Raw genomic sequence first — 111,983 nt, 5'->3', positions numbered from 1 at the left:
CTGGAGCCGCTTGTGCAGTTCGTACTCGGGCCGCTCCATCCGCGTGTCGTACGGGTAGTTCTCCCGCCAGGTGTCGACGACGCTGCCGTCCGCCCTGACCAGGACCGGGTCGTCCTGGTCGGTGTAGTCGACATGCATGCCCGCAAGGAGTGCGGAGCCGTCGGTGCCTGCGCTCATCGCTCGCCCGCCCTTCGCCGGTGGAACCGTCAGTGGACCCGGTGGTCCTCAGCCACCGCGGGTGGCCTCAGTGGAACTGCGGAATGATCAGATACAGCCCGTAGAGCACCGCGCACGCGCACGCCAGGAAACACGCCCCGGCGCCCGCGAACTGTCCCGTGCCGCTGCCGCCCGACGCCCGTACGGTGTCGCGGGCGGAGAGCGCGAGCACCCCGACCGCGAAGACCACGACCACGCCGACGGTGACGCCGAAGCTCACCGCGGCCACCTCGCCCAGCGCGTTCCAGTCCACACTCATACTGCTGTTCCCCTTTTCCCCGATGATGCCGGTGATTCCGGTGGCGTCGCCGCTCAGACGCCCGCGCCGGCGGGCGCGGCGGGACGGACGGAGGTGGTGTGGCCGTGGTTCACATTGTCGGCGTGGACCGGGTTGCGGCGCGAGAGGACGACGATGCCGCCCGCCACCGCGACGGCGATCAGCGCGATCACCACGACGCCCGGCGTGCCGCCGTGCACGACGACGCTCGCGGCCACCGCGCCGACCGCCGCGGCCGAGGGCAGCGTCACCAGCCAGGCGAGCGCCATCCGGCCCGCGGTGCCCCAGCGGACCTCGGCGAGCCTGCGTCCCATGCCCGCGCCGAGGATGCCGCCGGAGCAGACCTGCGTGGTGGACAGGGCGAAGCCCAGATTCGCGGAGGACAGGATGACCGCGGTGGACGCCGACTCCGCGGCGAAGCCCTGCGGCGACTCGATGTCGACCAGGCCCTTGCCCATGGTGCGGATGATCCGCCAGCCGCCCAGGTACGTGCCGAGCGCGATGGCCAGTCCGGCGGCGAGGATCACCCAGACGGGCGGACCGGCGTCGTGGCCGAGCGCTCCGCAGGAGATCAGCGCGAGGGTGATGACGCCCATCGTCTTCTGCGCGTCGTTGGTGCCGTGCGCCAGCGAGACCAGCGAGGCGGAGGCGATCTGGCCGATCCTGAAGCCCTTGGAGACGGTGTCCTTACGGGCCCGGCCGGTGAGCCGGTAGGCGAGGTACGTCGCGGCGAGCGCCGCGAGCCCGGCCACGACAGGCGAGGCCACGGCGGGGATGAGGATCTTCTCGACGACCTTGCCGAAGTGGACGCCGTGCCGGCCCGCACCGACCCACACGGCGCCGATCAGGCCGCCGAAGAGCGCGTGCGAGGAGCTGGACGGCAGTCCGAGCAGCCAGGTCATGAGATTCCACAGGATGGCGCCCACCAGGCCCGCGAAGATCATGCCGGGGGTCACCAGCGCGTCGTCGACGATGCCGCCGGAGATCGTCTTCGCGACTTCCGTCGACAGGAAGGCGCCCGCCAGGTTCAGCGCTCCGCTGAGCAGGACGGCGACCTTCGGCCGCAGCGCTCCCGTGGCGATGGACGTGGCCATCGCGTTGGCGGTGTCGTGGAAACCGTTGGTGAAGTCGAAGGCCAGGGCCGTGACGATGACCAGTGCCACAAGGAATGTGATGTGGTCCATGTGCCCAGGGAAGCAGCCCCCGGCGTACGCACGGGGAAGGGCGGGTGAAGGACCGGAGTGAAGGAGTGGGCGGACCCGCGCCGGGCGGTGCTTGACTGGTCCCGCGCGGGGCGGTAGGGAGATCCCGTCACCGCGCGGACGGTGCGAATGGGGGGAACCATGAAGCCGCTCGAAGCGGGTGATCCCACTTCCGTGGGCGACGGCAGATACCGGTTGGCCGGCCGGCTCGGCCAAGGCGGTATGGGTGTGGTGTACTTCGGCCGGTCGCGGTCCGGCCGGGCGGTGGCGGTCAAGGTCGTACGCCCCGAGTTGAGCACCGAGCCGGGATTCCGGCGCCGCTTCGCCGACGAGGTGGCGGCGGCGCGCCGGGTCGGCGGCTTCCACACCGCGCCCGTGGTGGACGCCGATCCGCACGGCGAACCGGCCTGGCTGGTCACGGCGTTCGTGCCGGGGCCCACGCTGGCGGACGTGCTCGCCGATGTCGGCGCGCTGCCGACGGACACCCTCACGGTGCTGGCGGCCGGGCTGGCGGAGGCGCTGGAGGCGATCCACCGGGCGGGGGTGATCCACCGCGACTTCAAGCCCGCGAACATCATCGTGGCCGAGGACGGCCCGCGCGTCATCGACTTCGGCATCGCCCGCGCCCTCGACGGCACGGCGCTGACCCAGACCGGGCTCCAGATCGGCACCCCCGGCTTTCTCGCGCCCGAGCAGCTGACCGGCGGTCAGGTCACCGCGGCGGTCGACATGTTCACGCTGGGCGTGGTGCTCAGCCAGGCGGCGGGAGGCGCGCCCTTCGGTGATGGCCCGTCAGCGGCCCGGCACTACCGGGTCGTTCACGAGTCGCCGGACCTCAGGGCGGTACCTGACGAACTTCGCGCGCTGGTGGCCGCGTGTCTGTCGAAGGAGGCCGCGGCGCGGCCCACCCCTTCGGAGTTCCTGAGCAGGCTGACGGTACGTCACCCGGATGACGGCGACTGGCTGCCCGCCGAGGCGACGGCGCTGCTGACGCAGGTGGAGCCGCAGGCCGTACCGCCCGCGGTCTCGACGCCCCCGCCCCCGCCCCACGCCACCGGGCCCGCCGCCGCGTCCGCGCCGACCGCCTCCTACGCGGGGCCCCCGGCGGGGAGTTCGCCGTCGCCGCTCGCGTCCCCGTACGGTCCGGGGCAGGGATACGGCGGCCCGCCGACGCCCACGCCCACCCCGACGCCCGGTTTCGGTCCGCCGTCGGGGCCGCCGCGCGACCGGCGCAAGGGGACCGCGGCCGTGGGTCTTGTCGTGGTGGCCGCCGCCGTCGCGGGGGCGCTGGTCTGGCATCCGTGGACGTCCGGCTCCGCGAAGGACGACAACGCGGGCGCTCCCTCGGGCGGGCACACCACGACCGCCTCGTCGGCGCCGCCGACCCCGGCGCCGTTCCCCGATGTTCCGCTGCTGGTCCGGGTGGACACCGCCCCCGGCTGGCCCGCCACCTGCCACTCCTACATCGCGCTGCGCGACAGCACGACCGACCGCCTCAAGCGGCTCGCGTCGGGCAGCCCGTGCGACTTCCTCCCCAAGTGGTCGCCCGACCGCAAGACCGTCGCCTTCACCCGCAGGACCGCCCAGGACACCTCGGTGTGGACGGTCGGCGCCGACGGCACCGGCGCCAAGCGAATCGCCGAGACCTCGGGCGGCCGGGTCTCCTGGTCTCCCGACGGCGGCAAACTGGCCGTGCTGCGCAAGACCGGCGGCGTCCAGCAGCTCTACGTCGTGGACGTCGCGGACGGCTCCGCCCAGCAGATGACCACCGGCAACACGCGTATCGAGGACCCTTCCTGGTCACCGGACGGCACCCGTATCGCGATCTGCGTCGAGAAGGGGACGGGCAACTGGCAGATCAACATGGTCGATCCGACGACGCCGGGCGCAGCCCCGCAGCGGATCACCGACCTGCCCCGGCCCGCCCTCGACCCGGTCTGGTCCCCCGACGGCAAGGTCTTCGCCTACACCTCGGGCGACTACGGCAAGGGCACGCAGGGCGACATCCGCCTCGTCGGCACCGACGGCACCGGCGACCGGCCGCTGGCCGCCACCCCGGCGCACGAGATGGACCCCGACTGGTCTCCCGACGGCACGTGGGTGGCCTTCGTCCGCGGCCCGCTCGCCACTCCCGAGATCTGGGCGGTCCGCGCCGACGGCACCGGCGAACGGCGGCTCAGCACCGACGCGGCCACCGAAGGGCACCCCGCCTGGGCGGTCAAGGGCGGCGGCTGAGCCCGGGGTCGGGCGACCGGTCCGACCGATACGGCGACGAGCACGGTCGCCACCGCCGTACGCGACGCCCCGGCGGCACCCTGATTCGACGATTCGACATCCCCCCTGCCCCGGCATGTCCCCCGCGCGGCGGACCTCGCCGCGGGCCGCCACAAGCAGCGCGAAAAGCGTGAGAGTTGACTCTCATACATTGTGAGAGGACACTCTCACGCCATGGAACCGGGTAACCGTTTGGGAGACATCGAGATCACCGACCCCAAGGCGATGCGCGCGCTCGCGCATCCGGTGCGGTTGGCGATCCTGGAGCACCTGCAACGCAACGGGCCCGCGACGGCCACCGTGCTCGCACCCCGCGTCGGGGCGACCCCTTCGGTGACGAGCTGGCATCTGCGCCATCTCGCGGGCTTCGGGCTCGTCCGGGACGCGGACCCCGATCCCGACGCCGGGGGCGACGGGCGACGGGACCGGCGTGAGCGGCGGTGGCAGGCGGTCGCGCGCGGCTTCCGCTTCGAGGTGCCGGAGGACGACGGGGACGAGGAGGGCCGCTCGGCGGCGCGGCTGCTCTCGCGTGAGATGTTCCTGCGCTCCGCCGATCTGCCGGCCCGCTGGGCGGCCACCGTGGAGCCCGGCCTCGATCCCGCGTGGCGGCGGCTCTCGGGACTCGCCAACACGCGCGTCATGGTGACGCCCGAGGAGGCCGCCGCCATCGAGGACGGGATCGAGCGCGTGCTCGCGCCCTATGTGACGCGGGACGCGGCGGACCGCCCGGCCGCCGCCCGCTCCGTACGCCTGCTGCGCTACACGCTCCCTGAAGGTGAACCTCAAGGTGAGGGTGAAGGTCCGGCTGAGGTTGAGGCACAGGGCCGCGCACCGGGCACGGAATCGGGCGCGGACTCGGACTCGTATACGGATACCGGTACGCGTACGGCCGCGCGTAAGGACGGCGGCGGCACCCGGTGACCGCCGCAGCGACGCGACCGCCCCCGATATCCGTGGCACGCGACCGCCGCTTCGTCCGCTTCTGGGCCGGCCAGAGCGTCTCGCAGTTCGGCGACCGGATCAGCGAACTGGCCCTGCCGCTGATCGCGGTGAGCGCGCTGCACGCCTCCGCCAACCAGGTGGCGTGGCTGACCGCGCTGATCTGGACACCGAATCTGCTGGCGATCGTCCTGGGCGCGTGGGTCGACCACCAGGCCCGCAAGCGCGGCCTGATGGTGGCCGCGGATCTGATCCGCGCCGGGGTGCTGCTGTCGCTGCCCGTCGCGTACCTGGCGGGGGCGGTGACGCTCGGTCAGCTCTACGCGGTGGCGCTGCTGATCGGCGCCGCCGAGGTGCTGTTCAACACCTCCTATCCCCCGTTCTTCGCGCACCTCGTGCCGCGCTCGTCGTATGTGGACGCGAACAGCAAGCTCAGCGCGAGCCGGTCCGCGTCGTATGTCGCGGGTCCTGCCGTGGGCGGCGCGCTCGTGCAGGCGCTGACCGCGCCGGTGGCCGTCGTGGTCGACGCGCTGTCCTTCCTCGCCTCGGCCGTGCTGATCGGGCGGATCAGGATCGACGAGCCGCCGGTCGCCGCGGGCGGGCGGGACGCGCCGCTGCTGCGGCGGGCGAAGGAGGGGCTGGCGTTCGTCGTACGGCACCCGGTGCTGCGGGCCGGGCTCGGCACCTCGACCACCGTCAACTTCTTCACCTTCGTCTCCGGCAGCGGTCTGATGGTGCTCTTCGCCACCAGGAGCCTCGGTCTGTCGGCGGGCTTCATCGGCCTGGCCTTCGGCATCGGTTCCACGGGCGCGCTGCTCGGCGCGGTCCTGGCGCCGCGGATCTCGCGGTGGATCGGGATGGGGCGCAGCATCGCGATCGGCGCGGTGCTCTTCCCCGCGCCGATCGCGCTGGTGGCGGTCGCCGACGGGCCGCCGTGGGTCGGCGCCGTGGCGCTGACCGGCACCGAGTTCCTTTCCGGCCTCGGTGTCATGCTCTTCGACGTCAACCTCAACTCCCTTCAGGCGTCCGTGATCCCCGACGGGATGCGCAGCCGGGTCTCCGGCGCGTACGCCACGGTCAACTACGGCATCCGTCCGCTCGGCGCGGTCGTCGGCGGCGTGCTCGCGACCTTCCTCGGGCTGCGTACGACCCTGCTGGTCGCGGCGGTCGGCGGGGCGCTGTCCGTGCTGTGGCTGCTGCCGTCGCCGGTGCCCGGCATCCGTTCGATCGACCAGGACGAGCGCCCGGAGGACACCAGGAACGCCGAGAACACGGCAGGGACGGCAGACACGGCGGTCGGCGAGGAGGTGGCGGACACGGCAGCGGCCGACGGCGCGGTGGCCGCCGGCCGCCGGCGGGGCCGTCGAGACGAGCAGGATCAGGAGGTGGCGCCGTGACCGGGGGTCAGGGCGTGGCGCCGTACACCTGGACCTCGTAGAGCGAGTAGCCGTACGCCGTACCGCGCGCCGTGCCGTTGACGCGGACGTAGCGGCCGGTGCCGGTGAGGCCGGTCAGGTCCTCGGTGCCGCCCTTGCCCGCCGTGGTGGAGTAGACCGTGGTCCAGGCGGCGCCGTCCGGGGAGGTCTGGACGGTGTAGCTCTTGGCGTAGGCGGCCTCCCAGCTCAGCTTCACCCGGCTGATGTGCGCGCTCGTGCCCAGGTCGACCCGAATCCACTGCGGGTCGGAGCCTTCCTTGCTGGCCCAGCGGGTGGAGGTGAGGTCGCCGTCGACCGCCTTGCTCGCGGGGTAGGCGGTGGATTCGGTGGAGGAGGCGGTGGCGGACCTGCCCTGCGAGAGCAGGGTGTCACCGCCGCCCGGTGGCGGTCCCGTGCCGCCGGAGGGGGTGAAGTTCCACTGGCTCGCGGCCCCGGAGCAGCTTCCGGCGGTGAGCGTCGAGCCGCTCGCCCGGAAGCACTTCTGCCCGGTCTGGATGTCGGAGACGGTGAGATTCGGGTTGACCGACCACTGCTGGTTCGGGCCGCCGTCGCAGGCCCTGAGTGTGATCGACGAGCCGGACAGGGTCGCGCAGAGATTGTTGCTGATCAGGAAGGCGCCGTGGAAGGTGAACGCCTGCGCTGCGGAGCCGGTGCAGGCCGCCGTGTCCAGCTTGGTGCCGCTGGCCGAGCTGTTCCCCGGATTGTCCAGGCACTGCCCGGTGGAGACGTTCTTGTACTGGCCGACGGTGGTGGTCGGCCGGGCTCCGCCGTAACAGGCGCCGGTCTTGGTGTTGAAGACGGGCGTGGCGTCGTACGGCTCGTTGGACGGCGGGTCCACGACGACGGATTCGAGCACCGGCGTGCTGTCGTCGTTGTAGTGGGTCAGCGCGTCCTCGCAGTCGATGGCGTCGAAGGCGTTGCCGCCCTGGCCGCCGAGCCAGAGGTCGAAGTGGTACAGATTCGGGCCGCCGTTGGGGCCGTGGCCGCTCCAGTCGGCGCCGCACTCCTCGCAGGAGTCCTCCATGACGAAGTACTTGCCGACCCTTGGCACCCAGATCCGCGTGCCCGCCGGTATCTCCTTGGTGGACGAGGCGAAGGTGATCGGGTCGGCGTAGGTCCCGGTGCCGCCGGCCGTGTCGTGCAGGCCGGGGTAGGAGATGTCGCCGCCGGGCGGGGTGTTGTCGTACCAGCCGTAGAAGGTGAGGAACGCCTGCCGGTCGGTGGAGGCCGCCGCCGCGGGGGACTTCGGGGCGGCCGAGGCGTACGGGGTCGCGCCGACGAGCGCGGCCATGACGGCCAGGACGAGGGCGCACAGGACGGCCGCGCCGCGCGGGGTACGGAGGCGGCTCATGCGGCCGGGCTCCAGTAGTCGCCCGCCATCACGATGTACACGAGCATCTTGATGGTCTCGCCGTAGTAGGCGTCCTCGAAGGGGTTGGAGGCGAGCTGCTTCCAGATCGCGTCGGTCCACGCCTGGTCGCCCGAGGCCATGGCGGCGGGACCGGCCGAGTCCCCGGCCTCCTCCGCCTCGGTGTCGCCCGAGACGTTGCCGTTGGCGCAGTTGAGCTTGATGTGCGGCTGGACCTTGGCCGGGTTGCCGCCGGACAGCGACTTCAGGCAGGCGGACTCCTTCTTCGCCGCGCCGTAGGCGACGGCGGCGGTCGAGGAGCCGTTGACCAGGGCGTCGGTGCCCAAGTGCCAGGGCACGCGCAGGGAGTTGTAGCCGACGATGTTGTCCGGCTGGTCCTCCTGGTAGTCGGCGGGGGCCGGCTTGGGGCTGGTGGTGTTGGCGTTGACGACGAAGTCGGAGAGCAGTCCGGCGGACGAGGAGTAGCCCGCGGTGAACTCGCTGATCACGGCCTCGGTGCGGGTGACGACCTTGTTCCAGTCGTGCGCGGTGTCGTAGGCGGCGAAGGCGCGCAGGTGGTCGAGCATCATGTCGGACGGCCGGGTGTCCGTGGTGGGGCCGTCGTCCTCGCACTTGAGGTGGCCGTCGGGCGCGACGTCGTGGGCGTAGAAGGAGGCGAGCCACGCCTTGGCGTCCGCGGTGTAACCGCCCCACTGCTTGTCGGCGAGGATCAGGCCGTAGCCGATGTCGAGGTCGCCGTCGGTGGCCGAGTCCGGGGTGCCGCTGTCGGTGTACTTGCAGGTCTTGCCGTCGAGTTGCCACTGCATGAGGCCGCTGGCGTCCTTGTGGTCCTTGACGAGCTGCCACAGGCCGTCGAACTCGGCCTTGGCGTCGCTGTCGTAACCGGCCATCAGGGGCACGATGTTCATGCCGTAGCCCTGGGCCTCGGAGACCGTGCCGTTGTGCGGGGCGTCGTCGTCGCCCTTGGTCGAGACGTAGTACTCGTTGGAGGCGCAGCCCTTGACCAGGTAGGCGCTCTTCCAGGAGTCGTACGCCTTCTTCACCGCCGCGTCGCGGGTGGTCTGCGTCGCGGAGGGCAGCACGCCCACCTTGTACGCGGTGTGCGCGGGGAACGGGTGCGCCGGGGCGGTGGCGGCGTCGGCCGTTCCGCCGCCCGCGGTCGCCAGCAGGCCGAAGGACGCGCAGGCGGCGACCGTACAGGCCGCCAGCCTCCTCGTCCTCGTCTTCACGGGTCGTGGCATCTTCCAACTCCTCGTCGGTTGTGGGGTACGGCGCCGGGCACGGGAGCGCGCACCGGGCAGGAGAGGGTCGTCGCGATAGTTAGGAAAGGTTCCTAACCTGCTTGAGGAGTAAGAGTGTTGCTCCGGACGCGGCGCGTCAAGGGGTCGCGCGCGGACCTTGACCTGACCGGGATTCAGGTACGTGACGCCGTCGCGGACTTCGACCCGGCCGACCGGCCCGGCACCGGCTCATGCGAGCAGGTCGGCGACCGCGGCGATCCCTTCCGTGACGGCGCGCTCGTTCACATTGCCGAATCCCAGGACGAGTTGGGCCGGGGACTGCGCGCCCGTCGAACGGAACGCGCTCATGCCGTAGAGGCCGACCGCGCGGCCACGGGCGGCGGCGATGACGGAGTGTTCGGTGACGCCGGGCCGCGCGGCGGCGTCGAGGTGCGCCACGGCGTGGAAACCGGCGGCCAGGCCGCTGAGCCGGATGGCGGGCGCGTGCGCGGCGAGCGCCGCCTTGAGTGCTTCGCACCGGGCCCCGTAGGTCCCGCGCATCCGCCGCAGATGGCGGTCGAAGCGGCCCGATTCGATCAGCCGGGCCAGGGCCAGTTGGTCGAGGGTGGGTGAGCCGCGGTCGCTGAGATGCTTGTCGGCCACGATCGCGTCGACGAGCGCGGGCGGGCAGAGCAGCCAGCCGATCCGCAGCGCGGGCACCAGGGATTTGCTGACGGTGCCGATGGCGACGACCCGGTCGGCGGCCAGGCCCTGGAGCGCGCCGACCGGCTCGCGGTCGTAGCGGAACTCGGCGTCGTAGTCGTCCTCGACGACCACGGCGTCCCTGCGCACCGCCCACTCGATCAGCGCCAGGCGCCGCTCGGGCGCCAGCACCACGCCGGTCGGCCACTGGTGGGCGGGGGTCACGACGACCGCGCGGGCGCCGGTCGCTTCCAGCGCGGTCACGTCGACGCCGTGCTCGTCGACGGGTACGGGGACGGCGGTCAGGCCCGCCGCCGCGGCCGCCGGCCCGATCACGGCGTGGGAGCCGGGGTCCTCGTACGCCACGGTGCGGACGCCGGACCGGGCGAGCGCGCGCAGGGTCAGGGCGAGGCCCTGGGCGTACCCGGAGCAGATCACGGTCCGTTCCGGGTCGGCCGCGGCGGCCCGTACCCGGCGCAGATATCCGGCCACCACCTCGCGCAGCAGCGCGTGGCCGCGCGGGTCGCCGTAGTCGAGGGCCGAGGCGGGCATGGCGCGGACCGCCTCGCGCATCGCCCACAGCCAGTCGGCGACGGGGAACGCGGCCAGGTCGGGGACGCCCGCCTGGAAGTCGGCGAGCAGCCGCGGTGCGGGCGGCCTCCTCGGCTGCGGCGCGGGCGGCGCGCAGGCCCCTGCGGCGACGCGGGTCGCGGAGCCGACCCGCGTGACCAGATAGCCCTCGGACTGGAGCTGGGCGTAGCAGTCCTGGACGAGGCCGCGCGAGACGCCCAGGGCCGAGGCCAGTTCCCGGGAGGAGGGCAGTCGCTCGCCGACCTGGAGCCGGCCGGATCTGATCGTGTCCCGCACCCCGCGTTCGAGCTGCGACCGCAGCGGTTCCGTACTGTCCCGGTCGATCACAAGCAACAGCTCCGGCGACAAACCGGACCACTCCAGCGGCATGAAAATGGAGCTTACCCGGGTACCGGCCGCACCCCTAGCGTCAATGCCATGACGACCACGACGCGCGCCTCCGACGCCGCCGACCCCGCCGCGCAACCAGATGCCGACGACCCCTCGGAGCCCGCCACCTGCCGTGAGCCGACCCCGGCCCCGGAACCCGCCTCGGCCTCGGACCGAGATCCGCGCCTGGACTCGGGTCCTGCCCAGGGGCCCGGCTCGGGCCGGGATCCGGGCCTGACCTCGGCTCCCGCCGAGAGGCCCGGCTCGGGCGAGGAGACGGCTCTCGCCACGGGCCAAGGACCGGAGCCCGGCTCCGGCAATGAGGCGAATCCGGCTTCGGGCTCCGCCCAGGAGCCCGCTTCAGGCCGGGAGGCAGGGGCGGACTCGGGTCCCGCCCAGGGGGGCGGCTCGGGGCAGGCTCGGGACTGCTCGTCGGCCGCTCGCGGTCCGGCGGCGACCGGCTCGGGGGCAGGGGCCGGGTCCGGCGGCGTGCGGCCGACGCTGGTGACGCGGGAGTTGCTGTTGCGCTGCGCCACGATCGTCGGCGCGTCGGCGAGCTTCTTTCTGCTGTTGTCGGTGGTGCCGCTGTACGCGGAGCGGTCCGGCGCGAGTGGCGGGGCGGGGCTGGCGTCGGGGACGCTGATGCTGGCCACTGTCTGCGGCGAGCTGGCCACGCCTCGGCTCGTCGCCCGGTACGGGTACCGGCGGGCGCTGGCGGCCGGTCTCGTGCTGCTCGGCGCGCCCGCCCTGGTGCTGACCGCGTCGGACGGCATGGCGTGGATCGCGGCGGTCTGCTTCGTCCGGGGCGTGGGCTTCGCCCTGACCATCGTTGCGGGCGGCGCGCTGACCGCGACGCTCATCCCCGCCGAGCGGCGGGGCGAGGGCCTCGCGCTCGCGGGCGCCATGGAGGGGGTGCCCTCGTTCATCGCGCTGCCGCTCGGGGTGTGGTTCGCCGCGCATGTCGGATACACCGCCGTCTGCGTGGCCGGTGGGCTGCTGGCGCTCGCCGCCGTCGCGGTCGTTCCCGCGCTGCCGGGACACGCGCCGACCGGGGACGGGCACAAGGCGTCGGTGGGTGTGCTGGCCGGATTCCGTACCGGCGCGCTGGCCAGGCCCACCGCGGTCTTCGCGACCACCGCGCTCGGCGTGGGGATCATCGTGACCTTCCTGCCGCTCGCCGTGCCCTCCGGCGCGACCGGCCTGGTCGCCGCGGCCCTCTTCGTACAGCCCGCCGCGTCCACCGCGGCCAACTGGTTCGCCGGACGCAGCGGCGACCGGCACGGCTCGCAGCGCCTCGTGCTGCCCGCCCTGCTGCTGTCGGCTTCCGGGCTGCTGCTCACCGCTCTCACCGGCAGCGCGGTCGCGGTCCTCACCGGCGTCGCCCTCTTCGGCGTCGGCTTCGGCATGGCCCAGAACGCGACGCTGGCCCTGATGTACGCGCGCGTCCCGGAGTCCGGCTACGGCACGGTCAGCGCGCTGTGGAACTCCGCGTACGACGCCGGGATGGGTTTCGGCGCCCTCGGATACGGCGCGCTGGCCGCCGCCACGGGCTATCCGCTCGCCTTCACGCTCACCGCGGGCCTGATGCTCGTCGCGCTCGTACCGGCCCTGGGCGACCGGCGCCGCCCGTCCGTCGCCGCGCGGTGAGTCCCCGCAGTCGCGGTGCCGACCCCGCCCGGGCGGTCAGCCCTCGCCGCGGGCCGCGGCCTGGCGGCGGCGCTTGCCGAGGGCGGCCTGCGACAGGTCCTCGGCGTTCGAGGTGAGGTTCTTCCAGCCGTAGCCGCGCTCGGTCAGCCAGCCGCGGGCGGCGGCCTCGGCGCGCTCCGTGGCCTCCAGGATGTCCTCCTCCGCCTCGCCCGAGTCCAGGTAGCGGAAGGTGAAGAAGGGACGGGCCGCGAGGTCGTAGGTCAGGGTGCCCTCGGCGGTGAAGGCGGCGTGCAGGATGTCGTGCTCCGCCGCCCGCGCGAGGAGTGCGGTCCGCTGGTCCGCGGTGAGCGCGTCGAAGGCGCCGCGGACGGTGATCCGGAAGGTGCGTGTACTCATCCCCGGATCGTAGGCAGCCGGTCGGCGATCGGCGTACCGGTTTTCCCGGCGAAACGTGGCGGCCGTGGTGATCGCGACGACCGCAGCGACCGCGGCGGCCGGGCAGACCGGGCGCCCGGCCGTCCGGTGCCGCCTCTCCCCCGCGGCCGGCCGCTCGTCCCGCCTTGTGCTTGACAGGCACTCCCGATGCTGATTTTTTAGCTGTCATACGCCCGAACCGAATGGTCGGTCGGTGCATCCACAAGGTGGTGGGCAGCGGTGACTCAGGGCAGCGACGCCAGGCTCGACACGGGACCGGCACCGGGTCCGCCCCCGGACGCGGTGCGAACGTCCGCGCGAGGGACCACGGACGGGGCCGAAAACGGGGCCGGGATCGCGGCGGCGCAGGCGATGTTCTCGGCCGACCGGGCGTCGAACGGGCTCGGTATCGAACTGCTGCACCTCGGTGAGGGCGTCGCCGTGGTGCGGATGGTCGTCACCGCCGCGATGGTCAACGGGCACGGCACCGCCCACGGCGGCTATCTCTTCCTGCTGGCCGACACCGCCTTCGCCTGTGCCTGCAACACCGACGGGGCGGCGACCGTCGCCGCGGCGGCGGACATCGACTTCGTCGCCCCGGCCCATGAGGGCGACGCGCTGCTGGCCACCGCCCGCGAGCGGGCGCGGTTCGGCCGCAGCGGGATCTACGACGTACAGGTGCGGCGCGGCGACGAGCTGATCGCCGAATTCCGCGGCCGGAGCCGTACGCTGCGCGGCGCCGACGCGAAGGAGACCTCGTGAGCCACCTGGGCGGGACGACCCCGCGGGAGACCCCGGACGCGGCGGAGCGGATGACCCGCGCGGAGCTGACGGCCCTTCAGCTCACGCGACTCCAGGCGACGTTGCGCCACGCGTATGCCCATGTGGAGCTGTACCGGCGGAAGTTCGACGAGGCGGGTGTCGCACCCGCCGACTGCCGGACGCTGGAGGATCTGGCGCGCTTCCCCTTCACCACCAAGGCCGATCTGCGCGACACGTACCCCTTCGGGATGTTCGCCGTGCCGATGTCCGAGGTGCGCCGGGTGCACGCGTCGAGCGGCACCACCGGTCGTCCCACGGTGGTGGGTTACACCGAGGGCGATCTGTCGATGTGGGCCGACGTGGTGGCCCGTTCGATCCGCGCGGCGGGCGGCCGTCCCGGCGACAAGGTCCATGTCGCCTACGGATACGGCCTGTTCACCGGGGGCCTGGGCGCGCACTACGGCGCAGAGCGTGCGGGCTGTACGGTCATCCCCGCGTCCGGCGGCATGACGGCCCGTCAGGTGCAGATCATCCAGGACTTCGAGCCCGAGATCATCATGGTCACCCCGTCGTACATGCTCACGCTGCTCGACGAGTTCGAGCGGCAGGGCGTCGACCCGCGCGGCACCTCGCTGCGGGTGGGGATCTTCGGCGCGGAGCCGTGGACGGAGCAGATGCGCCGCGAGATCGAGGAGCGCTTCGCCATCGACGCCGTCGACATCTACGGCCTGTCGGAGGTGATCGGCCCCGGCGTGGCGCAGGAGTGCGTGGAGACCAAGGACGGTCTGCACATCTGGGAGGACCACTTCTATCCGGAGGTGGTCGACCCGCTGACCGACGACGTCATGCCGCAGGGCGAGAGCGGTGAGCTGGTCTTCACCTCGCTCACCAAGGAGGCGCTGCCGGTGATCCGGTACCGCACCCGCGACCTGACGCGGCTGCTGCCCGGTACCGCGCGGCCCGCCTTCCGCCGGATGGAGAAGGTCACCGGCCGCAGCGACGACATGATCATCCTGCGCGGGGTGAATGTCTTCCCGAGCCAGATCGAGGAGATCGTGCTGCGGACGCCCGGTGTCGCGCCGCACTTCAGGATCGAGCTGACCCGGCGCGGCCGGATGGACCACATGACCGTCTACGCCGAGGCCAGGGCCGAGGCCGGTACGGAGCTGCGGGACGCGGGCGCGGCGGCCATCGCGCAGGGCGTCAAGGACGGTGTGGGCGTGAGCGTCGAGGTGCGGGTCGTGGACCCGGAGACGCTGGAGCGCTCGGTCGGCAAGATCCAGCGGGTCAAGGACCTGCGGGCGAAAGAATGAGGGCGAAGGGCTGCGGACGAAGGACTGTGGACGAAGGGCTGAGGACGAACGGTTGAGGGCGCGGGCCCCAGCCCCGGCCCGCGCCGCACCCGTAAAAGCGGCGGGCGGACCTCCGTACGGGAGGTCCGCCCGTCTGTGCTGTGCGCACACGCCGTACGGCCGCCCCGGCGGAGCGGCCGTACGCGTCCTACTCGATGTCGATCGGGCCGTCGGACGACGCGCCCTTGCCGCCCTTCCCCTTGCCGTTGCGGCCGTCGCCCGGGTGCGTCAGACCGCGCAGCGCGGGCAGGTGGTCCGAGCTGTCCGAGTCCGAACCGGAGCCGCCCTCGCCGCCGTTGAGGTTGTTGCGGACCGAGTCGAGGATCGTCAGCCCCTGGCTGACCAGGCCCGCCGCGATCTCGCTGAGCCCGTCGGCGCCGTTGAGCACGTTGACATTGGCTCCGGCCAGACCGCCGGCCGCCTCCTTCACGATCAGCGGGAGCTGGTCGATCAGCATGCGGTCGAGCGCCACCCGGTCGTGCGAGGCCGCCGCGGCGGCCTGGATGCGCATGCGCTCGGCGTCGGCGACGGCGAGCACCCTGATCCGCTCGGCCTCCGCCTCAGCGGGTTTGACGATCTCCGCCACGAGCTGCTGCTGGCGCAACTCGGCCGCGCGCAGCGCCAGTTCGGTCTGCGCGGCGAGCACTTCCTGCTGCGCGTGCGCCTGGGCGAGCGGGCCCGCCTGCGCGGCCTCGGCCTGCGCGCGGTCGACCTGCGCCGAGTACTCGGCCTGAACGACGGCGGTCTGCCGGGCGTACTCCGCCTGGTTCCTGGCGGCGATCTGCTGCGCCTCCACCGACGCCTGCGTGGCCTGGGCCTGCGCGATCTGCGCCTGCCGCTGGATGGCGGCCTTGTGCGGCGCCGACATGGCGTCGATGTAGCCGGTCTCGCCGTCGTCGATGGACTGGATCTGCAACGAGTCGACGCTCAGGCCGATCTTCGCCATCTCCGTCTTGGAGGTCTCCAGCACCTCGGAGGCCAGTTTCTGCCGCTCGGTGACGATCTCCTCGACCGTCATCGAGCCGATGATCGACCGCAGGTGACCGGCGAAGATCCGGCCGGTCAGAATCGACATCTGGTCCTGGTCGGACAGGAAACGCTGTCCGGCGTTGACAATGCTCTCGTGGTCGTTGCCGACCTTGAACGCGATGACGGCCTTCACCGTCAGCGCGATGCCCTGCCGGGTCACACAGGTCTCGGCGACTTCCGCCTCGCACATCGCGAGCGTGATGAACCGGGTCTTGCGGAAGACCGGCAGAACGAACTTTCCGTGGCCGGTGACCACACGGAACGGCGCACCCCCCAGTCCACGCCGACCGCCCGAGATCAACATCGCCTCGTCCGGCGCGGGAACGCGGTAACCGAACATCCTTTGTCTCCTTCATGTGCGCCGGCTCAGTCGGCCAGCGCGTCCAACGGGTCGGCCCACTCGATGACGTCCACCTGGCGTGTGCCACGCGAGTCCACCACCAGCACGGTCGCCCCCTTAGGCAGGGGTTCCTCGGACCAGGCGAGGAAGGTCTCGCTGCCTCCTCTGACCCGCACGTAGACCTCACCGGGTCCGGCGAGGCCGCGCGTGCCGATGAGCAGCTCCCCCGTACAACCGATCACGGCTTCGTCCTGCGCCATTCCCGGCCGCCCCTCACTTCTCGTGTCCGTTCCGGTCCTGGAATCTCCGTCTCATTCATCCTCCCACCAGCGGCCTCTTCCGGTCCGTCACCGGTCCGTACCAAATACGGAACGCCGCACCGTACCGCTCATCCGTGGATGGCGATTGGACGCGCCACCGGGGTCCCGCTCGTGCCAGGGTGTGGGAAGACCGTTCCTCTGCTGGGAGGCTGGATGTTCCGGGGCTTCACCGCGCCCTTGTCAGGCAGGACCGAGCGCGACCGTACGACGGCCGCCTCCGCGTTGGCGTACATCCGTACCGAGACGGGCAGCGCGGCCGTGCTGCTCGCGGCCACCCTGGTGGCGCTGGTCTGGGCGAATGTCGCGCCCGGCGGCTACGAGTCGGCGTGGGCGACGCACCTGTCCTTCCGCTTCGGGGACCACGGGCTCGACCTGGACCTGCGGGAATGGGTGAACAGCGGGCTGATGACGCTGTTCTTCCTGGTCGTCGGCCTGGAGGCGCGGCGCGAGTTCGACATGGGCGAGCTGCGCGACCGGCGCCGTATCCCGCTGCCCATGCTGGCCGGGATCAGCGGCATGGCCGTACCGATCGCGATCTACCTCATGGTGAACGCGGGCCGGTCCTCGGTGCACGGCTGGGGCACCGCGATGTCCACCGACACGGCTTTCGCGCTGGGCATGCTGGCACTGCTCGGCTCGCGGTTCCCCGAACGGCTGCACACCTTCATCCTGACCGTCGCCGTCGTGGACGACTTCCTGGCGCTCGGCGTGATCGCGGTGGCGTACAGCGACCACATCTCGTGGACGCCGCTGATCGTCGGGATCGGCGTCCTGCTGGTGGTGTACGCGGTCCGCAGCGCCGGTGTGCGGCGCGGCGCGGTCTACGGGGTGCTGGGGGTGATCGCCTGGGTGGCGTTCCTGCATTCCGGGGTGGACCCGCTGGTCGTCGGTCTGATCATGGGCCTGCTCTCCTTCGCCTACCCGGCGTCGCGGGACGCGCTGGAGCGGGCGACGGGGCTGTTCCGGTCCTTCCGCGAGCAGCCGACCGCGGAGCTGGAGCGCGAGGCGCGGCTGGGCCTGGCCTCCGCGGTCTCCCCCAACGACCGGCTCCAGCGGCTGTGGCACCCGTGGAGCAGCTATGTGATCGTGCCGCTGTTCGCGCTGGCCAACGCGGGGATCGAGATCAACGGCTCGCTGCTGGCCGACGCCTTCACCTCGCCGATCACGCTCGGCATCCTGCTGGCGTACGGGCTCGGCAAGCCGATCGGCATCGTGGGCGCGTCCGCGCTGGCCACCAGGCTGAGCCGGGGCCGGATGCGGCCGTCGGTCGGCTGGGCGGCGGTGCTGGGCGGCGGTTCCATCGCGGGTATCGGCTTCACGGTGTCGCTGCTGATCGCGACGCTGGCCTTCGACGGGGACCAGCTCGCGCAGGCGAAGATCGGCGTGCTCAGCGCGGTCGTCTTCGCCATGCTCAGCACGACGGTGGTCGCGCTGGTCGCCGGGCGGCTGCCGGAGACGCGCAGGGCGCGTGCCCTGCTGGGCACCGCGGAGTCCGTCGTGGACCTCGTCGAGCCCGTCGACCCGGCCCGCGACCATGTCCGCGGGCCGGTGGACGCGCCGGTGACGATCGTGGAGTACGGCGACTTCGAGTGCCCCTTCTGCGGCCAGGCGGAGACCGTCGTACGCGAACTGCTCGCCGACTTCGGCGACAGCGTCCGCTACGTGTGGCGGCACCTGCCGCTCAACGACGTGCACCCGCACGCCCAGCTCGCCGCGGAGGCGTCGGAGGCCGCCGCCGAGCAGGGCCGCTTCTGGGAGATGCGGGACCTGCTCTTCGAGCGGCAGGACGCGCTCAAGGTGCGCGATCTGCTGGACCACGCGCGGGAGATCGGGCTCGACGTGGCGCTGTTCAAGGAGTCGCTGCACAAGCGGCACGGCGCGCGGCGGATCGCGAAGGACGTGGAGTCCGCCGACCTGAGCGGGGTGTCGGGCACCCCGACCTTCTTCATCAACGGCCGCCGCCACCATGGCGCGTACGACATCGACAGCCTGTCCGCGGCGGTGATCTCGGCGCGTGAGCGGGCGCTGGTGGAGCAGGGCGGGGCGGAGGCGTAGGGGACCCCCGGACGGGGCCTACGCCGCCGCCTCCGCGGGGGCTCGCGCGCTCCGGGGTCTCAGGGGTGGAGGGAGCGGACCGCGCGGGGGACGCCGGGGGCCTGGTGGCCGCCGCTGGCGATCATCCGCACCTCGCCGTCCGCGCTGATCTCGGCGCGGACGATCCCGGTCTCGTCCTCGTAGACCGGGTAGCCGCCCGCGCCGGATTTCTCGGTCCTGCGTACGACGACGACGTCGTCCTCCACCGCGGGGGCCTGGAACACCAGCTCGTAGATCTCCGGGTAATCCATATGGGACCTCCTGACCCGCCCATCATCTCCCGCGAGGTCCCGGCCCGCCTCTGGGGACCCGGCCGGTACACCGTCGGTCACGGCGGTGACGCGGAAGCGGGCGCGACATGGTCCCGGAGGGGCTCGGGAGGACGGGTCGAAAGGCGGACAGAGAGGTGAACGCGGACAGAAAGATGAACAACGTGTCACACCGGCCGGTCGAGGGCGCCGGTCCGCTGACACACCGGCCGCCGCTGTGGTTCCCTGGCGTCATGACCCCGCTGCTCGTGATGCGCCGCCACGTGGACTACGGGCGTGTCACGAACATGGCCTGTCCCGCCGTGCGCTGACGTCGCGCTCTCGACGTCCTGCCGCCCGCAACGGCCGCTGATCACCCCCTTTCACCACGCAAGGCGCGTTCCCGTGCCGCGCCGTGCCACCGCCGGGTGCCGTCCTCGCCGCCCGCCGTACGGGTCGTCGCGGCGGCGGTCCGCGCGCCGGACACATCCGCACATCCGTACGGCGCGCTCCGCGCGAGCCGAGGGCCGTACGCCATTTCCCAGGGGAGAGCCATGACCCAGCCCATCGACTCCGTGACCGCGGGCACCACCGCGGAGGACACCGCGGCGCGGGACCTGCCGGGGTGGTCGTTCGAGACCCAGCAGGTGCACGCGGGCACCGCGCCCGACCCGACGACCGGCGCGCGGGCGGTGCCGATCTACCAGACGACGTCGTTCGTGTTCCGCGACACGCAGCACGCCGCCGACCTGTTCTCGCTGGCGGAGCCCGGCAACATCTACACGCGCATCCACAATCCGACGCAGGACGCCTTCGAGCAGCGGGTCGCCGCGCTGGAGGGCGGTGTCGCGGCGGTGGCGCTGGCGTCGGGGCAGGCCGCGGAGACGCTGGCGATCCTCACGCTGGCGCGCTCCGGTGACCACATCGTCTCCAGCGCGTCGCTGTACGGCGGCACGTACAACCTCTTCCGTCACACACTGCCGAAGTTCGGCATCGAGGTGTCCTTCGTGGAGGACCCCGACGACGCGGACGCGTGGCGGGCGGCGATCCGGCCGGAGACGAAGGCGCTGTTCGCCGAGACGCTGGGCAATCCGCGCGGCAATGTGCTGGACGTGCGGGCGGTCGCCGACGTCGCGCACGCGGCGGGTCTGCCGCTGATCGTGGACAACACGGTGCCGACGCCGTTCCTGCTGCGGCCGATCGAGCACGGCGCGGACATCGTGGTGCACTCGGCGACCAAGTTCCTCGGCGGGCACGGCACGACGATCGCGGGCGTGGTCGTGGACGGCGGGACCTTCGACTTCGGGGCGCACGCCGAGCGGTTCCCCGACTTCACCGAGCCCGACCCCAGCTACCACGGTCTCCAGTACTGGCCCGCGCTCGGCCCCGGCGCCTTCGCGGCGAAGCTGCGCGTGCAGCTCCTGCGCGACCTCGGCCCGGCGCTGTCGCCGCACTCGTCCTTCCTGCTGCTCCAGGGCGTCGAGACGCTGTCGCTGCGGCTGGAGCGGCACTCGACCAACGCGCAGGCGCTCGCGGAGTGGCTGGAGGCGCGTGACGAGGTCGCGGTCGTCCACTATCCGGGACTGCCGTCCAGCCGCTGGCACGACGCGGCCCAGCGCTATCTGCCGCGCGGGGCGGGCGCGGTGCTCGCCTTCGAGCTGCGGGACGGCGCGGAGGCCGGAAAGCGGTTCGTGGACGCGGTGTCGCTCTTCAGCCACCTCGCCAACATCGGTGACGTGCGGAGCCTGATCATCCACCCGGCGTCCACCACGCACAGCCAGTTGGACGAGGAGCAGCTCGCCGCCACCGGCACCTCGCCGGGCCTGGTGCGGCTGTCGGTCGGCATCGAGCACATCGACGACCTCAAGGCCGACCTGGAGGCGGGCTTCCGCGCGGCGAAGGGCGCGTCCTGAACACCGCTGCCACCACCGGGGTCCCCCTGCTGCCCGCCACGGGCGCCTGGCAGCCGGGGGACCCGCCGGGGCGCCGGAACTGGCACGCCCTCGACCGGCCGCTGGCCCTGGAGGCGGGCGGCGAACTGCCCGGCGTGCGGCTGGCGTTCGAGACCTGGGGGCGGCTCGCGCCGGACGCGTCCAACGCGGTCCTGGTGCTGCACGCCCTGACCGGCGACAGCCATGCGGCGGGCCCGGCGGGTCCCGGGCATCCGACCGCCGGGTGGTGGGACGCCCTGATCGGACCGGGCCGCGCGCTGGACACCGACCGGTGGTTCGTGGTCGCGCCGAACGTCCTCGGCGGCTGCCAGGGCAGTACGGGTCCGTCCTCGTACGGTCCCGACGGTCGTCGCTGGGGCGGCACCTTCCCGTTTCTGACGCAGCGTGACCAGGTCGCCGCCGAGGCGGAGTTGGCCGACGCGCTGGGCATCGGGAGCTGGGCGCTGGTGGTCGGCGGGTCGATGGGCGGGATGCGCGCCCTGGAGTGGGCGGTCGGTCGCCCCGACCGCACCCGCGCCCTGCTGCTGCTCGCCTCCCCCGCCGCGGCGAGCGCCGAGCAGATCGCCTGGGCCGCCGTCCAGTCGCACGCCATCCGCTCGGACCCGCACTGGCGCGGCGGCGACTACCACGACGCGGGTCCGGGCCGAGGACCGCACGCGGGGCTCGGCCTCGCGCGGCGGCTGGCCCACATCACCTACCGCAGCGAGGGCGAACTGCGGTCCCGCTTCGGCCGCTCCGCGCAGGACGGCGAGGAGCCCTGGCGCGGCGGACGGTACGCCGTCGAGTCGTATCTCGACCACCACGCCGCCAAGCTGGTGCGGCGGTTCGACGCGGCCAGCTACGTCGTGCTCACCGAGGCGATGAACGCGCACGACATCGGCAGATCCCGCGGCGGTACGGCGGCGGCCCTGCGCCGCGTGACCGCCACGACCCTGGTCGCCGGAGTCGACTCCGACCGCCTCTACCCCCTCCCCCAGCAGGCCGAGTTGGCGGCGGGCATCCCGCACTCCGACCGGCTGCGGATCGTCGAATCGCCGTACGGGCACGACGGATTCCTCATCGAGACGGATCAAGTGGCCGCGTTCGTCAGAGAACTGACGGCGTGAGGGGCATGGGGTGCCGGCGGAAGAACTGCCACATCAGGGCGTCGGCGCTGATCTCCCGCGTCGTCGTACCGTTGCCCGCGGAGTCCTGAGGTGATCCCGGCCAGGTGTGACCGCCGTCCGACACCGAGTACAGCTCGACGTCCCCGCCGTCGCGGCAGCCTCCGTAGACGGTCCGCTGGACGTGTGCGGTGGTCTGGGTGGTGGCCGGTCCCGTCGTGCAGCCGTTGAGGGAGGCCCAGCGCTGCTGGGCGACGGGTACCGAGTAGTGCCAGGCGGCGCTGTCGCCGCCGCCGTAGTACGGGTTGGTGTTGTCCTGCTGCCCGTGGAAGGCGATCACCGGTACGGCTCTGCCGGGCGCGCAGGACGCAGCATCGGGCCGGCTGCCGTCGGCGGGGTCGGGGCGCCCGGCGCGGATGCCCGCCACCGGGGCGATCGCGGCGACCTTGTCGGCCAGCGCGCACGCCAGCGCGGAGGTCATCCGGCCGCCGCCGGAGTAGCCGGTCGCGTACACCCGCGCCGGGTCAACGCAGGCGGAGGCCGTGACCGTGTCGATCACCTGGCGCAGGAATCCGACGTCGTCGCGGGTGCCCTGCGGGGTGACGGAGGGAACGTTCCAGATGAAGCCGCCGCCGCTGGGCACCACCCCGGTGGGCGCGGCGACGACGAAGCCGTTCGCGTCGGCGGTCGGCGCCATGTCGCTGTACGCGAGCTGCCCGGCGCCCGTGCCCTGGCTGCCGTGCAGATCCAGCACCAGAGGCAGCAGCGCGCCTTGGGCGCGAGCCGGGATATGGACGAGGACCTGGTAGGTCGCGCCGCCGAACGACACCGGCGTGTTGTACTGCCCGCTGCCAAGCGCGGGCACGCACTGATCCGGCGCCGTCCCTCCCCCGCCGGGGAGGTTCCACTTCTGCCAGGCGTTGGCGTTGGAGTCCCAGATCTGCAACTGGGTGCCGTTGGCCGTGCTGCCGCCCGGATCATCGAGGAAACGGCCCGACTGAGGATTCCTGAGCTGGCCCGACGCCTGGGCCTGCCACTGCTGCGCACCCGAACCGTTGCACGTCCAGAGCTGGATCTTCGTCCCGTTCGCCGTCCCCTGGCCCGTCACGTCCAGGCACTTGCCCAGCGCCCGGACCGTACCGTCCGAACCGACCGTCCACGACTGCGCGTTGGTGCCATTGCAGTCGTAAAGCTGCACGGGAGTGCCGTCCGCGCTGCTCGCCGACGCCACATCCACACACTTGCCGCCGACACCCGTGATGGGTCCCGTACGAGCGGACGGCGAGGTCGGAGGAGAGGTGGGCGGGGTGCCGGTGGGGACGGTGAACTGGCCCTGGCTGAGGACACGGGAGGTGTTGAAGGTGGTCTGGAGACCGGCGGTGGTGTTGGCCGAGGTGAGGTAGTCGGACCAGATCATGAACCAGGTCCACAGCGGCTGGGCCGCCAACTGCGCGGGCGTGGGGACCGTACCGACCTCGGCGAGCGAAACCGGCTTGCCGTGGGCCTGGTTGACGATCGCCTGGTACCACTCGGTGCTGGCCGAGCCGTGCACCCACGGGTCGAGGCTGGCGACGTCCACGTACGCGTCACCCGGGTAGTAGTCGGCCACGTGGGCCGCTCCGCCGTCGATGTCCTTGACGTTCCAGACCCAGATGATGTTGTCCAGGCCCTTGGACTCCAGGTAGTCGTGGGTGATCTGGAACAGCCGGGCGCTCCCGGCCGCGCCGGTCTTGCCGCCCCACCAGGCCCAGCCCTCGTTCATCTCGTGCAGCGGACGGAACAGCACGGGGATGCCCGCGTCCTTCAACTGCTGGACGTACGGCACCACTTGGTCGAGCCTGCGCTTGTAGTCGGTGTTCAGCGTCGAGCCGTCCGTGACGAGTTGGCTCCACTCCGGGTCCGACAGGTGGCTGCCCTTGATGGGGTTGGGGCCGGTGTCGAAGTCGCAGGTCGCCACGTCGGGCCGGCACATGTGCCAGGTCAGGTTGATCAGTGAGCCGTTGGCCCACTCGGTCTTCGCCTGGTCGATCATCGTCTGACGATTGGCGACGTCGTCCGGCCGGAAGCCGAACTCCCCGCCCCACAGCCCGGCCCACTTCCCGGTGATCGAGTGGGCCTGGGCCGTGTAGGCCGAGGGCTGGCTGAGCGGTTCCTTGTTGTGGACGCCGCTGATCACATGGTTCCCGCTGATCTGGTGCAGGTAGCCGATCACCGCGTCGGGCGTCGAGGCACCGGTCGCCGACGCCTGCGGGGGCGAGGTCGCCAGCCACGCCCCGGCCACCAGCGGCAGCGCGGCGAGCAAGGCGGCCCGCCTGCGGGTGAAGATCTTCGCTCTCATCGGACCCTCTCATGTATCCCATGGGGGTGGAACGTTGCATGCCGCGCGTCCGTGGCAGCGAGATGTCGCGTCATCGCGGCCACGGGAAAACGGCGGAAAGACCAACGCCTGGAAGCTAGAACTCTGGTCTAGGCCATGTCAATGAGTCCGGCACAGGTTTTCTAAAACGTGCCAGTGACTCATCAGTAACCAGGGATGGATTACGGGGCGCGGCCGGGCACGCGAGAGAGCGCGGGCGGGCCACAGCGCGGGAAGACGTACTCGTACGGACGAGGGACGCGGCGCCGACAGCGGTGGGGCGGCGCGCCGTCACCGGCGATCCGACCTCAACAGCCCGACGACAGCGCGGTGTTACGGCCTGGGCGGCGGCGCTGTCGAACCCCTCGGGACGAGGCCGGGGATCTGGGCCGCGTGGGATGTCGGCTTCTGATGCGTCATCACATCGAAGAGCGTCTCGGTGACGTCGGCGCCGAAGGAGAAGATGTCGTGCCGCATCGCCGAGAGCATGGGCCGGGTGAGCTGGCACAACTGCGAGTCGTCCCAGGCGAGCAGGGACAGGTCCTGCGGTACGGACAGGCCGAATTCGGCGGCCACGCCCAGCGCGGTGACGGCCATGATGTCGTTGTCGAAGACGATCGCCGTGGGGCGCTCGGCGGAGAGCAGGAGCGTACGGCAGGCGCGGCTGCCCTGGTCGGCGGAGAAGTCGGCGACGACGGTCCGCGCCGACAGGCCCAACTCGGCCGCCGTCTCGGTGAACGCGCGGGTCCTGATGGCGCTGTGCCCCAGTTCGGCGGGTCCGCTCACCCGGGCCACCCTGCGGTGCCCGAGCGCCGCCAGATAGCGGACCGCCTCGACGGTCGCGGCGGCGTCGTCGGTCCACACGGAGGTGAACGGACCGGCGAGCGAGGGGTGTCCGACGGCCACGGCGGGCAGGCCGATCGCGGATAGCGCCGGGATGCGCGGGTCGTCCACCCGCAGGTCGACCAGGATGCTGCCGTTGACACGGTTGCCCTGCCACCACTCGCGGTGGACCTCGATCTCGTCGTCGGCCTCGACCAGCCGCAGCAGGAGCGAGCAGGAGTGGCGGCCGAGCACGCTCTCGATACCGGAGATGAACTCCATGTAGAACGGTTCGAGGCCGAGCATCCGCGCGGGTCTGGCGATGGCGAGTCCCACGGTGTGCAGCGCCCGGCCGGACAGCGACTGCGCCGCCTGGTTCGGGCTCCAGCCCAGGTCACGGGCGGCCTGGAGGATGCGTTCCTTCGTACTGGACGACACTCCCGGCTTGTTGTGCACGGCGATGGTCACAGCGGACGGCGAGACTCCCGCACGCCGGGCGACGTCCTTGATCGTGGCCTTGCGCCCGCCGCCCGCTGCTGCCGTCTGGCTCACCCGGATGTCCGCCTTCGTCTCGTGGTCGGGCCGTGCCGAGACGCGCCGCACCGGGGCCGGAAGTCGCGGGTCGCGGGGAGTCCCGGCCGAGGGGTGGACCGTGCGAGCCGCCTCGTCGGCTCAGCGTACACTCAAACGTTGCATACGCGCCGGTCGGCGACGGTCAGCGGCCCAGGGAGCCCCGGAGCCGGTCGACAGGCCCACGCCCCGGCCGTACGCCGCGACGCGGGCCCGTGGCTCAGCGCGCTCCGGCCGTGGCCGCTCCCGCGATGGCCGCCGCACCGACCAGTCCGGCGTCCCCCCGCAGCGCGGCCCGCTCCACGAGTACCCCGGCTGCGAACGGCAGCGCGGCGTACGACTCCAAGTGGCGGCGCAGCGGCGGGAACAGCACGTCGGCGGCCTCGGCGACGCCCCCGCCGATGACGGCGGCCTCGATCTCCACCAGGGTGGCGACCGCCGCGATGCCCGCGGCCAGCGCCCGCGCGGCGGAGTCGAAGGCCGCCAGCGCGACCGGGTGGCCCCGCCGGGCGCCGACGGCCACCGCTGCCGCGTCGGCCGGACCCTCCTCAGGCCGCCAGCCCTGCTCCAGCGCGCGGCGCGTGATGGACGTGCCGCTCGCCAACTGCTCGACGCAGCCCCGCGATCCGCAGACGCACGCCTCGCCGAGCAGGTCGACGGTGATGTGCCCCAGATGCCCGGCGTTGCCGGTCGGCCCGCTGCGGACAGCGTTGTCAAGGATGAGTCCGGCGCCGACGCCGGTCGAGACCACCATGCACAGCGCGTTCCGGTATCCGCGCGCGGCGCCGATCCAGTGCTCCGCCGCCGTCATCGCCACGGCGTCGCCGCACAGCACCACCGGCTTCCCCGCCACGGCGGGGTGCGCCCGTACGCGCTCGACGATCGGGAAGCCGCGCCAGGCGGGGATGTTCACCGGGCTCACCGTGCCCGCCGCGATGTCGACGGGACCCGCGCTGCCGATGCCCAACGCCGTGACCGCGCGCCAGTCCTGATGCTCGGTCAGCTCGGCCAGCACCTCGATGACGGCGCCGAGAACCGCCGAGTCGGCGCCCGCGGGCGTCGGACGCCGGGCCCGGTGGCGTACGCGGCCCTCGGCGTCCACCAGCGCTCCGGCGATCTTCGTCCCGCCGATGTCCAGGGCGGCCAGCAGTCGCCCTCCGACCTCGGGCAGGAGCAAGGACGGCTGCGCGGCATCAGTGGCCATGGGGTGGATCTCCGTTCACGGCAGAGAGACGGGAGACGGGCCGGCCGTGGGAACTGGCCCCATTTAGGCGTGCGTCAGCGCAAAGGAGTCGATCTCGGACCAGCATGCTACTACAGCGTTTTATGGACGACGACACGCCATGCCGTGCCCGCTGCCCTCCTGTCGCGGTCCGGTCCGCGCCCGGTGTCCTCCGCACCGCCCGGTCCGGGCAGACCTCGTCGGCAACGGGAATCACCGCCGGCCGCGCGCCATGCGGCCGCTCACACGGGGTCCCTCAGACGCGGGGGCTCGGCGGCGCGAGGACGAGGGCCTGGCGGCGCTGATGGACGGTCAGGTAGCGCAGGCCGTGCGGACCCGCGGTGAACGCGCGCAGCGAGCGGCGCGGGAGCCACACCAAATCGCCGGGGACGAGGGGGACTTGGTCGAGTTCGGTGGTGAGGCGGCCGCCGCCGTCGAGGATGTGGACGAGCACGTCGAGGTCGGGGCCGAGGTGCGGTGCGATGCCCGCGTGCGGCGGGAGTTGGATGATGTTGGAGTCCAAGTCGCGGTCACGCATGCGCAGTTTCCACACCGCGCCGGAGGCGTCGGGCACGCCCGGCGATGCGACGGCCGGGGCGCCCGGACCGTCCGCGGCATCCGGGAAGGCCGGGGCCGCCGAAACCACCGCGGAGTCCGAGACCACCGGGGAGTCCGAGACCGCCGGGGAGTCCGGTCGCCGCGCGCCGGTCAGGACGCGGGGCAGCGAGGTCGACGCGAGTTTGCGGATGCGGATCCGCCACTCCCCCGGCGCCTTGTCCTCGTACTGCCAGTCGTGGCCGCCCGGGTGCTCCGTGTCGAACTCCTCGCGCAGGTGGCGGGGGTCGTGGTCGTTGACCAGGACCAGCGAATCCCCTACTGCGAGGGCGTCGTACGCGGCGAAGACGGCGGGGTGCCTGCCGGGCTTGGGCAGCGGACGTACGTCGAGCTCGGGTCCTGGCACGGGCCGCACCTCCCTCTATTTCTACAAGTGGTGATTGTGTAAACTCTAGCGCATGACGCCTCCCTCCGATCCCACGGACGCCGTGACCGACGCGCCCGCCGGCCGTCGGCGGGACGTCCTCGACCTTCTCCGGCGATCGGCGGCGCCGCTGAGCATCGCCGACATCGCCCGCCGCCTCGAAGTGCACCCGAACACGGCCCGGTTCCACCTCGACACATTGGTGGGGCACGGGCAGGCGGAGCAGGTCACGGCCGCGCGCACGGGGCCCGGAAGGCCGCCGCTGTTGTTCCGCGCCGCCCCTGGCATGGACCGGACGGGGCCGCGCAATTACCGGCTGCTCGCGTCGATCCTCGTCGAGGAGCTGTCGCACAGGCCCCGTCCCACGCAGGCGGCGGTCGCGGCCGGGCGCGCCTGGGGCGGGGAGTTGACCGAGGCACCGGACGCGGCGGCCCCGTCGGGCACGGTCACCGAGGCGCGCACGACGGTCACCGAGGCGCGCGCGGTCGAAGGTCTCATCCGCCTGCTCGACGACCTCGGCTTCGCTCCGGAGCGCCCTCCGCGCGGCGCCGTCGACCGGATCGGCTTGCGGCACTGCCCCTTCCTCGACCTGGCGCAGGAGCGGTCGAAGGTCGTCTGCCCGATCCATCTGGGCCTGGTTCAGGGCGCGTTGGCCGCGATGGAGGCGCCGCTGACCGCCGAGCGGCTGGAGCCGTTCGTGGAACCCGACCTGTGCGTGGTCCACCTCGGCCGGGCGGCACGCCCCGTGGAAGGGAAGGGGCGTTGAGCGCGTCGGCGGCGGCCTCGGTGGCCCTGGTGTTCACCTGGCTCGGGATGGTCCTCGCCATCTCCTTCCTGGAGGCGCCGCTGAAGTTCCGCGCCCCGGACGTCACCGTCCGTATCGGTCTCGGCATCGGCCGCCTGGTGTTCCGCGCGCTCAACTCCGTCGAAGGGGTCTTCGCGGTGACTCTGCTGACCGTCGCGGCCAGCGGGCCCCTTTCCGCCCGCGCGACGGTCGCGCTGACCGCCGCCGTGGCTCTGCTCGTCCTCCAACTGGCCGTGGTACGACCCCGCCTGACCCGCCGTTCGAACGCGGTCCTGGCCGGGCAGGACCCGCCGCGCTCCCACGCCCACTACGCCTACATCGGCCTGGAAGCCGCCAAGGTCGCGGCCCTGATCACGGCAGGCACCCTGCTGCTGGCCGGTTGACGCCCGCGAGCCGGTCCCCACGGTGCGGAACCGGCCGATCAGAAGAGGGCGATCGGGTTGACCGGGACGCCGGTCATGCCGTGGATACGCGGCGGCGCGACGGAGAGCAGGAAGCTGTAGCGCCCCAACTCCGCGCACAGCGCGGCGAGATCGTCGAGCTGCGAGGCGTCGATCAGGGGCATGGCCATCCGGCCGAGTGCCACGCCGTGCAGCGGCGACGGCCCGTTCGGATCGAGCGGTGGGAAGGCGTCGCCCCGGTCACCGGTGTAGACGGCGACCTGGCGGTGGTGCATCCAGCGCACCGCGTCGAGGCTGATGCCCGGTGTCGGTGTGCCGGGGACGGGCGTGGCGGGCCAGCCGAGCCGGATCGCGAGGGCGTCGCCCGAGCGCACCTCGACGTTCTGCCGCTTCTCGGCCTCCTCCAGGTCGTGGGAGGTCACCGCGTGACCGGGCGCGAGCGGGCCGTCCACGGCCAGGTCGAGCAGCACCCCGCGTGTGACGATGCCCGCGGCGAAGGCCCCCGTCGAAGCGAAGGTCACGCCCGCGGCGGTCACGACCTGGTCCCTCGGACGTCCGGGGTAGACCTGACCGTCGGTCGACCAGTGCGCCAGCGCGTCGATGTGGGTCGAGCCCGCGTGGTGGTTCTGCGTCAGCGTCAGATCGGCCGCCACGGGAACGCCGGTGTAGGACATCATCTGCTGGACCGGGGAGACGTCCACCGTCGTCGGCGCGAACGGGCTGCTGACGATGGGGGTCGGCGTGATCGGCTGCGCCAACGACACCCACCGGCCGGTCCGCACCTCGGCGGCGGCCTGTGCGCGTACGGCGTCGGTGATCAGATTGAGCGTGCCGAATTCGTCGTCGGAACCCCAGCGGCCCCAGTTGTCCGGAAGTTCCTGCTCGGTCGGATCGGTCACGTGAGCGCTTCCCCTCTTGCGATGTGCGGGAGCCGCGCGATGCGCCGAACTGCCCTTGTTCGCCCCGGCCGGCGCACCACCAGCGGCCAACAGCATACGGTCGACACCCTTTTCACACCTGCCACATCCGGGATCGGACGGACGGGGTGGCAGCGGCGGGGATCGTGACGCTTGCCGCAGCCGTTCCAGCCGGGACGCCACCCGCCTCCGCACGGCCCGCGCACCCGCCCGACGGCGGGAACGGGCGGCGGGTCCCGTGACATACCGTCACCCCGATGCGTGCCGTGACGTGCGCGGCCGGGTGTTACGGCGAAGGGTGGGAGGTTCAGGGCGCCGCGCCGGGCGGGGGCTCCGTACCGGAGGTTTGCGCACATGCGGTCCCTGCACCCGTCGCCCGCCCGCTCCGTACCGGCGGACGTACACCGGTCGTGAGCGGGGAGGACACCGCGACACCGGCCGTGAGCGGGGAGGACACCGCGACACCGGCCGCCGGGTCGCCGCCGCGGGTCGCCTGGGCGTGGCCCGGCTTCGCGCGCGGTCTGCTGTACGCGCTGCCGGGCGCCGCGGTGGCGCTGCACGATCCGGGCGCGGGCATGGCGCTGGCGGTGGGCGTGCTCCCCGCCGCCGTCATGCGCATGCCCGCCCGGCGGCGGGCCCGGTTCATGACCGTCGTGGTCGGCCTGTGCACCGGCCTGCCGATGGTGCTGGGGTCGCTGCTGGTGCAGGTGCGGTGGGTCGCGGTGCCCGGCGTGTTCCTGCTGGCATACGCGTCCGCCGTCGTCGCCGCACGGCGCCCGGCAGGGATGGTGCTGCTCGTGCTCAGCCTGCCCATGGTGGGCGCAGGGCTGAGCTATGACGACGTGTCCCAGGCGCTCGGCATCACCGGGCTGATCGTCGCGGGCTCCGCGTACGCCTGGCTGGTGTCGCTGCTGTGGCCGTCGACAGCGCCGCCCCCCAGGCCGCCGGGCCCGGCGCACTCCGCCGAGCAGGCCAGGATGTACGGTCTGCGGCTCGGCGCGGCCGGGGCCGCCGCGGCGGGCTGCGGTCTGGCGCTGGCGCCGACGCATCCGGGCTGGCCGGTGGTGGCCGCGCTGATGGTCATGCGTCCGCGACCCCAGATGCAACGGCTACGGTCCTTCGGCCGGGTGCTGTCGGTGCTGGCCGGTGGCGCGGTCGCGCTCCTGCTGCTCCGTAACGACGCGCCGGACTGGGCGTACGCGGTGACCGCCGCGGCCACGCTCGCGCTCGCCGCGGCGACCCAGGGCAGCCGCTGGTATCTGACCCCCGCGTACTCGACGGTCCTCGTGCTGCTCCTGCTGCTGCACGCGGAGCCCGACCAGGCCCGTGCCCGGGCCGACGAGCGCCTGTGGGCCACGATCGCGGGCGTGGCCCTCGCGTATCTCTTCGGCCTGCTCCTGCCGAGGATTCTGCGGCTGCCGGCGGTGTCACGCCTGCTGGGGGCGACGGGACGCGGCTGACCACCGTGCCCCTCACCGCGCGGGCGCGGCCTGCTTCGTCTCCTGCGGCGCGGCGATCCGGCCGAGCGAGCGGTCGACCAGGGTGAGGACGAGGAAGACGGCCGCGGCGGCGAGCATGAACAGGGCGAGGCCGTGCAGTCCCGAGGTGGTCGCGCGGCGGCCGAAGAAGGCGCCGGTCGCGGAGGAGGCGACCATGGCGCCCAGATACATGAACGTCCGCAGCAGCCCGGACGACGCGCCCATGCGCGCGGGGTCGGCCTGGAAGTAGAGCGCGTTCTGGTTGGCGAGGCTGACCAGGCCCTGCGGCAGTCCGAGAACGACGGCGACCGCGACCAGCAGCCACACCGCGGCGTGGTCGCCCACGGCCAACAGCATGGCGCAGGCGACGAGTTGGGCCACGGCGCCGACGACCAGCTTGCCGCGCACGACGGCCTTGCGCCCGGTGAGGGTGGACACGACGATGCCGACCGCGAAGGTGGGCAGCAGGAGCAGCCCGGCCGCGGAGGCGCTCAGCCCCCTGCCGTCCTCCAGCCACTGCGTGAAACCGTAGATGAAGGAGTACGAGACGGTGTACGCGACGAAGGTGCGGGCGTAGGTCGCCAGCAGCGGGATGTTGCCCGCGAAGACGCCGACGTCGATGAACGGGTCGGCGGCGCGCCGCTCGCGCAGGGCGAATCCGGTGCCCGCGAGCAGGGTGAGCGCGATGAGCCAGGCCCGGTCGGTGCGGGCGTCCATGAGGAACAGCAGCAGCGACACGAGGGTGGCGGCGAAGAGCAGGACGCCCGCCCAGTCGAGGCGGTTGCGCGGGCGCGGCCCGCCGACGGGGAGCGGGGCGCCGTCGGGGAGCGGGGCGCCGTCGGCGGCGCCCGACGGCGCGATCGCGGTCCTGCCCGGCAGGTGGATCCAACCGAGGACGAGGCAGGCGATCGCGAGCGGGATGTTGATGGCGAAGGTGCTCCGCCAGCCGCCGAGTCCGATGAGCAGGCCGCCGAGGGTCGGGCCGATGACGGCGACGGTCTGGCCGGTCACGGCGAGCGTGGTGAGAACGCCCGCCGGGCTCTTCCTCCCGGTGCGTTCGGCCTCGCTGCGGATCAGGTACATGGCGGCCGGATAACCGGCGCAGGTGCCGAAGCCGAGGACGACGCGGGCGGCGACGAGGACGGTGAGGTTCGGGGCGAGGGTGCCGATCACCCCGGCGACGCCGGTCAGCGCGGCCCCGGCGAGGAACAGCCGCTTGGGGCCGTACGTGTCGACCAGCCGTCCGACGAGCGGTTGCCCGATGGAGGTGGCCAGGTAGAGCGCGGAGATGAGCCAGGCCGTCCGGGCGGCGTCGGCGCCGAGGGCGGCGCCGATCGGCGCCAGGGCGACGGCGATGATGGAGGAGTTGATGGGGTTGAGGATCGAGCCGATCATCATCGGCGCGAGCAGCCGCCGGTCGAAGGCGCCCTCGGCCGGTGCGGAGGAGGGTTCCGACCGCTCAGGCCGCTGGGGCCGCTCGGGCCGGCCTGGAGCGGCCGGTCCGGCGTCCTGCGCGGCGGGTTGTACGGCGGGTTGTACGGCGGCCGGCGCACCCGACGCGGCGGTCCGTTCCGGCCGTACGGCGGCCTGCTCCGTTCGTACGGCGGGCACGGCGGACGCCTCGGGCTGCTCAGACGGCCCGGACGGCCCGGACTGCCTGGGCTGTCCCTGCGGTATCGCGGCCATCAGTTCGTCAGCCTGCCCAACAGGCGCATCGCCTCACTGATCGTGTGCCGCTCCGCGTCGTCGTACTGCTCCTCCAAGGCGCGCGCCAGCCACTCCACGCCCGCCTGCCGAGCGCCCTCCGCGCGCTCGCGGCCCGCCGGGGTCAGCTCGACGATCTGGCGGCGGCCGTCGGCGGGGTCGGGGGTGCGGTGGATCAGTCCCAGCCGCTCGAGTGAGGACAGCGTCGCGGCCATGGACTGCTGCCGTACGTGCTCGGCGTCGGCCAGCGCGGCGGCGGTGACGGCGTCGCCCCGGCTGACGCGCATGAGCACGGACGACTGCGACGGGGTCAGATCCTCCCCGTCCGTCACCTGGAGGATGCGGCGGCGCAGTCTGCCCACCACCACGCGGACGTCCAGGGACGCCTGGAGCATGCCGGGAGCGACCGGCTTCGCTTCACTTTGCATATCGTCAGCCTACACTGTTTAATTCTCACTGTTCAGTTAAGACTGTCTACTTTCCGCCGAGAGGAACCCGCCCCTCATGTCCGCATCCCGTACCGCCCTGCTGGTCATGGACTTCCAGAACGGCATCGTGCAGCGCATCGCCGACGACTCCGTCGTGGCCGCGGCGGCCCGCGCGGTCGAGGCCGCCCGCGCCGCCGAGATTCCGGTGATCTTCGTACGGGTCGCCTTCCGGCCCGGCTATCCGGAGACCGCCGCCTCGAACCTCTCCTTCAGCGCTCTCAGCCAGGCAGGGGACGCCTTCACCCAGGACAACCCGGCCACCCAGGTGGTCGACGCGCTGGCCCCGCGCGCCGACGAGCCGGTGGCCGTCAAGCGCCGGGTCAGCGCCTTCACCGGCAGCGACCTGGAGGTCCTGCTGCGCGGCGCCGGTGCGGACTCGCTCGTCCTCACCGGCCTGTCCACCAGCGGCGTCGTCCTGTCCACCATCCGCCAGGCGGCCGACCTCGACTACCGCCTGACCGTCCTGTCCGACGCCTGCGCCGACAACGAGCCCGACGTCCACCGCATCCTCATCGAGAAGGTCTTCCCCAAGCAGGCCCAGGTCATGACCACCGACGAGTGGGTCACGTCCCTCTGAGCCGACGGCTGTTGCCCCACCCCGCGGCCTCACGCGCCGGTGCCCGGCCGCGCCGGAGGGTCGGTGTCCGGCGCCCGTGCAGCGCAGGTCACGGGAGAGGTCCGGCGTTCACGGACACGCTCTAGACTGAGCGCTCGCGCGGTCGGCGCGCAGGCGCGGTCCGGAGGGAGAGCGGTGGTGGCGAGGGGCGGGGGCGACTTCGAGGAGTTGCCCGCTGAGGTGCTGACACAGGCCGCCGCGGCCTTCGGCCTGCTGGCCTCGCCCGCGCGGCTGCACCTGGTGTGGACGCTGATGCAGGGCGAGAGCGATGTGACCGCGCTCGCCGAGCGCGTCGGCGGCGCGCTGCCCGCGGTCAGCCAGCACCTGACGAAGCTCAAGCTCGCCGGCCTGGTGCGGTCACGCCGTGAGGGACGGCACGTGGTGTACCTGGTGGACGACCCGGACGTGGAGACCATGGTGCGGTGGATGCTGCGGCAGCTCGCGGAACGCGGTGGGTACACGACAACGCCTGGGCGCGTCCGTGACCTGGGCGCCTGACAGCGGACCACGTCCCACCGCCTGGGCGGCGCCCGAGCCGGTCGACGGCCTGGAGCAGGGCGCGCCGCCCGGTCACCTCACCGCCCCCGACACGGCGGATCTGCCCACGCTGGAGTTCCTGCGCGTGGTCGGCAGCGGTCCGCGCGGGCTGCTGGAGTCGCAGGCCGACGACCGGCTCGCCCGGTACGGCGAGAACGTCCTTCCCGCGCTGCGCTCCGTCTCCTGGCCGCGCCGCTTCCTGCGCAGCCTGCGCGATCCCTTCACCACCGTGCTGTTCTGCCTCGCCCTGGTGTCCGCCGCCGTCGCCGCCTGGAACACCGCGTGCGTGATCATGGCGCTGGTCACGGTCAGCTGTGTGCTGCGCTCCAGCGGCGAGTACCGCGCCGACCAGTCGGCGTCGGCGCTGCGGGAACTGGTCGCCGCGACCGCGACCGTACGCCGTCGAGCGGACGCGAACAGCGCGCCGGAGACCCGCGAGATCCCCGTCGACCAACTGGTGCCCGGGGATGTCGTCCTGCTCGGCCCGGGGGATCTGGTCCCGGCCGATCTGCGGCTGCTGCGCGCCACCGGGCTCACCGTGCACCAGGCCGCGCTGACCGGGGAGTCCGCGCCCGTCGCCAAGTATCCGGTGGAGAGTCCCGCCCCGACGGGCGACGCGTCGCCCGCCTCCGACCAGGAGCCGGGGGACGGGGCGACCGGCGACCGCCGGCACCGGCACGGTTCGTCGTCCGCGCAGGAGGCGCCGCACCTGTGCCTCCAGGGCAGCAGCGTCGCCTCGGGCAGCGCGACGGGGGTCGTGATGGCGACCGGCGAGCACACCCGGTTCGCGCGGGGCTTTCGCGGTATGTCGACGCGGCGGCGGGAGAGCGCCTTCGACCGTTCCGTGCACGGCATCTCCTGGTCGCTCATTCGGTTCATGCTGCTGACGCCGCCGCTGGTGCTCATGGCCGACGCGGGTCTGCGCGGGCGCGGTCTGGAGACGCTGCCGTTCGCGGTCGCGGTGGCGGTCGGCCTGACGCCGGAGATGCTGCCGGTCGTGGTGACCACGACGCTGGCCAGGGGGGCGTCCCTGCTCGCCCGTGGCAGCGACGTGATCGTCAAGCGGCTGCCCGCGCTGCACGACCTGGGCGCGATGGACGTCCTGTGCACGGACAAGACGGGCACCCTGACCCAGGACCGGCCCGTCGTCGCCTGCCATGTCGACGGCGAGGGGCACGACAGTCCCGACGTCCTGCACTGGGCGGCCGTCAACAGTCTGTGGACCCTCCAACTCGCCGAGCTGCCCTCGCCCGACGCGCTCGACGAGGCGCTGCTGGACGCGGCGGAGGAGCGCGGCGACGACCTCGACCACGACGCGGTGGCGGCGCTCCCCTCCGATCCCGTACGCCGCCTGGCCACGGTGGTGCTGCGGACACCGGGCAGTCCCGGCACGCACGCGCTGGTCGTGAAGGGCGCGGCGGAGGCGGTGATCGCCCGGTGCGTGCGGCAGCGCGTGGACGGCCGGGACACCGACCTGGACGACGAGGCCCGCGCGCGGCTGCTGTCCATGTGCGCGCAGCGGGCCGAGGGAGGTCTGCGGGTGCTCGCCGTGGCCGCGGCGGAGCGGCCCGCGAAGTCCGGCGCCTCGTCCGTCACGGCGTCGGACGAGTACGGGCTGACGTTCCTGGGCGTCGTCGGGCTGCGGGACGCGGCGGCGGACACGGCGGCCGACGCCCTGACGGCGCTCAGCGGGCGCGGTGTCACCGTGAAGGTGCTCACCGGCGACCATCCGGGCACCGCCGCGCGGGCCTGCGACGAGATCGGACTCGACCCCGGCCGGGTGGTCACCGGCGACACGATCGACGGCCTGGACGACGACGCTCTGGCCGAACTCGCCGAGACCACCACGGTCTTCGCCCGCTGCACCCCCGCGCACAAGGCCCGCGTGGTGCGGGCGCTGCGCGCGGGCGGCCACGTCACCGGTTTCCTCGGCGACGGTGTCAACGACCTGCCCGCGCTGCACGCCGCCGACGTGGGGATCAGCCCGCGTGACGCCACCGCCGTGGCGCGCGAGGCGGCCGACGTGGTGCTCGCGGCGAAGGACCTCACCGCGATCTGCCACGCGATCGTCGCCGGGCGCCGCAGCAGCGGCAACATCGCCACCTATCTGCGGATCGCGCTGTCCTCGAATCTGGGCAACGTCATCGCGATGCTCACCGCCGGGCTGCTGCTGCCCTTCCTGCCGATGCTGCCGATGCAGGTCCTCGTGCAGAATCTCTGCTTCGACGGCGCGCAGCTCGCCTTCGCCTACGACCGGCCGCCGGCCGCCGACATGGCGCGGCCCTCGGCCCTCGAACCCCGCGCCATCCTGCGCTTCGTCACCGGTTTCGGCATCCTCAACGCCATCGCCGACGTGGCGACCTTCGGCATCCTCGCCCTGTCCATCAGGGGATTCGGCACCAGCGCCAGCCAAGAGGCTTTCCAGTCGGGCTGGTTCACCGAGAATCTGCTCACGCAGGCCCTGGTGATGCTGCTGCTGCGCACCGGCCGCACCGCCGCGGAGGGCCGCGCGCCCGGCCCGATCCGGCTGACCACCAGCGCGCTGGCGGCCATCGGCATCCTCGTCCCCCTCTCCCCCCTCGCCCCCGCCCTCGGCTTCACCGCGCTCCCGCTCTTCTATTACGCGCTGCTCGCCGCGGTCCTCATGTCGTACGGGACGGCGCTGGTGATGGCGAAGACGCGGTACGAGGCGCGGACCGCCGCCCGTCAGGGACTGGCGGCGTCGAAGCCGTAGCGCAAAGGGGTGTCCCCGGCGCGGGACGTGCGTCGATAGATGTGCAGCGCGTCCACCCGTACGCCCGTCGTGCCCGCTTCGTCGTCGAGGGGGCACGGACAGCTCACCTGCACCACTCGCGGCCGTCCGGCCACCCGTATCCGCACGCCGTCCGCCGGACCGCCGTCAAGGACCGCGGCTTCCCAGCCGTCGGCGCCGTTCCCTGCTCTCTCCATGCGCGACACTTTATCGATTACGCAATTGGGGAACTGTCGCGGGTGCGGACGTGGCGGGATTCAGGCGACGGGGGTGGGACCGCCCCCAGGGGGGGTGGAAGGGGCGGCCCCGGCTCGGTGGACCTCAGACGTTGACGCCGAAGTCGGTGGCGATGCCCGCGAGACCGGAGGCGTACCCCTGGCCGATGGCGCGGAATTTCCACTCCGCTCCGTTGCGGTACAGCTCGCCGAAGACCATCGCCGTCTCGGTGGAGGCGTCCTCGGTCAGGTCGTAGCGGGCGAGCTCGCGCCCGTCGGCCTGATTGACGATACGGATGAACGCGTTGCGGACCTGGCCGAAGCTCTGGCCGCGCTTCTCGGCCTCGTAGATCGACACGGGAAAGACCACCTTGTCGACCTGGAGCGGGACCGTCGCGAGGCTCACCCTGATCTGCTCGTCGTCCCCGTCACCGCCGCCGGTCAGATTGTCGCCGCTGTGCGTGACGGAGCCGTCCGGGCTCTCCAGATTGTTGAAGAACACGAAGTGCCGGTCGCTCAGCACCTTCCCGCCCACGTCGCACAGCAGCGCGGACGCGTCCAGGTCGTAGTCGGAACCCGTCGTGGTCCGTACGTCCCACCCCAGGCCGACCGTGACGGCCGTCAGTCCGGGGGCTTCCTTACTGAGAGAGACATTGCCGCCCTTGGACAGAGTCACACCCACGAGCCCTCTCCACCTTCCCGCTTGTTTTCGCGTCCTCTACTGAGAAGAACGAGGATCCGCGCGACGCGGTTCCTTGATTGCGCAATCTTTGAAGTGCTCACAGGTCCAGGCCCGGACCTGCGGCGGAGGTCGGTACCCCCTCGCGACGCGGCGGACGCGCGTGTCGCGGGGCGAGTCCGTACGGTGGCACCGTGCGGTGACGGAAGGCGGCGGGACAGTGGCGGTCGACAAGCCCCGGAAGCGGTGGCCCTGGGTCGTCCTGGCGACCCTGGTGGTCGCCGGATGGGCCGCGGGCGGCCGTGGGCACAGCCCCGACGCCGCCGACCGGTCGGCGGCCGGCGGCTCCGCCCGGCCGAGCAGCAGCGCGCCGAGCGCGTCCGCCGAACCCTCCGCCTCCGCGAGCGACGGTCTCGGGCGGTACGCGGCGCAGGTCAAGCGGTACGCGGCCCGCGCCGGGGTCGACCCGCAGGTGCTGATGGCGATCCTCTACAACGAGGACTACAAGCCGCACGACCCGGCCTTCCAACGGGCCTGGCAGAAGCTCAAGCCGGACGCCGCCTTCGGGATCGCGAACATGCACAAGGCCACCTTCGACGAGACCAGGCGGGGCCGCGACTTCGCCGGCCGCGACTGGGACGAGCTGCCCGACGACACCGGCTTGGCCATCGAGTCGGCGGCCTGGTATCTGCACGACCTGGCCGCCCAGCTCCCCGCCCACCGCTCCACCTCACTGACGGTGAATCAGCTGATCGCGCTCGGCTACAACACCGGCGCGGGCAACATGCTGGCCTTCGCCCGAGGCGTCACTCCCGGGTCACAAGCCCAGTCCTATCTCGACCAGTTGACCTCGAACTGGGCCGCCGCGGGACGGGACGTGCGCGGCTCCGGCTGACCGCGCGGCGGACGCCGAATGCCCGATGCCTCATGCCTGATGGCTGATACCTCATGGCTGGTGCCTCATGCCTGGTGCCTCATGCCTGGTGCTGGACTCCGGGTGTCGCGGCTCAGGACACCGGAGGCGTGGCGGGCGCGGTCGCCCGCGACGACCAGGCCGACCACAGCTCGGCGTACCGGCCGCCCGCGGCGACCAGTTCGTCGTGCGGGCCCTCCTCGACGATGCGGCCGTCGTCCATCACCACGACCCGGTCCGCGGTGGCGGCCTGCGTGAGCCGGTGCGCCACCACCAACGCCGTGCGTCCGGCGAGCACTTCGCGCGCGGCGGCCTCCAGCGTGCGGGCGCCCTCGCTGCCCGCCTCGGCCGCCGACTCGTCCAGCACGGCGATCGGCGGATCGGCCAACGCCAGCCGGGCCAGCGCCAGTTGCTGGGACTGCACGGCGGTGAGCGCCATGCCGCCCGACCCGACCCGCGTCGCCGTCTCCTGGGGCAGCGCGCGGACCCACGCCAGGGCGCCCGCCACGTCGAGAGCCGCTGTCAGCGCCGCCTCGTCCGCGTCCGGCCGGGCCAGCAGCAGATTGTCGGCGACCGTACCGGCGAAGACGTGGGTGTCCTGGTCGAGCAGCAGCACGGCGGGCCGCCCCGCCCGCCCGGTGGCCCCGACCGACACGTGACCCGACGTCGGCGGATGGACGCCCGCGACGATCCTCGCCAGGGTGCTCTTGCCCGCGCCGGTCGTGCCGACCAGCGTCACCTGCTCGCCGGGGGCCAGCCGCAGCGAGACGCCGTGCAGCACGGGCCGTCCCGGCAGGTAGGCGTGGTGGATGTCCCGCGCGTCGAGGAGATACGCCGGGCCCTGTGCGGGGTCGGCGGCGGACTCCCGCGGCGCGGGTACGGCCGTCACGCCCGGCTCGGCGGCGGACTCCGGTGCGAGGTCGGCCGCTCCGACCAGCCGGGCGAGTCCCGCCGCCGCCTCCTGCGCGGTCGCCGCGAGCCCCAGCAGCACATTGACGGGGTCGAAGAGCCGGACGAACAGCAGCGCGGCGGCGGTGGCCTCGCCGACGCCCGCGTGGCCGGCGTGCACCAGCCAGTAGCCGGTGCACAGGATCAGCCCGAGGCCGGTGAACTCGGCCGCGTTGAGGCGGCCGTAGAAGCGCGAGCGCAGGGTGACCGCGCGCAGGGCGTAGCCCATCGCGGCGGCCGAGCGGTCCGCGACGCGCTTGGTGTGCCGTTCGGTGAGCCGGAAGGCCCGTACGGTCTCGACGCCCGACACCGATTCGAGGATCTGCCGGGTCCGCTCGCCGCCCGCGACGCGCTGGGCCGCGTAGAGGGGACCCGAGTGGCGCAAGTACCAGCGCATGGTGGCTGTCTGGATCGGCATGGCGCACAGCCCCGCCAGGGCGAACCGCCAGTCGAGGGCGGTCAGTCCGATGACGGTGAAGCCGATGGTCAGCGCGGCGCCCGCGACACTGGGCAGCACGCCGCGCAGCGCGCCCGCCACCAGGGAGGCGTCGTCGCCGATCCGCGCGGCGAGGTCACCCGCGCCGACCTGTTCGACGCGCTGCGCGGGCAGGGCGAAGGCGCTCTCGATGACGCGTTCGCGCAGCCGGGCCAGGGCGGTCTCGCCGACCCGCGCGGTCAGCCGCAGGCCCATCGCGGTCAGTACGGCCTGGGCCAGCACCGCGGCCAGCAGCACACCCGCGGCTACGTAGACCGGTCCCTCGCCGCGCCGCTGCTGCACCACGTCCACGATCCGGCCGAGCGCCAGCGGCCCGACCAGGCCGACCAGTGCCTCGGCGACGAAGACCGCGGCGGTCAGGAGGGCGAACGCCCTTTGCGGGCGGACGAGTTCGAGCACCGCGCGGCCGGTTCTCGCCGGGGTCGCGACGGGCAGCAGGTCGGCGACGGTGGTCGCTTCCCCGGTCCGCTCGGTCTGCGCGCTCATGCGAACACCGCCGCCCGGTAAGCCGGTTCGGCCGCCGTGAGGTCGGCGTGCCGCGCGCTGGCCACCACCGCGCCTTCGGTGATCAGGACGGTACGCGCGCAGGCCGCGAGCAGCGCGGGGGACGTGGTCACGATCAGTGTCGTACGGCCCGCCCGCTCGTCGGTGACCGTGCGGGCGATCCTGGCCTCGGTGACCGAGTCGATCGCGGTGGTCGGGTCGTCGAGCACGAGGATCGGCGGGTCGGCCGCCAACGCCCTGGCGAGCGCGACGCGTTGACGCTGGCCGCCGGAGAGGAAGGCGCCGCGCTCGCCGACGCGGGTGTCCCCCGCGGCGGGCAGCAGGCCGTCGGGGGCAGGCCGGGAAGGGGTTCCCTCGGGCCCGGAGCCGAGATTGTCGAGGATCGTGCCGTCGAAGAGGAACGGGTGGTGCGGTGCGACGAGGACGCGTTCGCGTATCGCGGCCCCGGTGAGGTCGGTGGCCGCCGTGCCGTCCAGCAGGACGGCGCCGCTCTCGGGCTCCGCCTGTCCGCGCAGGCACGCCATCAGGTCGGCGACGGCGGCCGGGTCCGGCACGACCAGCCCCACGTGCTCCCCGGCCGCGACGCTCAGTTCGACCCCGCGCAGCCGCCCGTAGGTGAGGGCGCGCAGTTCGAGCGCGCCACGCGGGCCCGCCGGGGAGTCGGCCTCCGGGGCGTCCTTGGCCGCGGCGGGAGCGCCGGGCGCGCCCGCCGTGTCGAGCACCGCCGTGACGCGTCCTGCGGAGGCGCGGGCGCGGGCGAGGTCGGGGCCGACGGCGATGAGGCCCTGGGTCGGTCCGAGCAGGAACTGGCACAGGCCGGTGCAGGCGATGAGGTCGCCGAGGCTGATCCGGCCCTGGAGGGCGAGCCGCCCGCCGACCAGGGCGACCGCGGTGACCAGGACTCCGCCGAGCAGCACGGCGGCGGCGTCCATCAGCGCCTCGAAACGGGCGGCGGAGATCGTGGCGCGCAGACTGGTCCGGTTGGCCTCGACGTAGCGGGTGTACGCGGGGCCCTCCGCGCGCAGGCCCTTGAGGACCCGCAGTCCCGCGACGAAGTCGACCGCGGTGCCCGACGCGCGGGCGGCGGCGGCCTGTTCCGCCGCGCCGCGGCGCTCCAGCGGGCGGCCGAGCAGATGCACCGCGACGAGGACGGCGGGCGTGCCGAGCAGCACCAGCAGGCCGAGCGTGACGGACATGCGCAGCAGCAGGGCCGCGCCGAGGACGAGCGCGAACACGCACGCGATCGCCTGGACGACGGACGTGGTGAATCTGCCGACGTTCTGCGCGTCCGAGACGGCGACCGACATCAGGTCGCCGGGCATCCGGTCCCGTACGGCCGTCCCGTCCGGCGCGAGCATCCGGTCGGTGAGCCGTACGCGGACGGCGTGCGCGGAGCGTTCGGCGGCGGCGACGGTGGCGCGGGAGCCGAAGCGGAAGCACAGCGACAGCGCGAGGAAGTCGGCGGCGAGCACGGCGAGCCAGGCCGCCAGCTCCCGGCCGGAGCCGCCGTCCACCGCCCGGTCGATCACGACGCCGACCACCACCGGCACCAGCGCCTCACCGGCCAGATGTCCGCTGCGCAGCAGCACCGCGGCGGTGAGGCTGCCGCGTACGTGGAGCGCCGCGGCGCGCAGCGGGCCGGGGTCGGCGGCGGGGGTGATGACGGCGGTGGGCGGTGTCTCGGGCATGGGGAGGTGTGCGCTCTTTCCAGGCCCGCGGGGACCTTGGCCGGTGGGTGGTGCGTCGTGCGTACGGCCGCCGGACGGTGGTACGTGCGGCGGCCACCGCGAGGTTACGGGTCGGTCCGGGCTGTCGTAAATGAGCTACGCTGCTGACTTATGTCGCTGAACAGCCATGCCGTCGCCGAGGGTTCGACGCCGCCCGCCCGCGCCGAGGCGCTGCGCGTCGTGAACTTCGACATGGCGCGCGGCCAGCGCTTCGGCGAGCACGAGCACGACGTGCACCAGCTCGTGTGGGCGCCGACCGGTGTCCTGGCCGTGGACATCGGCGCGCACTCGTGGGTGCTGCCGCCGACCTTGGCGCTGTGGATACCGGCGTGGGTGCCGCACACGACGAGCGCGAGCCGCACCGCCCGGATGCGCAGTGTGTACGTGCATCCCGAGAGCTGCCCGCTGGCGTGGTCGCAGCCGACGGTGGTGGCGGTGGGGCCGCTGCTGCGCGAGCTGATCACGCACCTGGCGGACCCGGATCTGGAGCCGGAGCCGAGGGCGCGGGCGGAGGCGGTGATGTTCGACCTGCTGCGGCCGGTGGGGGTGACGACGATCGACCTCCCGATGCCGGTGGACGGCCGGGCCCGCAAGGTGGCCGAGGCGCTGCTGGCGCTGCCCGCCGACCACCGGCCGCTGGAGGACTGGGGGCGCGAGGTCGGGGCCAGCGCCCGTACGCTCGCGCGGCTGTTCAGCTCCGAGACCGGGATGTCGTTCGGCCGCTGGCGCACCAGGGCACGGCTGCGCGCCGGGCTGGAGCACATGGCGGGCAACCGGCCGCTGGCGGCGGTGGCGCTCCAGGTCGGGTACTCCACGCCCAGTTCGTTCATCGCGGCCTTCCGCCAGGAGACCGGCCGCACACCGGGCGCGTACTTCTCCGCTTCGCCCCGCTGAGACCGGTCCCGCGGCAGCGCCGTCACAGCGAGGTCAGCGCCTTCTCGAAGTCGTCGAGCACGCCGAGCGCGTCCTCGTAGCCGCCGGGCAGGAAGTAGTCGCTGCCGTAGAGGTGGTGGGCCTTGGCGGCGGCGAGCTGCTTGAAGGACTTCTGGGCGAAGAGCTTGGGCCCGAGGTTGGCGGGCTTCCCGTCGTTGGTCGTGTAGTAGAAGATCGCGTCCGCGTCGGAGAGCTTGGCGGTGATCAACTCGTAGGAGACGGGCTGCTGTTCGGCCAGCCGCTGGGTGGCGGTGGCGAACTGCGCGCCCGCCTCCTTGAGGATGCCGCCGATCGGCGACCCCACGCCGTACAGCCACCACTGGCCCTCGTCGAATCCGCCCTGGAGCAGATCCCAGTGGACGCGGCCGAGGACGTCCGCGTGCTTCTGCTTGATCTCGGCGACGCGCTGGGCGTAGCGGCCCTTGAGCTTGTCGAGAGCGGTCGGTACGCCGAGGACCGCCGCCGTCTGGTCGGACATGTCACGCCAGGGCGCCTTGGACTTGGAGAAGGGCAGCAGGACGGTCGGCGCGAGCTCGCTGAGCTGGCCGTACGGCAGGTTGGCCTGGACGTCGATGCCGATGATCAGGTCGGGGCGCAGGGCTGCGACCTTCTCCACCTCGATGGCGCCGCCGACGCCGTTGGAGACCTTGGGGATCTTTCTCCAGCGCTCCAGGTCGCGCTGCGGAACGTACTCCTCCCCCGCGTTGAACAGGCCCGCGGGCGTCAGGCCGAGGTCGAAGATCGCGGACATCGGGAAGTCGTTGATCGCGACGACGCGCTGGGGCTTGTCCGGGATCTCCAGCGGGCCCTTGGCGGAGTCGACGGTACGGGTCGCCTTTCCGCCGCTCTTGCCGCCGCCCTTGGTTCCCGCCGAAGCGCTGTCCGAGGAGCCGGATCCGCCGGATCCGCAGGCGGCGAGGCCGAGGAGCGCGGCGCCCGCCGCGCCCGCGCCGAGCAGGGTGCGGCGGGTCGGACGCGCGAGGCGCGACGAGGAAGGGCCGGGCGGCAGGGACGACATGAGGACCTCCGAGCAGAACTTAGGTTTACCTAACTTTGGTTACCCTAAGCGCGGCTTTCCGGGGTGGATTCTGGCCTCGGCCAGTCGGTGTCGGCAGAAGGTCACCCGCGGCCTCCGGCCGCTCCCGCCGCCGTACGGACGCGGTCTCGCCAACTCCCCCGCGCGGCACGGAATTCCGCACTCCGGTGCGACGACGGAACGGCCGCACGGAGCGTCGACCCGATCGGGCAGGGCCGCTCAGGAGTGTCCGTTCGGCGACACAAGATGTCTTCCTACGGCCTGTCCGCCGCCGCCGGGCGGCTCGATTCCCCCCAAGGGGCGGCAGAACGACCGCACGGCTTAAGTTAGCCTGCCCTTACTTTCCGCCCGGGTGAGTCCGCCGAGGAGTTGGCCCATGAACGTCTTGCGAGCCCGCAGCGGGCCCGCCCCGGTACCGGCCGACGGGACTCCTCCCGTCCCGGCCGCGACCGGCTCCCCCGCGAGCGCGCACGGTTCACCCCGCCGTGATCGTACGGCCGCGCTCGGCGCCGGGCTGATCGTCGCCGCGGTCGTGCTCGCCCTCGCGGTCGGCGCGAGCCTGGCGATCGGCGCCAAGTCCGTCCCCCTGGGCACGGTCCTGGACACCGTCTTCCACCACGAATCCGGCAACGACGACCAGACCATCGTCACCTCGCTGCGGCTGCCGCGTACGGTCGTCGGTCTGATGGCCGGTGCGGCGCTGGGCCTGGCGGGGACGGTGATGCAGGGTCTGACCCGCAACCCGCTGGCCGATCCCGGCCTGCTGGGCGTCAACGCCGGGGCCTCGCTCGCCGTCGTCACCGCGATCAGCGTCTTCGGGATCACCTCCTTCACCGGCTACGTGTGGTTCGGCTTCGTGGGCGCCGCGGCGGCGGCCCTGCTGGTCTACTCGGTCGGCTCGCTCGGCAGGGAGGGCGCGACACCGGTCAAGCTGGCGCTGTCGGGCGCCGCCGTCAGCGCGGGGCTGACCTCCCTCACCACCGCCGTCCTGCTCACCGACACCGCGACGTTCGACCGGTTCCGGTTCTGGGAGGTCGGCTCGCTGGCCGGGCGCGATCTCCCGGTGGCCTACCAGGCAGGACCGTTCCTCCTGGTCGGCGCGGTGTGCGCGCTGGGATCGGGACGGCTGCTCAACACCCTGAGCCTCGGCGACGACACCGCCCGCGGGCTCGGCGCGAACATCGCCGCCGCCCGGATCTTCTGCGCGGTGTCCGTGGTGCTGCTGTGCGGCGCCGCGACCGCGCTCGCCGGTCCCATCGGCTTCGTCGGGCTGACCGTTCCGCACGTCGTCCGCTCCTTCACCGGCCCCGACCACCGCTGGATCCTGCCGTACTCGCTGTTCATCGCCCCGGCCCTGCTGCTGGTCTCCGACGTGCTCGGCCGCATCGTGGCCAGGCCCGGCGAGATCCAGGTCGGCATCGTCACCGCGGTGCTCGGTGCGCCGGTGCTCATCGTGCTGGTCCGGCGCGGAAGGCAGGCGGGGCTCTAGTGAGACCGACCTCCGACCCGCAGACGTCCGTGCCGCCCGGACCGCGGACCTCCGGACCGCGGACCCCCGAACCGCCGACCGGCCGCGCGGGATCGGACAGCGCCGTTGCGGACGGTGCCGCTTGGGACACCGCCGCTTCGGACCGTGCGATCCGGACGACGGTGCCTGCCGACACCCTGCGCGCGATACGGGCCGCGCGGCGCCGGCCGAGGGCGCGTACCAGCGCCGTCGCACTCGTCCTCGTGCTGTGCGCCGTCGCTCTGCTGTGCGCCTCGCTGTGCGTCGGCAGCTACTCCGTCCCGCTGTCCGACGTGCTGCGCTCGCTGGCCGGGCGGGGCGACGCGGCCACCGACTTCATCGTGCTGAAGGTGCGGCTGCCGCGGGCCGTCACCGCGGTCGCGGCGGGCGCCGCGTTCGGCCTGTCGGGCGCGGTGTTCCAGACGCTGATCCGCAATCCGCTGGCCAGCCCCGACGTCATCGGGATCACCTCCGGGGCGAGCGCGGCGGCCGTGGTGGCGATCGTCGTGTTCGGACTCGGCGGCGCGACGGTGTCGGGACTCGCCGTGGCGGGCGCGCTGGCCACCGCGCTGGCGATCTATCTGCTGGCCTGGCGGCGCGGGGTGACCGGCTACCGGCTCGTACTGGTCGGCATCGGCGTGGCCGCGGGGCTCTCCAGCATCGTGTCCTTCCTGCTGACCAGGGCCGACATCTACACCGCGCAGCAGGCACTGCTCTGGCTCACTGGCAGCCTCAACGGCGCGGACTGGCCGCTCGCCCGCGCCCTGTTGCTGTGCCTGCTGCCGCTGCTGCCCGCGGTCTGTCTGGCGGTGCGTTCGCTGCCGGTGCTCGGGCTCGGCGACGACAGCGCGACCGGCCTCGGGGTACGCGTCGAGCGCAGCCGCCTGGTGCTGATCGGCCTCGCGGTCTGTCTGGCCGCGGTCGCCACGGCGGCGACCGGGCCGGTCGCCTTCGTCGCCTTTCTCTCCGGTCCCGTCGCCCGCCGTCTGGTGCACGGCCGGGGTCCCGCGCTGAAACTGTCCGCGCTGACCGGCGCGGTCATCATGCTCGGCTGCGACTTCGCCGGGCAGCACCTGCTGGGCCCGACCGAATTCCCGGTCGGTGTGATCACCGGGGTGCTCGGCGCCCCGGGTCTGCTGTGGCTGCTGGCCCGGGCCAACCGGGTCGGGCAGGGAGGATGAGGACACCGCGATGACGGACACGACAGAGCAGGGCGCGCCCGCGCGGCCGGCCGCCGCGACGGACGGCGTATCCGGCGCGGCGGAGGCGTACGGCAGCGGGGGCGACACGTACGGGAAGCGGGAGGCCGAGACGTACGGGAAGAGGGCAGTCGACACGCGGGCCGAGACGTACGGGAAGGGCGCGGTGGACGCGCCCAGCACGCTCGCCGCCCGTGACCTGCGGCTCGGCTACGACCAGCGGCCCGTGGTCACCGGCATCACCGCCGACATCCCCGCCGGACGGGTGACGATGATCGTCGGCCCCAACGCCTGCGGCAAGTCCACCCTGCTGCGCGGCCTCGCCCGGCTGCTCGCGCCGACCTCGGGCGAGGTCCTGCTCGACGGACAGGACATCCACCGCCTGCCCACCCGTCAGGTCGCCGCCCGGCTCGGCATCCTTCCGCAGACCCCGGTCGCGCCGGACGGCATCCGCGTCATCGACCTGGTCGGGCGCGGACGCTACCCGCACCAGGGCTGGTTCCGGCGCTGGACGGCCACCGACGACGAGGCCGTCGCCGAGGCCCTGACCGCCACCGACACCCTCGACCTGGCCGAGCGCTCGGTGGACGAACTGTCCGGCGGCCAGCGGCAGCGCGTGTGGATCGCCGTCGCCCTCGCCCAGCGCACGGGCGTCCTGCTCCTCGACGAGCCGACCACGTACCTCGACCTCCCCCACCAGGTCGAGGTCCTCGACCTGGTCACCGACCTCAACCGGCAGCGCGGCGCCACCGTCGTCACGGTCCTCCACGACCTCAACCTCGCCTGCCGGTACGGCGATCACCTCATCGCGATGAAGGACGGCCGGATCGCCGCCGAGGGCCCGCCCTCGGAGGTCGTCACCGAGGACACCGTCCGCGACATCTTCGGCATGGAGTGCCGCATCGTCACCGACGAGGTCTCGCGGACCCCGCTGATCCTCCCAATAGGCCGCCACCGCGTACACCGGCCGACCGCGACCGACTGACCTCGACCGGCTGACGTACGCGGGCCGGAGCTTCTGGCGGGACAGGCCCTAGCGGCGGGGCGCGGCGGTCGGCGTACGGGCAGGCGCCACGGGGATGACCGGCGGTACGGGTGACAGCCGCGCCGCGGGCGGGAGCGGCGCGTGCTGCGGGGACGCCCGGAACGCCTGGATCGCGAAGGCGGCGAAGCGCCGGGAGGCCGCGACGCGGGCCGCGGGTGACGGCGCGTGGATGCCGCTGTTGGCCATGAGGACGAGGATCAGGTCGTCCAGCACGAAGTCGGGGCGCAGGCGGCCGGTGGACTTGGCGCGGGCGGCCAGTTCCGCGACCGCCTTCAGCGCGTACTCGCGGCCCGCGTCGAAGTCGACGGCGTGCGGGAACGTCGACATGAAGGCCGCGGTGAAGCCGCGGTCGCGGGCGTGCAGCTCGCAGATCCTCTCGATCACCAGGCAGAGGCCGCGCCAGGGATCCGGGTCGGCGAGCCCTTCGTCCACGATGTCGTGGCAGGCCCGCAACTGACCGGTGAACGCCTCGGTGACCAGCGTCACCTTGGTCGGGAAACGGCGGTAGAGGGTGGCGGGGCCGACTCCGGCGCGCCGGGCGATCTCCCGCATCGGCACGTTCAGCCCCTTGGTCGCGAACACCTCGCGGGCCGCTTCGAGGATGCGCTCGCGGTTGTCGAGGGCGTCGGAGCGCAGGGTGTGAGGCAATTCGTCGGTCACGCTCTCACTTTAGCCAAACGGACGGCGGCGTCCGTTACCGTCCGAAGCACCAGGTCCGCGGGCCGCCGGGTTCCGGACGGGCGCGGACCACGAGGGCCGGGAACGGCCGTGGACCAGCGCAGGGAGCAGACGGTGAAGGCAGTCGCGATCGAGACGTTCGGCGGCCCCGAGGGCATGGCGGTCGTCGACCTCCCCGCCCCGGCGCCCGCCGCCGGGCAGGTGCTCATCGGCGTCGAGGCGAGCGGTGTCGGCGGCGTGGACGCCGTGATCCGCAGGGGCACGCTGGCCTCGTACGGCTTCAAGGAGGGGCACATCCTCGGCAGCGAGGCGGCCGGTACGGTGACCGCGGTCGGCGACGGCGTCGACACGTCGTGGATCGGGCGGCGCGTGTGGGCGTTCACCGGGCTCAGCGGCGGTTACGCCGAGCAGGCGGCCGTCCCGGTCGAGGCGGTCCTCGCGCTGCCCGACGGGCTGTCGGCGGTGGACGCGGTGACGCTCGGCAACTCGGGCGCGGTGGCCCATTTCGCGCTGGCCCATGCCCGCTTCGCCCCCGGCGAGTCGGTGCTGGTGCGCGGCGCGGCGGGCAGCATCGGGATCATGACGGTCCATCTGGCGTCCCGCGCGGGGGCCGCCGCGGTGGCGGTCACGACATCGTCGGCCGAGCGGGGCGAGCGGCTGCGCGCACTCGGCGCGACGCGTGTGCTGGACCGCTCGGGCGACACCATGGGCAGCCCTTTCGGTGCCGACGACATTTCCGACGATGCTCCGGGGGGATACGACGTCATCATCGACATCGTCGCGGGCGCGGACCTGCCGTCCTTCTTCGGCCGGCTCCGGCCGAACGGCCGCATGGTGGCCGTGGGCGTGGTCGGCGGCCCGCCGCCCGCCGACTTCGGCATGACGATGATCGCGGCCTTCCAGAAGTCCCTGTCGTTCGCCACCTTCAGCACCGACACCGTGGCCGCGGCGGATCTGACCGCCGTGCGTACCGCGCAGTTCGCCGCCGCGAGCCGCGGCGAACTGCCTCTCGCGGTGCACGAGGTGCTGCCGCTGGAGCAGGCCGCGCTGGCGCACCGGAAGATGGACGCGGGCGAGGTGTTCGGCCGGATCGTCCTGACGCCGTAACCCGAACCGCCGTCCAGAGCTGGGCAGTCGCTCGCGGCGCGGGCTCCACAGGCCGCCCGTCCCGTTACGCGCTGATCGGTTGATGCGCTGATCCGCCCAACCGGGCGTGGGAGAGCCGGTTCCGCGCCGCCGCCGTGGCCAGTGGCAGGATCTCCTCATGCAGCATATTTCGTTCGCTCTGCCGCTTTTCGATCCCGGTGCGGGCCAAGGGGCCAGGCAGTTCGCCGAGTTGGGCCTCGCCCTGCTGCTGTCCACCCTGATCGGCGCCGAGCGCGCCACGCAGCAGAAGAGCGCGGGACTGCGCACCCACACCCTCGTCGGTGTCGGCAGCGCACTGTTCATGGAGGTGTCCCAGCACGGGTTCAACGCCGTGCTGGGCATGCAGGCCGTCTCCTTCGACCCGTCGCGGGTGGCCGCCCAGATCGTCTCGGGCATCGGCTTCATCGGCGGCGGCCTGATCTTCGTACGGCGCGACGCGGTCCGCGGCCTCACCACCGCGGCGACGGTCTGGCTCACCTGCGCGGTCGGCATGGCCTGCGGCGGCGGTCTCCCGCTGCTGGCCATAGGAGTCACCCTCGCGCACTTCCTGGTCGTCCAGGGCTACCCGTGGCTCACCCGCCGGGTCCCGGTCCTCGCCACCCCCGAGCGCACCCGCATCCACCTCGCGTACCGGATCGGCACCGGCGTCCTCACCCGCGTCCTCGAATACACCGCCACCCAGGGCTTCCGCGTCGTCCAGGTCCGCGTCGACCGCGCCGCCCAGCACCCCGACGACGAGAACTGGCACCCCACCGAGGGCGGCACCGCCCTGGTCGCGGTCGACGTCGAGGGCACCGGCAGCCCCGAACACCTGGTCGCGGGCCTGTCCGAGTTCGAGGAGCTGCTGAGCGTCTCGTCGGTCGCCGACGAATCCGACGACTGACCGGGGACGCGCCCTCGTCCCTGCCCCAACAGCGTGGTGCCCGGCGCCCGTGGACGGTGCCGCCGGGCCGAGTCCCCGAGCTGAGCCATCGGGCCCACGTCGCTGGCCCGCGCCACTGCCCTCGCCACTGACCTCGCCCCTGACCTGCGTCGTTGACAATAGGCAGGCAGATACCTGCATAATGGAGAGGTGAGCCCAGAACCGAGCGAGATGGACCCGGTCTTCAAAGCACTGGCCGACCCGACCAGGCGACTCCTGCTGGACCGGCTGCGGGAACAGAACGGTCAGACGCTGCGTGAGCTGTGCGAGCGTCTCGGCATGGCCCGCCAGTCGGTGACGCAGCATCTCGACCTGCTCGGGCAGGCCAATCTCGTGACCGTGGTGCGCCGTGGGCGGGAGCGGCTGCATTACCTGAATCCGGCGCCCATCCACGACATCGAGGAACGCTGGATCTCGGGGTTCGACAAGCCCCGGCTGCGGGCCCTGAGCGCCATCAAGAACCTGGCAGAGGAGTACGCCATGACCGACGAATCCGTATCCGTACCGACCTATGTCTACGTCACCTACATCCGGGCGACGCCCGAGCAGGTGTGGCGTGCCCTCACCGACGCCGATCTGACCGCGCGGTACTGGGGACACGCCAACGTCTCGGACTGGCGGCCGGGCTCGGCCTGGGAGCACCGCCGCGCCGACGGCTCGGGCGCCGTGGACGCCGTCGGCCAGGTGCGGGAGGCGGAGCCGCCCACGCGCCTGGTCCTCACCTTCGAGGACTCCGTCGGCAAGGAGCCGCCGCGCGAGCCGTCGGAGGTCACCTTCCTCATCGAGCCGCACCAGGACATCGTGCGGCTGACCGTGACCCACGAGAAGCTGGCCAATACGGACATGTTCAACGGCATCTCGCGGGGCTGGCCCGCCGTGCTGGCCAACCTCAAGTCGCTGCTCGAAACCGGTGAGGTGCTGCCGCAGGCGCCCTGGGAGATGTCCCCCACCGCCCGCGCCTGAGCACACCGGGCGCGGGACCCCGGCCACCGGGCACCGACCACCGGGCCGAGGGCACCGGCGGGAAGGGGCCGGTCGCGAGGGCGGCGCGGGACCGGTCAGGAATGGAGAAGCGAATCCCGGCGCCCGCCCGTAGCGTGAATCGCATGGACGCCGAGCCCCAGAACGTCTGGGGAACTCGGCACGGAAACACCGGGTCCATGCGGCCCGCGACCACAGGAGCGATCATGACCGGCACCACCACCCAGGGCATCAAGACCGTGCTGCACCCCGTGTCCGACCTGCCGAAGGCGAAGGCGGTGTACGCGGCGCTGCTCGGCATCGAGCCGCAGACCGACGAGTCGTACTACGTGGGCTTCGAGACCGGGGACCAGCACATCGGGCTGGTGCCGGGCGGCGGCCCGCAGGGTCTGACGTCCCCGGTGGTGTACTGGGAGGTGTCGGACATCGAGGCGAAGCTGGCCGAGCTGACCGCCGCGGGCGCCACCGTGAAGGACGCGGCGTCGGACGTGGGCGGCGGCCGGCTGGTGGCCACCGTCACCGACCCCGACGGCAATGTCCTCGGTATCCTCCAGGACCGATGACCGCCGACCCGCGCGAGTCCGGCCACGCGCCGGGTGACGACGCCCGCCGGTCGACCTGACGTCATGGAGAAACGATGAGCACGGCGAAGAAGACGGCCAGGCCGACAGCCGCGGCAACCACCAAGACCGCCAGGACCGCCAAAACCGCCAAGCCTGCCAGGACCGCCGCACCCGTCGGCGCGGACGAGGCCGCCGAAAGCGCCAGGACGGGCCGGGCGTCCGCGGTGCGTCCGGCCGACAGCCACGACCTGATCCGTGTGCACGGCGCGCGGGTGAACAATCTGAAAGACGTCAGCATCGAGATCCCCAAGCGCCGTCTGACGGTGTTCACGGGGGTCTCCGGTTCCGGCAAGAGCTCGCTGGTGTTCAGCACAATCGCCGCCGAGTCGCAGCGGCTGATCAATGAGACCTACAGCGCGTTCGTGCAGGGCTTCATGCCGACCACGGCACGCCCCGACGTCGACGTGCTGGACGGGCTGACGACGGTGATCACCGTCGACCAGCAGCGGATGGGCGCCGACCCGCGGTCTACGGTCGGCACCGCCACCGACGCGAACGCGATGCTGCGGATCCTCTTCAGCCGCCTCGGCAAGCCCCACATCGGCCCGCCCGGCGCGTACGCGTTCAACGTCCCCTCGGTCAGCGCGAGCGGCGCGATCACCGTGGAGCGCGGCTCGAAGACGGCGGTGAAGGCGACCTTCCACCGGACCGGCGGCATGTGCACGCGCTGCGAGGGCCGGGGCACGGTCTCCGACATCGACCTCGCACAGCTCTACGACGACACGAAGTCGCTCTCCGAAGGCGCGATCACCATCCCCGGCTACGGCTCGGACGGCTGGAACATGCGGCTGTACAAGGAGTCCGGCTTCGTCGACCCGGACAAGCCGATCCGCAAGTACACCAAGAGGGAGCTGCACGACTTCCTGCACCGCGAGCCGACGCGGATGAAGATCGCGGGCATCAACATGACGTACGAGGGGCTGATCCCCCGGATCCAGAAGTCGATGCTCTCCAAGGACAAGGAGGCGATGCAGCCGCACATCCGGGCGTTCGTGGAGCGGGCGGTCGCCTTCGCCACCTGCCCCGAGTGCGACGGCACCCGGCTCAGCGAGGGCGCCAGGTCCTCGAAGATCAAGCGGATCAGCATCGCCGACGCCTGCGCGATGCAGATCAGTGACCTGGCCGAGTGGGTCCGCGAGCTGAAGGAGCCCTCGGTCGCCCCGCTGCTGACCGCGCTGCTCCGGACCCTCGACTCGTTCGTGGAGATCGGCCTCGGCTATCTCGCGCTCGACCGGCCCGCGGGCACGCTGTCCGGCGGCGAGGCGCAGCGCGTGAAGATGATCCGGCACCTCGGGTCGGCGCTCACCGACATCACGTACGTCTTCGACGAGCCGACCGCCGGTCTGCACCCGCACGACATCCAGCGGATGAACGACCTGCTGCTGCGGCTGCGGGACAAGGGCAACACGGTGCTCGTCGTGGAGCACAAGCCGGAGACGATCGCCATCGCCGACCATGTGGTCGACCTGGGGCCCGGCGCCGGTACGGCGGGCGGCGCGGTCTGCTTCGAGGGCGGCCTCGACGGGCTGCGGACCAGTGGCACCCTCACCGGGCGGCACTTCGACGACCGGTCCTCACTCAAGAAGACGGTCCGCGAACCGGCCGGCGCGCTGGAGATCCGCGGCGCGACCACGAACAATCTGCGCGGTGTCGACGTCGATGTCCCCCTCGGCGTGCTGGTCGTCGTGACCGGTGTCGCGGGCTCCGGCAAGAGCTCGCTCATCCACGGCTCACTGGTCAAGGGCGCGCAGGTCAAGGGCGCCGACAGCACGGCGGTGGTGTCGATCGACCAGGGCGCGATCCGCGGCTCGCGGCGCTCCAACCCGGCGACGTACACCGGGCTGCTCGACCCGATCCGCAAGGCGTTCGCGAAGGCCAACGGGGTGAAGCCCGCGCTGTTCAGCGCCAACTCCGAGGGCGCGTGCCCGACGTGCAACGGGGCGGGCGTCGTCTACACCGACCTGGGGATGATGGCCGGGGTCGCGACCACGTGCGAGGAGTGCGAGGGGAAGCGGTTCGAGGCGTCGGTGCTCGACTACCGCTTCGGCGGGCGCGACATCAGCGAGGTGCTGGCGATGTCGGTGGCCGAGGCCGAGGAGTTCTTCGGCGGCGGCGAGGCGCACACCCCCGCGGCGCACGCCGTCCTGCGGCGCCTGGCCGATGTGGGCCTGGGCTATCTGGGCATCGGCCAGCCGCTCACCACTCTGTCCGGTGGCGAGCGGCAGCGGCTGAAGCTGGCCACGCACATGTCGGACAAGGGCGGTGTGTATGTGCTGGACGAGCCGACCACCGGCCTGCACCTCGCCGATGTGGAGCAACTGCTGGGCCTGCTGGACCGGTTGGTCGACTCCGGCAAGTCCGTCGTCGTCATCGAGCACCATCAGGCGGTGATGGCGCACGCCGACTGGATCATCGACCTGGGCCCCGGCGCGGGTCACCACGGCGGCCGGGTCGTCTTCGAGGGCACCCCCGCCGACCTGGTCGCGGACGCCTCGACCCTCACCGGGGAACACCTCGCGGCGTACGTCGGCGCCTGAGGTACCCGTCGCGGACGCCCGACCTTGCGGTGCGCTCACGCCAACGACGGCCAGGCGCACCGCGGTTGGCCGAGGGCATGCTCAACACCCGCGATCGAGGCCCGACTCAGCGCCCTTCGCCGGGAGCCGGGCTCGACCCCCTGGACCCGAGCCCGGCACAACACCCTTGCCCGCAGCGCGGCTCAGCGCCCTTCGCCGGAGAAGGTCTCGCCGAGGATGTCGAAGGCCGAGCCCAGCAGGGCCGGCAGATCCGCGTCCTCGTCCTTGAGCCACTGCTCGTAGGCCGACAGCGAGGCGGCCAGCGCCGCCCAGGCGATCACCTGCGGCCGCATGTCGTCCTCGTCCACCCCGAGCCTGCGGGCGGCGTACTCGGCGATGGCCTGCCGCCAGGTGGCGTACCGCAGCGTGGAGTGCGCGACCAGCGTCGGCACGTTCAGCAGCAGGGACATCCGCAGCCGGTGGTCCTGGACGACGCTGGCCGGGAAGCGGTTGAACTCCACGATGGCGCCGCGCAGCGCCTCGGCCAGCGCCATGTCCGGCGGGGTGCGCTGGAGGTAGCGGCGCATCCGTTCCACCAGGGCGTCGAAGTCGCCCCAGGGCACGTCGTTCTTGGACGGGAAGTAGCGGAAGAACGTCCGGCGGCCGATGCCGCAGGCGGCGGCGATGTCGTCCACCGTCGTCTCGGCGAAGCCGCGCTCGGCGAACAGCTCCAGCGCCACATGGCTCAGCTCGTCCACCGTCGTGGAGGGCTGACGCCCCATGCGAGTGCTGGTCGACGGCGGTTTCGGAGCGTCGGCTGGGGACCTCACGGATTTTCCTTCTTCCATTTGGCACCGGGTGCCATTAGTCTGAACATTATTGAAGGCACGGCGGACGACAACAACCCCGCCTGCGACCATCGCCCGACTGAGGAGCCATGGTATGGAAGAGCTTCAGCTCAAGGAGCCCGGCGAGCCGCGTGCCGCCGACGAGGATGTCACCGCGGATTCCGTGATCGAGGCCGACGACCTGGTCGAAGAGGTCTCGATCGACGGCATGTGCGGCGTCTACTGAGCCGCCCCGCCATGAGCGGCACGGACCGTCCGGTGAACACCCCGGACCCGGCGCCCGGCATGGATCTCGACCGCCCCTGGGATCTGCACCCGCAGGTCTCGGTCCGGCCGGAACCGTTCGGCGCCCTGCTGTACCACTTCGGAACGCGCAAACTCTCGTTCCTCAAGGACCGGCGACTGCTGTCGGTCGTCCAGTCCCTCAAGGACTTCCCCACGGCACGGGCCGCCTGCTCGGCGGCCGGGGTCACCGAAGCCGACGTGCCGCGGTACGGCCGCGCCCTCGCGACCCTCGCCAGGTCGTCGATGGTGGTGGAAAGGACCCCGTGAGCCCCATGACCACGACGACCACGGATGCCCCCGCCCGCGCTCCCGGCGCCGAACGGCTGGTGGACCTGTTCGAGTACGGACTCGACGCGCCCATCTGCCTGACCTGGGAACTGACCTACGCCTGCAATCTGTCCTGCACGCACTGCCTGTCCAGCTCCGGCCGCCGCGATCCGCGCGAACTCACCACGGCCGAGGCCGAGGCGGTGATCGACGAGCTGGAACGCATGCAGGTCTTCTACGTCAACATCGGCGGCGGCGAGCCCACGGTCCGCCCCGACTTCTGGGAGTTGGTCGACTACGCCACCGCCCACCACGTGGGCGTGAAGTTCTCCACCAACGGCGTCCGGATCACCCCGGAGGTCGCGGCCCGGCTGGCCGAGAACTCCTACGTCGACGTGCAGATCTCCCTCGACGGCGCGACCGCCGAGGTCAACGACGCCGTCCGCGGCCCCGGTTCGTACGACACCGCGCTGCGCGCCATGGCGAATCTGTCCGCCGCCGGGATGAAGAACTTCAAGCTGTCCGTGGTGTGCACCCGGCACAACATCCCCCAGATGGACGAGTTCAAGGCCATCGCCGACCGGTACGGGGCCCAGCTCCGGCTGACCCGGCTGCGCCCGTCCGGGCGCGGCGCCGACGTCTGGGACGAGCTGCACCCGACGCGTGACCAGCAGCGCGAGCTGTACGACTGGCTGGTGGCGCACGGCGACAGCGTGCTGACCGGTGACTCCTTCTTCCACCTGTCCGCCTACGGGCAGGCGCTGCCCGGCCTGAATCTGTGCGGCGCCGGACGCGTGGTGTGCCTGATCGACCCGGTCGGGGACGTCTACGCCTGCCCGTTCGCGATCCACGAGGAGTTCCTGGCCGGGAACATCCGGCAACCCGGCGGCTTCACCGGCGTATGGCGCGAGTCCGAGCTGTTCCGCGGCCTGCGCGAGCCCCAGTCGGGCGGCGCCTGCGCCTCCTGCCAGTTCTTCGACACCTGCAAGGGCGGGTGCATGGCGGCCAAGTTCTTCACCGGCCTGCCGCTGGACGGGCCGGACCCGGAGTGCGTGCAGGGCTACGGCGAGGAACTGCTCGCGAACCGTACGCAGCACACACCCGTCCCGAAGTCGTCCGTCGACCACTCACACCGTACTTCCCCCGCACCGCGCCGGGGACCGGTCCCGCTGACCCTCACCCGTCGTGAGGATCTGGACCGGCCGCCCGTCAGCGACTGCGCGGAGGATCCGCTCGCCGGCTTCCGTCCGGTCTGAGCACTCCGGGACCGCCCCACCGGCCCGGCCGCCGGCTCCGGTCACGGAGCCCGGCCACCGTATCGATTCCGCACACCTCGGGGACATCACTCACAGTAATCAACCCGTAACGAAAGGTGCACGCAATGGGGCGTGTAGAAGGAAAGGTCGCATTCATCACCGGAGCCGCGCGCGGTCAGGGCCGCAGCCACGCGGTGCGGCTGGCGCAGGAGGGCGCGGACATCATCGCGGTGGACATCTGCGAGGACGTGCCGAGCGCCGGTTACCCGGGCGCCACCGACGAGGACCTGGCCGAGACCGTACGGCAGGTGGAGAAGCTGGACCGCCGGATCGTGGCCACGAAGGCGGACGTCCGTGACTTCGGGGCGCTGAAGGCCGCCGTGGACGACGGTGTGGCGCAGCTCGGACGGCTCGACATCGTCGCGGCGAACGCCGGGATCGGCGTCATACCCGACACCCTCGACGTACTGGACGCCCAGCGCTGGCGCGATGTCATCGACATCAATCTGACGGGCGTGTGGAAGACCGCGAAGGCGGCGATCCCGCACCTCAAGGCGGGCGGGCGCGGCGGCTCGATCATCCTGACCAGCTCGGAGGCGGGCCTGCGCGCGTATCCGCACGCGGGTCACTACGTGGCCGCCAAGCACGGCGTCGTCGGCCTGATGCGCACGCTCGCGCTGGAGTTGGCCCCGGACAGCATCCGGGTCAACAGCATCCATCCGACCCAGGTCGACACGGCCATGATCCAGAACGAGATGACCTACAAGCTGTTCCGTCCCGACCTGGAGCACCCGACCGCGGAGGACTTCGCCGAGGTCTCGCGGTCCGTCATCGCGCTGCCCATCCCGTGGGTAGAGCCGGTGGACATCTCCAACGCCCTGCTGTGGCTGGCCTCGGACGAGGGCCGGTACGTCACCGGGGTCACGCTGCCCGTCGACGGCGGCAACTTCCTCAAGTAGAGCCGCGAGCCAGGCGGTTCGCGGCAGAACGCGACACGGCTCACGGGATCAGCGGGGGTTCACGGGGGTTCGCAGAACGACAGCGTCATCGAAAGAGAAAGAGGTGAACACGCAATGGGGCGTGTAGAGGGAAAGGTCGCACTCGTCACCGGGGCCGCCCGTGGTCAGGGCCGCAGCCACGCGATACGCCTGGCGCAGGAGGGCGCGGACATCATCGCCGTCGACGTCGTGTCGCAGATCGACTCGGTGCCGTACCCGATGGCGACGCCCGACGACCTCGCGGAGACCGTACGCGAGGTGGAGAAGCTGGACCGGCGGATCGTCGCCGCACAGGCGGACGTCCGTGACTTCGAGGCGCTGAAGGCAGCCGTGGACACCGGGGTCGCGCAGCTCGGACGGCTCGACATCGTCTCGGCGAACGCGGGCATCTTCAGCTTCGGCACCATGTCGGAGCTGGACGAGCAGGTGTTCCAGGACATGATCGACGTCAATCTCACCGGTGTGTGGCACACCGCGAAGGCGGCGATCCCGCACATCAAGGCGGGTGGCAACGGCGGTTCGATCGTGCTGACCAGCTCGACGGCCGGACTGATGGCGATGGAGAACATCGGGCACTACGTCGCCGCCAAGCACGGTGTCGTCGGCCTGATGCGCACGCTGGCGCTGGAGTTGGCCCCGGACAGCATCCGGGTCAACAGCGTGCACCCCACGTCGGTCGACACCCCGATGATCCAGAATTCGGCGACGTACGAGCTGTTCGCGTCCGACCTGCCGGTGGCCGAGCGGACCAAGGAGAATCTCGGCCCGCGCTTCGGTTCGATGAACGCGCTGCCGATCCCGTGGGTCGAGCCGGTCGACATCTCCAACGCGGTGCTGTGGCTGGCCTCGGACGAGGCGCGGTACGTCACCGGCGTCACCCTGCCGATCGACGCGGGCCAGACGGCCAAGTAGCGGGTCTGTCAGCCACGTCGAGCGTAGGGAGCGCGAACGATGACCACACTGCGGACGGTACGGGACGCCGGGACCGGCTCCGGCGTCGCGGCGGCCGGGGAGCGGATCGCCTCGCGCATCGTCGGCCGCGAGCGCGAGCTGGAACTCGCGCTCGCGACCGTCGGCGCCGGGCGGGATCTCGTCCTGGAGGGCCCGCCCGGCACCAGCAAGACCACCATGCTCAAGGCGATCACCGAGGAGTGGGGCATCCCGCTGGTGTTCGTGGAGGGCAACGCCGATCTGACCCCGGCCAAGCTGGTCGGGCACCACAATCCCGCGCGGGTGCTGCGGGAGGACTACAGCGCCGACAACTTCGTGGCGGGGCCGCTGGTCCAGGCGATGCGCACCGGCGGGTTCCTCTACATCGAGGAGTTCAACCGCGCCCCCGAGGACACCCTCAACACCCTGCTGTCGGCGATGGCCGACCGCGCGGTCGAGGTGCCCAGGGTCGGCCTGGTCACCGCCGAGCCGTCGTTCCGGGTCATCGCCTCGATGAACCCCAGTGACGACATCGGCACCACCCGGCTGTCGGCGGGCGTCAGCGACCGGCTCAACCGGATCGTGGTCGGCTACCAGGACGCCGCCGCGGAGGAGGACATCGTCAGGCTGCGCGCCGCGCTCTCCGGTCCGCTCGCGGACCGGATCGTGCCCGACGCCGTCGCGGTGACCCGGGCCACCCGCGCGCACCCGGATCTGCGTCAGGGCAGCAGCGTGCGGGGCGCGATCGACTGCGCGCTGGTCGCCGACGGCCTGATGACGATGCGCGGCCTGGGCGGACCGGACGACGACCGCTACCCGGAGAGCTTCTACGACGCGATGACGGTCTCGCTGTCCGGCCGGATCCGGCTGGACGACGCTGCGGAGACCACCGCGGAACGCGTCCTGCGGGAGATCTGGGAGGACCGCTTCGTGCTGGATCCGGCGCGGGCGGAGCCCGGATGAAGAGCGGTGGAGGCCGACTCGCCCGTACGGCGGCGCGAACCGGCGTCCACGGACCGGTCGCGGCGACCGCTGCGCCGTATCCCCAAGACACTCGACGAGGAGCCGAAGGTGTTCGAAGCGGTGGCGGGCACGGGAGGCACGGTGCTGCGCGCCCGCTCGCGCGGCGCCGGTCCCGCGCGCCCGCGGCCGACCCGCTCGGCGGCCGACTTCACCGAGGAGCGGGGGGAGTTGCTCAGCGGCTCGGACGACACCGAGCCGGTGGACCCCGCGGTGCGGGCGCGGGCCCGCGAGATCGCCGCGCGGCTGTCCCTGCCGAAGCCGAAGCGGGCGCGCGGCGGACGGCCGGCCGCTTCGGGGCGGCTGGCCAGCCTCCCGTACCGGCAGCGGGGCAGCGACATCGACCTGGATCCGACGCTGGAGCGGCTGGCGGAGCGGCCGGTCCCCGACGACGAGGACGTCTTCGTCTTCGAGCGGGTCCGCGCGCCCCGCTCCGTCGTGCTCGCGGTGGACCTGTCGGGGTCGATGAAGGGCGAGCGGGTACGTACCGCGGCGGCGACCGTGGGCGCGCTCGCGGCCGAGCTGGAGTCCGAGGCACTGGCCGTCGTCGCCTTCTGGTCGGACGCGGCGGTGCTGCTCGAACTGGGCGACCCGGTCAGGCCGATGGAGCTGCTGGACGCGATGCTGCGCATCCCGGCCAGGGGCCTGACCAATGTGGCCTTCCCGCTGGAACTCGCCGCCGCCCGGCTGGCGTCGGTGCCGCGGCGCGGCGCGCGGGTGCTGCTGCTGTCGGACTGCGTCCACAACGCGGGGCCGGACCCGCGCCCGGCGGCGGCCCGGCTGCCGCGGCTGGACGTGCTGCTCGACACGAGCGGTGAGAAGGACGTCGAATTGGGCGCGGAACTGGCCAGGGCCGGGCACGGCACCTTTCACCGCATCCGCACCCACCACGACATCGCACCGGCTCTCAGGGAGGTCTTCCGCACATGAACGGCGCGTGGAGGCACGTTCGCCCGGGGCACGTGAGGAGCGGCTGACCCGCGCCTCAGCGGCGCACGGGCGGCACCTGACGCTCACGGACATGGACCGGCCCCGAAGGACCGGCTCCGAGACGAAGAGGAACACGCAATGAGCAGGAATCCCTGGTTCGAGACCGTTGCCGAGGCGCAGCGCCGGGCAAAGAAGCAACTACCGAGTTCGGTCTACGGAGCCCTGGTCGCGGGCTCGGAGCGCGGCCGGACCGTCGATGACAACATCGAGGCGTTCGCCGAACTGGGCTTCGCGCCGCGGGTGGTGGGCCATCACGCCGAGCGCGACCTGTCGACGACGGTGCTGGGGATCCCGACGTCGATGCCCGTGGTGATCTCGCCGACCGGTGTGCAGGCCGTGCACCCGGACGGCGAGGTGGCCGTCGCGCGGGCCGCCGCGAACCGGGGCGTGATCATGGGGCTCAGCTCCTTCGCCAGCAAGCCGGTCGAGGAGGTCGCCGAGGCGAACGAGAACACCTTCTTCCAGATGTACTGGACCGGCACCCGCGAGTCGATGGTGCAGCGGATGGACCGGGCCAGGGCCGCCGGGGCCAAGGCGCTGATCTCCACGCTCGACTGGTCCTTCTCCAACGGGCGCGACTGGGGCAGTCCTTCGATCCCGGAGAAGCTGGACTTCAAGACGATGCTGAAGTTCGCGCCGAACGTGGCGCCGCACCCGGCCTGGCTGATGCGGTTCCTCAAATCCCGTCGGCTCCCCGACCTCACCGCGCCCAACCTCCGCCCGCCGGGCGGCGCGGCGCCCACCTTCTTCGGCGCCTACTACGAGTGGATGCAGACGGCGCCGCCCACCTGGGACGACGTGAAGTGGCTGCGCGAGGAGTGGGGCGGCCCGTTCCTGCTCAAGGGCGTGACGCGGGTGGACGACGCCAAACGCGCGGTCGACGCCGGGGTCAGCGGGATCTCGGTGTCCAACCACGGCGGCAACAACCTGGACACGACACCGGGCACGATACGGATGCTGCCGTCGATCGCCGAGGCGGTGGGCGACCAGATCGAGGTCGTGCTCGACGGCGGCATCCGGCGCGGCGGCGACGTCGCCAAGGCGCTGGCGCTCGGCGCCCGCGCGGTGCTGATCGGCCGCGCCTACCTGTGGGGGCTCGCGGCCAACGGCCAGGCCGGGGTGGAGAACGTCCTGGACATCATGCGCGGCGGCCTGGACTCCGCGGTGCTGGGCCTGGGCCACTCCTCGGTGCACGAGCTGTCCCCCGACGATCTGGTGATCCCCGACGGCTTCACCAGGACACTCGGCGGCGGGCTCGTCGGCCGCGCGGACCGCGCGGACGCCGCGGAGGCCGCGCCGCGCTCCAAGGACCCGATCCGCTGACATGCCGTCGACACCCGCGAACCGCGCGGGCCCCGGGAGCACGGCGGGACCCGCGGCCCCTTCCGACCTGGCGCACGCCGTCTGGCCGACGGTCCCGTTCGCGCCTCTGGTCCTGGTGCCGCTGGGCTCGACCGAGCAGCACGGGCCGCATCTGCCGCTGGGCACCGACGCCGCCATCGCGCGGGCGGTCGCCGAGCGGGTGGCGGCCGGGGCCCCGCCCGAGTGGCACACCCTGGTCGCGCCGACCATGGCCTACGGTTCGAGCGGCGAGCACGCGGGCTTCGCGGGCACCGTCTCGATCGGCCGCGAGGCCCTGAAGGCGGTCCTCGTGGAGTCCGTGCGGTCACTGGCGATGTGGGCCGGGCGGATCGTCTTCGTCAACGGGCACGGCGGCAATGTCGCCACGCTCGCCGAGGCGGTCGTCCTGCTGCGCGCCGAGGGCCACCACGTCGCGTGGGTGCCGTGCGTGGCGCCCGACGCGGATCCGCACGCCGGACGGTGGGAGACCTCGGTCATGCTCCACCTGGCGCCCGGGGACGTGCGGACCGCGCAGGCCGTCGCCGGGGACACCCGGCCGCTCGCGGACCTCATGCCCGACCTGGTCGCGGGCGGTGTGCTGGCGGTCTCGCCGTCCGGGGTCCTCGGCGACCCGGCGGGGGCGTCCGCCGAAGAAGGAGAGAAGGCGATGACGTACATGGTCACCACGGCCACCCGGCTGATCGCCGAAGGGTCCGCGGACACCCGCGGCCGACTGGTCGACGCCGAACCGGCGGACGGGACGGTGACCGAATGACCGCGGAACCGGCGGGGAGCGCGCCCGAGGGCGGCGGCGGTACGGGTGCGCTGGACGGCAGGAGCGGTACGGGCGCGCCCGGCGGGACCGCGCGGCTGCCCGGCGGCTTCGTGGTGGCGCTCAACCGCCACACCCGCGTCATCGACGGCGGCCGCGCCCTGCTCGGCGGCTTCCCGACCCGGCTCGTCCGGCTGACCCCCCGCGCCCGCCCGCTGCTGGCCGACGACCGTACGGTGCGCGTCCGGGACGCGGCGAGCGGCGTCCTCGCCGACCGGCTGCTCGACAACGGCATGGCGTACCCGGTCGTTCACGACCTGCCGCAGAATCCCGACCCGCGCCACACCTTCGTCGTGCCCGTCCACGAGCGGGCGGCGCAACTCGACCGGCTGCTCACCAGCATCGGCCCCGGCCAGCGCGTCGTCGTCGTGGACGACGGATCGCGGCACGCCGACGACATCGAGGACACCGCCGCCAAGCACGGCGCCCAACTGGTCGTGCTGGAGCGGAACATGGGCCCGGCCGCGGCCCGCAACGCGGGGCTGCGGCTGGTCCGCACCCCCTATGTGGTCTTCGTGGACTCCGACATCGTGCTGCCCCCGGAGACCGTCCCCGTCCTGCTCCGGCACTTCACCGACCCCAAGGTCGGCATGGCCGTGCCGCGCATCACCGGGCTGCCGACCGCCGCGGCCACCGGCTGGATCGGCCGGTACGAGGCCGCCAGGTCCTCGCTCGACCTCGGCCGGGACCCGGCGGCCGTCCGCCCGGGGACCCCCGTCTCCTGGGCCTCCACCGCGTGCAGCGTGGCGCGGGTGGACGCGATGGCGGACGGCTTCGACGCGGCCATGCGGGTCGGCGAGGACGTCGACCTGTGCTGGCGGCTGATCGAGGACGGCTGGCGCGTACGGTACGAGCCGTCGGTCCGCGCCGAGCACGAGCACCGCGTGCGGTTCACGGACTGGATGCTCCGCAAGGCCGCGTACGGCACGGGCGCGCATCCGCTGGCCGAGCGCCACCCCGAACTCATCGCCCCCGCCGTCCTCGCCCCTTGGGCGGGCGCGCTGTCCCTCGCGCTGCTGGCCCAGCGCCGCTGGTCGCTGCCGGTGGCGGGCGCCGTCTGCGGGATCACGACCGTACGGATCGCCCGCAAGCTCAAGGGCGCCGACCACCCGGTACGGCTGGCCACCCGGCTCACCGCCAACGGCGCGGTCAGCGCCCTGTCCCAGACCGGCGCCCTGCTCACCCGGCACTGGTGGCCGCTGGCCGCCGTCGGCTGCGCGGTCTCCCCCCGGATCCGGCGCGCGGTCGCCGTCGCGTCGGTCGCCGACGTCGCCCTCGAATACCGTCCGGGCGAGGTCGGCCTCGACCCCCTGCGCTACGCCGTCGCCCGCCGCCTGGACGACCTCGCCTACGGCACGGGCGTCTGGCTCTCCGCGCTCAAGGGCCGCTCGACAGCGGCGCTGCGCCCGCGCCTGGGGTCCGGCAAGGGTGCCTCGGGCTGACGCTCACGCGCGGTCGTGGCGGATCGCGTCCGCGACGACCTCGCCGATCAGGACGGCGGTCGCCGCGGGACCGCGCAGGGGGGCGGCCGGAAGGATCGAGGTGTCCGCGACCCGCAGCCCCCGCACTCCGTGGACCCTGCCGTACTGGTCGACCACGGCGTGCCGGTCGTCGGCCGGACCCATGGGCGCGCTCGCGCAGGCGTGCACCGAGGTGCCGATACGGGCGCGGATCCACGCGTCGAGCAGGCCGTCGTCTGCCAGCGTCTCGTGGCCGGGCCCGGCCGTCGAGTCCGGCGCGACGACGGTACGGAAGGCGGGTGCGGCGATCAGTGCCGCGGTCGTCCGGACGGCCTCGCGCAGCCGCCGCCGGTCGTCGGGCGTCCGCAGATAGCCGTAGTCGACGGTTGGCGGCACCGCGGGGTCGGCGGAGACGATCCGCAGGCGTCCGCGCGCTCGCGGGGCCTGCGCGGAGACGAGGAAGGGCAGCGGCGCGCCGGGCAGCGACGTGCGGGCGCGGATCAGGGCCGTCATCGGCGTGAGCGACTGGAGGATTTCCAGGTCGCCCGCCGCGGGGCCGCCGCTCGACACCAGGTGGAGGGCGCCGCCGAGCCAACCGCCGTCGGCGGCGGGCACGTCGCGTACCGGGGTCCACTCCACGACGATCTGCGGGTGGTCGCTGAACGACCCGCCGACGCCGGGGGCGTCCCGCAGCACGGGGATGCCGAGGCGTTCGAGGTCCGCGCGCGGGCCGATGCCGGACAGCGCCAGCAGGTGCGGTGACCCGAAAGCGCCCGCGCACAGCACGACTTCACCCGCCGTGACGGTCTCCCGTACGCCGTCGCGTTCGGTCTCCACGCCGACCGCGCGGCCGTGCTCCACCAGGACTCGGCGGACGGTGCGGTCGCCGAGGACGGTGAGGTTGGGGCGCGCGAGCGCGTCCTGGAGGTAGCCGACGGCGGTGTTGGCGCGTACGCCGTCGACCGCGTTCGACGGCACCGGGCCGAAGCCGGGCGCGCCCTGGTCGTTCTTGTCCGGCTCGGCCGGGAACCCCGACTCGCGGGCCGCCGCGCCGAACGCCGCGGCGGCGGGGTGGTCGAGCGCGGTCCGCCGCACCCGGACCGGGCCGTCCGCGCCGTGGACGGCGGACGCGCCGTAGTCCAGGTCGGCCTCCATCCGGCGCAGGAACGGCAGCATCCGGTCGAAGGACCAGGCGTCGTTGCCCGCCGCCGCCCACCGGTCGAAGTCGTCCCGCCGGGCCCGTACGAAATACCCGCCGTTGACGGTGGTCGAGCCGCCCAGGATCCTGCCGCGGCCGATCGTGTGGGGACGCTCGGGTGTCAGACGCGCCGGATACAGCCACAGCGGCGCCCCCCGCGCCCACGCCCCCGGTACGAGCCGCGCGTCCAGCAACTCCGGCGCGAAGGTTCTCGGCGCGGGCCCCGCCTCGATCAGCGCCACCGTCCGCCCCGCGTCCTCGCTCAGCCGCGCGGCCAACGGCCCCCCGCTCCCGCCTCCCCCGACCACCACGACATCGGCCCGCGCCACCCCGCTCGTCGGACCCACGCCCCGCCCCTTTCCCACCGGTTCACAGCCACCCTAGGCGAGCCCCCTCCCGTTCCCGGTCGGCGCTCCCGCCGGGGGGCCCGGTCAGGCGGACGGGCTCCGCGCCGGGGTCTCGCCGAGGGCCGGACCTTCAGCGGTGGGGAGCGGGCGCAGGCCGGGGGCCAGGGCGAGGGTGACGGCTACGGAGGCGGTCGCCATCACGGTCATGGCGGTGGCGGGTGAGGTGCGCTGGGCGACAGCGCCCGCCAGGGTGGCGCCGACGCCCTGGAGGGTGAGCGTGCCGGAGGAGTGGAGGCCGAGGGCGTGGCCGCTGAGGGCGTCGGGGGTGAGGGACATGAGCCGTTCCTGGAGGAGGAGGCTCGCGGAGTAGCCGACGGAGGCGAGGACGACGGCGGTCACGGCGAGCGGCAGGGCGGGGTGGAGGGCGAAGGCGAGGTAGGGGGCGGCGAGCAGCAGCCGCAGCGGCGCGCCGAGGCGTTCGCGCCAACGGCGGGGCAGGAAGCGGCCGGTGACGGTGTCGCCCGCGAGCATCCCGAGGGCCGCGCTGGCGAAGAGGAGCCCGGCGTGCCGGGGCGCGTAGGGGACGTAGAGGGATTCGCAGCCGACGATGAGCCCGTTGGGCACCCACAGGGCGAGGTAGACGTAGCGGCGGGGCACGGACGACCAGAGCAGGCCGTTGGTGCGCCAGGTGTCGGCGACCGAGGGGCGTCCCGCGGTACGCGGCGGGCGACCGCTCAGGCCGAGCCGGGCGACGGCCGCGGCGGCCAGGTAGAGCGCGGCGCCGGCCAGCAGGGTGCCGCGCGGGGACAGCACGGTGACCAGGACCCCGCCGACGGCGAAGCCGCAGATCTGCGTGGCGCCGACCGACATGTTGAGCACGGACCTGCCGAGCAGATAGCCGTCGCGCTCAAGGATCTCGTTGAGCAGCCCGTAGCGCACTCCGCCGCCCAGTGAGGCGATCAGCCCCTCGCCGAGGAGTACGGCGAAGGCCGCCCACACGGGCAGTCCCGGCACGGCCTGGGCGGCGGTGCACAGGCCGAAGAGCAGGGCGAGCCCGGCCGTCGCGGCGCGCGGCGGCAGCCGGTCGGCGGCCGACAGCAGTGTGGTCGCGCCGACGACCTGGACCAGCGCCGGGCCGAACATCGCCAGGGCGGACAGCAGCGGCGAGCCGGTCGCCGTGTAGATCAGCGTGCCCAGCGCGAGACCGCTCACCGTGGACGCGGCCGTCGACAGCGAGCCGGTCGCGAACAGCGGCGTGAACTCCGGGGCGCGGAAGAGTTCTCGGTAGGTGCGCATGGACGGGGAGTCTCCGCGGCCCGGCCGGCCCGGCGTTAGAGTTTCGCGGGGAGGCGAAACGATGGGCTGGTGGCTGGTCAACGCGGACACCCTCGCGGGAGGCCGTTTCGTCGTCTCCCCGCTGGCCGAGACCGTCGCGAGCCTGCTCGACCTGGCGGGCGGCACGGCCGCGCACCCCGGCGAGAGCGCGTGGCTGCGCGCCCACCGGTCCGCGTACCGGCGCCGCCTGGCCGAGGACCCGGTCGCCGCGCTGATCGTCGGGGCCGGATTCCGGCCGACCTGGATCGCGGACTTCCTCATCCCCCCGCCGCGGGCCGAGGGCGAGCCGTCGATCGAGGCGGAGCTGGACCGTATCCGTACGACCCCGGCCGACGTCGCCCGCGCCGACCTGGCGATATCGCTGGGCGGACCGCTGCCCGCCTGGCTGCCCGAGGCCGAAGTGCCCCGGCGGGCCGCGGATGTGATGCGGTGGGTGTGGACGGAGACGGTCCTGCCGTACTGGCCACGGCGGCGCCGCGTTCTCGAGGCCGACATCGTGGCGCGCACCCGGCAGTTGAGCCAGGGCGGCTGGACGGCGGCGCTGGACGACATGCGGCCGGGGATGCGCTGGCTGGGCGAGGGACGGCTCCAGATCAACGCGTACGACAATCCGCCGCGCGAGATCTCCGGGGCGCGGCTGCTGTTCGTGCCGGTCACCCCGCGCCGCAGCTGGGTCTCCTGGGACCGGCCGCACCGCTACGCCGTGATCTACCCGTGCGCGGGCGTACTGGCCGAGCCGGACCGGCCCTCGGCGCCGGACGCCCTGCGCGCGCTGCTCGGGCCGGGGCGCGCGGCCGTCCTCGTCCTCCTGGACTCCCCCAAGAGCACCACCCAACTGGTCGCGCTCACCGGCCAGGGACTCGGCTCCGTCGGCCGCCATCTGAAGGTGCTCTTCGACGCCGGTCTGATCCGGCGCCGTCGCGCGGGGCGGTCGGTGCTTTACTACCGGACGGACGCCGGGGAGGTGCTGGTGCGCGCCCAGCGACACGAGTGAGCCGTCGTCGCGGAGCGGGCGGGGCGCTCAGGAACGCGTGGCCGTCGTGTCGATCTGTTCCTCGGCCGGGCCGGGGGACGCGGCGGCGGCCGGGAGCGCGGCGCGGCGGCGCGCGTACGGGCCGATGGCCTCGGTGAGTTTGCGGGCGATGGGCTCGGTCCAGCGGGCGGTGAGCGGGCCGAGGACGACCAGGATCAGCACATACGCGGTGGCCAGCGGCCCGATCCGGGGCTCGACACCGACCGCGAGTCCCGCGATGACGATGGAGAACTCGCCGCGCGCGACCAGCGTGCCGCCCGCCCGCCACCGTCCGGCGGGCCGGATTCCGGCCCTGCGCGCCGCGTACCAGCCGGTGGCGATCTTGGTGAGGGTCGTGACGACGGCCAGGATCAGCGCGGGGACCAGGACCGGCGGGATGTCGGACGGGACGGTGCTCAGGCCGAAGAAGACGAAGAAGACCGCCGCGAACAGGTCCCGCAGCGGGGTCAGGAGATTGCGGGCGCCTTCGGCGACCTCACCGGAGAGCGCGATGCCGACCAGGAACGCGCCGACGGCGGCGGAGACCTGGAGCTGCTGGGCGACACCGGCCACCAGCAGCGTCAGGCCGAGCACGACCAGCAGCAGCATCTCGGGATTGTCGGAGGAGACGGCGCGGCTGATCAGCCGCCCGTGGCGCAGCGCCACGTACAGGACGATCCCGACCGTGCCGAGCGAGATCAGCAGAGTGAGGGTGCCGCCCGCGAGACTCACGCCCGCCAGCAGGGCGCTGAGAATCGGCAGATAGACCGCCATCGAGAGGTCTTCGAGGACCAGCACACCCAGAATGAGCGGGGTCTCACGGTTGCCGAGACGGCCGAGGTCCCCGAGGACCTTCGCGATCACACCCGACGAGGAGATCCACGTCACGCCCGCCAGCGCGACGGCCGCGACCGGACCCCAGCCCAGCAGCAGCGCGGCCACCGCGCCGGGTACGGCGTTGAGCGCGAAGTCCACCGCGCCCGAGGGGTACTGCGTTTTCAGATTCGTGACGAGTTCCGAAGCGCTGTACTCCAGGCCGAGCAGCAGGAGCAGCAGGACGACGCCGATCTCGGCGCCGGTGGCCACGAAGTCCTCACTGGCGTGCAGCGGGATGAGCCCGCCTTTGCCGAAGGCCAGCCCCGCGAGCAGATAGAGCGGGATCGGCGAGAAGCCGACACGTCCCGCGAGGCGGCCGAGGATGCCCAGGGCGAGAATGATCGCCCCGAGCTCGATGAGCATGTCGGTCGTGTCGTGCACAGGCTCTTATCCTCCTGTGATCAGTTCCGCGACGGCGTCCACACCTTCGCGGGTGCCGACGACGACAAGGATGTCGCCGACCGCGAAGCGGAAGTCGGGAGTGGGCGACGGCACGGCGGCCGTGCGGCGGAGCACGGCGACGATCGAGGCGCCGGTACGGGTACGGGCCTGCGTGTCGCCGAGCGTGCGGCCCGCGTACGGCGACCGTTTGCTCACCGTGATGTGCTCGGTGACCAGGTCGATCTCGAAGTGCTGGCGCAGGTGCGCGACCGGGTCGGGCGGGAGCAGTTCGGCGAGCGCGCTCACTTCGTGCGGCTCCAGGACCACGGCGTCCTTGCAGGCGTCGTCGTCCTCCGGGTCGTGGAACGCCAGGGTGCGCCGCCCGTCGTGGTGCACGACCACCGACAGGTGCCGACCGGCGTCGGTGGACACGTCGTAGCGGATGCCCACCCCCGGGAGCGGGGTCTTGCGCGCGTGGACGGTGTGCTGCATTGCGTGCTCCAAGGGGGACGGGACGTGTCGTGTGAACGGCGTCCGGGCCGACCGGTATTGGTCGGGCGGCGCGGCGCGTTCGCCGGGTCGGCGGCGACCGCGGCTCCTACCAGGGTCGCGGGCGGACCGACCGAGCCATAGTAAAGGAATGGCAAATGGATTGCGGGGGCGGGATCGGGCCCCCCTCGCCGGCCCCCGGCGGGGCGCCCGCGCGGCGGGCCGTCGAGGGGGGAAAAGCGGTTGACGGGAGCCGCCGCCGCGCGGTCGTATGACGCCCCATGACCACCCCGCCCATGCACCCTGACCTGCACCCCATCGACGCCGACCTCGTACGGCGGCTGGTGGCCGAACAGTTCCCCCGGTGGGCGGGGCTCGACGTGCGGCGGTTCCCGTCCGGCGGCACGGTCAACGCGATGTACCGGCTCGGCGACGACATGGTGGTCCGTCTGCCGCTCGTGGCGGGCGGGGCCGGGGACGTCGCGCTGGAGCAGGAGTGGCTGCCGCGGCTCGCGCCCCTGCTGCCCGCGGCCGTCCCCGAAGTCCTCGGCGCCGGGGAGCCCGCGCGGGGGTATCCGTGGCCGTGGTCGGTGTACCGGTGGCTGGACGGCGAACCGCCGGAGGCGGGGGCGCTGAGCGAACCCGTACGCCTGGCGGAGGACATCGCCGGATTCGTGCGGGCGATGCGGGACGTCACGCTGCCGGACCCGCCGCCCGCCTATCGCGGCGAACCGCTCGCCCACCACGACGCGTCGACCCGGTCGGCGATCGCGCGACTGCGCGGGATTCCGCAGGAGGGCGTCGACTGCGACGGCCTGACCGCCGTGTGGGAGGACGCCCTGCGCGCGCCCGACTGGGACGGGCCGCCGGTGTGGGTGCACTCCGATCTGATGCCGGGCAATTTGCTGGTGTCGGGGGGCCGGCTGACCGCGGTGATCGACTTCGGGTGCGCGGGCGTGGGCGATCCGGCCTGTGACCTGTTCCCCGCGTGGAATCTGCTGCCGCCCGACGCGCGGGAGGTCCTGCGCGGCGCGCTCGGCGTCGACGACGCGACGTGGAGGCGCGGGCGGGGCCGGGCGCTCTCCCAGGCGGTGAACGCGCTGCCGTACTACCGCGAGACGAATCCGACGATGGCACGTAACGCCCGGCATGTGATCCGCGCGGTGCTCGCCCAGGACTGAGCCCCCGGGCCGCTGGGCGCCTGGGCACCCGGCGGCCGAAAGGGCCCCGCACACAGCGACGTCCGGGGCGGCTTCTGCGAGCCGCCCCGGACGTCGTGGCCGGGATGTGCGTCAGACGCGGTCAGGCGTCCTCACGCGGTGCCCCGGAGGCACCGTTCTCAGACCAGGTCGAACCGGTCGAGGTCCATGACCTTGGCCCACGCCGCGACGAAGTCGTTGACGAACTTCTCCTTCGCGTCGTCGCTCGCGTAGACCTCCGCCAGGGCGCGCAGCTCGGAGTTCGAGCCGAAGACCAGGTCGGCGCGGGTGCCGGTCCACTTGACCGCGCCGGAGGCGTCGCGGCCCTCGAAGGTGTTCGCGTCCTCGGACGTCGCGCTCCACGTCGTGCCCAGGTCGAGCAGGTTGACGTAGAAGTCGTTGGTCAGCGTGCCGGGGGTCTCGGTGAGGGCGCCGAGGGCGGACTGCTGGTAGTTGGCGCCCAGGACGCGCAGGCCGCCGACGAGGACGGTCAGCTCGGGGGCGCTCAGGTTCAGCAGGTTCGCCTTGTCGATCAGCAGGTACTCGGCGGGCAGCCGGTTGGCCTTGCCGAGGTAGTTGCGGAATCCGTCGGCGGTCGGCTCCAGGGCGCTGAACGACTCGACGTCGGTCTGCTCCTGGGTCGCGTCCACGCGGCCCTGCGTGAACGGCACCTGAATGTCGAACCCGGCCGCCTTGGCGGCCTGCTCGACGCCGACGCCACCGGCCAGCACGATCAGGTCGGCGAAGGAGATCCCCTTACCGCCGCTCTGGGCGGCGTTGAAGGACTCCTGGACACCTTCCAGGGTGCGCAGCACGGTCGCCAACCGGTCGGGCTCGTTGACCTCCCAGCCGATCTGCGGCTGGAGACGGACGCGCGCGCCGTTGGCGCCGCCGCGCTTGTCGCTGCCGCGGAAGGACGAGGCCGAGGCCCACGCGGTGGAGACGAGCTGGGCCACCGACAGCCCGGAGCCGAGGATCTGGCTCTTGAGGGCGGCGAGGTCGGAGGCGTCGAGCGCCTCGTGGGTGGCGGCGGGCAGCGGGTCCTGCCACAGCAGCACCTCGGAGGGGACCTCGGGACCGAGGTAGCGCACGACCGGGCCCATGTCGCGGTGGGTCAGCTTGTACCAGGCGCGGGCGAAGGCGTCCGCGAACTCGGCGGGGTTCTCGAAGAAGCGCCGCGAGATCTGCTCGTACGCCGGGTCGACCCGCAGCGCGAGGTCGGTGGTGAGCATCGTCGGGGCGTGGCTCTTGGACGCGTCGTGCGCGTCCGGTACGGTGCCGGCGCCCGCGCCCTCCTTCGGCCGCCACTGGTTGGCGCCCGCGGGGCTCTGGAACAGCTCCCACTCGTAGCCGAAGAGGATCTCGAAGAAGCTGTTGTCCCAGGCGGTCGGGGTGTTGGTCCAGATGCCCTCGAGACCGCTGGTGATCGCGTCGCCGCCCTTGCCGGTGCCGTAGCTGTTCTTCCAGCCGAGGCCCTGCTGCTCGACGGAGGCGGCCTCGGGGTCGTCGCCGACGCTGTCGGCCGGGCCCGCGCCGTGGGTCTTGCCGAAGGTGTGGCCGCCCGCGATCAGCGCGACGGTCTCCTCGTCGTTCATCGCCATCCGGCGGAAGGTCTCACGGATGTCGCGGGCCGCGGCCAGCGGGTCGGGCGTTCCGTTGGGGCCCTCGGGGTTGACGTAGATCAGGCCCATCTGGACGGCGCCGAGCGGGTTCTCCAGCTCGCGGTCGCCCGTGTAGCGCTCGTCGCCGAGCCAGGTGGTCTCGGGGCCCCAGTAGACGTCCTCGTCGGGCTCCCAGACGTCCGCGCGACCGCCGCCGAAGCCGAAGGTCTCGAAGCCCATCTGCTCCAGGGCGACATTGCCGGTGAGGATCATCAGGTCGGCCCAGGACAGGCTCTGGCCGTACTTCTTCTTGACCGGCCACAGCAGACGGCGGGCCTTGTCCAGGTTGGCGTTGTCCGGCCAACTGTTGAGCGGGGCGAAGCGCTGCTGGCCCGCGCCGCCGCCGCCGCGGCCGTCGCTGATGCGGTACGTGCCCGCGCTGTGCCACGCCATACGGATCATGAAGGGGCCGTAGTTGCCGAAGTCGGCGGGCCACCAGTCCTGGGAGCTGGTCAGCACCTGCGCGATGTCCTGCTTGACCGCCGCGAGGTCGAGGGTCTTGAACGCCTCGGCGTAGTCGAAGTCCTCGCCGAGCGGGTTGGCCACGGCGGGGTTCTTGGCAAGGATCTTCAAATTGAGCCGCTCGGGCCACCACTGGCGGTTTCCGCCGCCCTGAGTCGGGTGCGGCGCGCGTCCGTGCGCGACCGGGCAGCCACCCCCGCCCTCCGCCTTCGCGTCAGTGACGATTGCATCATGGTTCTCAGACATGGGAATCCTTCCGGACCAGGCGGATCACGGTGCTCAGGAACTGCGGGGAAATGGAACAGTCGGGGCGCTCGGCCCCGGGAGACGACCGCGGTTCGTCGAGCGACAAGTCGAACGACGAGCCAGGGTCATCGGACACGGTCGGGCGGGCGGTGGCCGTGACGCGGGCGGTCCCCACCCTCAGGCCGACGCCGCGCGACTTCACGGCGGTGGTCCCGTCACGTCTCCGTCTCCTGCCCTACTGGGGGCTTCCTGTCCCTTGGTTATCGCCGGAACCGATCCTACGATGGACTGTGTCCAAGTCAAGAAGCGGGCCAAGCTCATATCCCATCAGACTCCGGACGCCCATGAGTAAACTTCGGGCATCCCGCCGAACCTGAATAGGTGAACCGACATGAGTGACCTGCTGGAGCGGCTGCGCGGACGCGGCTGGCGGATGACCTCCCAGCGGCGCGTCGTCGCCGAGGTTCTCGACGGCGACCACGTCCACCTGACGGCCGACGAGGTGCACGCCCGCGCGGCCGGGCGGCTGCCGGAGATCTCGCGGGCCACCGTCTACAACACCCTGGGCGAGATGGTCGCGCTCGGCGAGGTCATCGAGGTCTCCACCGACGGCCGCGCCAAGCGGTACGACCCGAACGCGCACCACGCCCACCAGCACCTGGTGTGCTCGCGCTGCGGCACGATCCGGGACGTCCACCCGACCGGCGACCCGCTGGCGGACCTGCCGCCCGAGGAGCGCTTCGGTTTCAGCGTCTCGGCGTTCGAGGTCACCTACCGGGGCGTGTGCCCGTCCTGCGCGTGAGGACCGCGCCTCAGCGCGGACGCCGGTAGCCGTCAGTCCTCGGTGGCGGGCAGCGCCGTCGCGACCACCCGGCGGATGGCGGGCAGGTCGACGCTCGCGGCGAGCGCGTCGTCCTCCGGCATGCCCGTGGTCGCGTCCTCGACGTTGAGCAGGGTGCGGAAGACGCGCGGCAGCACGGTGCGGCCGAGCAGGTCCTCGGCGAGGGCGGCGCCGTCCTCGGGTCCCATGCCGTAGTGCTCGACGAGATACGCGGCCAGCCGTTCGTGGGTGGTGGCGAACATGGCGTCGAAGTACGCGCGCGAACTGGCGGGCAGCCACGCGGCGGCGGCGATGCTCAGCCGACAGGTGCGCACCTGCGACTCCCACGTCATGAGCTGGAGGAACCGCCCGCAGAACAGGGTGACGGCTTCCGCGGGGTCCGCGGAGTACGCGTCGGGCGTCCGCAGCCTGCCGAGGTAGAGCTCGCGGACGAGTCCGAGGACGGCGAGGAACAGCTTCTCCTTGTTCTCGAAGTGCGCGTACAGCGACCGCTTGGACGTCCCGGCGCGGGAGGCGACGGCGTCCATCGAGGCGCGCTCGTACCCGGCCTCGAGAAACACGTCCTTGGCCATGAACAGGATGTGGCGCCGCAACTCCTCGCCCCGTCGCTGCTCCCCGCGCTGTCGCGGCCCGCCTTCTTCGGTCATCGGCTTGCATCCTCAAAAGTAAACGGTACGGTAGAGTTTACTTGTTCGGGCGACCTTTTCCCATGCCGCTGGAGTGAACTCATGATCGTCATCACCGCACCTACCGGAAATATCGGACACCAGGTGGTCGACCGCGTCCTCGCCGCCGACGAGCCGGTCCGCGTCGTCGTCCGCGACCCCGCCCGGCTGAGCGCCGGCGTCCGCGAGCGCGCGGAGGTGGTCCAGGGCTCGCACGGCGACCCCGAGGCCGTGGCCCGCGCCCTCGACGGCGCCGACGCGCTGTTCTGGCTGCCGCCGCCCAACCCCCACGCGGCCACCCTAGACGAGGTGTACTCCGACTTCGCCCGGCCCGCCGTCGAGGCGATCCGCGCCTACGGCGTCAAGCACGTCGTCAGCGTCAGCTCCCTGGGCCGCGGCACCGCGTACGCGGACCGGGCCGGGCATGTGACCGCCACGCTGGCCCTGGACGACCGGCTCGCGGAGACCGGCGCGGCCTTCCGGTCCCTGAATCTGCCCAGCTTCATGGACAATCTGCTCCGCCAGGCCCAAGTGATCAAGGAGCAGGGCGTGTTCTTCAACGCGCTCTCCCCCGACCGCGCGATGCCCACGGTGGCCACCCGCGACATCGCCGCCATCGCCGCCCGCCTGCTGCTCGACCCCTCGTGGAGCGGCCGGGAGGACGTACCGCTGCTCGGTCCCGAGGACCTGTCGCAGAATGACACGGCCGCCGTGATCGCCGACGCCCTCGGCTTCCCGGTCCGCTACCAGCAGGTCCCGGCGGGGCCGTTCAAGGAGCGGTTCCTCGGCGCGGGCATGTCCGAGGCCATCGCCCAGGGCATGCTGGACATGGCGATCGCCAAGGACGGCGGCCTCGACAACGGGATCACCCGCACTCCGCAGCACGCCGTCGACACCCCCACCACGCTCCGGCAGTGGTGCGAGGACGTCCTCAGGCCCGCGGTCGAGGCCGCCTGACCGACCAGGGTCTCAGGCCGCGTACTGGTGGGAGGAGTACGTGAGATAGCCCGCGTCGCCGCCCTGGTAGTACGTGGCCTCGTCGACAGGGGCCAGCGGCAGGCCGACACGCAGCCGCTCGACCAGGTCGGGGTTGGCGATGAAGCCGCGGCCGAAGCTGATCAGGTCGGCGCCCAGCGCGAGCCAGTGGTCGGCGTCATCCCGGCCCGTCTGCTTGGGGCCCATCGGCAGCACGGGGTTCATGATGAGGGTGCCGGGCCACGCCCGGCGCAGAGCGGTCAGCACCTCCTCGTCGGCGGTCGCCTCCAGGTGGACGTACGCCGGTGAGAGCGCCGCCAGTTCGGTGAGCAGCGCCGCGTACAGCTCCGGTACGTCGTCCTCCCGAACGCCCCAGAAGGTGGCGCCCGGCGAGAGCCGGATGCCGGTTCGGTCCGCGCCGACGGCCTCGACGGTGGCGGCGACCGCCTCGACGGCGAAGCGGATCCGGTTCACGACCGAGCCGCCGTACCCGTCGGTGCGCAGGTTGGCGTTGGACGAGAGGAACTGCGAGATCAGATAGCCGTTGGCGCCGTGCAGTTCCACCCCGTCGAACCCGGCGTCGACCGCGCGGCGGGCGGCGTCGCCGTACGACCGCGCGTGGTCGGGGATCTCGGCGGTCTCCAGGGCGCGGGGCGTCGGGGCGGGCTGCGGGCCGGTCGGGGTGAACACCTCTCCCACGGCGGCGACGGCCGAGGGCCCGACCGGCAGCGTCCCGATGGTGTCGGGGTGCGAGACCCGGCCGCCGTGCATGATCTGGGCGAAGATCCGGCCGCCGCTGGCGTGCACGGCGTCGGTCACCGGACGCCACGCGGCGGTCTGCTCGTCGGTGTGCAGTCCCGGCGTGCCCGGGTTGGACTGCCCGATCGCGCTCGGCTGCACGCCCTCGCTGACGATCAGCCCGGCGGTCGCCCGCTGGGCGTAATAGGCCGCCATCGACGGTGTCGCCAGCCCGCCCGCCGCGGCCCTGACCCGGGTCATCGGGGCCATGACCAGCCGGTTGGGCAGGGTCAGACCGCCGAGCCGGTAGCTGGTGAAGAGGTTCGTCACGTCGGGCTCCTTCATGCGTAGCGCGTCACTTCCGTATCGCCCGGTCTCCCGGACGCGACTGCTACGCTAAAACCTGACATTGACGTCAGAGGCAAGCTCTGTGACGCAGACCATAGCCCGCCCGGGAGCCACCGCCCGGGCGGTGGGAACAGCCGGGAGGACATCGTGCGGATCGGGGAACTCGCGGCGCGGGCCGGGGTCAGCGTGCGGTCCGTGCGCTACTACGAGGAGCAGGGGCTGCTCACCAGCGTGCGCAGCGGCAGCGGGCAGCGGCACTACACGGACGAGGAGGTCGAGCGCGTCGCCTTCATCCAGCGCCTCTACGCGGCGGGCCTGTCCAGCCGCACCATCGCCGAACTGCTCCCCTGCGTCGACTCCCCCAGCGAGGAGAACTCCGACGCCGCCCTCGACCGGATGGCCCTGGAGCGCGACCGCCTCTCGGCCCATATCGACGACCTCGTCCGCACCCGCGACACCCTCGACGCCCTGATGGTCACGGCGCGGACCCACCGTGACCAGGTCCTCGCGGGGACGGCCACCCCCATGGAGGCGGCCAGGTCCTGCGTGGGGCACGCAGCAGGCTGACGGCCTCCGCGGGGGTCGCGACGACGGGGACGGACTCCGGCGGGGGCGGGCGGCGGACGATCAGGACGGGGATGCCCGCCTCACGGGCCGCCGTGAGTTTGGGGGCGGTCGCGGCGCCGCCGCTGTCCTTGGTGACCAGGACGTCGATCCGGTGCTCGCGCAGCAGCGCCCGTTCGGACTCCGCCGTGAACGGGCCGCGGGCCAGCAGGACATGGACGTGCGGGGGAAGCGGCGGGTCCGGTGGGTCGACCGAGCGTGCCAGCAGGAATGTGGCGGACGCCGCGGCGAAGGCCGCGAGGTCGCCGCGCCCCGTGGTCAGGAAGGGACGGCTCCCGAGGCCCGGCAGCAGGGCCGCCGCGTCCGCGACGGAGTCCGCCCAGTGCCAGCGGTCGCCGGGACCGGCGGCCCAGCCCGGCCGGCGCAGCACGAGCAGCGGCAGGCGTACGGCGCGGGCCGCCTCGGCAGCGTGGGCGCTGATGACGGCGGCGAAGGGATGCGTGGCGTCGACCACCGCGTCCACCCGTTCCTCGCGCAGCCAGCGGGCCAGCCCGTCCGCTCCCCCGAAGCCGCCGATCCTGACCCGGCCGTCCGGCAGCCGGGGCTCCGCGACCCGCCCGGCCAGCGAACTCGTCGTCACCAACCCCGGATCGGCCGCGAGCAGCTCCGCGAGCCGCCGGGCCTCCCCCGTACCGCCGAGGATCAGCACATGCCTCGACTCCGCGCCGGGCGGGGTCACTTGGGGACGCCGCGCCGCAGCAGATACGTGTCCATGATCCAGCCCTTGCGCGCCCTGGCCCGCGCCCGTACGTCGCTGATCCGTTGCGCGAGGGCGTCGTCCAGCGGTCCGGACAGCAGGATCTCGTCGGGCGTGCCGAGATACGCGCCCCAGTAGATCTCCAGCCCCTGGCCGGTGAAGCGCCCGAAGGTCTGGTGGGCGTCCAGCATCACCACCACGTCGTCCACCCCGTCCGGCAGCCCGCCGTCGGCGAGCCTGCGCCCGGTGGTGATCTGCACCGGCCGCCCGACCTGGTTGAGGCCCGTGCGGTGCTTGGCGGCCAGCGACGAGACGCTGCTGACGCCGGGCACGACCGTCCACTCGAACGCGGCGCTCCCCCGGCCGTGCACCTCTTCGAGGATGCCCAACGTGCTGTCGTACAGGGCCGGATCGCCCCAGACGAGGAACGCCCCGCAGCCGTCGTCCGGCAGTTCCCCGGCGATCAGCCGCTCGTAGATGTCGGCGCGGCGCCGTCGCCAGTCGTCAACCGCGTTCGCGTAGCCGGGAGTTGTCCGTTCCCGGTCGCGCTCCGGGTCGCGCGCGACGACCACGCGGTGCGGCCGTACGGCGTGCCGTCGCAGGATCTCCTCGCGCAGCGCGACCAGATCGGCCTTCTCCTCGCCCTTGTCGAGCAGGAAGAACACCTCGGTGCGGCCGATCGCCCGCACGGCCTGGAGGGTGAGCTGGTCCGGGTCGCCCGCCCCGATACCGATGACGAAGATCTGTTTCACGGTCCGGAGTCTCGCACAGCGGTCAGGGGCGTATGTCACAACGTCGCAGGCCCGATTGACGTGCCTGTTCGACAGCCCCTACGCTCAATTACGTGATGGCGTGAGGAAGCTGGTGAAAATCCAGCACGGTCGCGCCACTGTGTAGCCGGTCATCGAGGAGGTGGCCGGTGAGTCAGATACTCCGCCGTCACAACGCCCCATTCGATCGAGGGACGCCGAATCCCTGAAGGAGGCCCACCCGTGAGCTCTGTGTCCGCTCCCACCACCACCGCCACACCGGTTGTCCTGCCGGTCTCGAAGGCCGTGATGTGGCTGGTAGGCACCGCGATCCTGGCTTTCGCCGTCTACTACTTCATCGGTGTCGACCAGGGCGCGGTCAGCGTCTTCGGCAAGGACACCCACATCCACGAGTTCGTCCACGACGCCCGGCACTTCCTCGGTTTCCCCTGCCACTGAGTTCGCGCCGACGGAGCCGACAGAACAGACGGACAATTCGACATGGAAAAGAAACTCATCCTGCGCGGCATAGTCGTCGGCGCAGTCGCAGGGCTGCTCGCATTCCTCTTCGCGCGGATCTTCGCGGAGCCGGACATCAGTAAAGCGATCGACTACGAGAGCGGCAGGGACGACGCGCAGGCCGCGCTCGACAAAGCCGCCGGGCTGCCGATGGAGCACGCGGGGCACGAGCTGTTCAGCCGCACCGTCCAGGCGGACGTGGGCATCGGCGTCGGCATGATCTTCTTCGGCATGGCCATGGGCGCGCTCTTCGCGGTCGCCTACGCGGTCTGCCTGGGACGCGTCGGCAATCTGCGGGCGCGCAATCTCGCGCTGCTGGTCGCGGGCGGCGGATTCCTCGGCATCTACCTGGTGCCGTTCCTCAAGTACCCGGCGAATCCGCCCGCCATCGGGCACGAGGACACCATCAAGGACCGCACCGGGCTCTATCTGGTGATGGTCGTGTGTTCGCTGGCCTTTCTGGTCGGCGCGGCACTGCTCGGCAGAAGACTCCAGGCCCGGTTCGGGAACTGGAACGCGACCCTGCTCGCCGGTGCCGCCTTCGTCGTCGCGATCGGCGTGGTGATGGCGCTGCTGCCGCAACTGGGCCACCTGGCGTACAACAAGGAGAATTTCGGCAACCACGCGACGGAGACGCCGCTGCCGCTCACCGACGACAAGGGCCGGATCGTCTATCCGGGTTTCCCCGCCGATGTGCTGTTCTCCTTCCGCTTCTACTCGGTGGCCGCGCAGCTCCTGCTGTGGACGGTGATCGGGCTGGCCTTCGGCCCGTTGGCCGAGCGGGTGCTCGCCTCGCGCACCGCCCCCGCCGCGCAGACCGGCAGGACGGACCCGGTCAGCGCGTGAACCGATGAACGACGACGCGCCGCCGCCGTCCGAGCCGCCCGCCGAGGCGTCCCGGACGGCGGATCTCGCGGCCCTCGGCCCGTTCTTCGCCGCCGAGGGGCACCGCGCCGGTTCCGATACCGGCGTCCCCTGGCGGTCGATGGCCGAGCTGGCCGACGGCGGACCCGCGCTCGGCGACCGGGTGGCGGGCGTCAGGCGGTATCTCGCGGCGGCGGGCGGCCGGGAGGCGGAGGCCGTGGAACCGCGGGTCGCCGCGTCCGTGGCCCACCTCGGCCTGGTCGCCCGGGTGCTGTCGCCGACGCTGGCCCTCGCGGTCCTGCGCGGCGAGGTCACGCCGGGCCTGCGGCTCGCCGATCTGCGCTGGCAGCCGGTCCTGGGCGGCCCCTTCCCGCTGTCGCTGCCGCACACGCCTCAGGACACCGGCCAGGACACGGCTCCCGGCGCGCCCGCGGGAGGGGAGGCCCTGGCCGCCGCCCTCGCCCGCCATCTGCTCGACGGGCCGGTGCGCGAACTGGCCGACGCCTTCACGCCCTTCAAGGTGTCCCCGCACATCCTGTGGGGCAACAGCGCCTCCGCGCTGAACGGCGCCGCCGGGATGCTCGCCGCGGCGCGCCCCGCCGACGCCGGGCGCGTACGGTCGCTGGCCGCCCTGCTGCTGGACCGGCCGCCGCTGCGCGGTACGAGCACGGGGGCGCGTACGGGCGCACCGGGCGCGCCTTTCCGCCGGCGCAGTTGCTGCCTGATCTACCGGGCCGCGCCGGGGGGCGCGGGCGGGCTCTGCGGCGACTGCGTCCTCGCGCCGGTGGTACCGGCACCCCGCTGAGCTTGGGGCAGGCCAGGGTGGGCATCCTTATTGCCAGTACCTTGCAACAAGGACAGAGGTGCGTCTAGCTTGGCTTCGCCCGCTTCGACAAAGGACTGATGAAATGACCACCGCCACGTCTCCGGACGCACCGGCACCACCAGGGTCCCGCTGGCGCCGCATCGCCGGCTCGATGACCCGCGCCGAGTGGACGAGGGTCGGCGGCATGTTCGCCTTCATCCTCGCCCTGCACATCATCGGCTGGTTCACGCTGGTGGCGATCGTGGCCCCCGAGCACTACAGCCTCGGCACCAAGTCCTTCGGCATCGGCATCGGCGTCACCGCGTACACCCTCGGCATGCGGCACGCGTTCGACGCCGACCACATCGCGGCGATCGACAACACCACGCGCAAGCTGATGGGCGAGGGCAAGCGGCCCCTGTCGGTGGGCTTCTGGTTCTCGCTGGGCCACTCCAGCATCGTCTTCGGCCTGGCCTTCCTGCTCTCGCTCGGCGTCAAGGCGCTCGCCAATCCCGTCGAGGACGACAACTCCCAGCTCCACAACGTCACCGGCTGGATCGGCACCACCGTCTCCGGCACCTTCCTGTACGTCATCGCCTTCATCAACCTGGTGATCCTGGCCGGAATCTGGAAGGTCTTCCGGCAGATGCGCGAGGGCCACTTCGACGAGGCGGCGCTGGAGGAGCAGCTCAACAACCGCGGTTTCATGAACCGGTTGCTGGGCCGGGTCATGAAGTCGATCACCAAGCCGTGGCAGATGTACCCGCTGGGCCTGCTCTTCGGCCTCGGCTTCGACACCGCCACCGAGATCGCGCTGCTGGTGCTCGCGGGCTCCGGCGCGGCGTCCGGGCTGCCCTGGTACGCGATCCTCTGCCTGCCGGTGCTCTTCGCCGCGGGCATGTCGCTGCTGGACACCATCGACGGCTCGTTCATGAACTTCGCCTACGAGTGGGCGTTCTCCAAGCCGGTCCGCAAGGTCTACTACAACCTGACCATCACCGGCCTGTCCGTCGCCGTCGCCCTCATCATCGGCACCGTCGAACTCCTCGGCCTGGTCGCGGACAAGGCGGGATTCCACGGCGCCTTCTGGGACTGGGTCGGCGGGATCGACCTCAACATCGTCGGCTACGTCATCGTGGGCCTGTTCTTCGCCACCTGGGCCGTCGCCTTCGCCGTCTGGCGGTTCGGCAACATCGAGGAGAAGTGGTCGGCGGGCCTGCGCACCGCCGACCAGCAGGCCGACTGACCGGCGGCCAGCCCACGGCCCACGACGCGTCCGGGGCGGGCCCTAACCGCCCGCCCCGAGCGGCGGCCGGGTGCCGACGACGACGGTCGCGTACAGCTCGTCCGAGTCGGTGACGTGCGCGCGGAGCCCGGCGGCGGTGAAGAGGCCGACCGCCCGCCGGGCCTGCCGCTCGCTCGACTCGACCAGCAGGGAACCGCCGGGGGCGAGCCAGTCGGTGGCCCGCGCGGCGACACGGCGCATGACGTCGAGGCCGTCGGCGCCTCCGTCGAGCGCCATCAGGGCCTCGTGGTCGCGGGCCTCGGGCGGCAGGAGGCCGACCTCGTCGCTGGGTACGTAGGGGACGTTGGCGGCCAGCAGCCCGACCCGTCCGCGCAGGTCGGCCGGGAGCGGCGCGAAGAGGTCACCCTCGTACACCCGCCCGCCGACGCGGGCCACATTGCGGCGGGCGCAGCGCACCGCGGCCGGGTCGAGGTCGGCGGCGTGCAGTTCTACGCCGCCGCCGAGCGCGCTGGCCAGGGCGACGCCGACGGCCCCCGAGCCGCAGCACAGATCCAGGACGACGGCGCCGGGCGCGGCGAGCCCGGCCGCGACCTGGACGAGGAATTCGGTACGGCGGCGCGGTACGAAGACGCCGGGGTCCACGGCGAACCGCTGTCCGGCGAACTCGGCCCAGCCGAGGACGTGTTCGAGCGGCAGACCGTCCGCGCGGCGCGCGACCATCGCGGTGAGTTCTTCGGGGGTCCCGGCCGCCGCGATGAGCAGCCGCGCCTCGTCCTCGGCGAAGACGCAGCCCGCCGCCCTGAGCGCGGCGACGACGGTGGATTCGGGCGACGGTGCGGTGAAGTCCGACATGTAGAGCCTTTCGGGAAGCCCACGGGCACTCCCCCGGCCTCACCTACGTCGGAGAGACCGCTCGGCCGTACGGCGGGAGCACCCGGCCTGCGATACCGGTAATCGGTCCCACCTCCTCGGCTGATCTCGGCTGATCTCCACTGCTGTGGCGGGTCCTGGCCCGCCGCTGACGGCATCGACCCTACCCCACGGCGCGCCGCGCCCGTCCCCCCGAACCCGCGCCTTCGGACGGCGGCGCGCTGAACCGCAATGTAACGGTTAAGCATCAGCGCTGAATCAGTCCCTTTACCGGCCCACAACCCAATGCAATAGTGCGGTCGTTCCGCCACTGAATCGCTTAAGTACCGCGCTGTGGAGACGGAGATGGTGCACATGAAGGGCAAGGCACTCGCCGGGTCGCTGCTGGCGACCATGGCGCTGCTCGCCGCGGGTTGCGGTGGCGGGGGCTCGACGTCCAAGGGCGGTACCGCCACCGTGCCCGCCGACCCGTCGGCGGTGTCGGGTGACATCAAGGTCCTCACCCAGCGGACCGACCTCGTGCAGGACGGCACGATGAAGAAGTACGCCGCCGAGTTCAGCAAGCTCTACCCGAAGGTGCGGGTGACCTTCGAGGGGATCACGGACTACGAGGGCGAGGTGAAGATCCGGATGAACACCTCGAACTACGGCGATGTGCTGATGATCCCGGCGGCCATCAAGACCGACGACTACCCGAAGTTCTTCGCCTCGCTGGGCAGCGCCGAGGAGTTGGGAAAGAAGTACACCTTCACCGGCAAGGCCACGGTCGGCGGCAAGGTCTACGGCATCGCGAACTTCGCGAACGCGGCGGGCTTCGTCTACAACAAGGCCGTCTGGCGGCAGGCCGGGGTCACCGACTGGCCGACCACTCCCGACGCCTTCCTCGCCGACCTCAAGGCCGTCAAGGCCAAGACCTCCGCGACGCCGTACTACACCAACTACAAGGACGGCTGGCCGCTGACCGCCTGGACCTCGGTGCAGGGCGCGGCCACCTGCGACGCCAAGGCGGCCGACGAGCCCGCCACCGACCCGGACCCCTGGCGCGCGGGCACCGACCTGAACGTCGGCGACACGCTGCTCTACACCATCGTGCACGACAAGCTCTCCGAGCAGGACCCGACCACCACCAACTGGGAGAACAGCAAGAATCTGCTGGCCACCGGCAAGATCGCCACCATGTGGCTGGGCTCGTGGTCCATCGTGCAGATGCAGGACGCGGCGAAGAAGGCCGGGCGCGACCCGTCCGAGATCGGCTACATGCCCTTCCCCTCCCAGAAGAACGGCACCTTCTGCACCCCGGTGGCGCCCGACTACCAGGAGGCGGTGAACGTCCACTCCAAGAACAAGGCGGCGGCCCGCGCCTGGATCGACTGGTTCACCGACAAGTCCGGCTACGTGCAGACCAATCAGGCCGTCCCTACGCTCAAGGGCGGACCGCTGCCGTCGGCCCTCAAGCCGTTCCAGGACGCCGGTGTGCGGTTCGTGGAGATGTCGCAGGCGCAGAGCGCCAAGGTCACCAGGATCGACAACCAGTCCGAGATCGGCATGACCGACAAGCCCGAGTACCGCCAGCACCTGATCGACGTGGCGCGCGGCGCCGCGGGTGGTGATCTCCCCGGCATCTTCGCCGGCCTCGCCAAGAAGTGGGCGAACGCGCAGAAGACCGCCGCCCTGTGACGCGCGCCCGGGTCTGGCGGACCGTGACGCCGTGGCTGTACCTGGCGGTGCCGCTCGCTCTGCTGATCACGTTCACCTACCTGCCGGTCGGCACCATGATCAGGGACAGCTTCACCGACTGGGACGGGGTCAGCCCCGACCGGAACTACGTCGGGGCCAAGAACTACGTGGAGCTGTTCACCAGACCCGAGCTGTTCCAGGTCTTCTTCGTCAGCGTCTACTACCTGGTGGCGTCGGTGGCGCAGATCGCGCTGGCGCTGTACTTCGCGACCGTGCTCAGCTTCGATCTGCGGTTCCGGAATCTCTTCAAGGGCCTGCTGTTCTTCCCCTACCTGCTCAACGGGGTCGCGATCGGCTTCGTCTTCCTGTACTTCTTCCAGCCGCACGGCACCCTCGACACCGTGCTGAGCGCCTTCGGGGTGCACGGGCACCACTTCTGGCTGGGCAGCGGGCGGACGGCGAACACCTCGCTGTCCGCGGTGTCGGTGTGGCGCTTCATGGGCCTGAACTTCGTGCTGTTCCTCGGCGCGATCCAGTCGATCCCCGGTGAGCTGTACGAGGCGTCGGAGCTGGACGGCGCCAACCGCTGGCAGCAGTTCCGGCACATCATCGCGCCGGGCATCAAACCGGTGCTGAGTCTGAGCGCGATCCTGGCGATCTCCGGCTCGCTGTCGGCGTTCGAGATCCCGTACATCATGACCGGCGGCGCGGCGGGCACTCAGACCTTCGTGATCCAGACGGTGAAGCTGGCCTTCGAGTTCAACAAGATGGGGCTGGCCTCGGCGGCGGCCGTCGCCCTGCTGGTGATCATCTTGCTGGTGACCTGGTTGCAGCGCGTCGTGGTGCCCGACGAGAGGAACGATCTCGTATGACCTCGCTGCTCGTCCGCGACACGGCGCAGGCTCCGCCGCCGGAGACCGTCGACCGGCCCGCGCGCACCCGCAGGGTGCTGGTCAGGGCGCTGGTGTACCTCTCGCTCGTGCTGGCCTCCGCGGTGGTGCTGCTGCCGCTGGTCGCGGTGTTCCTGACCTCGCTCAAGACGTCGCAGGAGATGACGGCGGACGGCGGGGCGCTGTCGCTGCCGCACAACTGGCTGAACTACCACAATTATGTGACGGCCTTCCGGGCCGGGAAGATGCTGCGCGCGTTCGGGAACACCGCCTTCATCCTGGTCTTCTCGATCGCGGGCACGGTGCTGATCGGCTCGATGGCGGCGTACGCGATCGACCGGTTCCACTTCCGGCTGCGGCGGCTGGTGATCGCGCTGTTCCTGATCGGCTCGCTGGTGCCGAGCGTGACGACACAGGTGGCGACCTTCAAGATCGTGAACAACTTCGGCATGTACGACAGCCGTTGGGCACCGATCGTGCTGTACATGGGCACGGACATCGTGTCGATCTACATCTTCCTCCAGTTCATCCGGAGCATTCCGGTCTCGCTGGACGAGGCGGCCAGGATCGACGGCGCGAACACCTTCACGATCTACTGGCGGATCATCCTGCCGCTGCTCAAACCGGCCATCGCCACGGTGGTGATCATCAAGGGGATCACGGTCTACAACGACTTCTACATCCCCTTCCTGTACATGCCGTCGGAGAGTCTGGGGACCATCTCGACGTCGCTGTTCCGCTTCAAGGGGCCCTACGGCGCGCATTGGGAGGACATCTCGGCGGGCGCGATCCTGGTGATCGTGCCGACGCTGGTGATCTTCCTGTTCCTCCAGCGGTTCATCTACAACGGATTCACCAGAGGCGCGACGAAGTAGGGACGCAGCGGGAGTGAAGCGGACCGGCGCTCGCCGGTCAGGTCGTACGGGCGGGCGGGGCGGTGCTCTCGCGCGGGGTCAGCACCGGGGTGGCCACCGGTCCCGTCGCGGGTGTGCCGCCCTTCAGCACGGTCAGCAGCCGCCGGGCCACCTCGGCGCCGAAGCCGAAGACGTCATGGCTCATCGCCGACAGCTTCGGCAGGGTGAGCTGGCACAGCTGCGAGTCGTCCCAGGCGACGTCCTTGATGGTGGGGCGGCGTCCCGGCTCCCCGGCCGGAGGGCTCACCGCTCGTCGCCCGGATCCGTGCGCTGGACCGCGGAGTTGACGCAATACAGCGCCGCGGCGGCGGCTCCGGGCTCCGGCCGGTCCCAGCCGCGTACGGTGATCGTGACGCGCTCGCCGGGCAGCAGGGTGACCAGGCCCCGGTCGGCGTGGGCCGCGGGGTCGAGCCGGTCGGCCTGGAGCAGCAGGTCGCGCAGGAGCGTCCGGGCGGTGACGGTCACTTCGGTGGCGCCGCCGTCGGAGGTGGCCAGCTCCAGGTCCCAGCGGGGCGCGGGGTAGGCGAAGTCCTTGTCCCTGGCCGGGAACCACAGGGCGCGGACGTCCTCGCCGCCGCCGGGTCCTTCGGCCTCGACGGTCAGCAGGTCCTTGGTGCTGTCGCCCGGCGGTACGAGGTCGCGCGGTACGGCGATCTCGGCGACCGTGCGGGCCGTCGCGGTGAACGGCAGCCGGGCTTCGGCGAGTACGGCGCCGTCCACCGCGACCCTGCGCAGGACCGCCGTGCCCGACCAGTCCCGCGCGCTCTGGTTGACCAGGGCCGCGACCAGGCCGTCGGCGCGCTCCTGGACGGTGAGCAGCCGGTCCGCGTAGAGCCGCTTCAGCTCGTGGTAAAGCGGCTTCTCGCGCTCGTCGCCGTCGATCGCGGCCCACGACGTCACCGGCCAGCAGTCGTTGAGCTGCCAGACGACGGTGCCCGCGCAGGCAGGCCAGTGCGAGCGCCAGTGCTCGATGCCGCACGCGATGGCGCGGACCTGGTTGACCTGCGTCAAGTAGTGCCAGGTGTCGAAGTCGGCGGGCGCCGGGAAGTGGTGTGCCAGGCCGCGGTCCAGCTTGCCGTTGCCGTCGGCGGCCTTCTGGTGGTGCAGCATGCCGGGCGAGTCCGGGGTGAGCGGGTCGTCGGTCAGCGCCCGGCGCAGCGTGGCGTACGCGGGCGGCGCCTGCCAGCCGAATTCGGCGACGAAGCGCGGCACGTCCTCCAGGTAGCCGGTCCAGTCCCGGCGGTTCCACACCTCCCAGGAGTGGGCGGTGCCGTGCGCCGGGTCGTTGGGGTGGTGGTTCCAGGAGCCGGACCAGGGGCTGCCCGCCCAGTAGGGCCGCGTGGGGTCGGTCTCGGCGACCACGCGGGGCAGCAGGCCCAGGTAGTAGCCCTCGCCCCAGGACGCGCCCGCCAGATCCTGCTCCCAGTCCCAGTCGCGGAAGCCCCACAGATTCTCGTTGTTGCCGTTCCACAGCACGAGGCTGGCGTGCGGGGCGAGCCGGGCCACGTTCTCCCGCGCCTCGGCCTCCACCTCCGAACGCAGCGGCTGCTCCTCGGAGTAGGCGGCGCAGGCGAACAGGAAGTCCTGCCAGACCAGCAGCCCGGCCTCGTCGCAGGCGTCGTAGAAGTCGTCGCTCTCGTAGATCCCGCCGCCCCAGACGCGGATCAGGTCGACGCCCGCGTCCTTGGCCTGCTGGAGCCTGCGGCGGTAGCGGTCGGGGGTGATCCGGGTCGGGAAGACGTCGTCCGGGATCCAGTTGACCCCGCGGGCGAATATCGGCTCGCCGTTGACCAGCAGGGTGAAGGGGGTGCCCTTCTCGTCGGGGGCGGTGTCGAGGGTGACGGTGCGGAAGCCGATACGGCGGTGCCAGTGGTCGAGCGCGACGCCGTCTTCGCCGTCGGTGCCCTCGGTCCCGGCGTCGACGAGGGTGACCTCGCAGTCGTACAGCGGCTGGGCGCCGTAGCCGTGCGGCCACCACAGCTCGGGGCCGGGCACCTCGGCGGTGACGGTGCACCGGTCGGCGCCCGCGGGCACGTCGGCCTCGACCCGCGTCTCCCCCACCCGCAGGCGGACGGCCAGCGGGCGGTTCAGGCCGGACGCGGTGCGCTCGATCTCCAGCCGGGCCTCGACCCGTCCGGTGCCGTCGGCCACCGTGACCAGCGGGGTGACGCCCGACAGCCGCGCGGTCGACCAGTGTTCGAGCCGCGCGGGCTTCCAGATCCCGGCGGTGACCAGCGTCGGACCCCAGTCCCAGCCGAAGGAGCAGGCCATCTTGCGGATGTACTGGAAGGGCTCGGGGTACGAGTTGGGCCGGTCGCCGACCAGCGCGCGGACCCGTTCCGCCTCGGTGTAGGCGGAGGTGAAGGCGACGGTCAGCGCGGTCTCGCCCGCCGGTCCGTACCGCTCGGTGACGTCGTACCGGTAACCGCGGTGCATGTTGCGCGTGGCGCCGAGGACGGTGTCACCGAGGCGGATCTCGGCCACCGTGTCCAGGCCGTCGAAGACCAGGTCGGTGCGCTCGTGCCCGGTGGCACGCGGCGGCAGCACCGTCTCGTACGTCCAGTCCGCGCGTCCCACCCACGCCGCCGCGGTCTCGTTCCGGTCCAGGAACGGGTCCTTCAGCAGCCCGGCGGCCATCAGGTCGGTGTGCACGCAGCCGGGTACCTGGGCGGGTACAGTGCCGCCCCCGAGCGCGGGGGCGGCGTCCGCTCCGGCTCCGGCTCCGCCTCCGGCTGCCGACCCGGACTCGGGAAGGCGCAGCCTCCAGCCGTCGGCGATCGGCGTGACGTCCTTCATCCCTGCTCCTTGCCTGCTGTTGCCTTGCCGCCGGGCGGTTTCCGGCCGGTTGTCGGCCCCGTGGCCCGCGGCGCCCAACCTAGCGACCCCGCCGACCGGCTGTCCATTAAACGGTAAAGCACCACAAGTGCTGATGGGAAGCGGGGTGTTCCCTTGATGTCAGGGGTTTTGCTGAACCGATACAGGGCCGCCCCGGAGCCGGCCCGGAGCCTGTCCGGGGCCGGTGCGGGACCCGGCGGGCCGTGGCGGTGAAAAAACCTCCGCCGGAGGCGATGAGTTTCGGACGCCGCGCCGGTCAACCCCGCACAAGCCGTATCCGATCCTCGGGAGTGATCCGCATGGCCACGTCCACCACCACCGTCACCGACTACCTCGCCGCCCTGGAGGAGCCGCTGCGCGAAGTCGGCACGAAGGCGCGGGAGATCATCGAGGCCGCGCTGCCGGACGCGCCCGGCGCCATGTGGCACGGCCACCCGGTGTGGAGCCTGGGCGGAGCGCCGGGCGTCGCACCGGTCTGCCTGCTCAAGGCGTACGGCTCCTATGTGACCTTCGGGCTCTGGCAGGGCCAGCAGGTCGAGGACGCCAGCGGGCGGCTGGAGCCGGGCGCGCGGGCCATGGCCTCGGTCAAGCTGCGCGCTCTGGACGACGTGGACACCGAACTGTTCACGCGGTGGCTCGCCCAGGCCCGCGCGCTGGCCGCGGCGGAGTCGGCCTGAGCGCGGGAGGCCGCGGCACGCGGCGAGGCCGCACCGCGCGAGGAGGCGGCGGTCAGCGCGGGCCGCGCCGGCCGCGCACGGCCAGGGCGACGCAGCCGACCGTCGCCGCCAGGGCCAGCGCGGCGGGCAGCCGTGCCCAGTCGGTACCGGCCACCGGCACCGTCGCGCAGACGAAGGTCAGGGCGACGGCCGCCGCCGCGGTCAGGGCGGGGGCCGGGCCGCGGGCGGCGCGCGGCGCGGTCGCGCCCCGCGTCCAGTCGTCGGTGATCAGCAGATACGCCAGGAAGAGGCCCGCGACGCAGGCGGCCAGCCAGGTCGGTGGTTCGGTGACCGCCGCGGCCACCACCGACCCCACGGCGAGGACGGTGGAGCGGCGGCGGGCGGCGATCTTCGCCCAGCGCATCGAATTGCGCACCGGCCGCTCGTCCACCATCGGCGCCGCCCACCAGGCGACCCCGGCCACCACGAGCAGCGCCACCTGTGCGCCGAGCGAGTGGCGTACGGCCTCCGGCGCGTCGCACGCCGCGAGCGCGAGCGCCACGGCCAGGCAGCGGGCGGGCAGTTGGGCGGGGAGCCGGATGCGGCGGGCCGCCCGGGCGAAGGCCGAAGGTACAGAAGGTGCCGAAGGCGCGTCGGCCGAGGGGGCCGGGGCCGCGGGCGTCAGGGCGGGAGCCGAAGGTGCCGCGGGCGTCAGGGGCGAGGGTGCCGGGGCCGCGCCCGGCCGCTCCGCCGTACCGCTCATCGCCTGCCTCCGTGGATACGTGTGCGCACCAGCGGCGCCAGGGCCAGATCGAGGGTCTCGCCGCGCTCGTGGGTGACCACCGCGATGCCGCGCTCCTTCAGCGCGAAGCGCGTCGCGTCCCGCTCGGACCGCCACAGCCGCAGGCCCAGCTCCGCGTTGACGTCGCCGGGTTCGATGTACGGGTCCGCGGTGGCGATCTCGATCACCACCAGGGCGAGGGCCCGCGCGGCCACGCGATGCAGCACGTCGAGGATCCGCTGGTCGGCCAGCGGCGTGAAGACGTACACGATCGCGCCTTCGGGCAGCGCGGGCGGCGGGAGGTTGCTCACGCCCTCGGTGCGGTAGGAGATGTCCTTGCGGACTTCGAGGACGCTCTCGACGATCCGGTAGAAGTAGCCGTCCCCGCTGCCCGGCTGGAGCCAGCGGGTCGTGCCGCCCACCGAGACGACGCCGACCCGGTCGTGGGTGCGCAGATAGGCGCGGACCAGTCCGGCCGCCGCGCGGAAGGTCTCGTCCAGCGAGGACGTGCCGGTGACCGGGTCGAGGACGTCACCGAGTCCGTCGAGCATGACGACGGTGTCGGCGGCGCGCTCCGCGGCGAACTGCTGGAGTTGCAGGGAGCCGCGGCGGGTCGTGGCGGGCCAGTTGATCCGCCGCTGCCGCTCGCCGCGGATGTACGGGTGCACGCCGGTGACCTCGACGCCCTCACCGCGCTGCGCCGCGGTGTGCTCGCCGAGCCGCTGCGGGAGGCGGACCGGGATGGGCGTCATCCCGGCGCGGGACGGCACGGGGAACACCCGCACCTCGCCGAGGTCCGCGCGGACCGTGCGGCGGGCGGTGCCGCCCGCGTCGTAGAGGTCGAGGTCGACGGTACCGAGCGTCCAGCGGCCCCAGCGCTCGGCGGTCAGCCGCAGTTCCACGCGCGAGCTGCCCACGGTGAGATGGTCGAGCCGCACACCGGGCCCCAGCGTGACGCCGGGGTCGAGCCGCCCGCGGTCGCCGTCGTACGCGACGGTGATCCTGGCGGTGACGGTCTCGTCCTCGAACAGCCGCCGCGGTTCGACGTCGACCGTGACGTCCATCCGCGCCGTGCGCGTGCCGTACGGGAGTGAGAGCGCGAGCAGCACCAGCGGGCCGGCGGCCAGCGCGAGCAGCCACGGCCGTCCGGTGAGCAGGGCGGCGGCGACGGCGACCGCGGTCACCGTGCCGTACCGCAGGGCGCGTTCGCCCGCGCGCCAGCCGGTCGGCGGCGGCGGCGGTGGCTCCGCGGGCACGGCCCGCCGCTCGCCGGGCGGAGGCTGCGCGCCGCCGAGCGCGCGGGCGACGGCCGCGTGGGGGTCGGTGTGGGGGTCGGTCATGACGCGACGGCGTCACGGGCCGCCAGCGGCAGGGTCTGCGGGGCGGGTACGGACTGCACGATCTCCCGGATCACGTCGTCGGCGTTGATCTGCCGGACCCACAGCTCGGGGCGGAGCGTGACGCGGTGGGCGAGCGCCGGGACCGCCACCCACTTCACGTCCTCGGGGGTGACGTCGTCCCGGCCGTCGAGCACGGCGCGGGCGCGGGCGAGTTGGACCAGCGCGAGGCCGCCGCGCGGTGACGCGCCGACCTGGATGTGCGCGTGGTCGCGGGTCGCGCCGACCAGCGCCACGATGTACTCCAGCAGGTCGTCCTCGACCTCGACCCGCTCCACCGCCGCGCGCATCGCGAGCACTTCCGACGGCCCGCTGAGGGTGCGCAGCTTCGCCTCGGGCGCGGCCCTGTCGATCCTGGACCGCAGCATGTCGGTCTCCTGCGGCGCCGACAGATAGCCCATCCGCACCCGCAGCAGGAACCGGTCGAGCTGCGCCTCGGGGAGCGTGTACGTGCCCTCGTACTCGATGGGGTTGGCGGTCGCGATCACCACGAACGGGTCGGGCAGTTCGCGGGTGCTGCCGTCGATCGACACCTGCGACTCGGCCATCGCCTCCAGCAGGGCGGCCTGGGTCTTGGGCGGGGTGCGGTTGATCTCGTCGGCGAGCAGCAGGTGCGTGAAGACGGGGCCGGGCCTGAAGACCATCTCGCCGCTGTGCTGGTCGTAGAAGGGCGCGCCGGTGACGTCGGAGGGCAGCAGGTCGGGGGTGAACTGGATGCGGCGGAACTCCAGTCCGAGGGTGGTGGCGAAGGATCTGGCCAGCAGCGTCTTGCCGAGTCCCGGCAGGTCCTCGATGAGGACGTGGCCGCCCGCGAGCACGCCGAGCATGACCAGCTCCAGCGGTTCCGGCTTGCCGACCACGGCGGTGCGGATCTCGGCGAGCACCTCGGCGGCCCTCTCACCCGCCCGCCGCGGGCTCAGGGCGTCGGCGTCGTGGTCGGATATGCGCTCGGAGCTGGTCACTGCGGTCCTCACCTTGCCTGGTCGTGGAGCGTCGTGAAACGGGGTACGGGGGCGGGGCGGCGCACGGCGCACGCGCGGAATGCGGGCACGGGGCGGCGCACGGCGCACGCGCGGAATGCGGGCGCGGTCACAGCGTCTCCAGCCGGTCGAGCAGCGCCCGCAGTACGGCTTCGGGAATCGCCGGCTGCGGCGGGCCGGTCGTCGGGTCGATCCACGGCCACAGGTCGGGACCGACGATCGCGCGGGCCCGGTCGGGGCTCTTGCGCAGCAGCACCCCGTGCCGCTCGGCGAGCCGGGCCGCGAAGAGCCGCTGCAACTGCGGGCGGAGCGTGGAGTGGAAGTGCAGGGCGCCTTCGGGGCCGAGCGCCTTGCGGACGACCCGCGGCCATTCGCCGAGCGCCGGGGCGCGACCGCCGAGCAGCCGTACGGACTTGCGGTATCCGCTGTCCTGCGCGCCCGCGCCGCCGACGTACCGGGCGATACCCAGCGCGACGACGGTGATCAGGGCGAGGCCGGTGGCCGCGGCGACGAGGCCGTCGGTGAGCGCGAGCAGCACTTCGGCGGCGACGACGAGGCAGCCAAGCAGGGTCAGCGAGTGGCGTACGGAGCCGGGCGGGCCCGCCGCCCGCCGGAGGCGTTCTTTCACTGTGCGGCCTCCGCGGCTGCTTCGGTGGTCCGCTCCCCGGGACCGCCGCCGTCGCCCGACGCGGCCTCGCCCGGGGCGAGTTGGGCGGCGATCTCGGTGAGTGCCCGCGCGGCGCGGTCCCGGTGGCCGTCGTCCATGGGGTGGGTGGAGTATCGCGCCTCACGGAAGAGCGCGGTGAGCGCCGCCGCGCTCGGGCCGGCCAACCGGCCTGCCGTGACGGCCCGTTCGAGCAGGTCCTGCGGGCTGTCGGAGGCGCGGCGGGCGATGCCGGAGGCGGCGAGGGACCGTTCCATGGCGGCGTAGCAGGCGATGACGGCGGCGCGCGCGTCGGCGGCGTCCCGCAGCGCCCGGCGCCCGGACTCCACGGCCTCGGCGAGCAGTTCGTCCTCGTCGTCGGCCTGGTCGTACCCGGGGCCGTCCTGCCGCTCCGCCTCACCCGACCGCAGATAGCGCCAGAGCAGCACGGCGGCGAGGACGACGGCCAGCACCAGCAGTCCGATGCCGATGCCGATCAGGACGTGCGTCAGCCAGGAGGGGAAGCCGTGGTTGTCCTGGTGCCTCTTGAGCGGACGCGGCGGTGTGGGGGCGCTGGGGGTCGGCGCGGTGGCGTCTCGCCATTTGCGGTCCTTGCCGCCGCCCGACGTACGGCCGGACGCGTGGAACCGGTGCATGACGAAGATCAGCAGCGGGACGACGAAGGCGGCGCCCAGCAGTGCGGCGCGGACCACGTCCGCGAGCCGCTGCCGCAGTGGGTCGGACTCGGCGTCGTCACCGACCTGGAGCACATAGCGGTTGTGGAGCATCAGCGCGCCGATGAACCACGCGAGGCCGAGCGCCACCACGAACACATTGCCGCCGAGCGGTCCACCGCCCTTGCCGAACGCCTTGCCCTCGGGCCGCAGCACCAGGGCGCTGAGCGCCAGACCCGCGATCACCAGGACGCCGAGCGCCGCCCGTGCCCCGGCGCTCGTCCGCGGCCCTCCCCCGTTCCCCGCCCGTCCCACCGCCACCTCCCCTTGTCGCGGAAGGCAGCTTCGCACACGAGTCCAGGGCTGTCAGCAGGCCCCCCGCCGGGGCGGACGCACTGACGGAGGGCGGGAGCGGGCCGGGGCGTCCTTCAGTAGCGCTGGGCCTGGGCCACGCGCGGGAAGAGCGTCTTGTCGGCGTCCTTCGTGCTGAAGGCGACCGGCTGGGCGTGCTTGCCGGGCTCGACGTCGCGGGCGCCGACGACCGTGGAGTCCACGACGGCGCCGTCGGAGTCGGCGAATTCGACCTTGACGGCGAAGGACGCCTTCGTGTCGGTGGTGTTGGTGATGCTGACCAGGACGGCGTTGAGGCCGCCGGTCCTGGCCTTGGGGAAGCCGGTGAGCTGGACGTCCTTGACGGCGTTGCCCTGCCCGTCGACCTTGGCCAGCTCCGACTTCGCCTCGGCGGCGGCGCTGCCCGCGCCCGCTTCCACCGACGCCTCGAAGCTGGAGGCGGCGGCCTTCGCGGAGGACTGCGCGGCGGAAGCGGTCTGCTGGGCGGCGGAGGCGAGGGAGTCCAGCGGGGAGGGCAGGGTGCCGGAGAAGTTCCCGGTGCTGGGCGGGGCGCCGGGCGTCGTCGCTCCGGTCGAGCTGTTGCCGGAGGAGTTGTCGCAGGCCGACACCAGCGCCAGGCCGCCGGCCGCCATGGCCACCAGCGCCGCCGCGGTCAGTGAGCGCAGGCGGCGCGAGCGGGCCGTACGGGCCCGTCCGTCACCGGTTTCTCCTGCGCGGGTCCCCTCGGTACGACGTCGGCTCACGGGCTTCCCCTCCGGATTCTGCGCTGGTCACCGGTCGGGCACACGCTCCGGCCGCCCCTCCACCGTGCGGGGTGCCCCGGCGGCGCGCAGCGTGCGCGGTGCCGTACGGGTGACGCGCCGGGCCCGGCGGTGGGGTGTCCGCACCGGCCCTGCGAGGGGGTGCCCGCCGCGGGCCTTGCGCGTTTGCGGGGTCGGCGGGGCGGGCCGAGCATGAGGCCATGACCGATCCGGTGGCGTTCGACGTGGTCAGCGAGGGCTTGGCCGAGGTGCACCGGCGGCTGCTGCCGCTGCGGGACGGCGAGGTGGCGTCGTACATCCCGCAGCTCGCGCTGGCCGACCCGGACGACTTCGGCATCGCGCTGGTGAGCATGGGCGGCCACCGTTACGAGGCGGGCAGGTCACGTACCGAGTTCACCGTGCAGTCGGTGTCCAAGCCGTTCGTGCACGCGCTGGCCCTGTCCGAGCTGGGCCTCGACGAGATGACCCGCTGGGTGGGCAACGAGCCGAGCGGCGACGCCTTCAACGCGATCAGCCTGGAGCACGGCACCGGCCGCCCCGCCAACCCCATGATCAACGCGGGGGCCATCGCGACGACCAATCTCGTACCGGCCGCCTCGCCGGGCGAACGGTCCGCGCGCATCCTCGACGCGCTGAGCGCCTTCGCCGGGCGGCGGCTCACCGTGGACGAGGACGTCTACCGCTCGGAGGCGGCCACCGGCGACCGCAACCGGGCGCTGGCGTATCTCATGCACGCGGCCGGTTCGCTGCGCACCGATCCGGTGGAGGCGGCCGAGGTGTACTTCCGGCAGTGCTCGGTGCTGGTGAACACCGTCGATCTGGCCGTGATGGCGGGGACGCTCGCCAACGGCGGGGTCAATCCGGTGACGCGCGAGCGGGTGGTGGCCGAGCAGGTGGCCGTCGAGGTGCTGTCGGTGATGGCGACCTGCGGGATGTACGACGCGGCCGGTGACTGGCTGGTGCGGGTGGGGCTGCCCGCCAAGAGCGGGGTGTCCGGCGGCCTCGCGGCGGCCAGCCCGGCCCGGTTCGGCATCGCCTGCTACAGCCCGCCGCTGGACCGTACCGGCAGTACGATCCGCGGGGTGGTCGCGCTGCGGGAGCTGTCGCGGCGGTTCGGCATGCATCTGATGCACCACCCGGTGCCGGGCGCGGACACCGTGACGCGGGTCGGCACGGGCGGCAGCGGCGGTACGGGGACCCGGGTCTCCTCCGGGCGGGAGCGGGTGACGGCCGACCGCGACCTGCTGGACCGGGACGGCGACCGGGTGGTGCTGGTGGCCGCGCGCGGCGAGGTGGACTTCCCCGCGGCGGAGCGGCTGCTGCACGCCCTGGCGAGCGCCGTGCCGCTGGTGCCCGGCTGGGTGGTGGTCGACATGGAGCGCGTGACGCACGTCAATCAGGTGGCCGGGCTGATGCTCGGCAACGCCTTCGAGCGGATCTCGGCGGCGGGGCACCAGGTCGCCCTGGTCGGCGCGCCGGACCAGCACTGGGGCGGTGTCGCGGTACGGCACGACAGCGTGGAGGACGCGCTGGCGTGGGCGGAGGACGCACTGCTGTACGAGCTGCGGCCACTGCCCCAGTGAGATATCCATAAAGAGACAAAGGGATTTCATGTCCGGGGGGACTTCGCCGGAAGGGCCTGCCATGCACTCGCCTCTCAGCCCCGCCACCCTCGCCGACCTGCGCCGTCCGCGCCACTACCCCGCCGTCTCCGTGCTGATGCCGACGCACCGCCGGGAGCCGGACAACGCGCAGGACGCCGTACGCCTGCGCAATCTCATCGCGCGGGCCAAGGACGAGGTGGAGTCCGACCCCGAGGTGTCCAGGGCCGACCGGATCGATGTGGTCGAGCAGCTGGACAAGGCGCTGTCCGAGGTGGACCTGGTGCACGCCGAGGACGGTCTGGCGATCTTCGCGGCGCCCGGTGAGCACCAGGTGTGGTCGCTGGACCGCTCGGTACCGGAGCGGGTGCTGCTCGCGCAGACGTTCCTGACCCGTAATCTCATCGCCGCGCAGGCGGCCGACCAGCCGTACTGGGTGCTGGCGGTCTCCGCCGACCACGCCACTTTGTGGGGCGGCGGCCGGGAGCGGCTGACCGAGCACACCGCGAGCGGTTTCCCGAAGACACGGTCGCTGCCCGACACCGACATCGAGCGCGAGGAGCGCATCGGGGACCGGCCCAGCACCTTCAACGACGAGGAGACCCGCCGCTATCTGCGCGAGGTCGCCGACGCCGTCGGTACGGTGCTCACGGCCGAGCCGCGGCCCCTCTACGTCGTCGCGGAGGCCGAGGCCCTCGCCGTCCTGGACGAGGTCAGCCCCGATGCCAAGGAGGCCGTCCGGGTCCTCCAGGGCGGTCTGTCCAAGGGCCCCGCCGAAGCCGTCCGGCAGGCCGTGCTGCCCGCCGTCCGCGAGCGCGCCGACCAGGACGTCTCCGATGTCCTCGCGGAACTCGACGCCGCCCGTGGCCGCCGTACCTTCGCCGCGGGTGTGGACGAGGTCTGGCAGTCCGTCGTCGAGGGCCGCGCCGCCGTCGTCGTCATCGAGGACGACTACCGCACCACCGTCCGCGACGACGCCGACCACCTCGTCCCCGCCACGCCAGAAACCCCGGGCGCCCGTGAGGACATCGTCGACGAGATCGCCGAACAGGCCCTCGACACCGGTGCCCGCGTGCACTTCGTCCCCGACGCGATGCTCAACGGCTCCCACCACATCGCGGCCGTGCTGCGCTACTGACGGCCCGCACGGCCTTTCTCCGCCTCGGGCCTCGCCTCATACGCGGTCTCGTGCCCGGTCTCTTGCGCGTCGGGCCCCGCCTCTTGCCCGCTCCCCCAGCTCCGGCAGCCGCCGCGCGTCGTGGTGCGGGAACCGCACGGCGGCGCCGCGCTCGCGCGCCTTGGCCACCGCGGCGCGCAGCGCGGTGTCCGCCAGGTCGGCGTCACCGTGTGCGTGCGGTCCGCCCGTACGAGCGCCTCCGTCAGAAGTCGATTTCCACGTAGTCGATGTCGGTGAACTCGACCAGCAGCCCGTCCGCGCGGCGGCCGCTGTCCTTGAAGTAGACCTCCTGGAGGCCCTCGGCGGCGATGGCCTGGAGCTGCTGTTCGGTGGCGCCGGAGGACTGGGCTTCGAAGAGCCGGGCGGCGTAGGCGGGCGGGAGGTGCTGGGTGATCCGGCGCATGCGGCCGTCGTCGGTGGAGCCGGGGGCGGCGGTGAAGCCGAAGCGGGCGCGGGTCTCGATGACGAGGCCGTCGGAGGTGGCGGCGCGGCGCTGGGCGCGCTGTTTGACACGGGGCTGCCAGTCCTGCCGGACGGCGGCGGCGAGGCGGTCGGCGAGTTCGCGCCGCGGCCGCTTGAGCGTGCCCTTCAGGTAGCGCTCGACGGTGCGCTGGGTGACGCCGAGGCGCTGGGCGACGGCGCGGGTGGAGCCCTTGGCGTATTTGACCAGGAAGCGCATCTGGGCCTGCGCGGACTTGGGGATCGGCCGGGTCTGGGTGTTGGCCGTCGCCTTGTCGAGGCTGTCGCCGATGATGCCCACGCTGTGGTCCTACTCTCCGTCGACGGCGGCGTCGGTGCCCTTGATGTGGCGGGCCGGGTTGTGGCCCTGGTCGAGGAGTTCGACCGCCCACATCAGGTCCTGGGTGCCTTCGTGCTTGACCATGCCGGGACTGACGCCGAGCCGGAATCCGCCGGGCAGCGGCTTGCCCTCCGGCGCGCGCGGCAGGAAGTCCAGCGGCGAGGGGCCGTCCGAGGCGTAGACGGCGCAGTCGGACAGCACGGCGAGCGGGTAGAGCCCGACGGCGGCGAACTTCCGCATTTTGCGGTGCATGTTGACCCGCGCGGAGGAGATCACGGCCGCGCGGATGTCGGGCCGCCAGGTGGGGCGGTCCAGCGCGGACCACCGCTCCCCCGGCCGGTAGCCCGCGCCCTGCGGGCGCTCGCGGAGCTTGCCGATGCCGCCCTTGACGGTCGCCTTGACGGCGGACAGCACGGCGGCCAGGCCCGGATCGGTGTCCTTGTGGACGGCCATCGCGGCCAGGAAGTCCGCCTCGTCCATCCCCGCGGTGACGCCGAGCTGCCCCATCGTGGCGAGGTAGGCGTCCCGCAGCCGGGTGTACCAGGCGTCCAGATACGCGCCGGTCTCCGGCCGTACGTACGCCTCGACGGGCTTGACGTCGTGGCCGAGTTCGACGGCGTAGGCGACGGTCGGGGTGGCGTACCAGGCGGGTCCCTCGGGGCGGGTGCCCTGGGGGGTGAAGGGGCTCGGCAGCCGGGGGTCGAGTTCGATGCCGGAGAGGTCGACGAGCCAGCAGCCGGGCAGCGCCTTGTCGAAGCCGGGGGCGGTGCGGTGGACGGGGGCGCCGAGGCCGACGGTGAGGCGGTTCGCGGCGGCGGCGAAGGCCATGTTGACGTCGATGCCGACCGCGTACGGCCTGGCGCACTCGTCGTCGCCGAGGAGCTGCGGGTCGCGGATCCAGTCGTACGCCTCCTCGTCCAGCACCTGGTCCGGTGTGCGCCGGTGGCCGCGCGGATGGAGCCGGGCCGCCACGGGGTGCTCGTCGGGGGCCTCGGGCGGCGCGGGGTCGACGGCGGCGCCGAGCGCGCCGGCCACCTGCCCCGACACCCACGCGCCGCTCGCCTCGTCCCGTACGGCCCTGGTCGGCGGGCGCAGGCTCGTCATCAGTTCGAGGCCGCAGACGGCGGTCGAGCCGCGCGGGGTGATCACGCGGGTGGCGTACGTGCCGAGGACGCGGGCCACTTCGGCGGGCGGCGCCTGGTCCACGTTCCCCCACGACCGGCTGTCCAGCGCGCCCCAGGGCAGGATCGCGAGCTGTACGCACTGGCGCTGTCCGGCCTGCGCGGGCCGGTAGACGCGTGCCCAGGGGCCGAAGCCGCGCCGGGTGAGCTGCCAGCCCGCGCGGGCGACACGGCGTACGGCCTCGTGGTCCTCGGGCAGCCGCAGCCCGCGCCGGTCGGCCAGTTCCGCGGGGAGGCCGAAGCGCGTGGTGGCGGACTCGGTGAGGACGACCAGCGGGTCGGCGTCCTTGCCCGAGCGGTGCAGCCGGGCCGCGCCGAGGCGTGCGTCGGTGAGGGCCCACTGCACGAGCGACGGAATGTCGTCCGCCGGGCATTCCAGGACGAGGCCGCCGACGCAGTACGCGCTGCCGTCGCCGTCCACGACGGCCAGCGGTCCGTTGGCGAACCGCGGATCGGCACCGGGCTCGGGGGCACGGACGGAGGCGGGGGCCTGGGGGCGGCGGGAGGGGGCGGGGCGGCGCGGCGGCGGGGCGGGCTGGCGCGCGGGGGCGGCTGCTGGTTCGGGTGCGGGGTCAACGGAGGCCGCGGAACGGGGAGTTGGCGGCGCCACCACGGCGACCGGCGCGGGCTCCGGTACGGGCACAGGTACGGACACAGGTTGCGGGGCCGGCTCAGGAGCCGCGGCGACCGGCGGCGCCGGATGCAGCGCCGCGAGACCGTCCAGCAGCCGTACGTACGCCGCCCGCTTCGGCGACCTCGGCTCGGCGCGGCCGGACTCCCACGCGGTGACCGTCTCGCGCCGCACCTTGAGCGTCTTCGCGATCTGGTCCTGGCTGATCCCGGCCGCCTCACGCAGCCGCTTGCGCTCGGCGGGTTCCGGCAGCGAGTCCTGCGCGGCCACTTGTTCGAGCAGCGCGTCGACCGAAGCGAACAGCTCGCCCTGCTCATTCGACAACCGGACCACCTCCGGCCGTCACCCTAGCCAAACACACACCCGAACACACGCCGGACACACAGTGTCCGGCGATCATGCCGACGCGGCGACCGGCTACGGCTGCCGCGTCACCCCGCTCACCGTGAGCCGTACCGGCAGCGCGCCGCTGCCGATCAGAGCGGCCAGGTCCTCCGCGCGCTGCCGGTCCAAGTCGCCGAAGATCTGCGCCGCGCCGTCGGTGATGGCCTGCTGGACGGCCGGTGCGGACAGCAGGTCGTCGTCGAGCAGGATCGCGAACTGATTGGCGGGCGGCGTCTCCTGGGCCAGCGCCGCGGTGACCGTGCCGAATGTCTTCGCGCCCCGCTCGGTGAAGTTCAGATTCACCATCCACTGGCCGGAGTTCGGCTCGTACGCGGACTTGGCGCTCTTGACGTCCTCGCCGTCGAGCGCGACCGGGCCGAGCAGGTACTTCTGGCCGGTCTTGGCGTCGCAGGCCGGGGTCGGCTCCTCGGGCCTGGACAGCGGGGGCGTGCCGGTGACCGGGCAGGTGAGGGCGTCGAAGCGCTGCCGAATCTCGGCGGACCCCTCCGCGTGATCGCCCTTGACCGCCCGGAAGGCCAGCTCGGCGGTCGCCGCCAACTGCCGCAGCCGGTCGCCGCTGTCGCCGGGCGCGTCGGCGGTGATGACGTTGCCGCGCTGTTCGATACGGGTGCCGGTCAGTCCGAAGGCGGCGGCGCGTTCCTTGAGCCGACGCACCGTCTCCTGGAGTTGGTCCGCGCTCATCGCCGAGGCGGCGGTGTACGTGGCGACGGTGCGGCCCGAGGCGGTCGACTCCGACGGCTTCACACCGCTGTCGGGGTCGACCGCGTCGGGATCGACGGCGCCGGGGCCGGAAGGGCCGGAACGGGCGGCGCCGGGCGAGCCGGGGGACGGCGAGCCCGACGAGCAGGCGGCGAGAGCCGGGCCGAGCGTGATCAGGACGACGGTGAGGGCGACCGTGGAAACCGTACGGTGAGGACGCATCCGCCCAGTCTGACGTGTGATCAGCCGCTACGACAGTACGGGCGCGGTCGGCGCCGGCCCCGTCGACGGCCGCCGCACCCACAGCAGGAGGACGACGGAGACGACGGCGGCGAAGGCGCACCAGGTGGAGACGAATTCGGTCCGCCACACCGCCGCGCAGACCGCGGCCCCCACCCCGGTGAGGACGCCGAGCAGCCGCAGCATCCGGTCCGCGCTGAGCAGCAGGGAGCCGACGGTGGCCACCAGATATCCGGCGATGACCAGCGGTACGGCGGGCACGTCCACCGCGTAGCCGACGGTGTGGCCGCGGATGTCGGCGACGGGCGCCCGGTCGATCAGGCAGGCGACGAGCACGACGGCGGTGGCGAGTCCGGCCAGCACCGGTACGGCCAGCCGCAGCCGCCCGCCCGGCGGCGCGGCGGTCAGCACGGCGAGCGGCACATAGGCGGCCAGCAGCGGCAGCGCGATGATCGCCCACGCGAGGGTGGCGGGCCCGGTGCCGCCGCCCCGGTGCCAGACCGCGGCCTCGATGAGCTGATGGGCGCCGAGCACCAGCGGCAGCGCCGCCAGCGGCAGGTCCCGGGCCCGGCGTACGCGCGCGACGCAGGTCACGCCCAGGGCGCAGATCACCGAGCCCGCCGCCAGATCGGCCGTGGCGCTCCAGCACATGAGGTCCCCTCGCGTCGTGCGGTCCGATGATCCGTTGTACGTCCCCGTCACGCTACGACGCCTGCCCTCTTCCGGCCGCGGGACCCCGCCGCGCGGCCGGGGGAAATCACCTCCGGCGGGAATCGCGGGTGAGACGACGAAAAACGGCCCCACGCGCCGAAGCGCGTGGGGCCGTTGACGGTGCTCGGTGCTCGGTGCTCAGTGCTCGGTGCTCGGTGCTCGGTGCTCGGTGCTCGGTGCTCGGTGTTCAGTGCTCAGTGCTCAGAGCGTCGGGCGCTCAGGTACTCCTACGGGACCGCCCGCGCTCAACTCGCGAGCAGATCCCGGGTCCCGGCGGTCCAGGCGCGCGGGCCGGTGAAGCCGTGCGCGCGCCAGCGGGCGGCGCCCCGGCGGCGGGCGGCCGTCGCGTGGTCGGCGTCGGCCGCCGCGCGAACGGTGGCGGCGCGGGCGAGCAGCACGGCGGTGACCGCGGCGATCTCCTCGGGTGTCGCGGTGCCGCGCTCGACACGTACCAGCGTCGTCGGCGCCGGAGCCGCCTCGGGTGCGGCGAGCGGCACCACGGCGGGCGCGGCGTTGATCGTCTCCAGCGCGGGCGGTCCCGGCTGCGCCGGGATGGTCAGCGTGCCGACCCGCACCAGGTGCGGTGCGGCGGGGGTGGGAGCGGTGATGGCGGCGGGCATGGGCGGTGTCCCCTTCGGTCTCGGAACTGCCGGACGGAATGCACGAGTTGCGGGCGGCTGCGCTGACGCACCGTCAAGGGCTGTGCGGAGTACGGCGGGCTACTGCGGCGGGTTGCCGTGCTTGCGGCGCGGCAGGTCCGCGTCCTTCGTCCGCAGCATGGACAGCGACCGGATCAGCACCGACCGCGTGTCGCGCGGGTCGATGACGTCGTCCACCAGGCCGCGTTCGGCCGCGTAGTAGGGGTGCACGAGTTCCCTGCGGTACTCCTCGATCTTCTGGATCCGCATCGCCTCGGGGTCCTCGGCTGCGGCGATCTCGCGGCGGAAGACGACGTTGGCCGCGCCCTCCGCGCCCATGACGGCGATCTCGTTGCTGGGCCAGGCCAGCGCGATGTCGGCGCCGATCGACTGCGAGTCCATGACGATGTACGCGCCGCCGTACGCCTTGCGCAGCACCACCGAGATCCGCGGCACCGACGCGTTGCAGTAGGCGTAGAGCAGTTTGGCGCCGCGCCGGATGATGCCGTCGTGTTCCTGGTCGACGCCGGGCAGGAAGCCGGGGACGTCGACCAGGGTGACGATCGGGATGTTGAAGGCGTCGCAGAACTGCACGAAGCGCGCGGCCTTCTCCGACGCCTTGATGTCCAGCACCCCGGCCATCGCCGACGGCTGGTTGGCGACGATGCCGACGGTCTGCCCGTCGAGCCGGGCCAGCGCGCAGACGATGTTGGGCGCCCAGGCGGCGTGCACCTCCATCGAGTCGCCGTCGTCGACCAGTTCCTCGATGACGTCCCTGATGTCGTAGCTGCGGTTGCCGTCGGTCGGCACGATCTCCAGCAGCGCGTCGCCCGGCCGGTCCACCGGGTCCTGTCCGGGGCTGGCCGGGGGCAGTTCGCGGTTGTTGGACGGCAGCAGCGACAGCAGGTAGCGGACCTCGGCGAGGCAGGTGTGCACGTCGTCGTAGGCGAAGTGGGCGACACCGGAGACGCTGGCGTGCACGTCGGCGCCGCCGAGCGCGTCCTGGGTCACCTCCTCGCCGGTGACGGCCTGCACGACGTCGGGCCCGGTGATGAACATCTGCGAGATGCCGCGGACGGCGAAGATGAAGTCGGTCAGGGCCGGGGAGTACGCGGCGCCCCCGGCGCACGGGCCGAGCATCACGCTGATCTGCGGGATCACGCCCGACGCCTTGGTGTTGCGCTGGAAGATGCCGCCGTAACCGGCGAGCGCGGAGACGCCTTCCTGGATACGGGCGCCCGCGCCGTCGTTGAGCGAGACCAGCGGGGCGCCAGCCGCGATGGCCATGTCCATGATCTTGTGGATCTTCTCGGCGTGCGCCTCGCCGAGCGCGCCGCCGAACATCCGGAAGTCGTGGGCGTAGACGAAGACCGTCCGGCCCTCGACCGTGCCCCAGCCGGTGACCACGCCGTCGGTGTGCGGGCGCTTGCCCTCCAGGCCGAAGCCGCTGGCCCGGTGCCGCCGCAGCGCCTCGACCTCGGTGAAGCTGCCCTTGTCCAGGAGCAGGTCGATCCGCTCCCTCGCGGTCAGCTTGCCCTTGGCGTGCTGGCGTTCTGTCGCCGTGGGGTCGGGGCCCTGCCGGGCCAGCTCCTTGAGGTCGCTCAGTTCCTGCAACCGGTCGGGGACCTCGGCGGGAGACTCCGCGTTGGGCATGGCGCTCCACCCTCCCTTGCTCGGGTTCATGTCGATCACTCCTGTGGCCGCCGGACGGCGGCCTGCGGCACGCGGTGCACCCGCGTGCGGGAATCGGCGATCAGCTCCGTGGCGTCCTCGGCGTGGAGGCAGTCGGCGGTCAGTGTGCGGACGACGGTGCGGTAGTGGTGCGGGGTGCGGACGGCCGCCGCCGTGGCGTGGCCCGGCGGTCCCGGCACGTCGGTGACGGACCATCCGGACGGGCGGTGCGGGCCGCCGCGGCGGCCCGCCGCGGTCCCGAGGTAGTCGGCGGCCAGGTCGCGGCGCAGACCGGTGCCGAGGCCCTTGAGATACGCCTCCTTGCGGGTCCACAGCCGGGCGAAGGCCGCGGGCCTCCTGCGGCCGGGCACAGCGGCCAACTCCGCCTGTTCCGCGGGGTGGAGGTCGGGCAGGCACAGCCGTACGGCGTTGGCCGGCGGCACCCGCTGCACGTCCACGCCGACGGTGGCGCCCGCGAGGGCGACGACCGCGACCTGGTGGCTGTGCGACAGCGAGAAGTGCGGCCAGTCGGGTACGGGACCGCGCGGGCGGTCGAGCAGCACCGGGCGGCCGTGCGGGCCGCCGCAGCAGGGACAGCGGTCCCGGCCGAGCCGCAGCGCCCGCGGCGGGAGGCCGGTGTAGGCCGACAGCAGGCGGCGCAGGGCGACGTGGGCGGAGAGGTAGCGCACCCGGTCGCCCGTACGCAGCAGGCCCGCGGCGCGCTCGCGTTCGTCGTCGTCCAGTTCCCCGACCGGCAGCGGCGCCGGGTCGGTGTGCGTCCAGGGCCGGGGCAGCACCCAGATGTGCAGGTCGCCCGGCGCGACGGTCAGAGCCGGTGCGGTGGCGGCCCCCGTACGGTCCACCGCGCCGCTCACCGCGCGGTGCGCGCCGCTGCGGTGAGCCGCGGCCTCTCCGCCGGGGTGTCGAAGACGGCCCCGGCGACGGCGCCGACCGGGGCGGTCTGCGGGACGCTCTGCGGTACGGGGGTCACCAGCCCGGCCAGCAGCGCCGCCACCTCGGTGACCGAGTCGTCCCGCAGCAGGTCCGCGGCGGGGACGTCGACGCCCAGCGCCGAGACGAGCCTGCGGCGCAGCGCCAGCGCGGTGATCGAGTCGACGCCCTGACTGCGCAGCGACCGGTCGGTGCTGATCCGGTGGGCCGGGGGCACATGAAGATACGGCTCCAACTGACGGCAGATGTAACGCTCGATGATCCTGGTCCGCACGTCGATGCCCGCGGCACGCAGGACGTGCGGGTCGGGAAGCCCCCTCAGGTGCAGGGGGACCGTCTGTTCCATCACGGCATACCGCCTTCCATCGGTAGTGCACGGACCGGCGCCGCCGTTGCGCTGTGGCGCGGCGGTTCACCGGCAGGTTCGAGAACGTGCCGCGCGGACGGCTCCGCGGGGCACGGGTCGCTCCGCGCGGTGGCGGAGCGTCGGCCCGCGGGGGTCGTCCGGGACCGGGCCCGCGGCCCTCGTGGGGACGGGCGCGGTACGGACGGGGCGCGTACGGGCGGGGGTTCGGGGGCCTCGGGGCACCGTGCGCGCGCCGGCGTCACGCGCCGGTCGTCGGGACGGCCGGGGTCTCGGGCGACCGGCTGCCGGTCTCCCGCGCGCGCCGGGCCTCCCGATCACCGTCGCCCTCGCGCTCCGCCCGGTCCCCGTCGTCCGCCCGGTCCCCGCCGTCCGCCCGGTCGCCGTCGTCCCCTCGGCCCGGACGGGGCCGGTCAAGCAGCATGGCGACCGCCGCCGCGGCCAGCGAGACGATGCCACCCGCGTAGAGTCCGGATCTGGCGCCCCAGTGCTCGGTGAGCCAGCCGACCGCCAGCGCGCCCAGCGGGGTGGTCCCCTGGAGGATGAGCGCGTAGATGGCCAGCACCCGCCCGCTGAACGCGGGGTCGGCGCCGAGCTGGATGCGGTGGTTGGCCGCCTGGGCGAAGTAGAGCGTGGTGAAGCCGGTGACCGCGAGCAGCAGCAGCTCGCTCAGGTAGTTCGGCGCCCAGCCCGCCGCGGTCTCGGCCGCGCCGAAGGCCAGCGCGGAGCCGGTCACCAGCCGTCCGCTCGGCCGGGTCGTACGCGAGGTGGTGACCAGCGCCGCCAGCAGTGATCCGGCCGCCAGCGCCGTGGTGAGCAGTCCGAAGGAGGCCGCGGAGGTGTGGAAGACCGTCTTGGCCACCAGCGGCAGCGTGAGCTGGAAGTTGAACCCGGCCAGGCCGATGACGGCGACCAGGGCGAGCGGCAGCAGCAGGTCGGGGCGGCTCGCGGTGTAGCGCAGGCCGTCGATCACGCGGGCGCGGGCTGCGCCCGGCGGCCCGCGGTGCAGTTCGGCGGGCCGCATCATCCGCAGCGCGACGACCGTGGCCAGATAGCTGACGGCGTTGAGCAGGACGACGGGTCCGGTGCCGAGCCAGCCGACGAGCAGGCCGCCGAAGGCGGGCCCCGCCACCCGGGCGACGTTGAAGTACGCCGCGCTCAACGCCGAGGCGTTGGGCAGCAGTTCGGGGCCGACCATCTCGCGCACGAACGACATGCGGGTGGGGATCTCCACGGCGCTCGCGGTGCCGAGGCCGAGGGCGAACAGATACAGATGCCACAGCCGCAGCGTCCCGGTGAGCATCAGGGGCGCGAGCAGGGCGGCGAGCACACCGCAGACCAGGTTGGCGGCGACGAGCAGCGCGCGCTTGTCGTGGCGGTCGGCGAGCCGCCCGCCGTACAGCGCGAGGAGCAGGACCGGGGTGAACTGAAGGGCCGTCACCAGGCCGAGCGCGGTGGGTGAGTTGTCGGTGAGCGAGAGGACCGCCCAGTCCTGCGCGACCACCATCATCCAGGTGCCGGCCGCCGAGACGACCTGGCCGAGCGCGAAGAGCCGGAAGTTGCGGACGGCCAGCGACCGGAAGGGCCCGCCCGCGGACCGCCGTGCCCCGCCCTTCGGTTGGCGGAGGGCGCCGGCCCTCGAACGGTCGGCGCCCTCCGGTCGGAGGCTGGAACTCACGCGCCCGTCTCGGGCGCGCCGAACCACCGCTGGAGCGCCTCGGCCAGGCCGTCCTCACCGCCCGTCGAGACCCAGGCGACATGTCCGTCGGGCCGGAGCAGGACCGCGGTGGCCCCCGCCAACTCCCGTGCGGACAGCCCCTCGGGTTCGGCGACCGTGCCGCTGACGGTCAGGACGCGGCTCTTCCAGGGCGCGGCGACCGCGCGCACGGCCGCCGCGTCGGCGAGGTCGACGAGCACGCCCTGCGCGGTGTGCAGCAGCTCCGTGGTGTCGGTGCCGCCGCCGTCGGTGTCGACCTTCAGCGGGGTCAACCGGCGTCCGGTCAGCGGGTGGTCGTCGTCCTTCGCGCCGAAGTCGTAGCGGATGTCGAGGCCGCTGACGGTGCCCGCGAGGTGCCGCTTGACCTCGTCGTACTCGATCAGCTCGGCGAACATCTCGCGGATCGGGTCCATTTCGGGACCGCCGACGTAGACCATGCCCTGGGTGGCGGTGTTCATCATCAGCCGCTCACCGACCCGGTGCCGCTCGGCGTGGTAGGTGTCGAGCAGACCCTCGGGCGCCCAGCCGGTGACGACCGCGGCCAGCTTCCAGCCGAGGTTGGCCGCGTCCTGCACGCCGGTGCTCAGGCCCTGGCCGCCCGCGGGCAGGTGGATGTGGGCGGCGTCGCCCGCCAACAGCACGCGCCCGCGCCGGTATTCGGTGACCAGCCGGTTGGCGTCGGTGAACGAGCCGACCCAGTCGGCGGTACCGGCGCTGATGTCCTCGCCCGTGATCCGCTGCCAGGCACCTGCCACTTCGGCGAAGGTCGGCTCCTCGGTGCGGTCCGGCGGCGGGGTGCCGTTCTCGACCACGATGACCCGGTCGACGTTCTCGCCCAGCGGCGCGGCCATGATCATGCCGCCGGGCAGCCGCTCGCCGAGGAATCGCGGGCGCAGCCCGCAGCCGACCACGTCGGCGAGGTACATGCCGCGGGTCGGGTCGGTGCCGGGGAAGTCGAAGCCGACGGCCTTGCGGACCGCGCTCTTTCCGCCGTCGCAGCCGACCAGGTACGAGGCGCGCAGGTGGCGTACGCCGTCCGCGGTCCCCGCGGTGAGGGTCACCGCCCCTTCCCCGTCGGCGACTTCGAGGAATTCCCAGCCGCGGCGGATGTCGGCGCCCAGGCCCACGGCCCACGCCTCCAGCACGGACTCGGTGAGCGACTGCGGGATGCCGCGGGCGCCGAAGTGCGCGCCCTCCAGCACCGTGTAGTCGAAGACCAGGCCGCCGAAGTGGCCGACCGGGGAGATCTCCAGGGTGCCGTCGGGGCCGCCGAAGGCGGGCAGCAGCCCGCGCTGGTCGAACACCTCCATGGCGCGGGCGGTGAAGCCCAGGCCGCGCGACTGCCCGGTGGGTCCGTCCAGGCGTTCCACGACGATCACCCGGGCGCCGCCCAGCAGCAGTTCACCGGCGAGCATCAGCCCGGTGGGCCCCGCCCCCACGATGATCACATCGGTGTCCAGGGCAGCGGCTCCGCCCGCGTCCGTGCTGTCCCTCTCGTGCACCTTCTCGTCCACCTTCTCGTCCACGTCTGACTCCTGTCTGAAAGGAAGTTGCCTCCGGCGAACGGGGCCACGGGCAGGGACGCGGGGGGGGGGGGGGCGGGGGGGGGGGGGGGGGGGGGGGGGGGGGGGGGGGGGGGGGGTGGGGGGGGGGGGGGGGGGGGGGATGGGGGGGGGGGGGGGGGGGGAGAGAAA

The 111,983-nt window shown here is 72.8% G+C and carries 103 protein-coding genes and 1 riboswitch (1 of these 104 cut by a window edge); of the genes, 51 read left to right on the top strand and 52 right to left on the bottom strand.

From position 1 onward, the window contains the following. The 3 genes from ppk2 to ACZ4EF_RS13395 form a co-directional block, all read right to left on the bottom strand. A protein-coding gene (gene ppk2 / locus ACZ4EF_RS13405) for a polyphosphate kinase 2 (protein WP_355340826.1) crosses the window boundary here: on the bottom strand, window positions 1–177 show its beginning. It extends 720 nt beyond the left edge of the window; the window shows 177 of its 897 coding nt (coding positions 1–177); its start codon is at window positions 175–177; its stop codon lies beyond the left edge, outside the window. Window positions 178–244: 67 nt separating this feature from the next. Continuing rightward, window positions 245–475 carry a hypothetical protein gene (locus ACZ4EF_RS13400; protein ID WP_355340829.1) on the bottom strand — a complete coding sequence of 77 codons (231 nt, stop codon included), beginning with the start codon at window positions 473–475 and terminating at the stop codon, window positions 245–247. A 53-nt stretch (window positions 476–528) separates the two neighbouring features. Beyond that, complete coding sequence (locus ACZ4EF_RS13395) at window positions 529–1,677, bottom strand: inorganic phosphate transporter (protein WP_401722164.1); 1,149 nt, start codon at window positions 1,675–1,677, stop codon at window positions 529–531. A gap of 159 nt (window positions 1,678–1,836) precedes the next feature. On the opposite strand from ACZ4EF_RS13395, the gene ACZ4EF_RS13390 reads away from it, so the two are divergent. From ACZ4EF_RS13390 to ACZ4EF_RS13380, 3 genes are all read left to right on the top strand, one after another. Further along, on the top strand, window positions 1,837–3,930 hold the full coding sequence (locus ACZ4EF_RS13390) for a protein kinase domain-containing protein (protein ID WP_467504371.1): 2,094 nt from the start codon (window positions 1,837–1,839) through the stop codon (window positions 3,928–3,930). Window positions 3,931–4,143: 213 nt separating this feature from the next. After that, window positions 4,144–4,890, top strand: coding sequence for an ArsR/SmtB family transcription factor (locus ACZ4EF_RS13385; RefSeq protein ID WP_467504369.1), 747 nt, complete (start codon window positions 4,144–4,146; stop codon window positions 4,888–4,890). A gap of 32 nt (window positions 4,891–4,922) precedes the next feature. Continuing rightward, window positions 4,923–6,305 (top strand): MFS transporter, encoded by a 1,383-nt coding sequence (locus tag ACZ4EF_RS13380; RefSeq protein WP_401722155.1) that lies wholly within the window; start codon window positions 4,923–4,925, stop codon window positions 6,303–6,305. A 7-nt stretch (window positions 6,306–6,312) separates the two neighbouring features. Here ACZ4EF_RS13380 and ACZ4EF_RS13375 read toward each other — a convergent pair whose 3' ends face one another. The 3 genes from ACZ4EF_RS13375 to pdxR all read right to left on the bottom strand — a co-directional run bounded on the left by ACZ4EF_RS13375 (window position 6,313) and on the right by pdxR (window position 10,595). Next, window positions 6,313–7,695, bottom strand: a complete 1,383-nt coding sequence (locus ACZ4EF_RS13375) for a discoidin domain-containing protein (RefSeq protein ID WP_391161895.1) — start codon at window positions 7,693–7,695, stop codon at window positions 6,313–6,315. After that, window positions 7,692–8,954 (bottom strand): glycosyl hydrolase family 8, encoded by a 1,263-nt coding sequence (locus ACZ4EF_RS13370; protein ID WP_467504366.1) that lies wholly within the window; start codon window positions 8,952–8,954, stop codon window positions 7,692–7,694. The genes ACZ4EF_RS13375 and ACZ4EF_RS13370 overlap by 4 nt, the downstream gene beginning before the upstream one ends. A gap of 228 nt (window positions 8,955–9,182) precedes the next feature. Further along, window positions 9,183–10,595 carry a MocR-like pyridoxine biosynthesis transcription factor PdxR gene (pdxR, locus tag ACZ4EF_RS13365; RefSeq protein ID WP_355340850.1) on the bottom strand — a complete coding sequence of 471 codons (1,413 nt, stop codon included), beginning with the start codon at window positions 10,593–10,595 and terminating at the stop codon, window positions 9,183–9,185. A 48-nt stretch (window positions 10,596–10,643) separates the two neighbouring features. Here pdxR and ACZ4EF_RS13360 point away from each other — a divergent pair, with 48 nt between their 5' ends. Continuing rightward, window positions 10,644–12,242, top strand: coding sequence for an MFS transporter (locus tag ACZ4EF_RS13360; protein ID WP_467504364.1), 1,599 nt, complete (start codon window positions 10,644–10,646; stop codon window positions 12,240–12,242). Window positions 12,243–12,278: 36 nt separating this feature from the next. On the opposite strand, the gene ACZ4EF_RS13355 is transcribed toward ACZ4EF_RS13360, so the two are convergent. Continuing rightward, window positions 12,279–12,638 (bottom strand): DUF6204 family protein, encoded by a 360-nt coding sequence (locus tag ACZ4EF_RS13355; RefSeq protein ID WP_355340856.1) that lies wholly within the window; start codon window positions 12,636–12,638, stop codon window positions 12,279–12,281. 390 nt (window positions 12,639–13,028) lie between these two features. Between ACZ4EF_RS13355 and paaI the strand changes: the two genes are divergently transcribed. Continuing rightward, window positions 13,029–13,418, top strand: coding sequence for a hydroxyphenylacetyl-CoA thioesterase PaaI (paaI, locus tag ACZ4EF_RS13350; protein ID WP_402712128.1), 390 nt, complete (start codon window positions 13,029–13,031; stop codon window positions 13,416–13,418). Between the two features lie 50 nt (window positions 13,419–13,468). Next, a complete protein-coding gene (gene paaK / locus ACZ4EF_RS13345) occupies window positions 13,469–14,731 on the top strand; it encodes a phenylacetate--CoA ligase PaaK (protein ID WP_467504458.1) in 1,263 nt (420 codons plus the stop codon). Window positions 14,732–14,918: 187 nt separating this feature from the next. Here paaK and ACZ4EF_RS13340 read toward each other — a convergent pair whose 3' ends face one another. Both ACZ4EF_RS13340 and ACZ4EF_RS13335 read right to left on the bottom strand, forming a co-directional pair. Beyond that, on the bottom strand, window positions 14,919–16,139 hold the full coding sequence (locus ACZ4EF_RS13340) for a flotillin family protein (protein ID WP_467504362.1): 1,221 nt from the start codon (window positions 16,137–16,139) through the stop codon (window positions 14,919–14,921). Between the two features lie 26 nt (window positions 16,140–16,165). Beyond that, window positions 16,166–16,399 carry a hypothetical protein gene (locus ACZ4EF_RS13335; protein WP_188285579.1) on the bottom strand — a complete coding sequence of 78 codons (234 nt, stop codon included), beginning with the start codon at window positions 16,397–16,399 and terminating at the stop codon, window positions 16,166–16,168. A gap of 213 nt (window positions 16,400–16,612) precedes the next feature. On the opposite strand from ACZ4EF_RS13335, the gene nhaA reads away from it, so the two are divergent. Beyond that, complete coding sequence (gene nhaA, locus ACZ4EF_RS13330) at window positions 16,613–18,514, top strand: Na+/H+ antiporter NhaA (RefSeq protein ID WP_355340864.1); 1,902 nt, start codon at window positions 16,613–16,615, stop codon at window positions 18,512–18,514. 59 nt (window positions 18,515–18,573) lie between these two features. Here nhaA and ACZ4EF_RS13325 read toward each other — a convergent pair whose 3' ends face one another. Then, window positions 18,574–18,804 (bottom strand): DUF6296 family protein, encoded by a 231-nt coding sequence (locus ACZ4EF_RS13325; protein ID WP_355340867.1) that lies wholly within the window; start codon window positions 18,802–18,804, stop codon window positions 18,574–18,576. 173 nt (window positions 18,805–18,977) lie between these two features. Here ACZ4EF_RS13325 and ACZ4EF_RS13320 point away from each other — a divergent pair, with 173 nt between their 5' ends. From ACZ4EF_RS13320 to metX, 3 genes are all read left to right on the top strand, one after another. After that, window positions 18,978–19,133 carry a hypothetical protein gene (locus ACZ4EF_RS13320; protein ID WP_355340870.1) on the top strand — a complete coding sequence of 52 codons (156 nt, stop codon included), beginning with the start codon at window positions 18,978–18,980 and terminating at the stop codon, window positions 19,131–19,133. A 222-nt stretch (window positions 19,134–19,355) separates the two neighbouring features. Continuing rightward, complete coding sequence (locus tag ACZ4EF_RS13315) at window positions 19,356–20,714, top strand: bifunctional o-acetylhomoserine/o-acetylserine sulfhydrylase (RefSeq protein WP_391118130.1); 1,359 nt, start codon at window positions 19,356–19,358, stop codon at window positions 20,712–20,714. After that, entirely contained in the window at window positions 20,711–21,859 is a 1,149-nt protein-coding gene (gene metX, locus ACZ4EF_RS13310; protein ID WP_467504456.1) for a homoserine O-acetyltransferase MetX, read from the top strand. Before ACZ4EF_RS13315 ends, metX begins: the two co-directional genes overlap by 4 nt. Here the strand turns inward: metX and ACZ4EF_RS13305 are convergent. The 4 genes from ACZ4EF_RS13305 to ACZ4EF_RS13290 all read right to left on the bottom strand — a co-directional run bounded on the left by ACZ4EF_RS13305 (window position 21,840) and on the right by ACZ4EF_RS13290 (window position 27,787). Further along, window positions 21,840–24,194, bottom strand: coding sequence for an extracellular catalytic domain type 1 short-chain-length polyhydroxyalkanoate depolymerase (locus ACZ4EF_RS13305; RefSeq protein ID WP_467504358.1), 2,355 nt, complete (start codon window positions 24,192–24,194; stop codon window positions 21,840–21,842). The two genes, metX and ACZ4EF_RS13305, sit on opposite strands and share 20 nt — an antisense overlap. Window positions 24,195–24,545: 351 nt before the next feature. Then, the gene (locus ACZ4EF_RS13300) at window positions 24,546–25,586 is read right to left on the bottom strand and encodes a LacI family DNA-binding transcriptional regulator (protein ID WP_467504356.1); all 1,041 of its coding nucleotides are present in this window, start codon (window positions 25,584–25,586) and stop codon (window positions 24,546–24,548) included. Window positions 25,587–25,824: 238 nt separating this feature from the next. After that, the gene (locus ACZ4EF_RS13295) at window positions 25,825–26,808 is read right to left on the bottom strand and encodes an ROK family protein (protein ID WP_467504354.1); all 984 of its coding nucleotides are present in this window, start codon (window positions 26,806–26,808) and stop codon (window positions 25,825–25,827) included. Window positions 26,809–27,082: 274 nt separating this feature from the next. Next, on the bottom strand, window positions 27,083–27,787 hold the full coding sequence (locus ACZ4EF_RS13290; protein WP_467504353.1) for a DUF2249 domain-containing protein: 705 nt from the start codon (window positions 27,785–27,787) through the stop codon (window positions 27,083–27,085). Between the two features lie 52 nt (window positions 27,788–27,839). Between ACZ4EF_RS13290 and ACZ4EF_RS13285 the strand changes: the two genes are divergently transcribed. Beyond that, window positions 27,840–28,571, top strand: coding sequence for a helix-turn-helix transcriptional regulator (locus tag ACZ4EF_RS13285; protein ID WP_467504351.1), 732 nt, complete (start codon window positions 27,840–27,842; stop codon window positions 28,569–28,571). Window positions 28,572–28,618: 47 nt separating this feature from the next. Further along, complete coding sequence (locus tag ACZ4EF_RS13280; RefSeq protein ID WP_467348793.1) at window positions 28,619–28,993, top strand: hypothetical protein; 375 nt, start codon at window positions 28,619–28,621, stop codon at window positions 28,991–28,993. 38 nt (window positions 28,994–29,031) lie between these two features. On the opposite strand, the gene ACZ4EF_RS13275 is transcribed toward ACZ4EF_RS13280, so the two are convergent. After that, window positions 29,032–29,910 (bottom strand): cyclase family protein, encoded by an 879-nt coding sequence (locus tag ACZ4EF_RS13275; RefSeq protein ID WP_391161904.1) that lies wholly within the window; start codon window positions 29,908–29,910, stop codon window positions 29,032–29,034. Window positions 29,911–30,338: 428 nt separating this feature from the next. Here ACZ4EF_RS13275 and ACZ4EF_RS13270 point away from each other — a divergent pair, with 428 nt between their 5' ends. Beyond that, complete coding sequence (locus ACZ4EF_RS13270; protein ID WP_467504349.1) at window positions 30,339–31,388, top strand: FUSC family protein; 1,050 nt, start codon at window positions 30,339–30,341, stop codon at window positions 31,386–31,388. Window positions 31,389–31,400: 12 nt separating this feature from the next. On the opposite strand, the gene ACZ4EF_RS13265 is transcribed toward ACZ4EF_RS13270, so the two are convergent. Then, window positions 31,401–32,804 carry an MFS transporter gene (locus tag ACZ4EF_RS13265; protein WP_467504455.1) on the bottom strand — a complete coding sequence of 468 codons (1,404 nt, stop codon included), beginning with the start codon at window positions 32,802–32,804 and terminating at the stop codon, window positions 31,401–31,403. A gap of 287 nt (window positions 32,805–33,091) precedes the next feature. Further along, window positions 33,092–33,538 carry a MarR family winged helix-turn-helix transcriptional regulator gene (locus tag ACZ4EF_RS13260; RefSeq protein ID WP_355340900.1) on the bottom strand — a complete coding sequence of 149 codons (447 nt, stop codon included), beginning with the start codon at window positions 33,536–33,538 and terminating at the stop codon, window positions 33,092–33,094. A 76-nt stretch (window positions 33,539–33,614) separates the two neighbouring features. On the opposite strand from ACZ4EF_RS13260, the gene ACZ4EF_RS13255 reads away from it, so the two are divergent. From ACZ4EF_RS13255 to mgtA, 3 genes are all read left to right on the top strand, one after another. Next, window positions 33,615–34,175 (top strand): cysteine hydrolase family protein, encoded by a 561-nt coding sequence (locus ACZ4EF_RS13255; RefSeq protein WP_355340903.1) that lies wholly within the window; start codon window positions 33,615–33,617, stop codon window positions 34,173–34,175. 177 nt (window positions 34,176–34,352) lie between these two features. Then, window positions 34,353–34,712 (top strand): ArsR/SmtB family transcription factor, encoded by a 360-nt coding sequence (locus tag ACZ4EF_RS13250; RefSeq protein WP_391161906.1) that lies wholly within the window; start codon window positions 34,353–34,355, stop codon window positions 34,710–34,712. After that, on the top strand, window positions 34,696–37,485 hold the full coding sequence (mgtA, locus tag ACZ4EF_RS13245; RefSeq protein WP_467504347.1) for a magnesium-translocating P-type ATPase: 2,790 nt from the start codon (window positions 34,696–34,698) through the stop codon (window positions 37,483–37,485). The genes ACZ4EF_RS13250 and mgtA overlap by 17 nt, the downstream gene beginning before the upstream one ends. On the opposite strand, the gene ACZ4EF_RS13240 is transcribed toward mgtA, so the two are convergent. Both ACZ4EF_RS13240 and ACZ4EF_RS13235 read right to left on the bottom strand, forming a co-directional pair. Continuing rightward, the gene (locus tag ACZ4EF_RS13240; RefSeq protein ID WP_355340909.1) at window positions 37,458–37,700 is read right to left on the bottom strand and encodes a hypothetical protein; all 243 of its coding nucleotides are present in this window, start codon (window positions 37,698–37,700) and stop codon (window positions 37,458–37,460) included. The genes mgtA and ACZ4EF_RS13240 overlap by 28 nt on opposite strands. A 124-nt stretch (window positions 37,701–37,824) precedes the next feature. After that, on the bottom strand, window positions 37,825–38,400 hold the full coding sequence (locus ACZ4EF_RS13235) for a TerD family protein (RefSeq protein WP_467504345.1): 576 nt from the start codon (window positions 38,398–38,400) through the stop codon (window positions 37,825–37,827). A 217-nt stretch (window positions 38,401–38,617) separates the two neighbouring features. Between ACZ4EF_RS13235 and ACZ4EF_RS13230 the strand changes: the two genes are divergently transcribed. After that, window positions 38,618–39,292: a lytic transglycosylase domain-containing protein gene (locus tag ACZ4EF_RS13230; RefSeq protein WP_467504343.1), complete on the top strand. Its 675-nt coding sequence runs from the start codon at window positions 38,618–38,620 to the stop codon at window positions 39,290–39,292. Between the two features lie 112 nt (window positions 39,293–39,404). Here the strand turns inward: ACZ4EF_RS13230 and ACZ4EF_RS13225 are convergent, their stop codons facing one another. Next, window positions 39,405–41,240, bottom strand: a complete 1,836-nt coding sequence (locus ACZ4EF_RS13225) for an ABC transporter ATP-binding protein (protein WP_467504341.1) — start codon at window positions 41,238–41,240, stop codon at window positions 39,405–39,407. Continuing rightward, on the bottom strand, window positions 41,237–42,946 hold the full coding sequence (locus tag ACZ4EF_RS13220) for an ABC transporter transmembrane domain-containing protein (protein WP_467504339.1): 1,710 nt from the start codon (window positions 42,944–42,946) through the stop codon (window positions 41,237–41,239). The genes ACZ4EF_RS13225 and ACZ4EF_RS13220 overlap by 4 nt, the downstream gene beginning before the upstream one ends. A 150-nt stretch (window positions 42,947–43,096) precedes the next feature. On the opposite strand from ACZ4EF_RS13220, the gene ACZ4EF_RS13215 reads away from it, so the two are divergent. Continuing rightward, on the top strand, window positions 43,097–43,879 hold the full coding sequence (locus ACZ4EF_RS13215) for an AraC family transcriptional regulator (RefSeq protein ID WP_355340924.1): 783 nt from the start codon (window positions 43,097–43,099) through the stop codon (window positions 43,877–43,879). A 22-nt stretch (window positions 43,880–43,901) separates the two neighbouring features. On the opposite strand, the gene ACZ4EF_RS13210 is transcribed toward ACZ4EF_RS13215, so the two are convergent. Continuing rightward, entirely contained in the window at window positions 43,902–44,936 is a 1,035-nt protein-coding gene (locus ACZ4EF_RS13210; RefSeq protein WP_467504337.1) for an ABC transporter substrate-binding protein, read from the bottom strand. A gap of 394 nt (window positions 44,937–45,330) precedes the next feature. On the opposite strand from ACZ4EF_RS13210, the gene ACZ4EF_RS13205 reads away from it, so the two are divergent. From ACZ4EF_RS13205 to ACZ4EF_RS13195, 3 genes are all read left to right on the top strand, one after another. Continuing rightward, window positions 45,331–46,443 carry a FecCD family ABC transporter permease gene (locus tag ACZ4EF_RS13205; protein WP_467504335.1) on the top strand — a complete coding sequence of 371 codons (1,113 nt, stop codon included), beginning with the start codon at window positions 45,331–45,333 and terminating at the stop codon, window positions 46,441–46,443. 161 nt (window positions 46,444–46,604) lie between these two features. Continuing rightward, a complete protein-coding gene (locus tag ACZ4EF_RS13200) occupies window positions 46,605–47,642 on the top strand; it encodes a FecCD family ABC transporter permease (RefSeq protein ID WP_467504333.1) in 1,038 nt (345 codons plus the stop codon). 184 nt (window positions 47,643–47,826) lie between these two features. Further along, window positions 47,827–48,645 carry an ABC transporter ATP-binding protein gene (locus ACZ4EF_RS13195; RefSeq protein WP_355341335.1) on the top strand — a complete coding sequence of 273 codons (819 nt, stop codon included), beginning with the start codon at window positions 47,827–47,829 and terminating at the stop codon, window positions 48,643–48,645. 48 nt (window positions 48,646–48,693) lie between these two features. Here the strand turns inward: ACZ4EF_RS13195 and ACZ4EF_RS13190 are convergent, their stop codons facing one another. Then, window positions 48,694–49,365 (bottom strand): TetR/AcrR family transcriptional regulator, encoded by a 672-nt coding sequence (locus ACZ4EF_RS13190; protein ID WP_467504331.1) that lies wholly within the window; start codon window positions 49,363–49,365, stop codon window positions 48,694–48,696. A gap of 132 nt (window positions 49,366–49,497) precedes the next feature. Here ACZ4EF_RS13190 and ACZ4EF_RS13185 point away from each other — a divergent pair, with 132 nt between their 5' ends. The 5 genes from ACZ4EF_RS13185 (at window position 49,498) to ACZ4EF_RS13165 (ending at window position 55,592) form a co-directional block, all read left to right on the top strand. Further along, window positions 49,498–50,490 (top strand): zinc-binding dehydrogenase, encoded by a 993-nt coding sequence (locus tag ACZ4EF_RS13185; protein ID WP_467504329.1) that lies wholly within the window; start codon window positions 49,498–49,500, stop codon window positions 50,488–50,490. Window positions 50,491–50,647: 157 nt separating this feature from the next. After that, a complete protein-coding gene (locus ACZ4EF_RS13180; RefSeq protein WP_355340942.1) occupies window positions 50,648–51,412 on the top strand; it encodes an MgtC/SapB family protein in 765 nt (254 codons plus the stop codon). 210 nt (window positions 51,413–51,622) lie between these two features. Beyond that, window positions 51,623–52,414: an ArsR/SmtB family transcription factor gene (locus ACZ4EF_RS13175; protein ID WP_467504452.1), complete on the top strand. Its 792-nt coding sequence runs from the start codon at window positions 51,623–51,625 to the stop codon at window positions 52,412–52,414. 224 nt (window positions 52,415–52,638) lie between these two features. After that, window positions 52,639–52,995: a VOC family protein gene (locus ACZ4EF_RS13170; RefSeq protein ID WP_355340944.1), complete on the top strand. Its 357-nt coding sequence runs from the start codon at window positions 52,639–52,641 to the stop codon at window positions 52,993–52,995. A gap of 74 nt (window positions 52,996–53,069) precedes the next feature. Next, window positions 53,070–55,592, top strand: a complete 2,523-nt coding sequence (locus ACZ4EF_RS13165) for an ATP-binding cassette domain-containing protein (protein WP_467504327.1) — start codon at window positions 53,070–53,072, stop codon at window positions 55,590–55,592. A gap of 182 nt (window positions 55,593–55,774) precedes the next feature. Here the strand turns inward: ACZ4EF_RS13165 and mftR are convergent, their stop codons facing one another. Continuing rightward, complete coding sequence (gene mftR, locus ACZ4EF_RS13160) at window positions 55,775–56,353, bottom strand: mycofactocin system transcriptional regulator (protein WP_355340949.1); 579 nt, start codon at window positions 56,351–56,353, stop codon at window positions 55,775–55,777. Window positions 56,354–56,513: 160 nt separating this feature from the next. On the opposite strand from mftR, the gene mftA reads away from it, so the two are divergent. From mftA to mftF, 10 genes are all read left to right on the top strand, one after another. Further along, window positions 56,514–56,645 carry a mycofactocin precursor MftA gene (mftA, locus tag ACZ4EF_RS13155; RefSeq protein ID WP_188281158.1) on the top strand — a complete coding sequence of 44 codons (132 nt, stop codon included), beginning with the start codon at window positions 56,514–56,516 and terminating at the stop codon, window positions 56,643–56,645. An 11-nt stretch (window positions 56,646–56,656) separates the two neighbouring features. Continuing rightward, entirely contained in the window at window positions 56,657–56,971 is a 315-nt protein-coding gene (mftB, locus tag ACZ4EF_RS13150; RefSeq protein WP_467504325.1) for a mycofactocin biosynthesis chaperone MftB, read from the top strand. Window positions 56,972–56,976: 5 nt separating this feature from the next. Beyond that, window positions 56,977–58,227: a mycofactocin radical SAM maturase gene (mftC, locus tag ACZ4EF_RS13145; RefSeq protein WP_467504323.1), complete on the top strand. Its 1,251-nt coding sequence runs from the start codon at window positions 56,977–56,979 to the stop codon at window positions 58,225–58,227. A gap of 125 nt (window positions 58,228–58,352) precedes the next feature. After that, window positions 58,353–59,186 carry a mycofactocin-coupled SDR family oxidoreductase gene (locus ACZ4EF_RS13140; RefSeq protein ID WP_355340958.1) on the top strand — a complete coding sequence of 278 codons (834 nt, stop codon included), beginning with the start codon at window positions 58,353–58,355 and terminating at the stop codon, window positions 59,184–59,186. A gap of 114 nt (window positions 59,187–59,300) precedes the next feature. Beyond that, window positions 59,301–60,137: a mycofactocin-coupled SDR family oxidoreductase gene (locus ACZ4EF_RS13135; protein ID WP_401312733.1), complete on the top strand. Its 837-nt coding sequence runs from the start codon at window positions 59,301–59,303 to the stop codon at window positions 60,135–60,137. A gap of 39 nt (window positions 60,138–60,176) precedes the next feature. Beyond that, the gene (locus tag ACZ4EF_RS13130) at window positions 60,177–61,118 is read left to right on the top strand and encodes an AAA family ATPase (protein ID WP_467348651.1); all 942 of its coding nucleotides are present in this window, start codon (window positions 60,177–60,179) and stop codon (window positions 61,116–61,118) included. Window positions 61,119–61,124: 6 nt separating this feature from the next. Continuing rightward, on the top strand, window positions 61,125–62,105 hold the full coding sequence (locus tag ACZ4EF_RS13125; protein ID WP_402711907.1) for a vWA domain-containing protein: 981 nt from the start codon (window positions 61,125–61,127) through the stop codon (window positions 62,103–62,105). Between the two features lie 138 nt (window positions 62,106–62,243). Further along, complete coding sequence (gene mftD, locus ACZ4EF_RS13120; protein ID WP_467504319.1) at window positions 62,244–63,488, top strand: pre-mycofactocin synthase MftD; 1,245 nt, start codon at window positions 62,244–62,246, stop codon at window positions 63,486–63,488. Between the two features lies 1 nt (window position 63,489). Then, a complete protein-coding gene (gene mftE, locus ACZ4EF_RS13115) occupies window positions 63,490–64,281 on the top strand; it encodes a mycofactocin biosynthesis peptidyl-dipeptidase MftE (RefSeq protein ID WP_355340973.1) in 792 nt (263 codons plus the stop codon). Further along, window positions 64,278–65,780, top strand: coding sequence for a mycofactocin biosynthesis glycosyltransferase MftF (gene mftF / locus ACZ4EF_RS13110; RefSeq protein ID WP_467504317.1), 1,503 nt, complete (start codon window positions 64,278–64,280; stop codon window positions 65,778–65,780). Before mftE ends, mftF begins: the two co-directional genes overlap by 4 nt. Window positions 65,781–65,783: 3 nt before the next feature. On the opposite strand, the gene mftG is transcribed toward mftF, so the two are convergent. Then, the gene (mftG, locus tag ACZ4EF_RS13105) at window positions 65,784–67,343 is read right to left on the bottom strand and encodes a mycofactocin dehydrogenase MftG (RefSeq protein ID WP_467504315.1); all 1,560 of its coding nucleotides are present in this window, start codon (window positions 67,341–67,343) and stop codon (window positions 65,784–65,786) included. An 84-nt stretch (window positions 67,344–67,427) separates the two neighbouring features. Next, window positions 67,428–68,639: an MFS transporter gene (locus ACZ4EF_RS13100; RefSeq protein ID WP_402711910.1), complete on the bottom strand. Its 1,212-nt coding sequence runs from the start codon at window positions 68,637–68,639 to the stop codon at window positions 67,428–67,430. A gap of 61 nt (window positions 68,640–68,700) precedes the next feature. Between ACZ4EF_RS13100 and ACZ4EF_RS13095 the strand changes: the two genes are divergently transcribed. After that, window positions 68,701–69,672, top strand: a complete 972-nt coding sequence (locus tag ACZ4EF_RS13095) for an ArsR/SmtB family transcription factor (RefSeq protein ID WP_391045001.1) — start codon at window positions 68,701–68,703, stop codon at window positions 69,670–69,672. 27 nt (window positions 69,673–69,699) lie between these two features. Here the strand turns inward: ACZ4EF_RS13095 and ACZ4EF_RS13090 are convergent, their stop codons facing one another. Further along, entirely contained in the window at window positions 69,700–70,947 is a 1,248-nt protein-coding gene (locus ACZ4EF_RS13090; protein WP_467504313.1) for a cation:proton antiporter, read from the bottom strand. Window positions 70,948–70,953: 6 nt separating this feature from the next. Then, on the bottom strand, window positions 70,954–71,439 hold the full coding sequence (locus ACZ4EF_RS13085; protein WP_188281150.1) for a cation:proton antiporter regulatory subunit: 486 nt from the start codon (window positions 71,437–71,439) through the stop codon (window positions 70,954–70,956). Window positions 71,440–71,717: 278 nt separating this feature from the next. Here ACZ4EF_RS13085 and ACZ4EF_RS13080 point away from each other — a divergent pair, with 278 nt between their 5' ends. Continuing rightward, a complete protein-coding gene (locus ACZ4EF_RS13080) occupies window positions 71,718–72,617 on the top strand; it encodes an aminoglycoside phosphotransferase family protein (RefSeq protein ID WP_467504310.1) in 900 nt (299 codons plus the stop codon). Window positions 72,618–72,775: 158 nt separating this feature from the next. On the opposite strand, the gene katG is transcribed toward ACZ4EF_RS13080, so the two are convergent. Beyond that, window positions 72,776–75,004: a catalase/peroxidase HPI gene (gene katG, locus ACZ4EF_RS13075; protein ID WP_467504308.1), complete on the bottom strand. Its 2,229-nt coding sequence runs from the start codon at window positions 75,002–75,004 to the stop codon at window positions 72,776–72,778. Between the two features lie 391 nt (window positions 75,005–75,395). Between katG and ACZ4EF_RS13070 the strand changes: the two genes are divergently transcribed. Next, window positions 75,396–75,806, top strand: coding sequence for a Fur family transcriptional regulator (locus ACZ4EF_RS13070; RefSeq protein WP_391045013.1), 411 nt, complete (start codon window positions 75,396–75,398; stop codon window positions 75,804–75,806). A 32-nt stretch (window positions 75,807–75,838) separates the two neighbouring features. Here the strand turns inward: ACZ4EF_RS13070 and ACZ4EF_RS13065 are convergent, their stop codons facing one another. Continuing rightward, window positions 75,839–76,492: a TetR/AcrR family transcriptional regulator gene (locus ACZ4EF_RS13065; protein ID WP_467504306.1), complete on the bottom strand. Its 654-nt coding sequence runs from the start codon at window positions 76,490–76,492 to the stop codon at window positions 75,839–75,841. Between the two features lie 81 nt (window positions 76,493–76,573). On the opposite strand from ACZ4EF_RS13065, the gene ACZ4EF_RS13060 reads away from it, so the two are divergent. After that, window positions 76,574–77,467: an NAD(P)H-binding protein gene (locus ACZ4EF_RS13060; protein WP_467504304.1), complete on the top strand. Its 894-nt coding sequence runs from the start codon at window positions 76,574–76,576 to the stop codon at window positions 77,465–77,467. Window positions 77,468–77,479: 12 nt separating this feature from the next. Here ACZ4EF_RS13060 and ACZ4EF_RS13055 read toward each other — a convergent pair whose 3' ends face one another. Continuing rightward, the gene (locus ACZ4EF_RS13055) at window positions 77,480–78,553 is read right to left on the bottom strand and encodes an alkene reductase (RefSeq protein WP_467504302.1); all 1,074 of its coding nucleotides are present in this window, start codon (window positions 78,551–78,553) and stop codon (window positions 77,480–77,482) included. Window positions 78,554–78,718: 165 nt separating this feature from the next. Between ACZ4EF_RS13055 and ACZ4EF_RS13050 the strand changes: the two genes are divergently transcribed. After that, complete coding sequence (locus ACZ4EF_RS13050) at window positions 78,719–79,138, top strand: MerR family transcriptional regulator (RefSeq protein ID WP_391161936.1); 420 nt, start codon at window positions 78,719–78,721, stop codon at window positions 79,136–79,138. On the opposite strand, the gene ACZ4EF_RS13045 is transcribed toward ACZ4EF_RS13050, so the two are convergent. Together ACZ4EF_RS13045 and cobF are read right to left on the bottom strand one after the other, a co-directional pair. After that, window positions 79,047–79,874: a cobalt-precorrin-6A reductase gene (locus ACZ4EF_RS13045; RefSeq protein ID WP_467504300.1), complete on the bottom strand. Its 828-nt coding sequence runs from the start codon at window positions 79,872–79,874 to the stop codon at window positions 79,047–79,049. The genes ACZ4EF_RS13050 and ACZ4EF_RS13045 overlap by 92 nt on opposite strands. Next, entirely contained in the window at window positions 79,871–80,644 is a 774-nt protein-coding gene (gene cobF / locus ACZ4EF_RS13040) for a precorrin-6A synthase (deacetylating) (protein WP_401311252.1), read from the bottom strand. The genes ACZ4EF_RS13045 and cobF overlap by 4 nt, the downstream gene beginning before the upstream one ends. Before the next feature lie 79 nt (window positions 80,645–80,723). Beyond that, a riboswitch (cobalamin riboswitch) is annotated at window positions 80,724–80,847 on the top strand. A 37-nt stretch (window positions 80,848–80,884) separates the two neighbouring features. Between cobF and ACZ4EF_RS13035 the strand changes: the two genes are divergently transcribed. From ACZ4EF_RS13035 to nicT, 4 genes are all read left to right on the top strand, one after another. Beyond that, the gene (locus tag ACZ4EF_RS13035) at window positions 80,885–81,100 is read left to right on the top strand and encodes a CbtB domain-containing protein (RefSeq protein WP_391045033.1); all 216 of its coding nucleotides are present in this window, start codon (window positions 80,885–80,887) and stop codon (window positions 81,098–81,100) included. Window positions 81,101–81,142: 42 nt separating this feature from the next. Beyond that, window positions 81,143–82,006: a CbtA family protein gene (locus tag ACZ4EF_RS13030; RefSeq protein ID WP_391161940.1), complete on the top strand. Its 864-nt coding sequence runs from the start codon at window positions 81,143–81,145 to the stop codon at window positions 82,004–82,006. A 4-nt stretch (window positions 82,007–82,010) separates the two neighbouring features. Then, window positions 82,011–82,829, top strand: coding sequence for a (2Fe-2S)-binding protein (locus tag ACZ4EF_RS13025; RefSeq protein ID WP_391045038.1), 819 nt, complete (start codon window positions 82,011–82,013; stop codon window positions 82,827–82,829). A gap of 103 nt (window positions 82,830–82,932) precedes the next feature. Then, entirely contained in the window at window positions 82,933–84,075 is a 1,143-nt protein-coding gene (gene nicT / locus ACZ4EF_RS13020) for a Nickel transporter NicT (RefSeq protein WP_467504297.1), read from the top strand. A gap of 42 nt (window positions 84,076–84,117) precedes the next feature. On the opposite strand, the gene ACZ4EF_RS13015 is transcribed toward nicT, so the two are convergent. Then, on the bottom strand, window positions 84,118–84,927 hold the full coding sequence (locus ACZ4EF_RS13015) for a putative protein N(5)-glutamine methyltransferase (RefSeq protein WP_467504295.1): 810 nt from the start codon (window positions 84,925–84,927) through the stop codon (window positions 84,118–84,120). A gap of 363 nt (window positions 84,928–85,290) precedes the next feature. On the opposite strand from ACZ4EF_RS13015, the gene ACZ4EF_RS13010 reads away from it, so the two are divergent. From ACZ4EF_RS13010 to ACZ4EF_RS13000, 3 genes are read left to right on the top strand one after another with little or no spacing between them, the layout of a single operon-like run. Next, a complete protein-coding gene (locus ACZ4EF_RS13010) occupies window positions 85,291–86,622 on the top strand; it encodes an ABC transporter substrate-binding protein (RefSeq protein ID WP_467504293.1) in 1,332 nt (443 codons plus the stop codon). Next, entirely contained in the window at window positions 86,589–87,494 is a 906-nt protein-coding gene (locus tag ACZ4EF_RS13005; protein ID WP_391118052.1) for a carbohydrate ABC transporter permease, read from the top strand. The genes ACZ4EF_RS13010 and ACZ4EF_RS13005 overlap by 34 nt, the downstream gene beginning before the upstream one ends. Then, a complete protein-coding gene (locus ACZ4EF_RS13000) occupies window positions 87,491–88,387 on the top strand; it encodes a carbohydrate ABC transporter permease (RefSeq protein ID WP_355341031.1) in 897 nt (298 codons plus the stop codon). The genes ACZ4EF_RS13005 and ACZ4EF_RS13000 overlap by 4 nt, the downstream gene beginning before the upstream one ends. A 37-nt stretch (window positions 88,388–88,424) precedes the next feature. Here the strand turns inward: ACZ4EF_RS13000 and ACZ4EF_RS12995 are convergent, their stop codons facing one another. Both ACZ4EF_RS12995 and ACZ4EF_RS12990 read right to left on the bottom strand, forming a co-directional pair. Next, on the bottom strand, window positions 88,425–88,673 hold the full coding sequence (locus tag ACZ4EF_RS12995; RefSeq protein ID WP_467504290.1) for a substrate-binding domain-containing protein: 249 nt from the start codon (window positions 88,671–88,673) through the stop codon (window positions 88,425–88,427). Then, window positions 88,670–91,222 carry a glycoside hydrolase family 2 protein gene (locus ACZ4EF_RS12990; protein WP_467504288.1) on the bottom strand — a complete coding sequence of 851 codons (2,553 nt, stop codon included), beginning with the start codon at window positions 91,220–91,222 and terminating at the stop codon, window positions 88,670–88,672. The genes ACZ4EF_RS12995 and ACZ4EF_RS12990 overlap by 4 nt, the downstream gene beginning before the upstream one ends. Window positions 91,223–91,560: 338 nt before the next feature. On the opposite strand from ACZ4EF_RS12990, the gene ACZ4EF_RS12985 reads away from it, so the two are divergent. Then, window positions 91,561–91,938 (top strand): DUF1801 domain-containing protein, encoded by a 378-nt coding sequence (locus ACZ4EF_RS12985; protein WP_467504286.1) that lies wholly within the window; start codon window positions 91,561–91,563, stop codon window positions 91,936–91,938. A 52-nt stretch (window positions 91,939–91,990) separates the two neighbouring features. On the opposite strand, the gene ACZ4EF_RS12980 is transcribed toward ACZ4EF_RS12985, so the two are convergent. From ACZ4EF_RS12980 to ACZ4EF_RS12955, 6 genes are all read right to left on the bottom strand, one after another. Beyond that, window positions 91,991–92,680 carry a hypothetical protein gene (locus ACZ4EF_RS12980; protein ID WP_467504284.1) on the bottom strand — a complete coding sequence of 230 codons (690 nt, stop codon included), beginning with the start codon at window positions 92,678–92,680 and terminating at the stop codon, window positions 91,991–91,993. Beyond that, window positions 92,677–94,038, bottom strand: coding sequence for a DUF58 domain-containing protein (locus ACZ4EF_RS12975; RefSeq protein ID WP_391161949.1), 1,362 nt, complete (start codon window positions 94,036–94,038; stop codon window positions 92,677–92,679). The genes ACZ4EF_RS12980 and ACZ4EF_RS12975 overlap by 4 nt, the downstream gene beginning before the upstream one ends. After that, window positions 94,035–95,057, bottom strand: coding sequence for an AAA family ATPase (locus ACZ4EF_RS12970; protein ID WP_467504282.1), 1,023 nt, complete (start codon window positions 95,055–95,057; stop codon window positions 94,035–94,037). Before ACZ4EF_RS12970 ends, ACZ4EF_RS12975 begins: the two co-directional genes overlap by 4 nt. Window positions 95,058–95,184: 127 nt before the next feature. Continuing rightward, window positions 95,185–95,703 (bottom strand): hypothetical protein, encoded by a 519-nt coding sequence (locus ACZ4EF_RS12965; RefSeq protein WP_391161952.1) that lies wholly within the window; start codon window positions 95,701–95,703, stop codon window positions 95,185–95,187. After that, window positions 95,700–96,707: a DUF4129 domain-containing protein gene (locus tag ACZ4EF_RS12960; RefSeq protein ID WP_467504280.1), complete on the bottom strand. Its 1,008-nt coding sequence runs from the start codon at window positions 96,705–96,707 to the stop codon at window positions 95,700–95,702. Before ACZ4EF_RS12960 ends, ACZ4EF_RS12965 begins: the two co-directional genes overlap by 4 nt. Before the next feature lie 113 nt (window positions 96,708–96,820). Next, entirely contained in the window at window positions 96,821–97,486 is a 666-nt protein-coding gene (locus tag ACZ4EF_RS12955; protein WP_401853818.1) for a hypothetical protein, read from the bottom strand. 218 nt (window positions 97,487–97,704) lie between these two features. Between ACZ4EF_RS12955 and glsA the strand changes: the two genes are divergently transcribed. After that, a complete protein-coding gene (gene glsA, locus ACZ4EF_RS12950; RefSeq protein ID WP_401853821.1) occupies window positions 97,705–99,087 on the top strand; it encodes a glutaminase A in 1,383 nt (460 codons plus the stop codon). 61 nt (window positions 99,088–99,148) lie between these two features. Beyond that, a complete protein-coding gene (locus tag ACZ4EF_RS12945; protein ID WP_391045072.1) occupies window positions 99,149–100,243 on the top strand; it encodes a baeRF3 domain-containing protein in 1,095 nt (364 codons plus the stop codon). 241 nt (window positions 100,244–100,484) lie between these two features. Here the strand turns inward: ACZ4EF_RS12945 and tpg are convergent, their stop codons facing one another. The 10 genes from tpg to ACZ4EF_RS12895 all read right to left on the bottom strand — a co-directional run bounded on the left by tpg (window position 100,485) and on the right by ACZ4EF_RS12895 (window position 111,749). Continuing rightward, window positions 100,485–101,042, bottom strand: a complete 558-nt coding sequence (gene tpg, locus ACZ4EF_RS12940; protein WP_355341067.1) for a telomere-protecting terminal protein Tpg — start codon at window positions 101,040–101,042, stop codon at window positions 100,485–100,487. Window positions 101,043–101,051: 9 nt separating this feature from the next. Further along, window positions 101,052–103,217 (bottom strand): telomere-associated protein Tap, encoded by a 2,166-nt coding sequence (gene tap, locus ACZ4EF_RS12935; protein WP_467504277.1) that lies wholly within the window; start codon window positions 103,215–103,217, stop codon window positions 101,052–101,054. A 93-nt stretch (window positions 103,218–103,310) separates the two neighbouring features. Then, window positions 103,311–104,219 (bottom strand): SecDF P1 head subdomain-containing protein, encoded by a 909-nt coding sequence (locus ACZ4EF_RS12930; protein WP_391161957.1) that lies wholly within the window; start codon window positions 104,217–104,219, stop codon window positions 103,311–103,313. Between the two features lie 27 nt (window positions 104,220–104,246). Further along, window positions 104,247–104,888 (bottom strand): DUF6629 family protein, encoded by a 642-nt coding sequence (locus ACZ4EF_RS12925; RefSeq protein ID WP_355341076.1) that lies wholly within the window; start codon window positions 104,886–104,888, stop codon window positions 104,247–104,249. A 305-nt stretch (window positions 104,889–105,193) separates the two neighbouring features. Next, entirely contained in the window at window positions 105,194–105,568 is a 375-nt protein-coding gene (locus tag ACZ4EF_RS12920) for an acyl-CoA carboxylase subunit epsilon (RefSeq protein ID WP_391045086.1), read from the bottom strand. Between the two features lie 99 nt (window positions 105,569–105,667). Continuing rightward, the gene (locus ACZ4EF_RS12915; protein WP_355341348.1) at window positions 105,668–107,239 is read right to left on the bottom strand and encodes an acyl-CoA carboxylase subunit beta; all 1,572 of its coding nucleotides are present in this window, start codon (window positions 107,237–107,239) and stop codon (window positions 105,668–105,670) included. 35 nt (window positions 107,240–107,274) lie between these two features. Further along, window positions 107,275–108,120, bottom strand: a complete 846-nt coding sequence (locus ACZ4EF_RS12910) for a 4'-phosphopantetheinyl transferase family protein (protein WP_391161958.1) — start codon at window positions 108,118–108,120, stop codon at window positions 107,275–107,277. Window positions 108,121–108,128: 8 nt separating this feature from the next. Next, window positions 108,129–108,554 carry an acyl carrier protein gene (locus ACZ4EF_RS12905; RefSeq protein WP_355341083.1) on the bottom strand — a complete coding sequence of 142 codons (426 nt, stop codon included), beginning with the start codon at window positions 108,552–108,554 and terminating at the stop codon, window positions 108,129–108,131. A 259-nt stretch (window positions 108,555–108,813) separates the two neighbouring features. Beyond that, window positions 108,814–110,250, bottom strand: a complete 1,437-nt coding sequence (locus ACZ4EF_RS12900; protein ID WP_467504275.1) for an MFS transporter — start codon at window positions 110,248–110,250, stop codon at window positions 108,814–108,816. Continuing rightward, window positions 110,247–111,749 carry an FAD-dependent monooxygenase gene (locus ACZ4EF_RS12895; RefSeq protein WP_467504450.1) on the bottom strand — a complete coding sequence of 501 codons (1,503 nt, stop codon included), beginning with the start codon at window positions 111,747–111,749 and terminating at the stop codon, window positions 110,247–110,249. Before ACZ4EF_RS12895 ends, ACZ4EF_RS12900 begins: the two co-directional genes overlap by 4 nt. Window positions 111,750–111,983: the final 234 nt, after the last annotated feature.

Source organism: Streptomyces sp. NPDC025721, assembly GCF_055558595.1.
Note: the sequence above shows the minus strand (reverse complement) of the source record. Positions and strands in the feature narration are given on the sequence as shown.

Excerpts from the sequence above, each read along its gene's own strand:
- ACZ4EF_RS13135 (WP_401312733.1), top strand. The coding sequence starts at position 59,301 with ATGGGGCGTGTAGAGGGAAAGGTCGCACTCGTCACCGGGGCCGCCCGT.
- ACZ4EF_RS13400 (WP_355340829.1), bottom strand. The coding sequence starts at position 475 with ATGAGTGTGGACTGGAACGCGCTGGGCGAGGTGGCCGCGGTGAGCTTC.
- paaI (WP_402712128.1), top strand. The coding sequence starts at position 13,029 with ATGTTCTCGGCCGACCGGGCGTCGAACGGGCTCGGTATCGAACTGCTG.
- ACZ4EF_RS13210 (WP_467504337.1), bottom strand. The coding sequence starts at position 44,936 with ATGTCGTCCCTGCCGCCCGGCCCTTCCTCGTCGCGCCTCGCGCGTCCG.
- ACZ4EF_RS13070 (WP_391045013.1), top strand. The coding sequence starts at position 75,396 with ATGAGTGACCTGCTGGAGCGGCTGCGCGGACGCGGCTGGCGGATGACC.
- ACZ4EF_RS13255 (WP_355340903.1), top strand. The coding sequence starts at position 33,615 with ATGTCCGCATCCCGTACCGCCCTGCTGGTCATGGACTTCCAGAACGGC.
- ACZ4EF_RS12975 (WP_391161949.1), bottom strand. The coding sequence starts at position 94,038 with ATGACCGACCCCCACACCGACCCCCACGCGGCCGTCGCCCGCGCGCTC.
- ACZ4EF_RS13170 (WP_355340944.1), top strand. The coding sequence starts at position 52,639 with ATGACCGGCACCACCACCCAGGGCATCAAGACCGTGCTGCACCCCGTG.
- ACZ4EF_RS13260 (WP_355340900.1), bottom strand. The coding sequence starts at position 33,538 with ATGCAAAGTGAAGCGAAGCCGGTCGCTCCCGGCATGCTCCAGGCGTCC.
- ACZ4EF_RS13355 (WP_355340856.1), bottom strand. The coding sequence starts at position 12,638 with ATGAGTACACGCACCTTCCGGATCACCGTCCGCGGCGCCTTCGACGCG.
- mftC (WP_467504323.1), top strand. The coding sequence starts at position 56,977 with ATGACCACGACGACCACGGATGCCCCCGCCCGCGCTCCCGGCGCCGAA.
- ACZ4EF_RS13315 (WP_391118130.1), top strand. The coding sequence starts at position 19,356 with ATGACCCAGCCCATCGACTCCGTGACCGCGGGCACCACCGCGGAGGAC.
- ACZ4EF_RS13325 (WP_355340867.1), bottom strand. The coding sequence starts at position 18,804 with ATGGATTACCCGGAGATCTACGAGCTGGTGTTCCAGGCCCCCGCGGTG.
- ACZ4EF_RS13390 (WP_467504371.1), top strand. The coding sequence starts at position 1,837 with ATGAAGCCGCTCGAAGCGGGTGATCCCACTTCCGTGGGCGACGGCAGA.
- ACZ4EF_RS12945 (WP_391045072.1), top strand. The coding sequence starts at position 99,149 with ATGCACTCGCCTCTCAGCCCCGCCACCCTCGCCGACCTGCGCCGTCCG.
- mftE (WP_355340973.1), top strand. The coding sequence starts at position 63,490 with ATGCCGTCGACACCCGCGAACCGCGCGGGCCCCGGGAGCACGGCGGGA.
- ACZ4EF_RS13265 (WP_467504455.1), bottom strand. The coding sequence starts at position 32,804 with ATGATGATCGGCTCGATCCTCAACCCCATCAACTCCTCCATCATCGCC.
- ACZ4EF_RS12980 (WP_467504284.1), bottom strand. The coding sequence starts at position 92,680 with ATGAGCGGTACGGCGGAGCGGCCGGGCGCGGCCCCGGCACCCTCGCCC.
- nicT (WP_467504297.1), top strand. The coding sequence starts at position 82,933 with ATGACCACCGCCACGTCTCCGGACGCACCGGCACCACCAGGGTCCCGC.
- ACZ4EF_RS13320 (WP_355340870.1), top strand. The coding sequence starts at position 18,978 with ATGAACAACGTGTCACACCGGCCGGTCGAGGGCGCCGGTCCGCTGACA.
- ACZ4EF_RS12930 (WP_391161957.1), bottom strand. The coding sequence starts at position 104,219 with ATGCGTCCTCACCGTACGGTTTCCACGGTCGCCCTCACCGTCGTCCTG.
- mftR (WP_355340949.1), bottom strand. The coding sequence starts at position 56,353 with ATGGGGCGTCAGCCCTCCACGACGGTGGACGAGCTGAGCCATGTGGCG.
- ACZ4EF_RS13030 (WP_391161940.1), top strand. The coding sequence starts at position 81,143 with ATGGAAAAGAAACTCATCCTGCGCGGCATAGTCGTCGGCGCAGTCGCA.
- pdxR (WP_355340850.1), bottom strand. The coding sequence starts at position 10,595 with ATGCCGCTGGAGTGGTCCGGTTTGTCGCCGGAGCTGTTGCTTGTGATC.
- ACZ4EF_RS13025 (WP_391045038.1), top strand. The coding sequence starts at position 82,011 with ATGAACGACGACGCGCCGCCGCCGTCCGAGCCGCCCGCCGAGGCGTCC.
- ACZ4EF_RS13000 (WP_355341031.1), top strand. The coding sequence starts at position 87,491 with ATGACCTCGCTGCTCGTCCGCGACACGGCGCAGGCTCCGCCGCCGGAG.
- nhaA (WP_355340864.1), top strand. The coding sequence starts at position 16,613 with ATGTTCCGGGGCTTCACCGCGCCCTTGTCAGGCAGGACCGAGCGCGAC.
- ACZ4EF_RS13340 (WP_467504362.1), bottom strand. The coding sequence starts at position 16,139 with ATGTTCGGTTACCGCGTTCCCGCGCCGGACGAGGCGATGTTGATCTCG.
- mftA (WP_188281158.1), top strand. The coding sequence starts at position 56,514 with ATGGAAGAGCTTCAGCTCAAGGAGCCCGGCGAGCCGCGTGCCGCCGAC.
- ACZ4EF_RS13205 (WP_467504335.1), top strand. The coding sequence starts at position 45,331 with ATGAACGTCTTGCGAGCCCGCAGCGGGCCCGCCCCGGTACCGGCCGAC.
- ACZ4EF_RS13280 (WP_467348793.1), top strand. The coding sequence starts at position 28,619 with ATGGTCCTCGCCATCTCCTTCCTGGAGGCGCCGCTGAAGTTCCGCGCC.
- ACZ4EF_RS13385 (WP_467504369.1), top strand. The coding sequence starts at position 4,144 with ATGGAACCGGGTAACCGTTTGGGAGACATCGAGATCACCGACCCCAAG.
- ACZ4EF_RS12905 (WP_355341083.1), bottom strand. The coding sequence starts at position 108,554 with ATGGAACAGACGGTCCCCCTGCACCTGAGGGGGCTTCCCGACCCGCAC.
- ACZ4EF_RS12990 (WP_467504288.1), bottom strand. The coding sequence starts at position 91,222 with ATGAAGGACGTCACGCCGATCGCCGACGGCTGGAGGCTGCGCCTTCCC.
- ACZ4EF_RS13080 (WP_467504310.1), top strand. The coding sequence starts at position 71,718 with ATGACCACCCCGCCCATGCACCCTGACCTGCACCCCATCGACGCCGAC.
- ACZ4EF_RS13095 (WP_391045001.1), top strand. The coding sequence starts at position 68,701 with ATGGGCTGGTGGCTGGTCAACGCGGACACCCTCGCGGGAGGCCGTTTC.
- ACZ4EF_RS13335 (WP_188285579.1), bottom strand. The coding sequence starts at position 16,399 with ATGGCGCAGGACGAAGCCGTGATCGGTTGTACGGGGGAGCTGCTCATC.
- ACZ4EF_RS13010 (WP_467504293.1), top strand. The coding sequence starts at position 85,291 with ATGGTGCACATGAAGGGCAAGGCACTCGCCGGGTCGCTGCTGGCGACC.
- ACZ4EF_RS13395 (WP_401722164.1), bottom strand. The coding sequence starts at position 1,677 with ATGGACCACATCACATTCCTTGTGGCACTGGTCATCGTCACGGCCCTG.
- ACZ4EF_RS13015 (WP_467504295.1), bottom strand. The coding sequence starts at position 84,927 with ATGTCGGACTTCACCGCACCGTCGCCCGAATCCACCGTCGTCGCCGCG.
- ACZ4EF_RS13140 (WP_355340958.1), top strand. The coding sequence starts at position 58,353 with ATGGGGCGTGTAGAAGGAAAGGTCGCATTCATCACCGGAGCCGCGCGC.
- ACZ4EF_RS13175 (WP_467504452.1), top strand. The coding sequence starts at position 51,623 with ATGGACCCGGTCTTCAAAGCACTGGCCGACCCGACCAGGCGACTCCTG.
- ACZ4EF_RS13305 (WP_467504358.1), bottom strand. The coding sequence starts at position 24,194 with ATGAGAGCGAAGATCTTCACCCGCAGGCGGGCCGCCTTGCTCGCCGCG.
- ACZ4EF_RS13375 (WP_391161895.1), bottom strand. The coding sequence starts at position 7,695 with ATGAGCCGCCTCCGTACCCCGCGCGGCGCGGCCGTCCTGTGCGCCCTC.
- ACZ4EF_RS13165 (WP_467504327.1), top strand. The coding sequence starts at position 53,070 with ATGAGCACGGCGAAGAAGACGGCCAGGCCGACAGCCGCGGCAACCACC.
- ACZ4EF_RS13285 (WP_467504351.1), top strand. The coding sequence starts at position 27,840 with ATGACGCCTCCCTCCGATCCCACGGACGCCGTGACCGACGCGCCCGCC.
- mftF (WP_467504317.1), top strand. The coding sequence starts at position 64,278 with ATGACCGCGGAACCGGCGGGGAGCGCGCCCGAGGGCGGCGGCGGTACG.
- ACZ4EF_RS12985 (WP_467504286.1), top strand. The coding sequence starts at position 91,561 with ATGGCCACGTCCACCACCACCGTCACCGACTACCTCGCCGCCCTGGAG.
- mftD (WP_467504319.1), top strand. The coding sequence starts at position 62,244 with ATGAGCAGGAATCCCTGGTTCGAGACCGTTGCCGAGGCGCAGCGCCGG.
- ACZ4EF_RS13225 (WP_467504341.1), bottom strand. The coding sequence starts at position 41,240 with ATGAGCGCGCAGACCGAGCGGACCGGGGAAGCGACCACCGTCGCCGAC.
- ACZ4EF_RS13295 (WP_467504354.1), bottom strand. The coding sequence starts at position 26,808 with ATGGCCACTGATGCCGCGCAGCCGTCCTTGCTCCTGCCCGAGGTCGGA.
- katG (WP_467504308.1), bottom strand. The coding sequence starts at position 75,004 with ATGTCTGAGAACCATGATGCAATCGTCACTGACGCGAAGGCGGAGGGC.
- ACZ4EF_RS13100 (WP_402711910.1), bottom strand. The coding sequence starts at position 68,639 with ATGCGCACCTACCGAGAACTCTTCCGCGCCCCGGAGTTCACGCCGCTG.
- ACZ4EF_RS13065 (WP_467504306.1), bottom strand. The coding sequence starts at position 76,492 with ATGACCGAAGAAGGCGGGCCGCGACAGCGCGGGGAGCAGCGACGGGGC.
- paaK (WP_467504458.1), top strand. The coding sequence starts at position 13,469 with ATGACCCGCGCGGAGCTGACGGCCCTTCAGCTCACGCGACTCCAGGCG.
- mftB (WP_467504325.1), top strand. The coding sequence starts at position 56,657 with ATGAGCGGCACGGACCGTCCGGTGAACACCCCGGACCCGGCGCCCGGC.
- ACZ4EF_RS13060 (WP_467504304.1), top strand. The coding sequence starts at position 76,574 with ATGATCGTCATCACCGCACCTACCGGAAATATCGGACACCAGGTGGTC.
- ACZ4EF_RS12925 (WP_355341076.1), bottom strand. The coding sequence starts at position 104,888 with ATGTGCTGGAGCGCCACGGCCGATCTGGCGGCGGGCTCGGTGATCTGC.
- ACZ4EF_RS13180 (WP_355340942.1), top strand. The coding sequence starts at position 50,648 with ATGCAGCATATTTCGTTCGCTCTGCCGCTTTTCGATCCCGGTGCGGGC.
- ACZ4EF_RS13360 (WP_467504364.1), top strand. The coding sequence starts at position 10,644 with ATGACGACCACGACGCGCGCCTCCGACGCCGCCGACCCCGCCGCGCAA.
- ACZ4EF_RS13240 (WP_355340909.1), bottom strand. The coding sequence starts at position 37,700 with ATGGAGAGAGCAGGGAACGGCGCCGACGGCTGGGAAGCCGCGGTCCTT.
- ACZ4EF_RS13370 (WP_467504366.1), bottom strand. The coding sequence starts at position 8,954 with ATGCCACGACCCGTGAAGACGAGGACGAGGAGGCTGGCGGCCTGTACG.
- ACZ4EF_RS12920 (WP_391045086.1), bottom strand. The coding sequence starts at position 105,568 with ATGCCCGCCGCCATCACCGCTCCCACCCCCGCCGCACCGCACCTGGTG.
- ACZ4EF_RS13130 (WP_467348651.1), top strand. The coding sequence starts at position 60,177 with ATGACCACACTGCGGACGGTACGGGACGCCGGGACCGGCTCCGGCGTC.
- ACZ4EF_RS13215 (WP_355340924.1), top strand. The coding sequence starts at position 43,097 with ATGTCGCTGAACAGCCATGCCGTCGCCGAGGGTTCGACGCCGCCCGCC.
- ACZ4EF_RS13085 (WP_188281150.1), bottom strand. The coding sequence starts at position 71,439 with ATGCAGCACACCGTCCACGCGCGCAAGACCCCGCTCCCGGGGGTGGGC.
- ACZ4EF_RS12915 (WP_355341348.1), bottom strand. The coding sequence starts at position 107,239 with ATGCCCAACGCGGAGTCTCCCGCCGAGGTCCCCGACCGGTTGCAGGAA.
- glsA (WP_401853821.1), top strand. The coding sequence starts at position 97,705 with ATGACCGATCCGGTGGCGTTCGACGTGGTCAGCGAGGGCTTGGCCGAG.
- ACZ4EF_RS13220 (WP_467504339.1), bottom strand. The coding sequence starts at position 42,946 with ATGCCCGAGACACCGCCCACCGCCGTCATCACCCCCGCCGCCGACCCC.